General features: G+C 74.4%; 117 protein-coding genes and 1 tRNA gene (2 of these 118 cut by a window edge). 73 read left to right on the forward strand and 45 right to left on the reverse strand.

The window, feature by feature from the left end:
- On the forward strand, positions 1 to 320 hold the 3' portion of the coding sequence (locus tag AC2A1K_RS02550) for a hypothetical protein (RefSeq protein WP_483894750.1). 553 nt of this gene lie to the left of the window's left edge; 320 of the gene's 873 nt are visible here — the last part of the coding sequence; its start codon lies beyond the left edge, outside the window; it ends in the stop codon at positions 318 to 320.
- Between the two features lie 87 nt (positions 321 to 407).
- On the opposite strand, the gene AC2A1K_RS02555 is transcribed toward AC2A1K_RS02550, so the two are convergent.
- Together AC2A1K_RS02555 and AC2A1K_RS02560 are read right to left on the reverse strand one after the other, a co-directional pair.
- A complete protein-coding gene (locus tag AC2A1K_RS02555) occupies positions 408 to 1,445 on the reverse strand; it encodes a TerC family protein (RefSeq protein ID WP_483894751.1) in 1,038 nt (345 codons plus the stop codon).
- A 243-nt stretch (positions 1,446 to 1,688) separates the two neighbouring features.
- Entirely contained in the window at positions 1,689 to 2,147 is a 459-nt protein-coding gene (locus tag AC2A1K_RS02560) for a universal stress protein (RefSeq protein WP_483894752.1), read from the reverse strand.
- Positions 2,148 to 2,323: 176 nt separating this feature from the next.
- Here AC2A1K_RS02560 and atpF point away from each other — a divergent pair, with 176 nt between their 5' ends.
- The 5 genes from atpF to AC2A1K_RS02585 all read left to right on the forward strand — a co-directional run bounded on the left by atpF (position 2,324) and on the right by AC2A1K_RS02585 (position 6,760).
- Positions 2,324 to 2,830, forward strand: a complete 507-nt coding sequence (gene atpF, locus AC2A1K_RS02565; protein WP_483894753.1) for a F0F1 ATP synthase subunit B — start codon at positions 2,324 to 2,326, stop codon at positions 2,828 to 2,830.
- Positions 2,831 to 3,160: 330 nt separating this feature from the next.
- Positions 3,161 to 3,484, forward strand: a complete 324-nt coding sequence (locus AC2A1K_RS02570; RefSeq protein WP_483894754.1) for a hypothetical protein — start codon at positions 3,161 to 3,163, stop codon at positions 3,482 to 3,484.
- Between the two features lie 270 nt (positions 3,485 to 3,754).
- A complete protein-coding gene (locus tag AC2A1K_RS02575) occupies positions 3,755 to 4,573 on the forward strand; it encodes a hypothetical protein (RefSeq protein ID WP_483894755.1) in 819 nt (272 codons plus the stop codon).
- Positions 4,574 to 4,624: 51 nt separating this feature from the next.
- Positions 4,625 to 5,527: a 2-dehydropantoate 2-reductase gene (locus AC2A1K_RS02580; RefSeq protein ID WP_483894756.1), complete on the forward strand. Its 903-nt coding sequence runs from the start codon at positions 4,625 to 4,627 to the stop codon at positions 5,525 to 5,527.
- 45 nt (positions 5,528 to 5,572) lie between these two features.
- Positions 5,573 to 6,760 carry an arsenate reductase/protein-tyrosine-phosphatase family protein gene (locus tag AC2A1K_RS02585; RefSeq protein WP_483894757.1) on the forward strand — a complete coding sequence of 396 codons (1,188 nt, stop codon included), beginning with the start codon at positions 5,573 to 5,575 and terminating at the stop codon, positions 6,758 to 6,760.
- A 66-nt stretch (positions 6,761 to 6,826) separates the two neighbouring features.
- Here AC2A1K_RS02585 and AC2A1K_RS02590 read toward each other — a convergent pair whose 3' ends face one another.
- Positions 6,827 to 7,351 carry a hypothetical protein gene (locus tag AC2A1K_RS02590; RefSeq protein WP_483894758.1) on the reverse strand — a complete coding sequence of 175 codons (525 nt, stop codon included), beginning with the start codon at positions 7,349 to 7,351 and terminating at the stop codon, positions 6,827 to 6,829.
- Positions 7,352 to 7,729: 378 nt separating this feature from the next.
- On the opposite strand from AC2A1K_RS02590, the gene AC2A1K_RS02595 reads away from it, so the two are divergent.
- Together AC2A1K_RS02595 and AC2A1K_RS02600 are read left to right on the forward strand one after the other, a co-directional pair.
- Positions 7,730 to 8,596 (forward strand): RDD family protein, encoded by an 867-nt coding sequence (locus tag AC2A1K_RS02595; RefSeq protein ID WP_483894759.1) that lies wholly within the window; start codon positions 7,730 to 7,732, stop codon positions 8,594 to 8,596.
- Positions 8,597 to 8,871: 275 nt separating this feature from the next.
- On the forward strand, positions 8,872 to 9,369 hold the full coding sequence (locus AC2A1K_RS02600; RefSeq protein WP_483894760.1) for a hypothetical protein: 498 nt from the start codon (positions 8,872 to 8,874) through the stop codon (positions 9,367 to 9,369).
- Here AC2A1K_RS02600 and AC2A1K_RS02605 read toward each other — a convergent pair.
- Both AC2A1K_RS02605 and AC2A1K_RS02610 read right to left on the reverse strand, forming a co-directional pair.
- Positions 9,366 to 10,313, reverse strand: coding sequence for an endonuclease/exonuclease/phosphatase family protein (locus AC2A1K_RS02605; RefSeq protein ID WP_483894761.1), 948 nt, complete (start codon positions 10,311 to 10,313; stop codon positions 9,366 to 9,368). The two genes, AC2A1K_RS02600 and AC2A1K_RS02605, sit on opposite strands and share 4 nt — an antisense overlap.
- 368 nt (positions 10,314 to 10,681) lie before the next feature.
- The gene (locus tag AC2A1K_RS02610) at positions 10,682 to 11,959 is read right to left on the reverse strand and encodes a PQQ-dependent sugar dehydrogenase (protein WP_483894762.1); all 1,278 of its coding nucleotides are present in this window, start codon (positions 11,957 to 11,959) and stop codon (positions 10,682 to 10,684) included.
- A gap of 460 nt (positions 11,960 to 12,419) precedes the next feature.
- On the opposite strand from AC2A1K_RS02610, the gene mfd reads away from it, so the two are divergent.
- The 7 genes from mfd (at position 12,420) to AC2A1K_RS02645 (ending at position 22,630) form a co-directional block, all read left to right on the forward strand.
- Complete coding sequence (mfd, locus tag AC2A1K_RS02615; protein ID WP_483894763.1) at positions 12,420 to 16,073, forward strand: transcription-repair coupling factor; 3,654 nt, start codon at positions 12,420 to 12,422, stop codon at positions 16,071 to 16,073.
- A gap of 146 nt (positions 16,074 to 16,219) precedes the next feature.
- A complete protein-coding gene (locus tag AC2A1K_RS02620; protein ID WP_483894764.1) occupies positions 16,220 to 17,209 on the forward strand; it encodes a hypothetical protein in 990 nt (329 codons plus the stop codon).
- Between the two features lie 18 nt (positions 17,210 to 17,227).
- Complete coding sequence (locus tag AC2A1K_RS02625; RefSeq protein ID WP_483894765.1) at positions 17,228 to 18,145, forward strand: nucleoside triphosphate pyrophosphohydrolase; 918 nt, start codon at positions 17,228 to 17,230, stop codon at positions 18,143 to 18,145.
- Positions 18,146 to 18,296: 151 nt separating this feature from the next.
- On the forward strand, positions 18,297 to 19,163 hold the full coding sequence (gene efeU, locus AC2A1K_RS02630) for an iron uptake transporter permease EfeU (RefSeq protein WP_483894766.1): 867 nt from the start codon (positions 18,297 to 18,299) through the stop codon (positions 19,161 to 19,163).
- A 150-nt stretch (positions 19,164 to 19,313) separates the two neighbouring features.
- A complete protein-coding gene (gene efeO / locus AC2A1K_RS02635) occupies positions 19,314 to 20,414 on the forward strand; it encodes an iron uptake system protein EfeO (RefSeq protein WP_483895085.1) in 1,101 nt (366 codons plus the stop codon).
- Between the two features lie 13 nt (positions 20,415 to 20,427).
- Positions 20,428 to 21,678 (forward strand): iron uptake transporter deferrochelatase/peroxidase subunit, encoded by a 1,251-nt coding sequence (gene efeB, locus AC2A1K_RS02640; RefSeq protein ID WP_483894767.1) that lies wholly within the window; start codon positions 20,428 to 20,430, stop codon positions 21,676 to 21,678.
- 46 nt (positions 21,679 to 21,724) lie between these two features.
- Positions 21,725 to 22,630 carry a lytic transglycosylase domain-containing protein gene (locus tag AC2A1K_RS02645; protein ID WP_483894768.1) on the forward strand — a complete coding sequence of 302 codons (906 nt, stop codon included), beginning with the start codon at positions 21,725 to 21,727 and terminating at the stop codon, positions 22,628 to 22,630.
- A gap of 55 nt (positions 22,631 to 22,685) precedes the next feature.
- Here the strand turns inward: AC2A1K_RS02645 and AC2A1K_RS02650 are convergent, their stop codons facing one another.
- Positions 22,686 to 23,117 (reverse strand): tetratricopeptide repeat protein, encoded by a 432-nt coding sequence (locus AC2A1K_RS02650; RefSeq protein WP_483894769.1) that lies wholly within the window; start codon positions 23,115 to 23,117, stop codon positions 22,686 to 22,688.
- Between the two features lie 204 nt (positions 23,118 to 23,321).
- On the opposite strand from AC2A1K_RS02650, the gene eno reads away from it, so the two are divergent.
- From eno to AC2A1K_RS02695, 9 genes are all read left to right on the forward strand, one after another.
- Positions 23,322 to 24,608: a phosphopyruvate hydratase gene (gene eno / locus AC2A1K_RS02655; protein ID WP_483894770.1), complete on the forward strand. Its 1,287-nt coding sequence runs from the start codon at positions 23,322 to 23,324 to the stop codon at positions 24,606 to 24,608.
- A gap of 5 nt (positions 24,609 to 24,613) precedes the next feature.
- Positions 24,614 to 25,288, forward strand: coding sequence for an FtsB family cell division protein (locus tag AC2A1K_RS02660; RefSeq protein WP_483894771.1), 675 nt, complete (start codon positions 24,614 to 24,616; stop codon positions 25,286 to 25,288).
- Positions 25,285 to 25,815, forward strand: a complete 531-nt coding sequence (locus tag AC2A1K_RS02665; RefSeq protein ID WP_483894772.1) for a DUF501 domain-containing protein — start codon at positions 25,285 to 25,287, stop codon at positions 25,813 to 25,815. The genes AC2A1K_RS02660 and AC2A1K_RS02665 overlap by 4 nt, the downstream gene beginning before the upstream one ends.
- Positions 25,816 to 26,234: 419 nt before the next feature.
- Entirely contained in the window at positions 26,235 to 27,209 is a 975-nt protein-coding gene (locus AC2A1K_RS02670; RefSeq protein ID WP_483894773.1) for a Ppx/GppA phosphatase family protein, read from the forward strand.
- A gap of 16 nt (positions 27,210 to 27,225) precedes the next feature.
- Positions 27,226 to 27,864, forward strand: a complete 639-nt coding sequence (locus AC2A1K_RS02675; RefSeq protein WP_483894774.1) for a hypothetical protein — start codon at positions 27,226 to 27,228, stop codon at positions 27,862 to 27,864.
- Positions 27,848 to 28,624, forward strand: a complete 777-nt coding sequence (locus tag AC2A1K_RS02680; RefSeq protein WP_483894775.1) for a uracil-DNA glycosylase — start codon at positions 27,848 to 27,850, stop codon at positions 28,622 to 28,624. Before AC2A1K_RS02675 ends, AC2A1K_RS02680 begins: the two co-directional genes overlap by 17 nt.
- Positions 28,625 to 28,657: 33 nt before the next feature.
- Positions 28,658 to 28,731 (forward strand) — tRNA-Leu (locus AC2A1K_RS02685).
- A gap of 265 nt (positions 28,732 to 28,996) precedes the next feature.
- Complete coding sequence (locus AC2A1K_RS02690) at positions 28,997 to 29,857, forward strand: PIG-L deacetylase family protein (RefSeq protein WP_483894776.1); 861 nt, start codon at positions 28,997 to 28,999, stop codon at positions 29,855 to 29,857.
- 136 nt (positions 29,858 to 29,993) lie between these two features.
- Positions 29,994 to 32,261 carry a SpoIIE family protein phosphatase gene (locus AC2A1K_RS02695; protein ID WP_483894777.1) on the forward strand — a complete coding sequence of 756 codons (2,268 nt, stop codon included), beginning with the start codon at positions 29,994 to 29,996 and terminating at the stop codon, positions 32,259 to 32,261.
- Positions 32,262 to 32,349: 88 nt separating this feature from the next.
- Here AC2A1K_RS02695 and AC2A1K_RS02700 read toward each other — a convergent pair whose 3' ends face one another.
- Positions 32,350 to 32,580: an antitoxin gene (locus AC2A1K_RS02700; RefSeq protein WP_483894778.1), complete on the reverse strand. Its 231-nt coding sequence runs from the start codon at positions 32,578 to 32,580 to the stop codon at positions 32,350 to 32,352.
- A gap of 299 nt (positions 32,581 to 32,879) precedes the next feature.
- On the opposite strand from AC2A1K_RS02700, the gene AC2A1K_RS02705 reads away from it, so the two are divergent.
- The gene (locus AC2A1K_RS02705) at positions 32,880 to 33,710 is read left to right on the forward strand and encodes a Bax inhibitor-1/YccA family protein (protein WP_483894779.1); all 831 of its coding nucleotides are present in this window, start codon (positions 32,880 to 32,882) and stop codon (positions 33,708 to 33,710) included.
- 252 nt (positions 33,711 to 33,962) lie between these two features.
- Here the strand turns inward: AC2A1K_RS02705 and AC2A1K_RS02710 are convergent, their stop codons facing one another.
- Complete coding sequence (locus AC2A1K_RS02710) at positions 33,963 to 34,922, reverse strand: hypothetical protein (protein WP_483894780.1); 960 nt, start codon at positions 34,920 to 34,922, stop codon at positions 33,963 to 33,965.
- A gap of 256 nt (positions 34,923 to 35,178) precedes the next feature.
- A complete protein-coding gene (locus tag AC2A1K_RS02715; RefSeq protein WP_483894781.1) occupies positions 35,179 to 36,420 on the reverse strand; it encodes an acetyl-CoA C-acetyltransferase in 1,242 nt (413 codons plus the stop codon).
- A 167-nt stretch (positions 36,421 to 36,587) separates the two neighbouring features.
- Between AC2A1K_RS02715 and AC2A1K_RS02720 the strand changes: the two genes are divergently transcribed.
- Complete coding sequence (locus AC2A1K_RS02720) at positions 36,588 to 37,991, forward strand: cystathionine beta-synthase (protein ID WP_483894782.1); 1,404 nt, start codon at positions 36,588 to 36,590, stop codon at positions 37,989 to 37,991.
- Between the two features lie 7 nt (positions 37,992 to 37,998).
- On the forward strand, positions 37,999 to 39,165 hold the full coding sequence (locus AC2A1K_RS02725; protein ID WP_483894783.1) for a cystathionine gamma-synthase: 1,167 nt from the start codon (positions 37,999 to 38,001) through the stop codon (positions 39,163 to 39,165).
- Here the strand turns inward: AC2A1K_RS02725 and AC2A1K_RS02730 are convergent.
- Both AC2A1K_RS02730 and AC2A1K_RS02735 read right to left on the reverse strand, forming a co-directional pair.
- A complete protein-coding gene (locus AC2A1K_RS02730; protein WP_483894784.1) occupies positions 39,155 to 39,595 on the reverse strand; it encodes a PPOX class F420-dependent oxidoreductase in 441 nt (146 codons plus the stop codon). The two genes, AC2A1K_RS02725 and AC2A1K_RS02730, sit on opposite strands and share 11 nt — an antisense overlap.
- Before the next feature lie 15 nt (positions 39,596 to 39,610).
- Positions 39,611 to 39,856, reverse strand: a complete 246-nt coding sequence (locus AC2A1K_RS02735; RefSeq protein WP_483894785.1) for a hypothetical protein — start codon at positions 39,854 to 39,856, stop codon at positions 39,611 to 39,613.
- 256 nt (positions 39,857 to 40,112) lie between these two features.
- Between AC2A1K_RS02735 and ilvA the strand changes: the two genes are divergently transcribed.
- Positions 40,113 to 41,300 (forward strand): threonine ammonia-lyase, encoded by a 1,188-nt coding sequence (ilvA, locus tag AC2A1K_RS02740; RefSeq protein WP_483894786.1) that lies wholly within the window; start codon positions 40,113 to 40,115, stop codon positions 41,298 to 41,300.
- A 3-nt stretch (positions 41,301 to 41,303) separates the two neighbouring features.
- On the opposite strand, the gene greA is transcribed toward ilvA, so the two are convergent.
- Complete coding sequence (greA, locus tag AC2A1K_RS02745) at positions 41,304 to 41,798, reverse strand: transcription elongation factor GreA (protein WP_483894787.1); 495 nt, start codon at positions 41,796 to 41,798, stop codon at positions 41,304 to 41,306.
- A gap of 439 nt (positions 41,799 to 42,237) precedes the next feature.
- Between greA and mca the strand changes: the two genes are divergently transcribed.
- From mca to AC2A1K_RS02765, 4 genes are all read left to right on the forward strand, one after another.
- A complete protein-coding gene (gene mca / locus AC2A1K_RS02750; RefSeq protein WP_483894788.1) occupies positions 42,238 to 43,146 on the forward strand; it encodes a mycothiol conjugate amidase Mca in 909 nt (302 codons plus the stop codon).
- Positions 43,143 to 43,499, forward strand: coding sequence for a hypothetical protein (locus tag AC2A1K_RS02755; protein WP_483894789.1), 357 nt, complete (start codon positions 43,143 to 43,145; stop codon positions 43,497 to 43,499). The genes mca and AC2A1K_RS02755 overlap by 4 nt, the downstream gene beginning before the upstream one ends.
- Before the next feature lie 28 nt (positions 43,500 to 43,527).
- Entirely contained in the window at positions 43,528 to 45,570 is a 2,043-nt protein-coding gene (locus tag AC2A1K_RS02760) for a thioredoxin domain-containing protein (RefSeq protein ID WP_483894790.1), read from the forward strand.
- A 145-nt stretch (positions 45,571 to 45,715) separates the two neighbouring features.
- On the forward strand, positions 45,716 to 46,405 hold the full coding sequence (locus AC2A1K_RS02765) for a hypothetical protein (RefSeq protein ID WP_483895086.1): 690 nt from the start codon (positions 45,716 to 45,718) through the stop codon (positions 46,403 to 46,405).
- Between the two features lie 72 nt (positions 46,406 to 46,477).
- Here AC2A1K_RS02765 and trhA read toward each other — a convergent pair whose 3' ends face one another.
- Positions 46,478 to 47,107: a PAQR family membrane homeostasis protein TrhA gene (gene trhA, locus AC2A1K_RS02770; RefSeq protein ID WP_483895087.1), complete on the reverse strand. Its 630-nt coding sequence runs from the start codon at positions 47,105 to 47,107 to the stop codon at positions 46,478 to 46,480.
- 180 nt (positions 47,108 to 47,287) lie between these two features.
- Here trhA and AC2A1K_RS02775 point away from each other — a divergent pair, with 180 nt between their 5' ends.
- Positions 47,288 to 48,064, forward strand: coding sequence for an isoprenyl transferase (locus AC2A1K_RS02775; RefSeq protein WP_483894791.1), 777 nt, complete (start codon positions 47,288 to 47,290; stop codon positions 48,062 to 48,064).
- Between the two features lie 123 nt (positions 48,065 to 48,187).
- Here the strand turns inward: AC2A1K_RS02775 and AC2A1K_RS02780 are convergent, their stop codons facing one another.
- Positions 48,188 to 48,634, reverse strand: coding sequence for a hypothetical protein (locus tag AC2A1K_RS02780; RefSeq protein WP_483894792.1), 447 nt, complete (start codon positions 48,632 to 48,634; stop codon positions 48,188 to 48,190).
- A gap of 329 nt (positions 48,635 to 48,963) precedes the next feature.
- On the opposite strand from AC2A1K_RS02780, the gene AC2A1K_RS02785 reads away from it, so the two are divergent.
- Positions 48,964 to 50,310, forward strand: a complete 1,347-nt coding sequence (locus tag AC2A1K_RS02785; RefSeq protein WP_483894793.1) for a DUF885 domain-containing protein — start codon at positions 48,964 to 48,966, stop codon at positions 50,308 to 50,310.
- Positions 50,311 to 50,712: 402 nt separating this feature from the next.
- Complete coding sequence (gene phoH2, locus AC2A1K_RS02790) at positions 50,713 to 52,065, forward strand: RNA 5'-3' helicase PhoH2 (protein ID WP_483895088.1); 1,353 nt, start codon at positions 50,713 to 50,715, stop codon at positions 52,063 to 52,065.
- 76 nt (positions 52,066 to 52,141) lie between these two features.
- Here the strand turns inward: phoH2 and guaB1 are convergent, their stop codons facing one another.
- A complete protein-coding gene (gene guaB1 / locus AC2A1K_RS02795; RefSeq protein WP_483894794.1) occupies positions 52,142 to 53,599 on the reverse strand; it encodes a GMP reductase in 1,458 nt (485 codons plus the stop codon).
- 72 nt (positions 53,600 to 53,671) lie between these two features.
- On the opposite strand from guaB1, the gene AC2A1K_RS02800 reads away from it, so the two are divergent.
- A complete protein-coding gene (locus tag AC2A1K_RS02800) occupies positions 53,672 to 54,007 on the forward strand; it encodes a DUF3817 domain-containing protein (protein WP_483894795.1) in 336 nt (111 codons plus the stop codon).
- Here AC2A1K_RS02800 and AC2A1K_RS02805 read toward each other — a convergent pair.
- The 4 genes from AC2A1K_RS02805 to glpX form a co-directional block, all read right to left on the reverse strand.
- A complete protein-coding gene (locus AC2A1K_RS02805; protein WP_483894796.1) occupies positions 54,004 to 55,545 on the reverse strand; it encodes an ATP-dependent DNA ligase in 1,542 nt (513 codons plus the stop codon). The two genes, AC2A1K_RS02800 and AC2A1K_RS02805, sit on opposite strands and share 4 nt — an antisense overlap.
- A gap of 35 nt (positions 55,546 to 55,580) precedes the next feature.
- Complete coding sequence (locus tag AC2A1K_RS02810) at positions 55,581 to 56,987, reverse strand: class II fumarate hydratase (RefSeq protein ID WP_483894797.1); 1,407 nt, start codon at positions 56,985 to 56,987, stop codon at positions 55,581 to 55,583.
- A 39-nt stretch (positions 56,988 to 57,026) separates the two neighbouring features.
- Complete coding sequence (locus AC2A1K_RS02815) at positions 57,027 to 57,509, reverse strand: L,D-transpeptidase (protein ID WP_483894798.1); 483 nt, start codon at positions 57,507 to 57,509, stop codon at positions 57,027 to 57,029.
- A 142-nt stretch (positions 57,510 to 57,651) separates the two neighbouring features.
- Complete coding sequence (gene glpX, locus AC2A1K_RS02820) at positions 57,652 to 58,734, reverse strand: class II fructose-bisphosphatase (protein WP_483894799.1); 1,083 nt, start codon at positions 58,732 to 58,734, stop codon at positions 57,652 to 57,654.
- A gap of 134 nt (positions 58,735 to 58,868) precedes the next feature.
- On the opposite strand from glpX, the gene AC2A1K_RS02825 reads away from it, so the two are divergent.
- Entirely contained in the window at positions 58,869 to 59,462 is a 594-nt protein-coding gene (locus AC2A1K_RS02825; protein ID WP_483894800.1) for a DUF4245 domain-containing protein, read from the forward strand.
- A 22-nt stretch (positions 59,463 to 59,484) separates the two neighbouring features.
- Here AC2A1K_RS02825 and AC2A1K_RS02830 read toward each other — a convergent pair whose 3' ends face one another.
- From AC2A1K_RS02830 to AC2A1K_RS02845, 4 genes are all read right to left on the reverse strand, one after another.
- Entirely contained in the window at positions 59,485 to 60,591 is a 1,107-nt protein-coding gene (locus AC2A1K_RS02830) for a hypothetical protein (protein WP_483894801.1), read from the reverse strand.
- 64 nt (positions 60,592 to 60,655) lie between these two features.
- Positions 60,656 to 60,898 carry an exodeoxyribonuclease VII small subunit gene (locus AC2A1K_RS02835; protein WP_483894802.1) on the reverse strand — a complete coding sequence of 81 codons (243 nt, stop codon included), beginning with the start codon at positions 60,896 to 60,898 and terminating at the stop codon, positions 60,656 to 60,658.
- An 84-nt stretch (positions 60,899 to 60,982) separates the two neighbouring features.
- Positions 60,983 to 62,233, reverse strand: coding sequence for an exodeoxyribonuclease VII large subunit (gene xseA, locus AC2A1K_RS02840; RefSeq protein ID WP_483894803.1), 1,251 nt, complete (start codon positions 62,231 to 62,233; stop codon positions 60,983 to 60,985).
- Positions 62,234 to 62,785: a lipid droplet-associated protein gene (locus tag AC2A1K_RS02845; RefSeq protein WP_483894804.1), complete on the reverse strand. Its 552-nt coding sequence runs from the start codon at positions 62,783 to 62,785 to the stop codon at positions 62,234 to 62,236.
- Between the two features lie 98 nt (positions 62,786 to 62,883).
- Between AC2A1K_RS02845 and AC2A1K_RS02850 the strand changes: the two genes are divergently transcribed.
- From AC2A1K_RS02850 to AC2A1K_RS02865, 4 genes are all read left to right on the forward strand, one after another.
- Complete coding sequence (locus AC2A1K_RS02850; RefSeq protein ID WP_483894805.1) at positions 62,884 to 63,864, forward strand: 4-hydroxy-3-methylbut-2-enyl diphosphate reductase; 981 nt, start codon at positions 62,884 to 62,886, stop codon at positions 63,862 to 63,864.
- A gap of 42 nt (positions 63,865 to 63,906) precedes the next feature.
- On the forward strand, positions 63,907 to 64,980 hold the full coding sequence (locus AC2A1K_RS02855) for a sensor histidine kinase (protein WP_483894806.1): 1,074 nt from the start codon (positions 63,907 to 63,909) through the stop codon (positions 64,978 to 64,980).
- Positions 64,977 to 65,684 (forward strand): response regulator, encoded by a 708-nt coding sequence (locus AC2A1K_RS02860; RefSeq protein ID WP_483894807.1) that lies wholly within the window; start codon positions 64,977 to 64,979, stop codon positions 65,682 to 65,684. Before AC2A1K_RS02855 ends, AC2A1K_RS02860 begins: the two co-directional genes overlap by 4 nt.
- 97 nt (positions 65,685 to 65,781) lie before the next feature.
- Positions 65,782 to 66,174 carry a hypothetical protein gene (locus tag AC2A1K_RS02865; protein WP_483894808.1) on the forward strand — a complete coding sequence of 131 codons (393 nt, stop codon included), beginning with the start codon at positions 65,782 to 65,784 and terminating at the stop codon, positions 66,172 to 66,174.
- Positions 66,175 to 66,255: 81 nt separating this feature from the next.
- Here AC2A1K_RS02865 and AC2A1K_RS02870 read toward each other — a convergent pair whose 3' ends face one another.
- Together AC2A1K_RS02870 and AC2A1K_RS02875 are read right to left on the reverse strand one after the other, a co-directional pair.
- Positions 66,256 to 67,236, reverse strand: a complete 981-nt coding sequence (locus AC2A1K_RS02870) for a DUF6542 domain-containing protein (RefSeq protein WP_483894809.1) — start codon at positions 67,234 to 67,236, stop codon at positions 66,256 to 66,258.
- 85 nt (positions 67,237 to 67,321) lie between these two features.
- Positions 67,322 to 68,515 (reverse strand): DNA recombination protein RmuC, encoded by a 1,194-nt coding sequence (locus tag AC2A1K_RS02875; protein ID WP_483894810.1) that lies wholly within the window; start codon positions 68,513 to 68,515, stop codon positions 67,322 to 67,324.
- A gap of 78 nt (positions 68,516 to 68,593) precedes the next feature.
- On the opposite strand from AC2A1K_RS02875, the gene AC2A1K_RS02880 reads away from it, so the two are divergent.
- Positions 68,594 to 68,728 (forward strand): hypothetical protein, encoded by a 135-nt coding sequence (locus AC2A1K_RS02880; RefSeq protein ID WP_483894811.1) that lies wholly within the window; start codon positions 68,594 to 68,596, stop codon positions 68,726 to 68,728.
- A gap of 381 nt (positions 68,729 to 69,109) precedes the next feature.
- Entirely contained in the window at positions 69,110 to 70,183 is a 1,074-nt protein-coding gene (gene ychF, locus AC2A1K_RS02885; protein ID WP_483894812.1) for a redox-regulated ATPase YchF, read from the forward strand.
- Between the two features lie 31 nt (positions 70,184 to 70,214).
- On the opposite strand, the gene AC2A1K_RS02890 is transcribed toward ychF, so the two are convergent.
- Positions 70,215 to 70,625, reverse strand: coding sequence for a nuclear transport factor 2 family protein (locus AC2A1K_RS02890; protein WP_483894813.1), 411 nt, complete (start codon positions 70,623 to 70,625; stop codon positions 70,215 to 70,217).
- Between the two features lie 49 nt (positions 70,626 to 70,674).
- On the opposite strand from AC2A1K_RS02890, the gene AC2A1K_RS02895 reads away from it, so the two are divergent.
- The 5 genes from AC2A1K_RS02895 (at position 70,675) to AC2A1K_RS02915 (ending at position 73,775) form a co-directional block, all read left to right on the forward strand.
- Complete coding sequence (locus AC2A1K_RS02895) at positions 70,675 to 71,196, forward strand: TetR/AcrR family transcriptional regulator (protein ID WP_483894814.1); 522 nt, start codon at positions 70,675 to 70,677, stop codon at positions 71,194 to 71,196.
- 60 nt (positions 71,197 to 71,256) lie between these two features.
- Positions 71,257 to 71,487 carry an antitoxin gene (locus AC2A1K_RS02900; protein ID WP_483894815.1) on the forward strand — a complete coding sequence of 77 codons (231 nt, stop codon included), beginning with the start codon at positions 71,257 to 71,259 and terminating at the stop codon, positions 71,485 to 71,487.
- Positions 71,484 to 71,891: a TA system VapC family ribonuclease toxin gene (locus AC2A1K_RS02905; RefSeq protein WP_483894816.1), complete on the forward strand. Its 408-nt coding sequence runs from the start codon at positions 71,484 to 71,486 to the stop codon at positions 71,889 to 71,891. The genes AC2A1K_RS02900 and AC2A1K_RS02905 overlap by 4 nt, the downstream gene beginning before the upstream one ends.
- 183 nt (positions 71,892 to 72,074) lie before the next feature.
- Positions 72,075 to 72,830 carry an SDR family oxidoreductase gene (locus AC2A1K_RS02910; protein WP_483894817.1) on the forward strand — a complete coding sequence of 252 codons (756 nt, stop codon included), beginning with the start codon at positions 72,075 to 72,077 and terminating at the stop codon, positions 72,828 to 72,830.
- 30 nt (positions 72,831 to 72,860) lie between these two features.
- Positions 72,861 to 73,775 (forward strand): LysR family transcriptional regulator, encoded by a 915-nt coding sequence (locus AC2A1K_RS02915; RefSeq protein WP_483894818.1) that lies wholly within the window; start codon positions 72,861 to 72,863, stop codon positions 73,773 to 73,775.
- Positions 73,776 to 73,847: 72 nt separating this feature from the next.
- Here the strand turns inward: AC2A1K_RS02915 and AC2A1K_RS02920 are convergent, their stop codons facing one another.
- Positions 73,848 to 74,135, reverse strand: a complete 288-nt coding sequence (locus tag AC2A1K_RS02920) for a putative quinol monooxygenase (protein WP_483894819.1) — start codon at positions 74,133 to 74,135, stop codon at positions 73,848 to 73,850.
- Positions 74,136 to 74,247: 112 nt separating this feature from the next.
- Here AC2A1K_RS02920 and AC2A1K_RS02925 point away from each other — a divergent pair, with 112 nt between their 5' ends.
- The gene (locus tag AC2A1K_RS02925) at positions 74,248 to 74,562 is read left to right on the forward strand and encodes a muconolactone Delta-isomerase (RefSeq protein ID WP_483894820.1); all 315 of its coding nucleotides are present in this window, start codon (positions 74,248 to 74,250) and stop codon (positions 74,560 to 74,562) included.
- A gap of 3 nt (positions 74,563 to 74,565) precedes the next feature.
- Here AC2A1K_RS02925 and AC2A1K_RS02930 read toward each other — a convergent pair whose 3' ends face one another.
- From AC2A1K_RS02930 to AC2A1K_RS02940, 3 genes are all read right to left on the reverse strand, one after another.
- Positions 74,566 to 75,585, reverse strand: coding sequence for an LLM class flavin-dependent oxidoreductase (locus AC2A1K_RS02930; RefSeq protein ID WP_483894821.1), 1,020 nt, complete (start codon positions 75,583 to 75,585; stop codon positions 74,566 to 74,568).
- A gap of 86 nt (positions 75,586 to 75,671) precedes the next feature.
- Entirely contained in the window at positions 75,672 to 75,884 is a 213-nt protein-coding gene (locus AC2A1K_RS02935) for a VOC family protein (RefSeq protein WP_483894822.1), read from the reverse strand.
- 84 nt (positions 75,885 to 75,968) lie between these two features.
- Complete coding sequence (locus AC2A1K_RS02940; protein WP_483894823.1) at positions 75,969 to 76,817, reverse strand: hypothetical protein; 849 nt, start codon at positions 76,815 to 76,817, stop codon at positions 75,969 to 75,971.
- Between the two features lie 89 nt (positions 76,818 to 76,906).
- Here AC2A1K_RS02940 and AC2A1K_RS02945 point away from each other — a divergent pair, with 89 nt between their 5' ends.
- Both AC2A1K_RS02945 and AC2A1K_RS02950 read left to right on the forward strand, forming a co-directional pair.
- On the forward strand, positions 76,907 to 77,800 hold the full coding sequence (locus AC2A1K_RS02945) for an SMP-30/gluconolactonase/LRE family protein (protein WP_483894824.1): 894 nt from the start codon (positions 76,907 to 76,909) through the stop codon (positions 77,798 to 77,800).
- Between the two features lie 168 nt (positions 77,801 to 77,968).
- The gene (locus AC2A1K_RS02950; RefSeq protein ID WP_483894825.1) at positions 77,969 to 78,754 is read left to right on the forward strand and encodes a hypothetical protein; all 786 of its coding nucleotides are present in this window, start codon (positions 77,969 to 77,971) and stop codon (positions 78,752 to 78,754) included.
- Here AC2A1K_RS02950 and AC2A1K_RS02955 read toward each other — a convergent pair.
- The gene (locus AC2A1K_RS02955; protein ID WP_483894826.1) at positions 78,738 to 79,778 is read right to left on the reverse strand and encodes an RNA polymerase subunit sigma-70; all 1,041 of its coding nucleotides are present in this window, start codon (positions 79,776 to 79,778) and stop codon (positions 78,738 to 78,740) included. The two genes, AC2A1K_RS02950 and AC2A1K_RS02955, sit on opposite strands and share 17 nt — an antisense overlap.
- 29 nt (positions 79,779 to 79,807) lie before the next feature.
- Here AC2A1K_RS02955 and AC2A1K_RS02960 point away from each other — a divergent pair, with 29 nt between their 5' ends.
- The 3 genes from AC2A1K_RS02960 (at position 79,808) to AC2A1K_RS02970 (ending at position 81,493) form a co-directional block, all read left to right on the forward strand.
- Entirely contained in the window at positions 79,808 to 79,948 is a 141-nt protein-coding gene (locus tag AC2A1K_RS02960) for a hypothetical protein (RefSeq protein WP_483894827.1), read from the forward strand.
- A gap of 87 nt (positions 79,949 to 80,035) precedes the next feature.
- Positions 80,036 to 80,746, forward strand: coding sequence for a GPP34 family phosphoprotein (locus AC2A1K_RS02965; RefSeq protein WP_483894828.1), 711 nt, complete (start codon positions 80,036 to 80,038; stop codon positions 80,744 to 80,746).
- A 126-nt stretch (positions 80,747 to 80,872) separates the two neighbouring features.
- Positions 80,873 to 81,493: a hypothetical protein gene (locus AC2A1K_RS02970; RefSeq protein ID WP_483894829.1), complete on the forward strand. Its 621-nt coding sequence runs from the start codon at positions 80,873 to 80,875 to the stop codon at positions 81,491 to 81,493.
- Positions 81,494 to 81,496: 3 nt separating this feature from the next.
- On the opposite strand, the gene AC2A1K_RS02975 is transcribed toward AC2A1K_RS02970, so the two are convergent.
- From AC2A1K_RS02975 to AC2A1K_RS02985, 3 genes are all read right to left on the reverse strand, one after another.
- Positions 81,497 to 82,072, reverse strand: coding sequence for a hypothetical protein (locus AC2A1K_RS02975; protein ID WP_483894830.1), 576 nt, complete (start codon positions 82,070 to 82,072; stop codon positions 81,497 to 81,499).
- Between the two features lie 330 nt (positions 82,073 to 82,402).
- The gene (locus AC2A1K_RS02980) at positions 82,403 to 83,602 is read right to left on the reverse strand and encodes an MFS transporter (protein ID WP_483895089.1); all 1,200 of its coding nucleotides are present in this window, start codon (positions 83,600 to 83,602) and stop codon (positions 82,403 to 82,405) included.
- Positions 83,599 to 83,901, reverse strand: a complete 303-nt coding sequence (locus AC2A1K_RS02985) for a 4a-hydroxytetrahydrobiopterin dehydratase (RefSeq protein ID WP_483894831.1) — start codon at positions 83,899 to 83,901, stop codon at positions 83,599 to 83,601. The genes AC2A1K_RS02980 and AC2A1K_RS02985 overlap by 4 nt, the downstream gene beginning before the upstream one ends.
- A 43-nt stretch (positions 83,902 to 83,944) precedes the next feature.
- Between AC2A1K_RS02985 and AC2A1K_RS02990 the strand changes: the two genes are divergently transcribed.
- Positions 83,945 to 84,373, forward strand: coding sequence for a (deoxy)nucleoside triphosphate pyrophosphohydrolase (locus AC2A1K_RS02990; protein ID WP_483894832.1), 429 nt, complete (start codon positions 83,945 to 83,947; stop codon positions 84,371 to 84,373).
- Here the strand turns inward: AC2A1K_RS02990 and AC2A1K_RS02995 are convergent.
- A complete protein-coding gene (locus AC2A1K_RS02995) occupies positions 84,339 to 84,626 on the reverse strand; it encodes a hypothetical protein (RefSeq protein WP_483894833.1) in 288 nt (95 codons plus the stop codon). The two genes, AC2A1K_RS02990 and AC2A1K_RS02995, sit on opposite strands and share 35 nt — an antisense overlap.
- Before the next feature lie 268 nt (positions 84,627 to 84,894).
- Here AC2A1K_RS02995 and AC2A1K_RS03000 point away from each other — a divergent pair, with 268 nt between their 5' ends.
- From AC2A1K_RS03000 to AC2A1K_RS03025, 6 genes are all read left to right on the forward strand, one after another.
- Entirely contained in the window at positions 84,895 to 87,012 is a 2,118-nt protein-coding gene (locus tag AC2A1K_RS03000) for an ABC transporter family substrate-binding protein (RefSeq protein ID WP_483894834.1), read from the forward strand.
- A gap of 247 nt (positions 87,013 to 87,259) precedes the next feature.
- Positions 87,260 to 88,837, forward strand: a complete 1,578-nt coding sequence (locus tag AC2A1K_RS03005; RefSeq protein WP_483894835.1) for a peptide ABC transporter substrate-binding protein — start codon at positions 87,260 to 87,262, stop codon at positions 88,835 to 88,837.
- A gap of 112 nt (positions 88,838 to 88,949) precedes the next feature.
- The gene (locus tag AC2A1K_RS03010) at positions 88,950 to 89,876 is read left to right on the forward strand and encodes an ABC transporter permease (protein WP_483894836.1); all 927 of its coding nucleotides are present in this window, start codon (positions 88,950 to 88,952) and stop codon (positions 89,874 to 89,876) included.
- The gene (locus AC2A1K_RS03015) at positions 89,869 to 90,807 is read left to right on the forward strand and encodes an ABC transporter permease (RefSeq protein WP_483894837.1); all 939 of its coding nucleotides are present in this window, start codon (positions 89,869 to 89,871) and stop codon (positions 90,805 to 90,807) included. The genes AC2A1K_RS03010 and AC2A1K_RS03015 overlap by 8 nt, the downstream gene beginning before the upstream one ends.
- Positions 90,808 to 90,809: 2 nt before the next feature.
- On the forward strand, positions 90,810 to 91,847 hold the full coding sequence (locus AC2A1K_RS03020) for an ABC transporter ATP-binding protein (RefSeq protein ID WP_483894838.1): 1,038 nt from the start codon (positions 90,810 to 90,812) through the stop codon (positions 91,845 to 91,847).
- Entirely contained in the window at positions 91,844 to 92,851 is a 1,008-nt protein-coding gene (locus AC2A1K_RS03025) for an ABC transporter ATP-binding protein (protein ID WP_483894839.1), read from the forward strand. Before AC2A1K_RS03020 ends, AC2A1K_RS03025 begins: the two co-directional genes overlap by 4 nt.
- Before the next feature lie 78 nt (positions 92,852 to 92,929).
- On the opposite strand, the gene AC2A1K_RS03030 is transcribed toward AC2A1K_RS03025, so the two are convergent.
- Positions 92,930 to 93,502, reverse strand: coding sequence for a GNAT family N-acetyltransferase (locus tag AC2A1K_RS03030; RefSeq protein WP_483894840.1), 573 nt, complete (start codon positions 93,500 to 93,502; stop codon positions 92,930 to 92,932).
- 57 nt (positions 93,503 to 93,559) lie between these two features.
- On the opposite strand from AC2A1K_RS03030, the gene mshB reads away from it, so the two are divergent.
- The 5 genes from mshB (at position 93,560) to dapC (ending at position 97,410) form a co-directional block, all read left to right on the forward strand.
- Complete coding sequence (gene mshB / locus AC2A1K_RS03035) at positions 93,560 to 94,420, forward strand: N-acetyl-1-D-myo-inositol-2-amino-2-deoxy-alpha-D-glucopyranoside deacetylase (protein WP_483894841.1); 861 nt, start codon at positions 93,560 to 93,562, stop codon at positions 94,418 to 94,420.
- Between the two features lie 41 nt (positions 94,421 to 94,461).
- The gene (locus AC2A1K_RS03040) at positions 94,462 to 94,893 is read left to right on the forward strand and encodes a hypothetical protein (protein WP_483894842.1); all 432 of its coding nucleotides are present in this window, start codon (positions 94,462 to 94,464) and stop codon (positions 94,891 to 94,893) included.
- 29 nt (positions 94,894 to 94,922) lie between these two features.
- Positions 94,923 to 95,756 carry a hypothetical protein gene (locus AC2A1K_RS03045; RefSeq protein WP_483894843.1) on the forward strand — a complete coding sequence of 278 codons (834 nt, stop codon included), beginning with the start codon at positions 94,923 to 94,925 and terminating at the stop codon, positions 95,754 to 95,756.
- A 212-nt stretch (positions 95,757 to 95,968) separates the two neighbouring features.
- Positions 95,969 to 96,289 carry a ferredoxin gene (gene fdxA, locus AC2A1K_RS03050; protein WP_133827292.1) on the forward strand — a complete coding sequence of 107 codons (321 nt, stop codon included), beginning with the start codon at positions 95,969 to 95,971 and terminating at the stop codon, positions 96,287 to 96,289.
- A complete protein-coding gene (dapC, locus tag AC2A1K_RS03055) occupies positions 96,286 to 97,410 on the forward strand; it encodes a succinyldiaminopimelate transaminase (protein WP_483894844.1) in 1,125 nt (374 codons plus the stop codon). Before fdxA ends, dapC begins: the two co-directional genes overlap by 4 nt.
- Before the next feature lie 2 nt (positions 97,411 to 97,412).
- On the opposite strand, the gene AC2A1K_RS03060 is transcribed toward dapC, so the two are convergent.
- A complete protein-coding gene (locus AC2A1K_RS03060; RefSeq protein ID WP_483894845.1) occupies positions 97,413 to 98,060 on the reverse strand; it encodes a response regulator in 648 nt (215 codons plus the stop codon).
- Positions 98,057 to 100,018: a sensor histidine kinase gene (locus AC2A1K_RS03065; RefSeq protein WP_483894846.1), complete on the reverse strand. Its 1,962-nt coding sequence runs from the start codon at positions 100,016 to 100,018 to the stop codon at positions 98,057 to 98,059. The genes AC2A1K_RS03060 and AC2A1K_RS03065 overlap by 4 nt, the downstream gene beginning before the upstream one ends.
- 131 nt (positions 100,019 to 100,149) lie before the next feature.
- On the opposite strand from AC2A1K_RS03065, the gene AC2A1K_RS03070 reads away from it, so the two are divergent.
- Positions 100,150 to 100,830: a hypothetical protein gene (locus tag AC2A1K_RS03070; protein ID WP_483894847.1), complete on the forward strand. Its 681-nt coding sequence runs from the start codon at positions 100,150 to 100,152 to the stop codon at positions 100,828 to 100,830.
- A gap of 117 nt (positions 100,831 to 100,947) precedes the next feature.
- Here the strand turns inward: AC2A1K_RS03070 and AC2A1K_RS03075 are convergent, their stop codons facing one another.
- From AC2A1K_RS03075 to AC2A1K_RS03085, 3 genes are read right to left on the reverse strand one after another with little or no spacing between them, the layout of a single operon-like run.
- The gene (locus AC2A1K_RS03075) at positions 100,948 to 102,126 is read right to left on the reverse strand and encodes a cation:proton antiporter (protein WP_483894848.1); all 1,179 of its coding nucleotides are present in this window, start codon (positions 102,124 to 102,126) and stop codon (positions 100,948 to 100,950) included.
- Positions 102,127 to 102,133: 7 nt separating this feature from the next.
- A complete protein-coding gene (locus tag AC2A1K_RS03080) occupies positions 102,134 to 102,616 on the reverse strand; it encodes a cation:proton antiporter regulatory subunit (RefSeq protein WP_483894849.1) in 483 nt (160 codons plus the stop codon).
- Positions 102,617 to 102,625: 9 nt separating this feature from the next.
- The gene (locus AC2A1K_RS03085; protein WP_483894850.1) at positions 102,626 to 103,174 is read right to left on the reverse strand and encodes a TetR/AcrR family transcriptional regulator; all 549 of its coding nucleotides are present in this window, start codon (positions 103,172 to 103,174) and stop codon (positions 102,626 to 102,628) included.
- Between the two features lie 82 nt (positions 103,175 to 103,256).
- On the opposite strand from AC2A1K_RS03085, the gene AC2A1K_RS03090 reads away from it, so the two are divergent.
- Positions 103,257 to 104,261 carry an NADP-dependent oxidoreductase gene (locus AC2A1K_RS03090; RefSeq protein WP_483894851.1) on the forward strand — a complete coding sequence of 335 codons (1,005 nt, stop codon included), beginning with the start codon at positions 103,257 to 103,259 and terminating at the stop codon, positions 104,259 to 104,261.
- 407 nt (positions 104,262 to 104,668) lie between these two features.
- On the opposite strand, the gene dapD is transcribed toward AC2A1K_RS03090, so the two are convergent.
- On the reverse strand, positions 104,669 to 105,655 hold the full coding sequence (gene dapD / locus AC2A1K_RS03095; RefSeq protein ID WP_483894852.1) for a 2,3,4,5-tetrahydropyridine-2,6-dicarboxylate N-succinyltransferase: 987 nt from the start codon (positions 105,653 to 105,655) through the stop codon (positions 104,669 to 104,671).
- A 245-nt stretch (positions 105,656 to 105,900) separates the two neighbouring features.
- Here dapD and AC2A1K_RS03100 point away from each other — a divergent pair, with 245 nt between their 5' ends.
- A complete protein-coding gene (locus tag AC2A1K_RS03100; RefSeq protein ID WP_483894853.1) occupies positions 105,901 to 106,083 on the forward strand; it encodes a hypothetical protein in 183 nt (60 codons plus the stop codon).
- Between the two features lie 79 nt (positions 106,084 to 106,162).
- Positions 106,163 to 107,212, forward strand: coding sequence for a succinyl-diaminopimelate desuccinylase (gene dapE / locus AC2A1K_RS03105; RefSeq protein WP_483894854.1), 1,050 nt, complete (start codon positions 106,163 to 106,165; stop codon positions 107,210 to 107,212).
- A gap of 52 nt (positions 107,213 to 107,264) precedes the next feature.
- Here the strand turns inward: dapE and AC2A1K_RS03110 are convergent, their stop codons facing one another.
- Complete coding sequence (locus AC2A1K_RS03110) at positions 107,265 to 107,531, reverse strand: hypothetical protein (protein ID WP_483894855.1); 267 nt, start codon at positions 107,529 to 107,531, stop codon at positions 107,265 to 107,267.
- Between the two features lie 122 nt (positions 107,532 to 107,653).
- On the opposite strand from AC2A1K_RS03110, the gene AC2A1K_RS03115 reads away from it, so the two are divergent.
- Positions 107,654 to 108,433 (forward strand): LOG family protein, encoded by a 780-nt coding sequence (locus AC2A1K_RS03115; protein WP_483894856.1) that lies wholly within the window; start codon positions 107,654 to 107,656, stop codon positions 108,431 to 108,433.
- Positions 108,430 to 109,011, forward strand: a complete 582-nt coding sequence (locus AC2A1K_RS03120; RefSeq protein ID WP_483894857.1) for an LOG family protein — start codon at positions 108,430 to 108,432, stop codon at positions 109,009 to 109,011. The genes AC2A1K_RS03115 and AC2A1K_RS03120 overlap by 4 nt, the downstream gene beginning before the upstream one ends.
- Here AC2A1K_RS03120 and AC2A1K_RS03125 read toward each other — a convergent pair.
- Together AC2A1K_RS03125 and folP are read right to left on the reverse strand one after the other, a co-directional pair.
- On the reverse strand, positions 108,958 to 109,701 hold the full coding sequence (locus tag AC2A1K_RS03125; RefSeq protein WP_483894858.1) for a dihydrofolate reductase family protein: 744 nt from the start codon (positions 109,699 to 109,701) through the stop codon (positions 108,958 to 108,960). The genes AC2A1K_RS03120 and AC2A1K_RS03125 overlap by 54 nt on opposite strands.
- Positions 109,701 to 110,591: a dihydropteroate synthase gene (gene folP / locus AC2A1K_RS03130; RefSeq protein ID WP_483894859.1), complete on the reverse strand. Its 891-nt coding sequence runs from the start codon at positions 110,589 to 110,591 to the stop codon at positions 109,701 to 109,703. Before folP ends, AC2A1K_RS03125 begins: the two co-directional genes overlap by 1 nt.
- Before the next feature lie 52 nt (positions 110,592 to 110,643).
- Here folP and AC2A1K_RS03135 point away from each other — a divergent pair, with 52 nt between their 5' ends.
- A protein-coding gene (locus tag AC2A1K_RS03135; protein WP_483894860.1) for a glucosyl-3-phosphoglycerate synthase crosses the window boundary here: on the forward strand, positions 110,644 to 111,335 show its 5' portion. Its footprint extends 274 nt past the window's final position; 692 of the gene's 966 nt are visible here — the first part of the coding sequence; its start codon is at positions 110,644 to 110,646; its stop codon lies beyond the right edge, outside the window.

The following is a 111,335-nucleotide window of genomic DNA, read 5'->3' on the forward strand; positions in this document are numbered from 1 at the left end:
GATGCCGCCGCGAGCTCGGCCGCGGGCGCCTGTCGCTGACGACGTTCCTCGCCGAGTCCGAGCGTCTCACGCGCCGGCTCGCCGAGGCCCTGGCTCGCCCGCGCGACCGCGGCACCCGGCGCTGCTTCGAGCAGGCGCTGGGCGACGTGCTCGCCGACGCCCCGCTCTCCGAGCTGCTCGGGCGCCACGGCGCGGCGCCCTACTGCACGGTGCCCGGCACGTGGGCGACGCCTCCGACGCCGGCCACCCCCGCGCCTCGGCGCAGCGAGCTGTCCGAGCAGGTCGAGGGGGCCGCGACGCTGGAGGAAGCAGCACGCTGAGGGTGAGACGGGCCGCCTGCCGCGCGACGCCCGGCGGGCATCGGGCCGGCGTCGCGACGCGTGACCGGTCCCGGGTCCGCCGGGCCCCTACCGGCCGCGGTCGGGTGGCGACGCTGCCGTCTCCGGCACCTTCCGGCGCCGCGTGGCCACCAGGCTGGCGACCGCGCTGACGGCGATCGTGCCGGTGATGACGGTGAGGGACAGCCAGATCGGCACCTCGGGGACCGGTACCGGACGGCCGCTGTTGACCAGCGGCAGGTTGTTCTCGTGGAGGGCGTGCAGGACCAGTTTCACGCCGATGAACGCGAGGATGACCGACAGGCCGTGAGCCAGGTAGGTCAGCCGTTCCAGCAGCCCGCCGATGAGGAAGTACAGCTGGCGCAGGCCGAGCAGGGCGAACGCGTTGGCGGTGAACACCAGGAACGGCTCCTGGGTCAGGCCGAAGATCGCCGGGATCGAGTCGAACGCGAACAGCAGGTCGGTCAGGCCGATCGCCACGATGACCAGCGCCATCGGGGTCAGCATCGGTCGCCCGCCGACGCGGGTGGTCAGGTTCGCGCCGTCGTAGTCCGAGGAGGTGGGCAGCACGCGGCGCACCACCCGGATCAGACGGGAGTCACCAGCGGTGGCGGCGTGGGAGGCGTCGGCGGTCCCCGCCTCGTGGGGGGACAGCGCTTCGCGTAGCTGTGACCAGGCGAGCCAGAACAGGATGATCGCGAACAGGTAGAACACGGCGACGAACCGTTCGATGACCACGGCTCCGACCGCGATGAACGCGCCGCGCATGACGATCGCGATCGCGATACCGATCAGCAGCACCCTCTGCTGGTGCACCTTCGGCACCGCGAAGCTGGTCATGATCAGCAGGAACACGAAGAGGTTGTCGACCGAGAGCGCCTTCTCGGTCAGCCAGCCGGCCACGTACTCGCCGCCGTACTGCCAGCCGGAGAAGACACCGACACCGACGCCGAACAGCAGGGCGACGGCGATGTAGCCGACCGACCAGACCGCGGACTCGCGCAGCGTGGGTTCGTGCGGATCGCGGGCGTGCCCGACGAAGTCGAACACCAGCATGCCGACGACGACACCGATCGTCGCCAGCCACATCCACAAGGGCACGGACACGGAACGGTCCTCCAGCGCAGCTCGCAACGCTGAAGGTCTCCTCCGCCCACCCCGGGGTGGACCGGCGCCACCGGGCCAGCCTGTCCTGGTCCGTACTGACGACGACGCCGCGACTCGGGAGTACTCCCCTTCGGACGCCGACGCTAGGGCCCTCGGACCCCGCCGGGAAGCCGTAGGACTGCGTCGAATATCACATTTGTCCGTTCCGGGGGCGGACGTTGCGGAACGGCGCTGGAGCGGTCCCTACGTCGTGTGCACGATCAGCACGTCGGTGGGCGAGCGGCGCGAGACCTCCGCGGGCACCGAGCCGAGGAGGCGTCCGGCGAAGCTGGCGAGGCCCTTGTTGCCGACCACGACGAGGTCGGCGTGGTGCAGCTCGACCTTGGCGCAGATGGCCTGCACCGGCTCGCCCTCGACGGCGACGGTGTTGACCTCCTCGACACCGGCGCGGCGGGCGACGTCGCGGGCGTCGCGGAGCTTCTCCTCGGCCGGGTTCGCCCCGATGATCTTGTAGGCCTCGTCGCCCAGGGCCCGCTCGGCCTCGGCCCGGTCGCGGGTGTCGGTCCTGCCGCCGCGCTCGTAGGCGCAGATGATGAGGAGCTTCGCGCCCGCGTCCGCGGCGATCGCCGCGGCTCGCGTGACGGCCGCGGTGGCCGAGGAGGAGCCGTCCGTGCCCACCGCCACCAGCTTGTAGTCGCCCACGGCGGCACCCTAGGGGTCGCACGGAGGCCACCGGGGTGCGGGGGCTCACCGGTGACCCGGGGTCGCCCCGCCGGGGGAGATCGGACAGACTGTGCGCGAGCGTCCGACCGGCCGTGCGATGCCGTGCCGGGACGCCCTGATGCTCCATCGACGACCGACAGGCGGTGCAGCCGGCGATGACCCTGGCGAGTGGCGGCTACTTCGTGCTCACCCCGATCTGGCACGAGATCGTGATCGGGCTGATCGCGTTCGGCGCGCTCTACCTCGTCCTGTCGAAGGTCTTCCTGCCGCGCCTGGAGAAGGTGTACGCCGAGCGCCACGATCGCATCGAGGGCGGTTTCGAGCGTGCCGAGCAGGCCCGCGCCGAGGCGCGCCGCGTGCAGACCGAGTACCGCACCCGCATCAGTGAGGCCCGCGACGAGGCCGCCCGCATCCGCGACGCCGCCCGCGAGGAGGGCCAGCGCCGCAGCGAGGAGGTCCTCGCCGCCGCCCGCGAGGAGTCGGCGAGCCTGGTCGCCCAGGGTCGCGAGGAGCTGGTCAACCAGCGCACCTCGGTCGCTTCGGACCTCCAGCCCGACGTCGCCCGCCTCTCCCGCCGGCTCGCCGGCCGGATGTTGGGCCGCGAGATCGGTGACAGCGAGTACCGCGAGGTCGTCGACGACTACCTCGGCCAGCGCGCCTGAGCCTCGCAGCGCCGTGCGCTGCGAGAACCGGACCTCCCGGACATCAAGGACGCGTGAGGTCACGGCAAGGTCACAATCACCGCGTGTCGCGCTTGGCGCCGCCCCGCGTCGGTAACGACCCTGCCTGGTTCCCGATGAGTGCCCGAGACCACACCGGGCGAACGGGGCAGGCACATGGTCGATCGGATCGGCGAGCGGGACACGTCGTTCACTGTCCGTGGTCGTGGTCGTGGTCGTGGTCGTGGTCGTGGTCGTGGTCGTGGTCGTGGTCGTGGCCCGGCCCGCCTCGCCGGGCGGATCGTCGTGGTCGCGTGCCTCGCCGTCGGGGGCATGGTCGTCGGATCCGAGCTGCCCGCCCCCGGCCCGGCCCTCGCCGCCGACCCCGTGCCGGCCCCGGCTCCCGTGCCCTACGGCGGGGCGCTCGACGACCCCGACCCGGGCGGCTCGTTCGACGGCTCCCAGGTGCTCGAGGTCGCCATGCTCGGCCTCGGGGCGCTGAACGGTCTCGCGTTCGCCGCCGTCGTCATCGTCAGCCGGTTCCGCGGGAGCTCCGCTGCGGAGACCCGCCGCGCCCTCATGACGCGGACGGCCCGCGGCGTGCCCTCGGGCCCGCGGCCCCGCCCCGGTGGCACCCGCGACCGGGGCGCCCACTGACCTGGTCCAGGCGGCCTACGCGGCGGCGCTCATCGGCGCTGATCGCGACAGGTAAGCGGCCTACCGGGTGAAGGAGATCCCCCGAACGGGCTGTTCCGTGAGCCGTCTGCAACGCGTCACTCTGGCAGAGACGATCCACCGGGTGACCCTTCGTCGCCGCAACGACGCCTTCGGGGCACCCGGCGGCGTCCTGCCCACGCCCGTGAAGGAGCGCCGTTGTCCACCGACGCCGCGACCCCCGAGACACCCATACCCCCGGAACCCGACGGGGTGAGCGACGGGCCGGAGGGCGACGGCTCCGCACCGGCCGGGGCAGCCTCCGAGGAGACCGTCGAGTCCACGGCATCCGCCGATTCCACCACGACCGACGCCACGACCGACGCCGCGACCGACGCCGCGACCGACGCCGCGGACGACCCCGCCGATTCCACCGCGACCGACGCCGCGGGCGACCCCGCCGAGTCCGCCGAGTCCGCCGAGTCCGCCGAGTCCGCCGACCCCGCCCCTGTCGTCGCGCACGTGCCGGCCCCGGCCGAGCCCGTGCACGAGACGACGCGCGGCCCGGCGACGCCCGTGTCCGCCCCGGGCCCCGTGTCCGACGACGCCGGCGGCCGGCTCACCGCCCGTCTCCGGGAGGCCCGCGCCCGGCTCCAGCCCGCGGAGACCGTGATCCCGGCGCCCCGCACGCCCGAGGGTGTCGTGCCGCCGGTGCCGTTCCAGCGCGGCGGCGAGCCGCCGCCCGCCGACCTCCTGCGCACCGTCGACTCGCTCGCGGCGCAGCTCGCGGAGCTGGAGGACGACGACGAGGGGCGGGCGCCCGAGCGTCGGGCCCTGTTGCGCGCGCTCGACCGGTCCGCCGTGGGTGTGCCCGACGGCGGGTGGTCGAGCGAGGACCGCGTCGACACCGAGGCCCTGGCCGGCGCGGCCGAGCTCGCGGCCACCCTGCACGTCGCGGCGGCGTCGCTGCTCGAGCGTCTCGACGCCGAGGAGCGCACCGGGTCGGCGGTCGAGGTCGACGCGGTCGCCACGGCGCTGCAGGTCGCCCGCATGGTGATCGACCTGGAGGCGTTCGCCCGCCACGGCCGCTGAAGCACGGACGCTGGGGCACGGACGGGAGCGAGACCGGCGACAATCACCGCCGTGGCGAGCGTCGCGGTGGTGGGAGCGGGAGCGATCGGGGGTGTCCTGGCGGCGCTGGCCGCCGACCGGGGCCACGAGGTCACGGTGTGCGTGCGCACGCCCTTCGACGTCCTGATGGTGACGACGGACGACGTCGAGCGCGAGGTGCCGGTCACCGTCGCGACCGATCCGGGCGCCGTCGGCCCGGTCGACTGGGTGGTGCTCGCGACCAAGGCACAGGACACCGGGTCCGCGGCGGGATGGCTCGGCGCGCTCACGCGCCCGGGGAGCGTCGTCGTGGTCGCCCAGAACGGCATCGACCACGCCGCGCGCGTCGACGGGCTCGTCGACCCCGGCGCCGTCGTGCTGCCCGCCTCGGTGCGGCTCGGGGCGGAGGCGGTCGCGCCCGGACGGATCGTGCACCACAGCTGGGCGCAGCTCACGGTGCCGGCGGGTGAGGCGGCCGACGGCCTCGCGGCGCTGTACGGCGCCGACGACGGGGCCGGCCTCGCCGTCGTGGCCACCGACGACCTCACGACCGTGCTCTGGCGCAAGCTGCTGAGCAACGCCGTCGCCAATCCGATCACCGCGCTGACGCTCCGGCGCAACGATGTGCTCACCGAGCCGGCCACGCGCGACCTCGTCGTCGACCTCGCACGCGAGGTGATGGCGGTCGGTCGCTCGGTCGGGGCCGTGCTGACCGGGGACGACATCGACGAGCTCGTCGCGCTCTACGGCGGCATGCCCCCCGACCTGGGGACCTCGATGCTCTACGACCGCCTGGCCGGGCGCCCCCTCGAGCACGAGTACCTCACGGGCGCGGTGGTCGCGACGGCTCGCCGGACGGGTGTCGCCACACCGCTGAACAGCGCCGTCCTGGCCCTGCTTCGGGGGTTGCGCACGACGAACGGGCAGGTCGGCTGACCCGACGGCTCGCGAAGACGGCCAGCGACTGCGACGATCGGACGTATGAACGGTCGGGGAGACGGGGCGCCGCGGCGTTTCCGGCTCCTGTTCGTCTGCACCGGCAACATCTGCCGGTCGCCGTTCGCCCGGTTCCACGCCCGCGCGCTGCTCGAGATGCGGCTCGGTCCCCGGTGGGCGTCGTGGTTCGACGTCGCCAGCGGCGGGACCGGCGCGGTCGTCGGGGCGGAGATGCACCCGCTGTCCCGCGCGCAGCTCGGCCCGCTCGCGTCGCACCCCGACGTGGCCGCGTTCCGCGCCCGCCAGCTCCCGGCACGGGACGTCGAGCTCGCCGACCTCGTGCTGACGGTCAGCCGCTCGCACCGCTCGGCGGTGCTCGAGCTGGAGCCGCGGGCGCTGCGCAGCACGTTCACGATGCGCGAGTTCGCCCGCCTGCTCGGGGGGGTCGACCACGCTGCGCTGCCCGCCGACCCCCGGGAGCGCGCGCACGCCCTCGTGGCCGCGGCGCTCGCCGAGCGCGGCCAGGGCGCGCCGGTCGAGGCCGAGGACGACGCCATCCCCGACCCCGTGCAGGGCGAGGTCGAGGCCCACGTCGAGGCCGCCCAGCGGATGCATGCGGCGATCCGGCCCCTCGTCGACGCGATCGGGGCGGCGGTGCCCTGGCCCTCGCGGGCGCCCCGCCGACCGGCGCCGCCTCCCGCCGGCCCGCCCGCCGGTCGTCCCGCATTCCCCGGCCCGCCGCCCCGGGACTCCGTCCTCGTCGGCGGGCCGCCGCCGGGCATGCCGCCCCCTGGAGCGCCGTACGGCCCGCCCATGCCGCCACCGGGTCCGGCCCAGGGTCCGGCCCAGGGTCCGGCCCAGGGTCCGGCCCAGGGTTCGGCGATGTCGTTCGGTGGGCCGCCGGGACCGCGCGGGCACGGGTCGCCACCTGCGGGCGGACCCCTCGGACCCCTCGGACCGCCGCTGGGCGCCCGGCCCGGAGCCCCGTCGCTCCCGGCGCAGATCGGGGGTCGCCGACCGTCGGTCACGGCCGACCCGCTCCCACCGCCCACCCCGGACGAGCAGGACGGCGTCGAGCCCGACGGCACGCGGCCCGACGACGGCGAGGGCAACGGCGAGGGCAACGGCGAGGGCAACGGCGAGGGCAACGGCGAGGGCAACGGCGCGCGTCGTCGCAGCGACGCCGACGGCCTGCCGCAGCGTGCGGCGTCCGTCCCGCGCGCCGGAGGCTGACCGGAAGGTCATCGGTGGGCCCCCGTCGCGGACGCTCGACAACGCTCGACGGGCCGGCCGGGCGTGTCAGCCGTGCCGCGCGAACGTGAGCGCGCGGCGCACGCGGGCACCGGAGCGCGTGCCCGCCTGCTCGGGGGCGAGCAGGGGCCGCCACACGCTCCAGGAGTCCATCTCCCCGGACGTGACGGGCCGGTCGTTCGCGGCCCGCTCGACGAGGTCGCCGCACGGGGCGACGCCCCCGGCGGGCCGGACGACACAGATGCGCAGGCGTTCGCCGTCCGCGACGACGCGCAGCCCCGAGCGCGACGACCGCGGGACCTCGAGGTCCAGTTCGGTCGGCGTCCCCTCGAACAGCACGCCGCGCGTGGACTCGAAGCTCAGCCGCCCGTCGCGCAGACGCAGGACGCCGGGAACGTGGGTGACCTCGCGGACGATCCACGCGAGGCCGGCGACCTCGGTGCCCGGGGCGTCGACGACGGCGGTGGAGGTGCCGGTCGCCGTGGTCGTCGCGTGCCGTGGGGCGGGCACGGCGGCGACCGGCGACGTGGTCGGAGAGCCCGCGGTGGCGGCGGGCCGGGGCGGGACGGCCATCGTGACCTCCTCCCGGGTGTTGCGGTGTCGTGACCTGACCTAACACCCAACGCGCGAGGTCCCTCGGGTGTCATGCTCCAGCCGGGCGAGGGACGGTGGGCAAAGGAGTGATCCCGTCCGCGAGCTGCGCCGACAGCGCAGCGTGAGCGCCGTCGTCACTCCTTGCGGGCGAGGCGGTGCCCCGGACGGCCCGGCCTCAGTGCCCTGTGTGACCAGGCGCTGGCATGCTGCCGCGCGATGGGCGCAGTGCCGCGGGCCACGGACGGATGGTGGACGCCCGGAGATCGGGCGGACCGGACCGTTGCGCCGATCGAGCACTACGGTGTGCAGCCAACGGGGAGCGGAGCGCTCTCGTCGACGACTTCGGGAGAACAGAGCGTGAGCAACCCCGGCGGATACGAGCAGCAGTCAGGTTTCGGATCGACGTCGGGCGGCTATCAGCAGCAGTCCGGCTCCGGTGAGCCCACCGCCGGGGGCGTCGGTCCGCAGGGGCAGCAGCCTTACGGCCGACAGCCGTACGGCCAGCAACCGCCCGCCGACGGCCAGCAGCCGGGATACGGCCAGCCGTTCGCTCAGCCCGACGCGGGATACGGCCCGCAGTACGGCCAGCCGGGCTACGGGCAGCAGCCGTACGGCCACCCCTACGGCCAGCAGCCCTACGGTCAGCAGCCCTACGGTCAGCAGCCCTACGGTCAGCAGCCCTACGGTCAGCAGCCCTACGGTCAGCAGCCCTACGGCCAGCAGCCCTACGGCCAGCAGCCCTACGGCCAGTACGGCCACGGCGCTCCGATGCCGGCCGGCGACCCCACCGACGTCGTCGGGTCCCGCGTCGGCCAGTACATCCTGGACGCGCTGCTGGCGGCGGTGCCGCCGCTCGTCGTGCTGTTCATCGTGATCGGCATCGGCAGCGCCACCGCATCGGGGAGCCCCGACACCGCCTTCACGATCATCGGGATCGGCTACGTCATCACGCTGATCCTCTCGGCGGCGAGCGGCTTCGTCGTCTACGCCTACTGGCCGTCCACGCACCAGGGTCAGACGCCCGGCATGACGTGGCTGAACCTGCGGATCGTGCGCGAGGAGGACGGCGCCGTCCCGACGCTCGGGCAGTGCGTCGTGCGGTGGCTGTTGTTCATCGTGGACGGTCTGTTCGCGGGCGTCGTCGGTCTCGTCGTCATGTCGACCTCGGCCCGTCACCAGCGCGTCGGGGACATGGCGGCCAAGACTCTCGTCGTCCGGGCGTGAGGTCGTTTCGCCGGGCGGACAACCGCCTCGGTCGCCGCATGGATCGTGCGGTCGTCGTCACTCGTTCGTGACCACCGACTGGGCCGGGCGAGCGAACCTGAACTCTTCCGGTCGTTCGGCGAAACGGACGGTGACTGCCGAACGACTTCCGGGCCGTACCTGGGCGCAGGGTGGCGCCTGACGACACGGACGACACGACCGGCCCGGCCGGAACGTGGAGAAGGCGGTTTCGACGTGAGCTCGAGAGCATTCCTGCCCGACGAGGGGGACCGGCGGTGAGCGCGCCGGCACGTGGCGGCTACGCCGTGTGGGTCAGTTGGCTGGAGGCGTTCCGGCGGGGCGAGAACCCCGCCATCGACGGTCTGGGCCCGGTGCGGGGCGGGTTCGGGTCGTACGTGGAGGCACGGCTGCTCGAGCGGCTGTCCGCGGCGTTCGCGGAGCGCGTGCGGCAGTGGCAGGCCGCGCTGGGAGACCGCATCGTCGCGCAGCCGCCGGACGGACCGGCGGCGGCCGCGGCGCTCTTCCGGGACGCGGTCGCTCGCCTGGAGCCGCTGAGTCGGCTGGCCGACTCGCCGCTGATCCCCCGGCCGCTCGCCGTGTCCATGCACGACATGCTGCGCGCGGTCCGCGAGGGCGCCCGCAGCGCGCTCGACGAGGCCTGGCGCCGCGGCCTCGAGGACGTCCACGCGCCGGGCCTGCCGGCCCAGCGCGGCGTGGACCGAGCGGTCCGACGCCCGGGCGCCGGGGTGGGTCCGGGGCGCTCGCTGTTCTAGCCCAGGCCCACCCGCGCGAGGACCCCGCGGTGGTCGCTGCCCGGGACGTCGACGATCTCGACCTCCCGGGCACGCGGCCCCCCGGACACGAGCACGTGGTCGATCTGGACGCCGAGCAGGCGGGGCGCCGCCGCGGGCCACGTGCCCACCAGGCCCTCGCCGACGTCGCTCGCGGCGTCCGTGCAGCCCTCGGTCGCCGCGCGCAGCTCGGCGTGGTCGAGGGTGGCGTTGAGGTCGCCGGCCACGACGGTCGGGCGCTCCCCGGTGCACCAGCGTGACAGTGCCTCGACGTCGCGGCGCCAGGCGTTGGTGTCGCCGGGGCGGGGTGACTGGGGGTGCGTGGCGACCACCCGCACCGCCTGTCCGTCGACGTTCGGCAGGTCGACGACGAGCGACGGGAACTCGGTGTCGCGGTTCGGCGTCACGGTCGGCCGGCCCGCGCTGCGGCGGACGAAGACGGTCATCGGGCTGTCGTCGCGACGGGCGTCGGCGGCGAAGACGCGGTACCCGCTCCGGCCGGCCTCGCCGCCGGACTCGTCGACGAGCGCCTGCTGGAGCCGGTCACGCAGCGTGCCGCGGGCCTCGGGCAGGACGACGACATCCGGGGTGCGGCTGCTGATCAGCGACGCGAGTGCGTCCGGGTCGGCGCGGCTGAGGTAGGCACTGGCGGTGAGCACGGTCAGCTCCGGGCCGCCGGTCGCGCCCGTCTCCGAGGAGCCGACCGCGCGCGGCAGCACCATCCCGAACCCCAGCACGCCGACGAGCCCGAGAGCGAGCGCGCTCGGCCAGGCGCGGCGCGAGAGCAGCAGGACCAGCCCGCCGAGCACGAACAGACCGGCCGCGAGCTGGGGCCGGAACGCGATCGTCTGGACGAACGGGGTGCGGTCGTCGATCCCGAGCAGGTCGGAGAACGTGACGGTCGCGGCGGGCAGGCCGAGCACCACGGCCGCGGCGATCGCCCCCGGACCGGGTGCAGGGAAGCGGTCCCGCCACGCTCGGCCCGGTCTCGGGCGCCGGGGTGCCGGTGGCGGTGCCGGTGCCGGTGCCGGTGGCGGTGGTGGTGGTGGGGCGTCGTGACGGGGCAGCGCCTCGGTGGGACCCGCGGGTGGCCTCGACGCGCTGGTCCCGGGCGGGGGCAGGTGGCGCGTGGGCGGGCCCGGCGCGGGACGGCCCGGGGCCGGGCCGGGCCGCCACACGGGTCCCGCGGGTCCCGGCGGTGGCCCCTGTCGTGGACCGGGCCGCCCGCCCGGAGCTCCGGGCGGGCTCGGGCGGTACCCGCCGGGCGTGTACCGCTCGGGCCCGGGCCGGTCGGTCACCCGCGGGTCACGCGCAGGATCGAGTCGTCCGACCCGTTGTCGGTGGTGAGGTAGAGCGCGCCGTCGGGACCGAGGCGCGCGCCGCGCAGGCGTCCGAACTCGCCGTCGAGCTCCGCCGGCACCGTGACCTCGACGATCCGGTTCTCGTCGGCGCCCTGGCCGGGACGCATGAGGAGGAGCTTCTCGCCCCTCTGCGCGGACACCGCGAGCATCCCCGCCATGTCCCCCCAGGCCGGGCCGTCGAGGAACGTCGCGCCGCTGATGGCCTCGGTGGGGTCGCCCGAGCTCCACGCCGCGGGGACGGCGTCGGGGTAGCGCCGGAGGTCGGTCATCGGCACGTCCTCGTCGTACCCGCCGGGCGACTCGCCGCCCTGCGCGGGGTCCCACCCGTAGTTCGAGCCCGGGATGACGACGTTGACCTCGTCGTCGACGTCGGGGCCGTGCTCGGCGCTCCAGGCGCGCCCGGTGCCGGGCTGGACGGCGACGGCCTGGACGTTGCGGTGCCCGTAGCCCGAGATCAGTCGCTCGGCCGCGCTGCCGGACTCGGCGAACGGGTTGCCCGGGGCCGGGCCGCCGGTGGCCGGGTCGACCCGCAGCACCTTGCCGCCGAGCGAGTTGCGGTCCTGCGGGATGGTCGCGCGGGCGGTGTCGCCGGTGCCGACGAGCAGCATGCCGTCGGGGGCGTAGGTGGGCCGGCAGCCGGAATGGCGCCCGGACGGGTTGATCGGTAGGCCGCCGACCAGCGGGTCGCGCACCCGCTCGGCGCTCGCGCCGTCGGGGGACAGGCGCCACGACACCACGCGGACGTCGACCGGGCGGCCGCCCTCCTGGTGGGTCTGGCAGGTGACGAACGTGCCCGAGGTCTCGACGTCCGGGGCGGTGGCGATGCCCATGAGCCCGCCCTCGCCGCGGGCGTAGACGTCCTGGAGGTCGGCGGTCACCGGCGTGACGCGCGCTCCCGGACCGAGGCCCGTGACCAGCGACAACGACCCGTCGCGCTGGGTCACGAGCAGGCGGTCGCCGCCGACGAACGCGACGTCCCAGGGGTTCGCGAAGTCGCCCGCGACGGTCTCGACGCGCAGGGCGGTGCCCGACGGTGCGGTCGTGGTCGGCACGGACGGCGCGGCGGCGCCCGCTCCGCCGCCGCTGGGCGGTGCGGCGGACGTCTGCTCGGTGCCCCCACCGCACGCGGCGAGGGCCAGGGCCAGCAGCGCGGAGAGAGCCCCGACCAGGGTCGAGTGCGTGCGCGCCGGGCGTGATCGGCTCGGGGTCACGGCGACGATGATGCCGCGTGCCCTGTCCGATCTTCGTGGGGGCCCTCGTCGCGACCGCCCGTTGTGCAGGGCTTCTCGCCCGCCGGTCCGGGTCCGGGACCTGCTGTTGTCGGTGAACGGACCGCACGGTACTTTTTCCGCGGCGCCGAGAGAGCCCGTGCGGATCGACCGGGGGGCACGCACGGACGTCGCGGGGCCCGGGGGCGCCGGTGGCGGATCGCCGGCGTCCCCGAACCCGCGTGGCCCGGATGTCAACCGGCGAGAGGGCCACGCGCCCGACGCCGCGGGATCGTCGTCGGGGTGCGCACGTACCCTGGAGGCATCCCCCGCGCGATCCTCCACGAGGTCGCGCCCCGACGGTCCGTCGAAGGGTCCCTTCGCGTTGTCGCCCGCTGCGTCGCTCGCCGCTCCCGCTCCGTCCACGGCACCCTCAGCGCTCCTCGCGCCCCTGCTGCCTCCCGTGCTGGCCGACCCGGGCCTGCAGGAGGTCGTCGCCGCCGCCGGGCGCGACGCCGCGGTCGAGGGGCCCACGGGCCTGCGCCCGTTCGTCGCCTCCGCGCTCGCCGCCGAGGGGGGCGCCGGGGTTCCGGTGCTCGTGGTCACCGCCACCGAGCGCGAGGCGGAGGAGCTGGCGGGCGCGGTCGGCGAGCTGCTCGGCCCCGACTCCGTGGCGTACCTGCCGAGCTGGGAGACGTTGCCCCACGAGCGCCTGTCCCCGCGGGCGGACACCGTCGGCCGGCGCGTCACCGTCTTCCGCCGCCTGGCCCACCCCGAGGCCGACGACACCCCCGACGTCCCGCTGCGTGTGGTGGTCACCGCGACCCGCAGCCTCATCCAGCCGGTCGTCCCCGGGCTCGGCGACCTCGAGCCGGTGCGCCTCGCCGAGGGCACCGAGTACGAGCTCGAGGCGCTCACGGCCCGCCTGGTCGACCTCGCCTACGCGCGCGTGGAGATGGTGGAGAAGCGCGGCGAGTTCGCGGTCCGCGGCGGCATCGTCGACCTGTTCCCGCCGACGGCGGTCGCGCCCGTGCGTGTGGAGTTCTGGGGCGACGAGGTCTCGGAGCTGCGCTGCTTCTCGGTCGCCGACCAGCGCTCCCTGCCCGGCGACGGCGCCGACTCCCGTCCGGTCGAGGTCGTCGCGCCGCCGTGCCGCGAGCTGCTGCTCACCGAGCCGGTGCGCGCCCGCGCCGCCGCGCTCGCCGCCGAGCACACCAGGGACAAGGCGCTCGGCGAGCTGCTCACCCGGGTCGCGGAGGGCATCCCGTCCGAGGGCATGGAGTCGCTGATCCCGGCCCTGCTCGGCGCCGGGGACGAGGACAGTGGCGAGGCGCCCGAGCTCGCGCTGCTGCCCGAGCTGCTGCCGGCCGGCGGGCACGTGCTCGTGTGCCATCCCGAGCGCGTGCTCACCCGTGCTGCCGACCTCGTGCGCACCGGCCAGGAGTTCCTCGAGGCGTCGTGGCTCGCGGCGGCCGACGGCATCGATGGGCGGTCGCCGATCGACCTGGGCGCCTCGGCGTACCGCGAGCTCGGCGACGTGCGCGCCGTCGCGGCGAAGGCCGGCCGTCCCTGGTGGACGCTGTCGAGCCTCGCCACCGACCCGGACGTCGAGGACGACTCCCACACCCGCGACGGAGCCCGGGTGCTGCGGCCCGGGTTCACGGCGGTCGAGGCCTACCGCGGCGACATCCCGCGCGCCGCCGCCGACCTGCGCGCGCTGGCCGCGGCCGGGGGCACCGGCGTGCTCGTCGTGCCCGCCGCGGGCACCGCCCAGCGCGCCGCCGAGCAGCTGCGCGAGCACGAGGTGCCGGTCCGGCTCGCCGACGAGGGCCTGCTCGGCGCGCCCGAGGCCGGCGTCGTGACGATCACCCGCGGGTCGCTCGCCGACGGCGTCACCGCGGGCGGCACGTCCCTGGCGATCGTCACCGAGACCGACCTGACGGGCACCCGCGCGGGCACCGAGGGCTCGGTCAAGCGCGCCCCGGTCAAGCGCCGCAACGCCGTCGACCCGCTGACGCTGCAGCCCGGCGACCACGTCGTCCACGCCCAGCACGGCATCGGCAAGTTCGTCGAGATGACGCAGCGCACCACCGGCACGGGTCCCGCGCGCACCACGCGGGAGTACCTCGTGCTGGAGTACGCGTCCTCCAAGCGGGGCCAGGCCTCGGACCGTCTGTTCGTACCCACCGACCAGCTCGACCAGGTCAGCCGCTACGTCGGCGGCGAGCTGCCGACGCTGAACAAGCTCGGCGGCTCGGACTGGTCGAAGACGAAGTCGAAGGCACGCAGGGCGGTCCGCGACATCGCGGCGTCGCTGGTGCAGCTCTACGCCGCGCGCCAGTCCGCGCCCGGGCACGCGTTCGCGGCCGACACCCCGTGGCAGCGGGAGATGGAGGACGCGTTCCCGTTCACCGAGACGCCCGACCAGGCGTCGGCGATCGACGAGGTCAAGGCCGACATGGAGAAGGCGGTCCCGATGGACCGCGTCATCTCCGGCGACGTCGGCTACGGCAAGACCGAGATCGCGGTGCGCGCGGCGTTCAAGGCCGTACAGGACGGCAAGCAGGTCGCGGTCCTGGTGCCGACGACGCTGCTCGCCCAGCAGCACCTGCAGACGTTCACCGATCGCATGCACCACTTCCCGATCACGGTGAAGGGGCTCTCGCGGTTCACGCCGGCCAAGGAGGTCGACGGCGTCCTGCGCGGCCTCGCCGACGGCAGCGTCGACGTCGTCGTCGGCACCCACCGGTTGCTGCAGACCGGGGTGACGTGGAAGGACCTGGGGCTGGTGATCATCGACGAGGAGCAGCGCTTCGGCGTCGAGCACAAGGAGCACATCACCGGACTGCGAGCGCACGTCGACATGCTGTCGATGTCGGCGACGCCGATCCCGCGCACGCTCGAGATGAGCCTCGCCGGTATCCGCGAGATGTCGACGATCCTCACCCCGCCCGAGGAGCGGCACCCGACGCTGACCTACGTCGGCGCCTACGAGGAGAAGCAGGTCGCCGCGGCGATCCGGCGCGAGCTGCTGCGCGACGGGCAGGTCTTCTACATCCACAACCGGGTGAGCTCGATCGACGACGCGGCCGCGCGCCTGCGACGGCTCGTGCCCGAGGCGCGCATCGCCACCGCCCACGGGCAGATGGCCGAGGAGCGCCTCGAGCGCACCGTCAACGAGTTCTGGGAGCGCGAGCACGACGTGCTCGTGTGCACGACGATCGTCGAGAACGGCCTGGACATCTCCAACGCCAACACCCTGATCGTCGAGCGCGCCGACACCCTCGGGCTCTCCCAGCTCCACCAGCTGCGCGGACGTGTCGGCCGCGGCCGCGAGCGGGGCTACGCGTACTTCCTCTACCCGCCCGACCAGCCGCTCACCGAGACCGCCCACGACCGCCTCGCCACCGTCGCGCAGCACTCCGAGCTCGGCGCGGGCACGGCCGTGGCGATGAAGGACCTCGAGATCCGGGGTGCCGGCAACATCCTCGGCGCCGAGCAGTCGGGTCACATCGCGGGCGTGGGCTTCGACCTCTACGTGCGCCTGGTCGGCGAGGCCGTCGAGGCGTTCAAGGCGCACACCGACGTCGACGGTGGCGAGGAGCCGCTCGCCGAGGTCCGCGTCGACCTCCCGATCGACGCCCACGTGCCGCACGACTACGTGGACACCGAGCGCCTGCGCCTCGACGTCTACCGCAAGATCGCCGAGGCGGGGGACGCCGACGCGCTCGACGCGGTGCGCGAGGAGCTCGTCGACCGCTACGGCGAGCCGCCGACGCCGGTGACCAACCTGCTCGCGGTCGCCGCGTTCCGCCAGGCGTGCCGGCGCCACGGGATCACCGAGGTCGCGGGCCAGGGCAACCAGATCCGCTTCGCGCCGGTCGACCTGCCCGAGTCGATGCAGATGCGGCTCAAGCGCCTGCACCCGCGCGCGCAGTACAAGGCGGCCTCGCGCACCCTCTCCCTGCCCCGGCCCGTCGAGGGCTCGGACGGCCTGTCGGGAGCACGAGGCCCCGTGCGCATGGGCGCGGCGCCGCTGCGCGACCTCGCGCTGCTGGCCTGGTGCGAGCAGCTGTTCGGCCAGCTGTTCCCGGCACCGGCGGCCGCGGGGACCTGATCGCCGCCCCGAGGATCCAGGGCGTCGCCGCGAACGGGGACTTCGCGCGCATAGAAGCAGCGAACAGCGCGTTCGCTGCACCACCCGGGCGCCGATCAGCCGGGCGGCGTGCGGCCGCAGGTCGGGCGGGTGAGAAGGTGACGCCCGTGCGTCGCCTGTCAGCGCTGGTCGCCTCGGTCGTCGTGGCACTGCTCGTCCTCGCCGGGTGCGGGACCGGTCCCGACCGCGCGGGCGCGGCCGCGATCGTCGGGAACACCGTGATCCCGATCGAGGAGATCCAGAGCAATCTGCGGACCGCGGTCCCGGATCTGCGGATCGCCGTCGACCAGCAGGCCGCGCGGCAGGGCATCGCACCCGGCTCGCCGATCCCGCCGCAGCTGCTCGCGCAGGAGTCGCGGCGGCTGGTCACGGTGCGGGTGCTGCACGAGCTGATCGCCGAGCAGTCGCGCCGCGACGGGATCGTCGTCGCCCCGCAGCGCGTGGACGCCGCGCTGGCGCGCGCCGGAGGTGCCGAGGCCGCCGCGCAGGGCAGCGGGTTCGACCCGGCGACGATCCGCGGGCTCGTCGCCGACCAACTCGCCGCCGGCGACATCGGCCGCGAGGTCTTCGACCGCCTCTCGGTCACCATCGACTACGCCACCGCCCCCGACCGCGCGTCGGCCGAGGCGCTCGCCCGCCAGGTGGCCGGCGACCCGTCGCGCGCCCCGCGGCTGTTCGGCCAGCAGGGCGCCGGCGCCAACGGGCTGACGCTGCGCCCGGGCCAGGACCAGGGCGGGGGCATCCGGTCGTCGGCGTCGTCGCTGCTGTTCGGCCTGCCCGCCGGCACGGTGACGATCACGCCGGGCGGATCCTCGCAGGCCGGCGGTCAGGACCCGGCGCAGGGTCCGTGGTCGGTGATCCACGTCCTCGAGCGCACTCTCGACGCTCCCCCACCGGGCCCCGGCATCACACCGGCGCGCGACGTCGACGACGACACGATGTTCGGCTTCGGGCTGCGCCAGCTCCAGCCGCTCGCGCTCGAGCAGGGCGTGACGGTCAGCCCGCGCTACGGCGCGTGGGACCCGACGCAACTCGACGTGGTCGACAACCCGGGGGCGGTGGGCGTCGTCACCCCGGTCCGCACCCCGGCCCCGTGACAGCCCCGTGACAGGCCCGTGAGCGGGCGGGAGACCGTCGCCGTCGACCCCCGGCTCGGCGCGGTCCTGCCCGCCGGGGCGGTGCGCACGGTCGCGGCCGCGGACCAGGTCCGGCTGCACCCCGACCTCCCCGCCGGCGTCGCCGACGCGTTCGCGCGCGACCTCGGGGCGGTCCACGCCGACGCGCCCGCCGTCGACGGCACCGTCGTCGAGCTCGTCCCCGGGAACGCCGACGCGCCCCCCGGCACGGAGCTGCTCGAGGCCGTCCGGGTCATGGACCGGCTGCGCTCGCCCGGCGGCTGCCCCTGGGACGCGGCGCAGACGCCCGCCTCGCTGCTGCGCTACCTCGTCGAGGAGACCTACGAGCTCTACGACGCCGTCGCCGACGACGACCGCGTCGCGGTGCGCGAGGAGCTCGGCGACGTCCTGCTCCAGGTGCTCTTCCACGCCCGGATCGCCGAGGAGGACGCGGCCGACCCGTTCGGGATCGACGCCGTCGCGGGCGAGCTCGTCGCCAAGCTGGTCAGCCGCCACCCGCACGTCTTCGGCGACGGCGAGACGATCACCGGCCCTGTCACGACTCCTGGCGAGCAGCAGGTCCGCTGGGAGGAGCTCAAGGCGGTCGAGAAGCGCCGCCACTCCGCTCTCGACGGCGTCGCGCAGGCCCAGCCGGCCGCGGCGCTCGTCGCGAAGTACCTCTCGCGGTCCCGTCGCGCCGGTGTGCCCGAGGACCTTCTCACGGCCGTGTCGGACGATCCGCTGTTCACGGCCGCGGCGGCGCGCGCCGACCCCGAGGGAGATCTGCGGGCGACCGCCGCCGCGCTGTCGCGTCGGGTGCGCACGGCGGAGGCGGCGGCCCGCGCCGCGGGAGAGGACCCGACGGCACTGGACGCGGAGGCGTGGCGCCGGTACTGGGTCCTCTCGCCCGGAGTCTGAGGGCACCTTCCGCCGGCAAATCGGACGTTTCGACCACGGGCTGTGGTCACATCCGGGCGGGACCTTCGGTCTCTTCCGTCTACCGGGTGGATCAGGCTAGCCTCACCTCACGCCAGGTAAGCATCGCCTGAGTGGGAGCTGAGAGGACGCCATGCTGGGGAACGTCCTGATCGGGCTGCGCGAGGGGCTGGAGGCCTCCCTCGTCGTGAGCATCCTCGTGGCGTTCCTGGTCCGGACCGACCGCCGGAGCGAGCTGCCGAAGGTCTGGCTCGGCGTCGGCGTGGCGATCGTGGTGAGCGTCGGCGTCACCCTCGCGCTGACCCTGTCCCAGCAGGCGCTGACGTTCGAGGCCCAGGAGGCGCTCGGCGGCTCGCTGTCGATCATCGCGGTCGGCTTCGTCACCTGGATGATCTTCTGGATGCGCCGCGTCGGCCGGACGATCGCCGCGGAGCTCGAGGGGGGCCTGGAGAAGGCGATCGCGATGGGATCCGTCGCGGTCGTCGTCATGGCGGCCCTGGCGGTCGGGCGCGAGGGCCTCGAGACGGCGGTGTTCTTCTTCGCGGCGGCCCAGGCCGCGGGGGAGACCACGGGCCCGCTGGTCGGCTTCCTCCTCGGTATCGCGATCGCGATCGTGCTCGCGTACCTGATCTACCGCGGCGCGGTGAGGCTCAACCTCGGGAGGTTCTTCACGGTCACGGGCGTGCTGCTCGTGTTCGTCGCGGCGGGCATCCTCGCCTACGGCGTCCACGACCTGCAGGAGGCCGGCATCCTGCCGGGCCTGAACACCCTGGCGTTCGACGTCAGCGCCGCCGTCCCGGCCGACTCCTGGTACGGCGTCCTGCTCAAGGGCGTCTTCAACTTCTCCCCGCAGACCACGGTCGGAGAGGCCGTGGTGTGGGTGCTCTACGTCGCGATCGTGCTGACGCTCTTCCTGCGCAAGCCGCGGCGGCGGGCCGCCTCGAACGAGACGGGCCCGGCGCCCGGGAGCTCCACCGACACGGCCGACACGGCGGTCTGACCCGCCGTCCGCGCCCGCATCCCCCGAACCCCGAACGACCCGGCGTGCACCACGCGCGCCCGATGGAGGAGAACGATGTCCCGCAGGATCCTCGCGGCCGGAGACGGAGCGAAGCGGAGCTCGACCACGGTGCTGGGAGGGGCGCTGGCGATGCTCGCGCTCGCCGCGTGCACGAGCACCGCACCCCCGCCCCAGGGGCAGGGTGGACAGGGCGGACCCATCCAGGTCCGCGCGTCCGACACCGCCTGCGAGGTCTCCGCGACCGAGGCGCCCGCCGGCAACATCGCGTTCTCCGTGCAGAACACCGGCACCAAGATCACCGAGTTCTACGTCTACGGCACCGGCGACCGGATCGTCGGCGAGGTCGAGAACATCGGTCCTGGCCTGTCGCGCCAGCTCATCGTCGAGATCCCGCAGGGCGGGCAGTACACGACGGCCTGCAAGCCCGGCATGGTCGGCGACGGCATCCGCGCGCCGTTCAACGTCACGGGCAGCGTCCCCGGCTCGACCTCGCAGGACGCGCTGCTCGCCTCCGCGGTCGCGGGGTACCAGCGCTACACGAACTCCCAGATCGAGGCCGGGATCGCGCGCACCCAGGAGTTCGTCGACGCGATCAAGGCCGGGAACGTCGAGCAGGCCAAGGCCCTCTTCGGGGTCTCGCGCACCTACTGGGAGCGTATCGAGCCGGTGGCCGAGTCGTTCGGCGACATCGACCCACGCGTCGACGGCCGCGAGGACGACGAGCGCGACCCGGGCGTGGCGTGGACCGGGTACCACCGCCTGGAGAAGGACCTGTGGGTCACCGGCCTGCAGCCCGACTCGAACGCGATGGCCGACCAGCTGATGGTCGACCTGCGCGACCTGCAGGCCCGCGCCGCCACGGTGCAGCTGACCCCGGTCCAGCTGGCCAACGGGGCGAAGGAGCTGCTCGACGAGGTCGCCACCGGCAAGATCACCGGCGAGGAGGACCGCTACTCGCACACCGACCTGTGGGACTTCCGCGCCAACGTGGACGGCTCGCAGGCGGCGGTCGCCGCGCTGCGCCCGGCGATCGACCAGCGCGACCCGGCGCTGGGCCCGACGCTCGACCAGCGCTTCGCCGACGTCGACGCGCTCCTCGAGCAGTACCGCTCCGGCGACGGATACGTGCTGTACACCCAGCTGACCGAGCAGGACAAGCAGCGCATGACGCAGACCGTCGACGCCCTCGGCGAGCCGGTCAGCCAGGTCGCCGGCCTGGTGACCACGTGACGGAAAGGGCCACATGACCCGGTCGGGACTTCGGGGGATCTCCCGGCGCCGGCTCCTCGGATGGACCGGCGCCGGCGCCGCCCTGGCCGGAGCGGGCGCGGTCGCCGGCTTCGCGGCCGGGGAGTCCGCATCGGAGGCGGGGTCGGACGGCCTGCCGGACCCGTCGGGCGGCGTCGTCCCGTTCCGCGGCCCGCACCAGGCGGGGATCGTCACCCCGGCCCAGGACCGGCTGCACTTCGTCGCCCTGGACCTGACGACGGCCGACCGGCGGGCGGTGGTCAGCCTCCTGCAGCGCTGGACGACGGCGGCGGAGCGGATGGTCGCCGGGGCCGAGGCCGCGCCCGGCGGGGCCGTGAACCGCAACCCGGAGGCTCCGCCGAGCGACACCGGCGAGGCGCTGGGCCTGCCCGCGGCGGCGCTGACCATCACCTTCGGGATCGGCGGGAGCCTGCTCGACAAGCTCGGCATCCCGCGCCCGCCCGAGCTCGCCGACCTCCCGCCGTTCCAGCAGGACCAGCTCGACCCGGCGTTCTCCGGCGGCGACCTGTGCCTGCAGGCGTGCGCCAACGACCCGCAGGTCGCCGTGCACGCCGTCCGTAACCTGGTGCGCACGGGGTTCGGGACGACGGCGGTGCGATGGTCGCAGCTCGGTTTCGGGCGGACGTCGTCGACGTCGACCGCCCAGCAGACCCACCGCAACCTCTTCGGCTTCAAGGACGGCACCAACAACCTCAAGGCCGAGGAGGGCGCGCTGCTCGACGAGCACGTCTGGGTGCCGCCGCAGCAGGGGCCGCCGTGGATGGTGGGCGGCACGTACCTCGTCGCGCGCCGGATCTCGATGCACGTCGAGACCTGGGACCGCACGTCGCTCACCGAGCAGGAGTCGCTGACGGGGCGCACCAAGGGCGAGGGCGCGCCGATCGGCCAGGCGCAGGAGTTCGACGTCCCCAACCTGGCGCCGGACTCGCCGATCGGGGTCGACGCGCACATCCGCCTCGCGTCGGCGCAGAACAACGGCGGCGCCAGGATCCTGCGCCGCGGCTACAACTTCGTCGACGGCTCGGACGGGCTCGGGCACCTCGACGCGGGCCTGTTCTTCGTGGCGTTCATGCGCGACCCGCACCGGCAGTTCGTGCCGATGCAGAGCCAGCTGGCCCGCTTCGACAAGATGATGGAGTACATCGACCACACCGGATCGGCGGTGTTCGCGGTGCCGCCGGGGCTCGGCGACGGCGCGTACTGGGGGCAGTCGGTCCTCGGGTGACGGCCCCCGACGGACGGGTGAATCCCTCGCCGTAATCTGCTTCACGATGAGCGCGCCGACCGACCCCACCCCGGGATCCCGCGACCGACGGCCGGTGCCGCGCCGGTCGACGGTGCGCAGCGGTGTCACCGAGGGCTCCGGTGGAGACCAGGCACCCCCGCGGCGCCGGCTCGCGGTCCTCGGGCGCCTGGGGCTGGTGGTCGTGCTGCTGCTCGCGGTCGTCGCGACCGTCGTCCTCGTCAACGACCAGGGCGAGTTCGGCCGGGAGGACGCGGGCGCCGAGGAGATCCCGGCGCTCGAGGTCGCGCCCGCGCCGGTGCAGCTCGGCACGGTCGCCCAGCCCGACGCGCTCGCCCCGATCCCGTCGGCCGGGGGCGGCGGGCAGCAGACCTCGTTGGCGGGCTGGTCGGAGGGCATCGCGAGCCGCGTCGACGTCCCCGCCCGCGCCTTGCAGGCGTACGGCGTCGCCGACCAGGCCGTGAAGCGCGAGCAGCCCGACTGCAACCTGTCGTGGGTCACGATCGCCGGCCTCGCGCGCATCGAGTCCAACCATGGTCGCTACCGGGGCGCGTCGATCGCCGACAGCGGCGACGTCACCCCGCGCATCATCGGCGTCCCGCTCGACGGCACCGGTGGCAACCGCACCATCGGCGACACCGACGGCGGCGTCCTCGACGGTGACGCGGCCCTCGACCGCGCCGTCGGCCCGCTGCAGTTCATCCCGTCGACGTGGGCGAAGTGGCGCTCGGACGGCAACGGCGACGGCGTCGCGGACCCGAACAACATCGACGACGCCGCCCTCGCGGCCGGGCGCTACCTGTGCGCCAACGAGCGCGACCTCGCGACCGGCCCGGGCTGGCGCTCCGCGGTGCTCTCCTACAACAACTCCGACGAGTACGGCCGCCGCGTCTACGCCGCCGCCGACCAGTACGCCCGCGCCAGTCAGGGCTAGCGACGTGTCAGCGACGTGGCGTCGCAGACACTGAGCGTCCGAAATCTTCCGTGGATCATGCTCCGCCGGCGCGGTCCGAGCGCAGGGCGATCGAGGCGCTGACCTCGCCGAGGGCCTCCTGGTACTCCGGGCGCGGGTCCATCGCGGCCGCCATGCGCAGCTGCGTGCGCGCCTCGGCCAGCCGGCTCTGACGCTGCAGCGTGCGCCCGAGCGCGAAGCGCGCGTAGTGGTCCGACGGGTCGAGCTCGAGCACGCGCAGGAACCCCTCCTCGGCGCGCCGGAACTGGGCGGACGCGAGGAAGGCGCGCGCGGCGAGCAGGTGCACCGACGCGGCGGCCTGCTCGGTCTCCAGCAGCGGCGCGAGGGCCTTGAGGGCGTCGAGCGGGCGCCGGCGCTCGAGGAGCTCCTCGGCCCGGCGGAACTCGTCCACCGCGGAGGCGGCCCGAGGGTTGTCCGGTTCGGCGGGTTCGGGTTGCGCGGCGGACATCTCTGCCACCGTAGGCCGCGTCACGGAACGGCGCGAGGGTGGCCGGCGCCGTCGACCGGTCGAGCTCCCCTGTCGGCGTGTCCCCTGTCTGCTCCGTCTCCTGTGCGTGGCGCGCCGAACGGCTCGCCGGCGACGTCTACGATGCGGTCGACGTGCCGTGCCCCGGGGCGCGGTGAAGCGATCAAGCATTCGGAGGCATGGTCCGTGGCGGTCATCGAGCAGGTCGGCGCACGGGAGATCCTCGACTCGCGGGGCACACCCACGGTCGAGGTCGAGGTGGCGCTCGACGACGGCACGCTGACCCGCGCCGCGGTGCCCTCCGGGGCGTCCACGGGTGAGCACGAGGCGGTGGAGCTGCGCGACGGCGACGACTCCCGTTACCTCGGCAAGGGCGTCGAGCGCGCGGTCGCGGGCGTCCTCGACGAGATCGGCCCCGGCCTCGTCGGCATCGATGCCGCCGAGCAGCGCGTCGTCGACCAGAAGCTGATCGACCTCGACGGCACGCCGGACAAGTCGCGCCTGGGCGCCAACGCGCTGCTGGGCGTCTCGCTCGCCGTGGCCCGCGCCGCCGCGGAGTCCGCCGAACTCGACCTCTTCCGCTACATCGGCGGCCCGAACGCCCACGTGCTGCCGGTGCCGATGATGAACATCCTCAACGGCGGCGCCCACGCCGACTCGGGCGTCGACGTCCAGGAGTTCATGATCGCGCCCATCGGCGCGGAGTCCTTCCGGGAGGCCCTGCGCTGGGGCGCGGAGGTCTACCAGTCGCTGAAGAAGGTGCTCAAGAAGCAGGGGCTGTCGACGGGCCTGGGTGACGAGGGCGGCTTCGCGCCGTCGCTGCCCAACAACCGCGAGGCGCTCGACCTGATCGTGACCGCGATCCGCGACGCCGGGTACACGCCGGGCCGCGACGTCGTGCTGGCCCTCGACGTGGCGGCGAGCGAGTTCTTCTCCAGCGGCGTCTACACCTTCGAGGGCGAGACCCGCAGTGCCGCGCAGATGAGCTCGTACTACGGCGAGCTGCTCGACGCGTACCCGCTGGTCAGCATCGAGGACCCGCTCTCCGAGGACGACTGGGAGGGCTGGACGAAGCTCACCGGCGACATCGGTGACCGCATCCAGATCGTCGGTGACGACCTGTTCGTCACCAACATCGAGCGCCTCGAGGAGGGCATCGAGCGCCGCGCCGCCAACGCCCTGCTCGTCAAGGTCAACCAGATCGGGACGCTCTCGGAGACGCTCGACGCGGTCAGCCTCGCCCAGCAGTACGGCTACCGCTGCATGATGAGCCACCGCTCCGGCGAGACCGAGGACACGACGATCGCCGACCTCGCCGTCGCGACCAACTGCGGGCAGATCAAGACCGGCGCGACGGCCCGCTCCGAGCGTGTCGCGAAGTACAACCAGCTCCTGCGCATCGAGGAGGCGCTCGGCGACGCCGCGCGCTACGCCGGCGACCTGGCCTTCCCGCGCTTCGACCCGGACGTCTGAGCCGCGTGCCCCCCGCCGACCGCGACACGTCCGGCACGCCCGACGGCCCGGCCGACCGCTCGACGGGGCGGTCCGGCGCGGGACGGGGGCGCGGTCGGCGCGGCGGCCGGGGGAGCGAGCGGACGGGCACACGAACGACGGGGTCGTCCCCGTCCCGCACCCGCGCCCGCCAGGGACCCCGCCGCGACCCGCAGCGGGTCGTGCGCCGGCGCCCGCTGCGCGTCCCCTCCGGCACGGCGGCCGCCGCCGCGCGCGCCCGCCGCGCCGCCCAGGCCACCGGCGGCGCGCTCGGGCTCTCCACCGCCCGGCGGGCCGCGGTGCTCGCCGTGGTCGTCTGCGCGGTCGCCCTGACCGTCGCGGTGCCGCTGCGCAACTACGTCACCCAGCGCCACGAGCTCGCCGCCGTCGCCGCCGAGCAGGAGCGCCTCGCCGGCGACGTCCGCTCGCTCACCGACGAGCGCGCGGCCCTGCGCGACCCCGCGCACGTCGAGGCCCTGGCGCGCGAGCGCCTCGGCTACGCGCGGCCCGGCGAGGTCCCGTACCGCGTGCAGCTCCCGGGCGACGCCGGCAACCCGCGGGACCCCCGGGACACCGACCCGCGCGCCGGGCTGCCGCCCGAGGAGGCGGAGCTGCCCTGGTACGCCCGGGTGGCGCGCACGACGCTCGGCACGACCCCGTGAGTGACGTCGACGACCCCCCCACCGACGAGGACCGCGCCGCCGTCGCCGCCCAGATCGGCCGACGACCCCGCGGGCTGCGGCGCGTCGCGCACCGCTGCCCGTGCGGGTTGCCCGACGTCGTCGAGACCGCGCCGCGCCTGGAGGACGGCACGCCGTTCCCGACCCTCTACTACGCGACGTGCCCGCGGCTGACCTCGCGGATCGGCACGCTCGAGGCCGACGGGCTCATGCGCGAGCAGACCGAGCGGCTCGACACCGACCCCGACTTCGCGGCCCGCTACGCCACGGCGCACGCCGACTACCTCGCGGAGCGCGACGCGATCGAGCCGCTCGGTACCGAGGTCAGCGCCGGCGGGATGCCCGAGCGGGTGAAGTGCCTGCACGTGCACGTCGCCCACACGCTGGCCCGCGGCCCCGGCGTGAACCCGGCCGGCGACGAGACCCTCGACCGGCTCGACGACTGGTGGCGCGCGGGACCCTGCGTTCCGGCTCGGGACGGCGCAGAACACGCCGACTCCTCGGGCTGACACGACCAGCCCCACACGGCGGCCGCGACGAGCGACCGGAACGCACGCACCGTGGCCTGCGGGCCACGGAACGGTGGACCTTTCCCCTGGCCCGGTCACGACCCCCGTCCCGCATTGATCGGGTGCCCCGCGCGGCCCAGGATGGAGGCGCTGGTTCCCCCGACCGGCAGAGCGCGGCGGTGCGGACGGCCCGCCGCGCACCGGGTGGCGACCCGCCGTACGGCGCCCTTTCGCGGCAGCCCGACGGTTCCTCATCCGCGGACCGGTCGCCGGACGGCCCTCCCGCCGGGGGCGTCCGGCGACCGGTTCGACCACGTCGCGGGCTGGGAACCACCCCGCGCCCGGCACCACGGCGGAGACCTCGCTAGCGTCGTCTCCAGCCCGGTCCACCGGGGAGACGTCTGGTGCAGGGAGCGCCCATGCCACGGGTCGCGGCCGTCGACTGCGGAACCAACTCGATCCGCCTGCTGGTGGCCGATGTGACGGTCCGCGAGGACGGGTCGGCGTGGCTGCGCGACGTCCACCGGGAGATGCGCATCAACCGTCTCGGCCAGGGCGTCGACGCCACCGGCCGCCTGGCTCCGGAGTCGCTGGCCCGGACGCGCGAGGCCCTCGGCGCGTACGCCGAGATGCTGCGCCGGCACGGCGTCGCGGTGGGCCCGGACACCGTCCGCGTGTGCGCCACCTCGGCGACGCGCGACGCGGAGAACCGCGAGGAGTTCTTCGGCGCCGTCCGCGAGGTCATCGGCGTCGACGCCGACATCATCACCGGTGACGAGGAGGCGCGGCTGTCGTTCGCCGGCGCCGTCGCCGACCTCGACCCCGACGAGGGACCGTTCGTCGTCGCCGACGTCGGCGGCGGCTCCACCGAGATCGTCACCGGCACCTGGGACGCCGTGCGGGCGGAGGTCACCGGCGCCCGCTCCACCGACGTCGGCTGCGTGCGGCTGACGGAGAAGTTCCTGCACGACGACCCGCCGAGCGCCGAGCAGACCGCCGAGGCCGAGGAGTTCACCCGCGCCACGCTCGCCCCGGCGTTCACCGAGGTGGCCGTCGAGGACGTCCAGACCTGGGTGGCCGTCGCGGGGACGGCGACCACACTCGCGGCCGTCGCCCTGGACCTGCGTACCTACGACCCCGAGCGCATCCACCTCTCGCGTCTGGGTCTCGACGACGTGCGCGCCACCGCCCGGCGCCTCGAGGGGATGCCTCGCGACGAGCGGGCCGCGCTGGGCCCGATGCACCCGGGCCGCGTCGACGTCATCGGCGGCGGGTCCCTGGTGATGCGCGTGCTCGCCGACGAGCTCGCCGAGCGCACCGACGTCACCGAGCTGGTCGTCTCCGAGCACGACATCCTCGACGGGATCGTGCGGGCGCTCGCCGCTCGCTGGTGAGATCGGTGACGGCACCGTGACCATCCAGCCCGCGGATCCGCCCGGCGCGGGCGTGCTGCCGCTAGCGGCGCTGGTGCTCGCCCGGCGGGTGCGGGCGCTGGTGGCCGTGACGGTCGTGCACACCACGGTCCTCGCGGTCGCCGCCTGGCTCCTGGGCAACGGGCCGACGCTACCGAGCGTGGCGGCGTTCGCCGCACACCTGGCGATCTCGCTGGGTGCCGCGCTCCCGGTGCGCTGGCAGTTCGCCGGCGACCCCGCGCGCCGCGAGCACCGCGCCGTGCGGGCGATGACCGTGTCGTTCGTGATCCTCGCGGTGTACAGCGCCGTCGACGCCGTCCTCGACGCGCTGGCGCCGCCGCGCCCGGGGGAGACCTTCGTGGGCGGCCTGCTCGGTCTGGCCGCCGCCGTTGCGCTGCCGGTGCTGGTGGCGCTGGACGCGCGCGCCTCCCGGCGGGAGGGCGCCGACCGCGACCCGCGGGTCGGTCCCGCCGCCCCGCCGGTGCTGGTGGTGGCGCTGTCCGCGGTGCTCGTCGCGGCGTCCGGGGTGGACCTGCTTGCGAGCACCGTGGTCGCGCCGTCGGTGGCCGCGCCCGCGGTGTCGGCGGTGGTGGCGGTGCTCGCCGCGCGGGAGGCCTGGGGTGCCTGGTACCGCTGACACGGTCACGAGCCTGGCGTCGCTGGACGCAGCCGTCGCCGAGTGCCGCGCGTGCCCGCGCCTCGTGGCGTGGCGCGAGGAGGTCGCCGCGACCAGGCGCGCCGCCTTCCGCGACGAGACCTACTGGGGCCGGCCGGTCCCCGGCTTCGGGGCGACCGACGCGCGGCTGCTGATCGTCGGCTTGGCCCCGGCCGCCCACGGGGCCAACCGGACCGGGCGCATGTTCACCGGCGACCGCAGCGGTGACGTCCTCTACGCCGCCCTGCACGCCGTCGGGCTCGCCTCCCAGCCGACGTCCGTGGCGATCGGCGACGGCCTCGAGCTGTACGGCACCCGCATCACCGCCCCCGTGCGCTGCGCCCCGCCGGAGAACAAGCCGACACCCGCCGAGCGCGACCGCTGCCGCCCGTGGCTCGCGCGGGAGCTCGCGCTGCTCCGCGACACCGTGCGCGCCGTCGTCGTGCTCGGCGGGTTCGGGTGGCAAGCCCTGCTGCCGGTGCTCGCGACCCCGGATCCCGCGGGCGGGCACCCCGGCTGGGTCGTCCCGAAGCCGCGCCCGCCCTTCGGGCATGCGGCGCACGTGACCCTCGCTCCGGGATCCGGCGACGCGGCCCCGCTGGAGCTCTTCGGCTGCTACCACGTCAGCCAGCAGAACACCTTCACCGGACGGCTGACCCCGGCGATGCTCGAGGACGTCCTCGCCGACGCCGCGGTGGCGGCCGGCCTGGAACCGGCCTCTCCGCGGCGCCGCGGCGGCTAGGGTGTCGACCGGCTCGGCCAGGACAGGCCGCACGCCCCCGTAGCCCAATCGGCAGAGGCAGGCGACTTAAAATCGCCGCAGTGTGGGTTCGAGCCCCACCGGGGGTACGGCACCTCGGCTGCGCCCGAGCGGTCCCCGGTCGGCCTCTCGTCACCGCGCAGGACGCCGGGGGGTCACCGGCTCGACCCCCTCGGGCCGGATTCCCGTCACCCGCCCGTCGCAGCGTTCACGCGAAGAGCGGTCGGTGTGTCGCCGTGTGGGAATGTGGGTGACCGCTCGGACGCCCCGGACGGACCGCTCGACGCCGACCCTCGATAGCTGCTCCGATCGGGCGAGAAGATCGGCGAGACTCGCGGGGAGGAGGTGAGCGCCGTGGCTGACCAGGGGGACCTGTCGGGACGGATCCCCGCGCCCGGGGGCGCCCGCCCGCCGTGGCGCGAGCTCGAGGTGCTGCGCCCGCTGACGTTGCGCGCGTGCCGGCGGCTCGTCGTCGTCGCACCGCACCCGCGCGACGAGATCCGCGCCGCCGGCGGTCTGCTGCGGCGGCTCGCCGCGCGGCACGCCTCGGTCGACGTCCTCGCGCTGACCGACGGCCCGGGCCGCACCTGCACGCCGCCGGAAGGGCTGGCGGTGCCCCGCGGACCGGAGCGGCCGCTCGGCGATCTCGTGGTGCGTCCGGACGACCTCGCGGACCCCGACACGCTGGCCTCGGTGCTGGCGCGCCTGGACGACGCCGCGGACGACGACCCGGCCTCCGAGGCGTCGGTGGACTCCGACGAGGCCGAGCTCGAGGAGGCGTACGACGCGCTGGGCGTCGCGGAGGTCCGCCGGCACCGCCTCGGGCTCCCGGACGCCGCCCTCGCCGGGCGCGAGGCCGACGTCGTCGCCGCGCTGAGCGAGATCGTCGGCTTCGCCGAGGACCCGCACGGTCTGTGCGTGCTCGCACCCTGGTCCGGCGACGGCGACGACGACCACGAGGCCGCCGGGCGCGCCGCGGAGATCGTGTGCGCCGCCTACCGCGTGCGCCTCGTCCGGTGGCTCGACCAGGCCTGGAGCTGGGCCGGTCCGGAGTCGGCGGAGGTGCCGTGGCGGCGAGCGCGCCAGCTCGCGCTGTCGGAGACGGTGCAAGCTCGTAAACTGGCGGCCAGCGCAGCGTTCGGTGGCCGTCCCGGACGCGACCGTGAACTGCCCGACGGCTCGGCTCCCGGTCCCCGTGAGGTCTTTCTGGTGTGAGCGCGTCCCCCGTCGCCCGTCCGGGTGTCCCGACATCCTCCGTTTCGCCCGACCGGTCGGCGCTCCGCCTCGGCGTGCGCACTCGTGGGGGTCACACGCGGGCCGGTCACGGCGCGGGGCCGATAGGCTCCGACAGGTGACGGGCTGGACGAACGGCGACCACGGTGAGGTGGCGACCGAGATTCCCGAGTCGGCCCCCGGCCTGGGTACCGACTACGCCGCCGAGGCCCAGCGCGTCCGTGAGACCGTCGCTCCGTCGAACGGCCTCGACCAGTCGGACCTCCCGTCGGTCCTGCACACCGCTCCGGCGGCCGTCGCGCTCATCGACCTGGGCCAGGGCCTGGTCACCTACGCCAACGACTCGGCGGCCGGGCTCACCGGCGGCCGGGCCACCCTCCCGCTCGACGTCGACGCGTGGAGCGAGGCGGCGGGTCTCACCGACCTGTCCGGTCGCCCCATGCGCGACACGGCGTCCCCGCTCTCGCGGGTCGCCCAGGGCATCCCGGTCTCCGGCGAGCCCGTCGCGATCGCCGACGCCGCCCGGCGCGGCTCGGACGCCACCGAGGAGGAGCGCGAGGAGGCCGAGGGGCGCCTGCTGTGGGTCACCGGCTTCCCGCTCTCGGAGGCGGTGAACGCCGATGAGCGTCGCCTCGCGCTCGTCGTGTTCCTGCAGCTCTCGGGCGCCGGCGCGCAGCGCCACCTCGAGATGGTGCGCGACCGCGCGGTGGTGGCCACCGAGCTGTCGTTCACGATCTCCGACCCGGCGCGCGAGCAGAACCCGCTGGTCTGGGTCAACCCGGCGTTCACGCGGTTGACCGGCTATGAGCTCGACGAGGTGATGGGGCGCAACTGCCGCTTCCTGCAGGGTCCGAACACCGACCCGGCCTCGATCTCGCGCATCCGCACGGCGCTCGCCGAGGAGCGCGCCATCACCGAGGTGCTCCTCAACTACCGGCGCGACGGCACCGCGTTCTGGAACCAGGTGTCGATCACGCCGGTGCTCGACGGCGGCGGCCGGGTCGTCAACTTCGTCGGTGTGCAGGCCGACGTCACCGAGCGCGTGATGGTCGAGAACGAGCGCCGCGCCGCGCTCGCCGCCGCCGAGGAGACCCGGGAGCAGCTGCGCCTGCTGACCGAGTCGACGTCGGCGATGTCGGCGAGTCTCGACACGACCGGCGTCGCGAAGGCCCTCGCCGGTATCGTCGTGCCGGCGATGGCCGACTTCTGCTGCGTCGATCTGCTCGAGGACGCCGACGGCAACACCACGGTGCGCCGCGCGGCGGTCAACCACCGCGACGACTCGAAGAGCGAGGAGGTGCACGGCCTCGGCCGCTGGGTCAGCCCCACCGAGGACGGCAGCGACCCCATCGGCGAGGCCCTCGCCAGCGGCACGCCGGCGCTGCTCGCCGAGCTCCCGGTGCGGCCCGCGGGCATCGCCGACCAGCCCGAGCTCCTGCGGCGCTACGAGGCGCTCCGGCCGCGCTCGGCGATCGTCGTCCCGCTGCGCGCCCGCGGCCAGGTGCTCGGGTCGCTGACGCTGGGCACCGAGCTGCCCTACGGCCGGCGCTACTCGCAGCGCGACCTCTACCTCGCGGCCGACCTCGCCGCCCGCGCCGGGCTCGCCCTGGACAACGCCCGGCTCTACGCCCGCGAGCACGGCGCGGCCGAGACGCTGCAGCGCAGCCTGCTGCCCGCGGTGCCGCACATGCCCGGGATGTCGATCGCGTCGCGGTACCTCGCCGCCACCGACGGCGCCCAGGTCGGCGGCGACTGGTACGACATGCTCGCCCTGCCCGACGGCGCCGTGGGTCTCGCCGTCGGCGACGTCGTCGGCCACGACCTGCGCGCCGCGGCCGCCATGGGGGAGCTGCGCGGGGTGCTGCGCTCCTACGCGTGGGAGGGCCTCGGGCCGGCTGACGTCGTCGACCGGTGCGACGACGTCGTGCAGGGCCTGGGCATGGCCGCGATGGCCACGGCCGTCTACGCCCGGTTCGAGCGCGGCTCGCTGGACGGGCAGGACGGCGGCTGGCTGCTACGCTACTCCAACGCCGGTCACCCGCCCCCGCTGCTGCGCCGCGCCGACGGCACCGTGGAGCTGCTCACCGGCAACCTCTCGCCGCTGATCGGGGCGACCCGCGCGATCACGCGCGAGGAGACCTCGGTGCGCTGCGGCCAGGGGGACCTGCTCGTCCTGCACACCGACGGCCTCATCGAGGCGCCCGGCGCCGACCCGGACGACCGGACGCAGCTCATCGCCGACACCCTCGCCGCGCAGGCGTCCGACATGCCCGTCGAGGAGCTCTGCGATCGGCTGCTCGGCATGCTGGGCGTCGACGGGCTGCGTGACGACGCGGTGCTGCTCGCGATCCGCATCGAGGGCGAGGACGGGCCGGCGCCGGCGTAGCCCCGCACGACGGACCACGGCCCGGCCCCGCGTCGTGCGGGACCGGGCCGTGATCGTCTCCGTCGTGCTCGGGTCGTGCTCGGGCCCGTCAGGGCCGCGGGGGCTCCTCGCCCGGCGGCGGGGGCGGGGGTGCCTGGCCCTCCTGCCGGTCGCCGTGCAGGTAGTCCTTCGCCTTCTCGCCGGCCTGGCCGACCTGCTCCTCGTGACCGAGGCGCTGGCCGACGGTGTCCACGCCCTTGTCGACGTACGAGTCGGCCTTCTCGGGGTTCTTGCCCGCCCAGTCCTTGGCCTTGTCCACCATCTTGCCGAAGTCCACCATCGACATCCTCCTCGTCGCTGCTTGCGAGGTTCCGAGGTGCCTGTTTCCCGTCCTGTCGCAGGCCGACACCTCGGACCCACCCGAGTGCCTCCGATCGGGTCGATAGACTTCGCTCCGTGTCCCATCCCGGGGCGAAGCGGACACGCTGCGTTCACGGCCGATCCGGTAAAGTTCTTTTTACCGAGGCGGGAACCGATCCACCCCGTCCGTCGTTGGACCAAGTGGACGTTAGTCCGCGGTCGAACCGGCCGGAGGCATCCCGTCTCCGGGGCCGGCTTCGCGTAGGAGGAGGACGAGAGGTGCGCACCAGCAGCAACCCGGCGTTCCGCAACCTGCCCACCTCACCGGGTGGGTATGCGCGGTTCGGCCCCGCAGCCCAGGCCCCGGCCGGCATGGCTGGAGCGGGCGGCATGTTCGGCGGGGGCGGCAGCCCGATGCCGACGGCGGCGGCCGACGACCGTCCGCTCACCGTCGACGACGTGGTCCAGAAGACCGCGATCAACGTGGTCCTCGCCCTCGCGGTCGGCGTCGCCACCGCGTGGAGCGGGCTCTACGTGCTGGGCCTGCTCGGCTTCGTGGTCGGCCTGGTCCTGGCGCTCGTCATCATCTTCAAGCAGAGCACCAACAAGTTCCTGGTGCTCGGCTACTCGGCGGCCGAGGGCATGGCGCTCGGCGCGATCACCGGGGTGTTCCAGAACCTCGCCACCTCGCCCAACGGCTCCAGCTTCGCCGGCATCGGCGTCCAGGCGGTCCTCGGCACGCTCGGCATCTTCATCGGCATGCTGGTCGTCTACAAGACCGGCGCCATCCGCGTGACGCCGCGCCTGACCAAGATGGTCATCGGTGCCGCGATCGGCGTGGTCGTGCTGATGCTGGCCAACCTCGTCGCGGGCTTCTTCGTCCCCGGCGGCATGGGCCTGCGCGACGGCGGCACCCTGGCGATCATCTTCAGCCTGGTCTGCATCGCGATCGGCGCGTTCATGCTGATGCTCGACTTCGACCAGGCCGACCAGGCGGTCAAGGCCGGCGTTCCCGCGCGTTTCGCGTGGTACCTCGCGTTTGGCTTCATGACCACGCTGGTCTGGCTCTACATCGAGATCCTGCGCCTGCTGAGCTACTTCCGCGAGTGAGCACGTCCCCCAGACGACGGCCCCTTCCTGCACCGGCAGGGAGGGGCCGCCGTGCGTCCGGGGCGGGAGCGAGGGACGCCTTGGCTGCGTCGGCGCGTCCGGGGCGGGAGCGAGGGACGCCTTGGCTGCGTCGGACGCACTCGAGGACGCCCTCGTGTGGCACGTGCAGCGGCGAGGCCGAGGAGCGAGGGACGCCCTGGATGCGTCCAACGCAGGCACGGACGCCCTCCCTTCCGAGCGCGGCGCGCCGTTTCATGCCGCCGGGTGCGCGCGGACAGCCGGCCGGGGTCGGCGGGACGCCGCGGCGTAGCCGGCGAGGAGGTCGGCCCGGACCTGCGCCCGCTCGTCGCGGAGCTGACGGGGTGTGTGGGCGACGACGTGCACCTCGCGGCCGGTCATCCGGGCCTGGCGCCGCATGGTGTCGTCGAACGCGGCCGGGTCGGCGTGGTGGCGAAACGAATGGATCTCCCACGCCAGCCCGACGTCGTCGAGCCACCCGTCCGGATCGGCCAGCCAGGTCCCGTCGTCGAGGACGAGGCGCGGGTTCCACATCATCGGCGGCAGCTCCGGGATCGTGGCGGCGAGGGAGCGGGCCCACGCCTCGGGCACGGACCGCACTCCGTCCTCGATCTCCGCCACCACGAGGCGCACCCGCGCGGTGCCGCGGCTGCTCCCGTCCTCGAGTTCACGCCGCAGCGCCCGGGCTGTCGTGAACCGCCGCTGGACCGCCTCGGCGAGTACCGCCCGTATCTCGTCGAGGTCATGCATGTGGCGCGCCGCATCGATGACGGCGCGCGGTACGGGGGCGACGGCGAGTCCGTCGACCGTGCAGGGTTCCGGCAGACGGCGGGTGCGCTCGACGGTGATGGGCGCCCGGGAGACGCGGTGCCGTCCGTGCTCGACGAGCACCATCACGGCGCCTCTGTCCTCGGGGAGCCGTTCGAGGCCGTGCAGGCGTGCGGCGGCGACCCCGGTCAGGACAGCGCCGTCTCCGCCGTAGAGGAGCGCCGCGGACAGTCGTTGCAACGGAACCCTCGGTGTTCCGGTGAGCGAGATCACTCCGTAGGCGCTGCGGTCCCAGACGCCGTTGTGGACACGTCGCGCGATCGTGCTCGAGAGGACGCCGAGGGCGACGAGGTCGGCGTGACGGATCTGGTCATGGAGGGCCGCCTGCTGAACGGCGACCCAGTCGATGGTGCGACGTCGGCTCATACCTCGGTTTGACGGCGGACGCCGACATCCGGTTCCGTCCCCGTCGCACAGTGGACCTGGAGTCGCCCTCGCGGCACGGCACGCGGTCGAGGCGTCCCTCGGTGCGTGCGCCGGCGCGCTCTGTGTCGCGGGAGGCGGGAGAGCGAGGGCTTCCCTGACTGCGTCCGACGCCGTCAGGGCGTCCCTCGCTCCTCACCCCGCGCACCCAGGGACGCCCTCGCTCCTCACCCCGCGCACCCAGGAGGGAACGCCGGAGTCACAAGCGCTCGAGCACCATCGCCATGCCCTGCCCGCCGCCGACGCACATGGTCTCGAGGCCCAGGGTCGCGTCGCGGGTGCGCAGGCCGTTGATGAGCGTCGTGGCGATGCGCGCACCCGTCATGCCGAACGGGTGGCCGACGGCGATCGAACCGCCGTGGACGTTGAGCTTGGCCTCCATGTCCTCGTCGCTCATCCCGAGGCCGCGGGCGGACGGGATCACCTGGGCGGCGAAGGCCTCGTTGATCTCGACGAGGTCGACGTCGGCGACAGTGAGCCCGGCGCGGGCCAGGGCGCGCGCGGAGGCCTCGATCGGCCCGAGCCCCATGATCTCGGGCGACAGGGCGCTGACCGCGGTCGACACGATCCGCGCGAGCGGGGTGATGCCCAGGGCGTCGGCGCGCTCCGCGGACATGACCACCAGCGCGGCGGCGCCGTCGTTGAGCGGGCACGCGTTGCCGGCGGTGATGCGGCCGTCGGGGCGGAAGACGGGCTTGAGGTCGGCGAGCGCCTCGTACGTCGTGCTGGGGCGCGGGCTGTCGTCGTGCTCCATGACCGAGCCGTCGGGCAGGCGCACCGGCGTGATCTCGCGGGCCCAGAACCCCGAGGACTGCGCCCGTGCGGCGTTCTGCTGGCTGCGCAGGGCGAAGCGGTCCATCTCCTCGCGGGTGACGCCCTCGGCGAGCGCGACGTTCTCGGCGGTCTGCCCCATCGCGATGTAGGGGTCGGGGAGCTTGCCGTCCGCGCGGGGGTCGTGCCATTCGGTCGCGCCGGCCGCGGCGACGTCGGCGGTGCGCTGCTCGGCCTCGGCGAACAGCGGGTTGTGGGTGTCGGGCAGCGAGTCGGAGTTGCCCTTGTCGAACCGCGACACCGTCTCGACGCCGGCGGCGAGGAAGACGTCGCCCTCGCCGGCGCGGATGGCGTGGGCGGCCATCCGTGCGGTCTGCAGCGACGAGGAGCAGTAGCGGGTGATCGTCGCTCCCGGCAGCCGATCCAGGCCGAGCTCGACGGCGACGATCCGGGCGAGGTTGTGCCCCTGCTCGCCGCCGGGCAGGCCGCAGCCGAGCAGGAGGTCCTCGACCTCGACGGGGTCGAGCGCCGGGACCGCGTCGAGGGCGGCCTGCACCACCTGCGCGGTGAGGTCGTCCGGGCGCGTCGCGGCCAGCGAGCCCTTGCGGGCGCGGCCGATGGGCGAGCGGACGGCGGACACGATGACGGCCTCGCGGCCAGGGGCGACCATGCCGCCGACCCTACGACCGCGAGGCGAGCGCGTGGCATGACGGACACCGAAGGTCCGCCCTTCAGCCGAGCATGCCGAGGGGGCCGCGCCGCTGACACGGGCGTGATGCCCGGCACGACCGTGGGGGAGGGCGGCGCGCCGAGCGGCGAACCAGCAAGATTGACCTCATGCGCTACGTCGAGCACGTCGCCGACCTCGTCGGGAACACCCCGCTGGTCCGTCTGAACCACGTGGTGCCGACCGGGCCGGACGCGCCGCTCGTGCTCGCCAAGGTCGAGTACTTCAACCCCGGCGGCAGCGTGAAGGACCGCATCGCCGAGAAGATGATCGACGCGGCCGAGGCGTCCGGGGAGCTGAAGCCCGGCGGGACGATCGTGGAGCCGACCTCGGGCAACACCGGGATCGGGCTGGCGATCATCGCCCAGCAGCGCGGCTACCACTGCGTCTTCGTGGTGCCCGACAAGGTCAGCGTCGCCAAGCAGGACGCGTTGCGCGCCTACGGCGCCGAGGTCGTCGTGTGCCCCGCGGCGGTGGAGCCCGAGAGTCCCGAGTCCTACTACTCGGTCTCCGACCGGCTCGCCCGCGAGACCGCGGGCGGCTGGAAGCCCAACCAGTACTCCAACCCCGCCAACCCGGCCTCGCACGTCGCCACCACGGGCCCGGAGATCTGGGAGCAGACCGAGGGGCGGATCACGCACTTCGTCGCCGGCGTCGGCACCGGCGGCACGATCTCGGGCACCGGCCACTTCCTCAAGCAGACCTCGCAGGGCCGGGTCAGGATCGTCGGCGCCGACCCCGTCGGCTCGGTGTACTCCGGCGGCGACGGGCGTCCGTACCTCGTCGAGGGCGTCGGCGAGGACTTCTGGCCCACGACCTACGACCGCGACATCTGCGACGAGATCGTCGCCGTGCCCGACGGCGACTCGTTCGCCATGACGCGCCGCCTGGCCCGCGAGGAGGCACTGCTGGTCGGCGGATCGTGCGGGATGGCCGTCTGCGCGGCGGCGAAGGTGGCGGCGCAGGCCGGCCCCGACGACGTGATCGTCGTCCTGCTGCCCGACGGCGGTCGGGGCTACCTGTCCACGGTCTTCAACGACCAGTGGATGTCCTCGTACGGCTTCCTCGCGCCCGACACGACCGAGTGGACCGTCGGCGACGTCCTGCGGCGCAAGGACGGCTCGGTGCCCGACCTCGTGCACGGCCACCCGAACGAGACCGTGGCGGACGCCGTGTCGATCATGCGTGAGTTCGGCGTCTCGCAGATGCCGATCGTCAAGGCCGAGCCGCCGGTCATGGCGGCCGAGGTCCGGGGCGCGGTGACCGTCCGCGACCTGCTCGACAAGGTCTTCAACGATCAGGCGTCGCTCACCGACCCCGTCGAGCGCCACCTGTCGCGCCCGCTGCCGAGCCTCGGGAGCAACGAGCCGATCTCGAAGGCGGTCGAGGCGCTGCGCGGCGGCGACGGCGCCCTGGTGGTCGTCGACGGGCGCCCGGCGGGCATCGTCACGCGCGCCGACATCCTCGCGTTCCTGGCCACCGGCAGCCGGTACGACATGGGTGGACCGGCGTGAGGGCCCTATGCCTAGGGTGGACGAGGTGAACGGTTTCTCCACCCGCGCCCTGCACGTCGGCCAGGAGCCGGATCCGACGACGGGCTCGGTGGTCGTCCCGATCTTCGCGACGTCGACGTTCGCGCAGGACGGCGTCGGCGGCCTGCGCTCGGGCTACGAGTACGCCCGCACCGGCAACCCCTCGCGGACCTCCTTGGAGGCCACGCTCGCTTCACTCGAGGGCGCGCGCCACGCCCGCGGGTTCGCCTCGGGCATGGCCGCCGAGGACGCGCTGCTGCGCGGCGTCCTGCGTCCCGGCGACCACGTGCTCATCCCGCTCGACGCGTACGGCGGCACGTACCGGCTGATCTCCACGGTCTACTGCGACTGGGGCGTCGAGTACACCGCGGTCGACACCGCCGACATCGACGCCGTGCGGGCGGCGATCCGCCCGAACACCAAGGTGCTCTGGTGCGAGACGCCGACCAACCCGCTGCTCGGCATCGCCGACATCGCGGGGCTCGGCACGCTGGCCCGCGAGCACGACCTCATGCTGGTCGTCGACAACACGTTCGCCTCGCCGTACCTGCAGACCCCGATCGCGCTCGGCGCGCATGTCGTCGTGCACTCGACGACGAAGTACCTGGGCGGGCACTCCGACGTCGTGGGTGGCGCGCTGGTCACCGACGACGACGCGCTGCACGACGTCCTCGGGAAGATGCAGAACGGGATGGGCGCGGTGCCCTCGCCGTTCGACTGCTTCCTCACCCAGCGCGGGCTCAAGACCCTCGCGGTGCGGATGGAGCGCCACAGCGACAACGCCGAGCGGGTCGCCGACGTGCTCGCCGCGCATCCCGCGATCACCTCGGTGCTCTACCCGGGGCGCGCCGACCACCCGGGCCACGAGATCGCCGCGAAGCAGATGCGCCGCTTCGGCGGGATGGTGTCGGTGCGGGTGGCCGGCGGCGAGCAGGCCGCGCGCGACCTCTGCGCCGCCACGCAGGTGTTCACGCTGGCCGAGTCGCTGGGCGGGGTGGAGTCGCTCATCGAGCACCCGGGCGCCATGACCCACGCGTCGGCGGCGGGCTCGCTGCTCGAGGTCCCCGCCGACCTGGTGCGCCTCTCGGTCGGCCTGGAGGATGCCGACGACCTCGTCGACGACCTGCGCCAGGCCCTCGACCGCCTCAGCTCCTGATGCGTTCGCCGTAGACCCGCTCGACGGTCATGACCATGAGCACGCGGCGGTCGGCGACCATCGTCGCGCGGTACTCGTCCCAGTCCGGGTGCTCACCCGCGGCCCGGCGGTAGTAGTCGACGAGCGCCTGCACCTCGGGACCCTGCGGGTCGGTGCCCGGGCCGGTGATCGTCACCGGACCTTCGGCGGTGGCCCACGACCGCCCGTCGGCGGAGGTGACCTCGAGGGCCGCCCGGGGGTCCCGGCGCAGGTTCGCGGTCTTGGCCCGGCCCTCGGTCATCGAGACCGTCAGCGTGCCCCTGGCGGGCTCGTAGAAGGGCAGGACGGGGGAGAGCTGGGGCAGTCCGCTCGCCTTGATGGTGGCGAGCACACCGAGGCGGCTCTCGGCGAGCAGAGCGCGGGGGTCGAACGACGCGGGCGAGGAGGTCATCCCTCGATGATGCGCCTACCCGCGCCGTGACCAGGCGTCGTGCTCGCTCGGGTCGCCGACCAGCGGGTCGATCTCGCTGGGCTTGAGGCAGCCGCCCTCGAGCGAGATGCCGTCGGGGGTGCTGACGTAGCGGGCCGGGTCGTCACAGCCCGCGGAGCCGACCGTGCCCACCGCGGCGAGGGCGAGCAGCGCGGCGAGGAGCAGCGGGAGGGCCCGCGCGAGGCGCGTGACGCGCGCGCCGGGGGGCGAGATGGTGCCCACGGTTCCCCACCCCCCTCCGCGGATCCTCACGCCGATACCACAAGGCTACCGACGCTTCGCGAGTGCGGGTCCGACGCGCACGATCGGGCGTCCGGCGTCGGCGGCAGCGCGACGACCGGTCGTCGCGCGAAACCGCCCGACGGGCCTCACGCGGGTCCTCACCGCTCGTCGGCCGCTCGTCGGCGAGGAGGGCCGAGGCCGGCCGAGCCGGCCCCGAGCGCGTGTCGGGCGACGGCCTGCTGCCAGGATCGGCGCCGTGGAGCTCGTCCGTCCTGCCGACGTCCTGGCGGCGCGGGAGGCGCTGACCGGGGTGGTCCGTGAGACGCCGGTGACGCCGTCCCGGGCGCTCGACGGCTCCGTGCTCCTCAAGTGCGAGAACCTGCAGCGGACGGGCAGCTTCAAGATCCGCGGTGCCTACCGGCGCATCCAGCGCCTCGCACCCGACGAGCGCGCCGCAGGCGTGGTGGCCGCGAGCGCCGGCAACCACGCGCAGGGCGTCGCTCTCGCGGCCCGGCTGCTCGGCACCCGGGCCACGGTGTTCATGCCGGCAGGCGCGCCGCTGCCCAAGATCGAGGCCACCCGGGAGTACGGAGCGGACGTCGAGCTCGTCGACACGCTGGACGAGACGTTCACGGCCGCCGCCGACTTCGCGGAGCGGACCGGGGCGGTGCTCATCCATCCCTTCGACCACCCCGACATCGTCGCGGGGCAGGGCACGGTCGGGCTGGAGATCCTCGAGCAGGTGCCGGACGTCGCGACGATCGTCGTGTGCACGGGCGGGGGCGGGCTGCTCTCCGGCATCGCCGCGGCGTGCGCGCCGGCGGGCGTCCGGGTCGTCGGCGCCCAGGCCGCGGGCCTCGCCGCCTGGCCTCGGTCGTTGCGGGCGGGCGCCCCGACGAGCGTGGCCGGCGCGACCATCGCCGACGGCATCGCGGTGTCGCGTCCGGGCGAGGTGACGTTCGCGCACGTGCGCGCCCTCGTCGACGAGGTCGTCACCGTCGACGAGGAGGCCATCGCCCGCGGCGTGCTGCGCTGCCTCGAGCGCGAGAAGCTGCTCGTGGAACCGGCGGGGGCGGCGGCCGTGGCGGCGGTCGCGGAGAACCGGCACCGCTGGCCGGGGCCCGTGGTCGCGGTGCTCTCGGGCGGCAACGTCGACCCGATGCTGCTGGTCGACATCGTCCGTCGGGGTCTGGTCGCCGCCGGGCGCTACGCCGCGCTGCGCGTGCGCCTCACCGACCGCCCGGGCTACCTCGCGGACGTGCTGCGTCGCGTGGGGCGGGCGGGCGGGAACGTCGTGGACGTTGAGCACCGCAGGCTCACCGGGTCCGGCGCCGCACCGGGCACCGTGGACGTGGCCCTCACGCTCGAGGCGCGGGGCCACGACCACCGCGCGGCGATCCTCGCGGACCTCGCCGGGGCGGGGTACGAGGTCGCCGCCGAGTAGGGCTCAGGGGCGGTACGGCTCCGCCGAGACCAGCGTGACCTCCATCGACCCGCCGTCGGGCAGGTCGTAGCTCACGGTGTCGCCGGCCTTGGCGCCGAGCAGCGCCGAGCCGAGCGGGGAGTTCGGCGAGTAGACCTCGAGGTCGCCGTGGGCGCCCTCCTCGCGGGAGCCGAGCAGGAAGGTCTCGGTGTCGTCGTCGCCCTCGAAGCGCACGGTGAGCACCGTGCCGGGGACGGCGGTGCCGCTCTCGGTGGGCGTCTCGCCGACCTTGGCCGTGTGCAGCAGCTCCTGGAGGTGGCGGATGCGGGCCTCCATGACACCCTGTTCCTCGCGGGCGGCGTGGTAGCCCCCGTTCTCCTTGAGGTCACCCTCCTCCCGGGCGGCGTTGATCTTCTGTGCGATCACGGGACGCTGGGCAACGAGGTCGTCGAGCTCGGCCTTCAGCCGGTCGTGCGCGTCCTGGGTCAGCCAGGTCACCTGCGTCTGCGTCTCGGTCACGTCGATCAACTCCTCGGAGGTCCGGTCCCGCGCTGCGCGGGTCGGCGGCCTGTTCTCCACACGGGCCCTACTGGCACCGCGCTCGGCGTGCGCGGTGTCGGCGGCCCGGGGGCCACAGACGGAAAAACACGGCCCGCGGCATGCGGGGCCGTGTCCGTCCTACGGTAACACGCCCGAGCCGCTGCGAAACCCGTTCGAGGGTGCCGCCGAGGGGATCGGGTGCGCGTGAAGGGCCTTGACTACCTGCACTTTCCGTGATTCGTGCCCCTCGGCAGACCGTGGGTGGAGATCTCCGGGGACGCGACCGTCCACGGTCGCGCGCGGCCCGGGGCGGGGCTCTCGGCGGGGTGTCGGGGGTGCCCGGGATGATGGTGGGACGCGGGGGCGTTGTTCCCCGGTGGTCACCAGTTCGACGCACGAGGACGGCTCCGGACAGACGATGAGCGCACTCCCCTCCGACCAGCCGCTCCGGCTGATGACGGTGCATGCCCACCCCGACGACGAGTCCAGCAAGGGCGCGGCCTCCTGCGCGCGCTACATCGCGGACGGCGCCGAGGTCATGGTCGTGACATGCACCGGCGGCGAGGCCGGCAGCATCCTCAACCCCGCGATGGACACCCCCGAGGTCCGCGCGGACATGATCGGCACCCGCCGCGCCGAGATGGCGAAGGCCGCGGCCATCCTGGGCGTGCAGCACCGCTGGCTCGGCTTCGTCGACTCGGGGCTGCCCGAGGGCGACCCGAAGCCCCCGCTGCCGCAGGGCTGCTTCGCCCTCGAGCCGCTCGAGGTACCCACCGAGGCGCTGGTGCGGGTGGTGCGCGAGTTCCGCCCGCACGTCCTGGTCACCTACGACGAGAACGGCGGCTACCCGCACCCGGACCACATCCGCACCCACGAGGTGTCGATGGCGGCGTTCGACGCGGCCGGCGACCCGGACCGGTTCCCGCTGGCCGGCGAGCCGTGGCAGCCGTTGAAGCTCTACTACTCGCACGGTTTCTCCAAGGCCCGCGTGGTCGCCTTCCACGAGGCGCTGCTCGAGGCCGGCCTGGAGTCGCCCTACGCCGAGTGGATCGAGAAGTGGGACGACTCCCGGCCCGACCCGGGCGCGCGCGTCACGACGCGCGTCGCCTGCTCGGAGTACTTCTCGGTCCGCGACGACGCGCTGCGCGCCCACGCGACGCAGATCGACCCCAACGGCCGTTGGTTCCAGGTCCCGATGGAGCTCCAGCAGCGGGTGTGGCCCACCGAGGACTACGAGCTCGCGCGCTCGCTGGTCGACACCGACGAGTCCCCCGACGCCCCCGGTGACGACCTCTTCGCCGGCGTGCGGGAGCGGGTCGGCGCATGACCCGCCTGGCCGTCTGGTGGACGCTGCTCCCGGTGACGGTGCCCGCGCCGCCACCCGGGGGTGCGCCGGGCAGCGAGCGCGGCGAGGAGTTCGGCAAGACCTCGCCGATCGCGCTGGTGGTCATCCTGCTGCTCGGGGTGGCGACGGCGCTGCTGATCCGCTCGATGACCAAGCACCTGCGCAAGGTGCCGGCGTCCTTCGACCCGTCGGAGAAGCAGACGGGGTCCGACCGACCGGACCAGGGCGATGAGCCGGACGGCGGTGACCGCCCCGCACCGGCGCCGCACGGTGCCGCGAACGGGACGGAGCGGACCGAGCGGACCGAGCGACTGCCGGGTGACGGCTCGCCCTGAGCCGACCCGGCTGCGACCATCTCCCGTCATGCCCAACCGGCTCGCCGGCTCCACCAGCCCGTATCTGCGACAGCACGCCGACAACCCGATCGACTGGCAGCCCTGGTCGAGCGCGGCGTTCGCGGAGGCGCGCCGGCGTGCGGTCCCGGTGCTGTTGTCGGTCGGTTACGCAGCCTGCCATTGGTGCCACGTCATGGCGCACGAGTCGTTCTCCGACCCCGACACCGCGGCCGTGGTCAACGAGCACTTCGTGGCGATCAAGGTCGATCGCGAGGAGCGTCCCGACGTCGACGCGGTCTACATGGAGGCCACCCAGGCCATGACCGGCCGGGGTGGCTGGCCGATGACCTGCTTCCTCACCGCGGACGGTGACCCGTTCCACTGCGGGACCTACTATCCCGCCCGCCCGTACGGCGGCATGCCGTCGTTCACCCAGCTGCTCGGCGCCGTCGTGACGGCCTGGACCGAGGACGGCGAGCGGGTGCGCTCCGCCGCCCGCTCGATCACCGAGCGGCTCGCGTCGGTGTCGCGGTCGCTGCCGGAGGCCGGCGTCGACGACCGGACGCTCGAGGGAGCCGTCGCGGCGCTCGCCGAGGACTTCGACGAGCACCGCGGCGGCTTCGTCTCCTCCCTCGACCACCCCGCGCCGAAGTTCCCGCCGTCGGCGGTGCTGGAGTTCCTGCTGCGCCACCACGAGCGCACCGGCAGCTCCGACGCGCTGGCGATGACCGAGATCACCGCCGAGGCGATGGCCCGCGGCGGGCTGTTCGACCAGCTCGCGGGCGGGTTCGCGCGGTACTCCGTCGACGCGACGTGGACCGTCCCGCACTTCGAGAAGATGCTCTACGACAACGCACAGCTGCTGCGCGTCTACGCCCACCTCGCCCGCCTGACCGGCTCCGAGCTCGCGGCCCGCATCACCGACATGACCGCCTCGTTCCTCCTGCGCGACCTGCGCACGCCCGAGGGCGGATTCGCGTCCGCGCTCGATGCCGACGCCGCGGGCGAGGAGGGCTCGACGTACGTGTGGAGCCCCGCCGAGCTCGTCGAGGTCCTGGGTGCCGACGACGGCACCTGGGCGGCCGGGCTGCTCGAGGTGACCGAGGACGGGACCTTCGAGCACGGCCGCTCGACCCTGCAGATGCGCGCCGCCCCCGACGACCCGGACCGCTGGCAGGCCGTGCGCAAGGCGCTGCTCGCCGCCCGGGCCCGGCGTCCGCAGCCCGAACGGGACGACAAGGTCGTGGCCGCGTGGAACGGGCTCGCGGCCACCGCCCTGGTCGAGGCGTCCGCGGCGCGGGGGCGCACCGAATGGCTGGCGGCGGCCCGGCGGGCCGTGGCACTGCTGCTGCGCGTGCACGTCGTCGACGGGCGCCTGCGCCGCACCTCCCGCGACGGCGAGGTCGGCGACGCCCCCGCGGTGCTCGAGGACCACGCCGCGCTCGTCGACGGCCTGCTCGCCCTGCACCAGGCCACCGGCGAGGCCCGCTGGCTCACCGAGGCCCGCACGCTGCTCGACACCACGCTCGACCACTTCGCCGAGATCGGCGAGGACGGGGCGTTCACCGGCCGGTTCTGGGACACGGCCGACGACGCCGAGTCGCTGGTCACCCGGCCCCGCGAGGTCACCGACGGCGCCTCGCCCTGCGGGTCGTCGCTGCTGGCCGGCGCGCTGCTCACGGCGTCGGTGCTCGTCGAGCCCGAGGTCTCGTCGCGCTACCGCGAGCTCGCCGACGCAGCGGTCGCCGCGGTCGGCGGGCTGCTCGCGCGGCATGCCCGCTTCGCCGGCGGGTGGCTGGGCGTCGCCGAGGCCGCCGCGCACGGACCGCTGCAGGTCGCCGTCGCGGGCGCCGAGGGGCAGGCCGGGCGCGACCGCCTCGCCGACACCGCCCGCCGTCACGCCCCGGGCGGGTCCGTCGTCGTCGCCGGCGCGCCCGACGCCGACGGCGTCCCGCTGCTCGCCGACCGCCCGCTGGTCGACGGCGAGCCCGCGGCGTACGTGTGCCGGGGGTTCGTCTGCGACCGCCCCCGCACGGCGACCGACGACCTCGCGGCGGCGCTGGCTCGCTGATGGTTCGCAGCGAACGTCCTGTTCGCTGCTTCTAGGCGTCCGAAGTCCCCGTTGATCACTCGCGTCGGGCTTCGCGGGCGGCGAACACCGATCACGTCGTTGCTGTGTAATGCTGTAAGCACAGCACGGAGGGGAGAGCGTGATGATGGTGGGACGCGGTGGACACCGGGGTCGGCCCGGGCGGGGCGGTCCGGGGCGCCGGGGCGGCGGACGGGTCCCGACCGACCTGCCCGGCACCGACGACCTCACCGGCTGGCTCGCGGGCCGGCTGCCCGACGGATGGTTCACGGGCGCGCCGGTGGTGACGGTCGACCGGGAGGAGATCCTGGTGGTCGGCGAGCTGCCGGCCCCGACGCTCGAGGAGGGCGCCGACGAGGCCGCCAGGACCGCGGCCGCTCGGGGCCGGATCGAGCGCTTCCGCGAGGAGACCCGCGGCGAGCGCATGGAGGTCGCGCGCCAGGCCGAGCACCGCTACGGGCGCAAGGTCGCCTGGGGTGCGCGGATCGGCGACGTCGAGGAGCTGTTCACGACCCTGTCGGTGCCGGTCATGACGCGGCTGCGACAGAACGAGCGCCTGGTGCTCGACACGCTGGTCGACGCGGGGGTGGCCCGGTCGCGGTCCGACGCGCTGGCGTGGGCGGTGGCGCTCGTGGGGGAGCACGCGGGCAGCTGGCTCGAGGACCTGCGCGGCGCGATGAGCGCGGTCGACGAGCTGCGGACCAAGGGCCCGGTCCTCGACGACGAGCCGGACGGCCCGGGCGACGCCGGCGGCGTGGACGACCGCCCCGACCCCGGTGACGGGGGCGGCGGCGACCCGATCCCGCCCCAGGGCTAGATCCGGACGGTGCGCGAGACGCCTCGGCTGCTCCCGACGCAGCCCGGGGGTCCCTCGCTGCGTCGGGTCCGCTCAGCCGGCGTAGAGCACGAGCCAGATCGCGACGTGGTGGCAGGCGGCGGCGACGACCGTCGCGGCGTGGAAGAACTCGTGGTAGCCGAAGGTGGCGGGCCAGCCGACCGGCCGGCGCAGGGCGTAGAACACGGCGCCGAGGCTGTAGAACACCCCGCCGACGACGAGCAGCACGAGCGCCGCGACGCCACCGCGGTGGAGCAGGTCGGGGATGATGAACACCGCGACCCAGCCGAGGGCCAGGTAGAACGGCACCCCGACCCATCGCGGGGCGTGCGGCCACGCCATCTTCAGCACGACGCCGCCCAGCGCCCCCGCCCAGACCACGCCCAGCACGATCAGCCCGGTCCGTTCCGGTAGGGCGAGCACGGCGAACGGTGTGTAGGTGCCGGCGATGAACACGAAGATCATCGCGTGGTCGAGGCGTTTCATGATCCCGCGGCCGCGCAGGGTGACCCAGGTCCGCCGGTGGTAGAGCGCGCTGATGCCGAAGACGCCGCAGACCGTGAGCGAATAGACGGCGACGGCGACGGCGGCCTCGGCGGAGACGGTCGCACCGGCGAGCGACACCAACGTGATCCCGGCCGCCACGGCGACGACGAACGACCACAGGTGCAACCAGCCCCGCATCCGCGGCTTGACCGGAGCCGGTTCGGCGAGGGGGTCGATGAGGGTCACGGGGTCAGGGTAGGTGGCCGACCGGTGCGTGCCCTGTCGCCTGTGGCGAGGTTCCCGTTCCCGACCCGGGCTCTTCACCGCCCCGTCACGGGGATCCCGGGCTCCGAGAGGCACCGTCTAGCGTGGTGGCCCGTGACACTCCGGGACGATCTGCGCCAGGTCGCCTACTCGCTCTACGAGCGGCGGCTCCGTCGTCGTGCGGTGATCGAGCCGCCCCGGCACATCGGGGTGATCCTCGACGGCAACCGGCGCTGGGCGCGGGAGGCCGGGCTCGCCGATCCCAGCGAGGGCCACCGTGCCGGCGCGGCGAAGATCGTCGACCTGCTCGACTGGAGCCAGGACGCGGGCGTCGAGCTGGTGACGCTGTTCCTGCTCTCGACCGACAACCTCGATCGTCCCGCCGCGGAGCTCGACCAACTCCTCGAGATCATCGCGTCGGCGGTGGAGGGGCTCGCGGCCCCGGACCGGCGGTGGCGGCTGCGGGTGGTCGGCAACCCGGACGCCCTGCCCCGCCCGATCGCGGAGCGCATCGAGGCCGCCGCGGGGAGCACGGCGGGTCGTGACGGGATGCAGGTCAACGTCGCGATCGGCTACGGCGGGCGCCAGGAGATCGCCGACGCGGTGCGCAAGCTGCTGCTGCGTCACGCGGAGGCGGGCACGTCGATCGAGGAGCTCGCCGAGGTGCTCGACGTCGACCACATCGCCGAGCACCTCTACACCTCCGGTCAGCCCGACCCCGATCTCGTCATCCGAACGTCCGGCGAGCAGCGGCTGTCGGGATTCCTCATGTGGCAGTCGGTGTACTCGGAGTTCTATTTCACCGAGGCACTGTGGCCGCAGTTCCGGCACATCGATTTCCTGCGCGCCCTGCGCGACTATTCGCGCCGGAATCGCCGGCTCGGCCAATAGGGCACGCGCAACGGCCCCGGGAGCGATGCTCCCGGGGCCGTTGCTCACCCGTGTTGCTCGCCCGCTCCACCCGGCGGCCGTGTCATCCCCCGATAAACACGGACGTCGGATCGGGCCGGGGTCTCAGTCGTCCGAGCTGAGGACGTTGATGTCGCGGATGTCGGCGTTCGCCAGCAGGTTGTCGGCGCTGATCAGCCGGTCCCCGTTGGAGAACGCGACCTTGCGGTCGCCGCCGCCCTCGCGGTCGCCGCGGTCGTGACCGTGACGGCCGTGGCCACCGTCGCCGTCGCAGTCGCGGCCGCCGTCGCGGTCATGCGAGAGGACGTTGACGTCGGAGATCGTGGCGTTCGACGCCACGTTGTCGAGGCTGATGAGCCGGTCCCCGTTCGAGCCGGCCAACTTGCTGCAGTCGCCGCCGTGACCGCGGTGGCCGTCGTGGTCGTGGCCCGCGTGGTGACCGTGGTGGTCGCCCCCACCGGACTCGGGGGCCTCGCCGGCGCTGGCCAGCGGAGCGAGGGAGAGCATGCCCGCCGTCGCGCCCAGGACGACGATTCCCGCCTTCTTCAGCATCCGAACTCCAGTTTCGTTCGTGGTGTCGGCGGGAATTCGGGGTTCCCGCCGATCGGCTCCAGCCCCACGGACGGTGCGGCTGATGGGACAAAAGCTATCCCTCGCCGGAGCGGCATTTCCAGCCGCGAACCCCCATCGAGTGATTGACAATTCCTACCGCAACTGTAGTGGGATATTCGGGTGATCCGCGGAGCGTTCCGGCTCCGGATCGCACGACCGGCGGCGTATTCAGTGGCGGTCCGTCGCGGACCTCGACACCCGGGTGTCGTATTCAGGGGCGGTCGCCGTTGGACGAGGCCGTTCGGGGCCACTCGGCGTAGCCTCGGCCGGTGCTTGCGGACCCGGGCCTCGACGGGCTCGCGCGGGCCTACGTCGGCCTCGCGTTACGCCTGGACCGCGTGCTGCCCGGTGTGCTCGACGCCCACCTCGGTGACCCCGCCGTGGTCGCGCGCACCGCGGACGAGCCCGCACCCGACCCCGACGACCTCGCGCGTGAGGCCGACCGGCTGCGCGCCGAGCTGTCGCGGACGGGAGACGGTGCCCGCGCCGCGTTCCTCGACGCCCAGCTTCGGGCCTGCCGGGTCCTCGCGGAGCGTGCCGCCGCCCGCGAGGTGGGGTTCGTCGACGAGGTCGAGCGGTGCTTCGGCGTGCGCATCACCCGGGGCGACCCCGACCGCTACCGCGAGGCCCACCGCACGCTCGACGCCCTGCTCGGGGGAGGCGGGGACCTGGCCGAGCGCCTCGCCGCCTTCCGCGACGGTGACCGGCTCCCGCCCGAGCACCTCGCCCCGGGTCTGCGCGCGGCGGTCGCCGCGCTGCGGGAGCGCACCGCCGCGACGATCGGCCTGCCGCCCGGGGAGGACGTGTCGCTGGAGGTCGTCGGCACCGCCCCGTGGAGCGGGTTCAGCCGCTGGATCGGGCCGCGGCACTCGGCGGTGACCGTCAACGCGGGCATCGGGCACCGCGTGACCCACCTGCCGCTGCTCGTGGCCCACGAGGCCTACCCGGGCCACCACACCGAGCACTGCCGCCTCGCCGCCGACCCCGACGGGCTGCGCGCCCGCCCGGAGCGGCGGGTGTTCCTGGCGCGCACGCCGCAGAGCCTCGTCGCCGAGGGCGCCGCGGAGCTCGGGCTCGAGGCCGTCGTGGGACCCGGCTGGGGCCGGTGGAACGCCGAGGTGCTCGCCGCGGCGGGCGTCCCCGCCGACCCGGAGCGGGGCGCTCTCGGCGAGGCCGTGGAGACGGTGATGGCCCGCCTCGCCCCGGTCCGCCAGGACGCCGCGCTGATGCTGCACGACGAGCACCGCGGCCCCGAGGAGGTCGTCGCGCACCTGCGGCGGTGGCTGCTGGTCGACGAGCCCCGCGCCCGGCGGATGCTCGAGTTCCTGGCCCACCCGCGCTGGCGCACGCACACCACGACCTACGTCGAGGGGACCCGCCTGCTGCGGCCGTGGCTGCTGGGGACCGAGGACGCCGGGCGCCCGGAGAGCCGCGAGGTGGTCACGGCGCGTCTCGCCCGGGTGCTCGACGACCCGCCCACCCCCGCCGAGCTGCGTGACGGATCCGGCCCCGGCCCGCCGGTACCGCCCCGCCGTCCCCGGGCCGGCCGTGCCGGCTGGACGCCCTGGCTGCGCCGAACGGTCGTCGCGCACCGGACGCCGTCCGAGAACCGGTGAGTCACGTCACCAACTCGTCACGCTCGGCGCGCGACAACGACCGGCTACCGGCGGTAGCGTCCGCGCCGACGGACCCGCACCGGATGCGGGGCGTCCGGGGAGGCCGGTAGTGGCAGATCGGAGCGGGACGGGAACGTCCACCGCTCGCGGAGCAGGCGCCGGTCCGGCGCCGCGCACCGCGGCCGGCGCGACGCGACCGCCCTGGTCCGATCCCGGGGGAGGGCCGGCACCCGGTTCTGCCCCGCGACGGCGCAGGACGGCCCCCGGGCCGCGCCACCGCGCCGTCGAGCCGCCGGACTAGCCGACCCGTTCCTCCGAGGAACAAGGTGGTCGCGGGTGCCGTGGCCGCTCGAGGGAGTAGTCGTGAGCGCAGCACCAGCCGAGCGTCCCGCTTCCGTGAGCATCGACAGCACCCCGGCCGCCGCCGGTCCCTCCGGGGCCGCCGGCGGCGCGCGGTGTTATGTCCTCGACACCTCCGTGCTCCTGTCCGACCCGTGGGCTCCCACGCGGTTCGCCGAGCACGAGGTCGTCCTCCCGCTCGTCGTGATCTCCGAGCTCGAGGGGAAGCGACACCACTCCGAGCTGGGGTGGTTCGCGCGCGAGGCACTGCGTCTGCTCGACGACCTCCGCATCCGTCACGGTCGCCTCGACGCCCCGCTCCCGATGACCCCCGAGGGCGGGACGCTGCGCGTCGAGCTGAACCACTCCGACCCGTCGGTGCTGCCGGCGGGGTTCCGGACGGCGGAGAACGACTCCCGGATCCTCGCCTGTGCGCTGAACCTGGCGGCCGAAGGCCGTGCCGAGGGCCGTCCTGGCTGCGTCACCCTCGTCACCAAGGACATGCCGCTGCGTGTCAAGGCGGCGTCGGTCGGCCTGCCCGCCGACGAGTACCACGGCCAGGACGTCACGACCACCGGCTGGACGGGCACCGAGGAGGTCGCGGCCACCCCGGACGAGGTGTCGTCGCTGTTCGCCGACGGGCTCGCCGACGTCGAGGCCGCCCGGGAGCTGCCCTGCCACACCGGGCTGCGCCTGCTCGGCGGGGGCTCCTCGGCGCTCGGGCGCGTCACGCCCGACAAGCAGGTCCGCCTCGTGCGCGGCGACCGCGACGTCTTCGGTCTGCACGGCCGCTCGGCGGAGCAGCGCATCGCGATCGACCTGCTCTCCGACCCCGACGTCGGCATCGTGTCCCTCGGCGGGCGCGCGGGCACCGGCAAGTCGGCGCTCGCGCTCTGCGCGGGCCTCGAGGCGGTCCTCGAGCGCCAGCAGCACCGCAAGGTCGTCGTGTTCCGCCCCGTCTACGCGGTGGGCGGGCAGGACCTCGGCTACCTGCCCGGCGGCGAGAACGAGAAGATGGCGCCCTGGGCGCAGGCGGTGTTCGACACCCTCGGTGCGCTGGTCTCGTCCAACGTGGTCGAGGAGGTCATCGAGCGCGGGATGCTCGAGGTCCTGCCGCTGACCCACATCCGCGGGCGCTCGCTGCACGACGCGTTCGTCATCGTCGACGAGGCGCAGTCGCTGGAGCGCAACGTGCTGCTCACGGTGCTCTCGCGCCTCGGCACCAACTCGCGCGTCGTGCTCACCCACGACGTGGCCCAGCGCGACAACCTGCGCGTCGGGCGCCACGACGGCGTCGCCGCCGTGATCGAGAAGCTGAAGGGCCACCCGCTGTTCGCGCACGTCACGCTGACCCGCTCGGAACGCTCGCCGATCGCCGCGCTGGTCACCGAGATGCTCGAGGGCGAGCGGCTCTGAGGTGCGACTCCGTCGCATGTGAGCAGAGATCCGTGCTCCTGCACTGATTCTGCTCGCATGCGCGGAGCGCACCTGCTCACCAGCCGGCGGGCAGGGGGCGGCCCTCCGCGAAGCCGGACGCCGACTGCACGCCCAGGACGGCGCGCGCGTGGAACTCCTCGAGCGTCGAGGCGCCCGCGTAGGTGCAGGCGGAGCGCACGCCCGCGCAGATGCTGTCGAGGAGGTCCTCGACGCCCGGGCGCTGCGGGTCCAGGCGCATGCGCGAGGAGGAGATGCCCTCCTCGAACAGGCCCTTGCGCGCGCGGTCGAAGGCGCCGTCGCCGCGGGTGCGGGCGCCGACGGCGCGCTTGGACGCCATGCCGAACGACTCCTTGTAGGGCGCGCCGTGCTCGTCGCGCAGCAGGTCGCCCGGCGACTCGTAGGTGCCGGCGAACCACGACCCGACCATCACCGCCGAGGCGCCGGCGGCGAGCGCGAGGGCGACGTCGCGCGGGTGGCGCACGCCGCCGTCGGCCCAGACGTGCGCGCCGACCGCGCGGGCCGCGGCCGCGCACTCGGTGACCGCCGAGAACTGCGGGCGCCCGACGCCGGTCGCCATCCGCGTCGTGCACATCGCGCCCGGCCCGACGCCGACCTTGACGACGTCCGCGCCGGCCGCCACGAGGTCACGGGTCCCCTCCGCCGTCACCACGTTGCCGGCGACGATCACCGCGTCCGGCGCGGCGGCGCGGGCGGCGGCCAGGGCGGTGAGCATCTTCTCCTGGTGCCCGTGCGCGGTGTCGACGACGAGCACGTCGACCCCGGCGGCGCCGAGCTCCTTGACCCGCGTCGCCACGTCGCCGTTGACGCCCAGCGCGGCGGCGATCCGCATCCGGCCGTCCGCGTCGACGGCGGGTCGGTAGACCTCGGCGCGCAGCGCGCCGGTGCGGGTGAGGACACCCGCGAGCCGGCCGTCGGCGTCGACCCCGAGCGCCGGGGCGCCCGCGTGCGGGACGGCGCCCGACCCTGATCTGTCGAGCGCGTCGAACACGTCGCGCGGGGCCGTCGTGACCGGCAGCGCCACCGCGGGGGAGAGGACGTCGGTGAGGCGGGTGAAGCGGTCGACCCCGGCGCACGCCGACTCGTTGACGACCCCGACGGGCCGACCGGCCTCGTCGACGACCACCACCGCGCCGTGCGCCCGCTTGTTGACGAGGTTCAGCGCGTCGGCCACCGCGTCGCCCGGGTGCAGCACGACCGGCGTGTCCCACACGGTGTGCCGGGACTTCACGCCGGCGACGATGTCGGCGACGGCGGCGGGGTCCACGTCCTGCGGGATCACCGCGAGCCCGCCGCGCCGGGCGAGCGTCTCGGCCATCCGGCGGCCGCTGACCGCGGTCATGTTCGCGGCGACGATCGGGATCGTGGCGCCGGAGGGGTCCGCGACGCCGAGGTCGACGTCGAAGCGCGAGGCCACGTCCGAGCGCGTCGGGACGAGGAAGACGTCGTCGTAGGTCAGGTCGTGGGGCGGGTGCTCGCCGTCGAGGAACTGCACGTGTCACGAGGCTACGCGTGGCGATCGCCGCATTGCCGGGCCGACCCGTGATCGTCCCGGCAGAGTGGAGGCGTGTCGACCGCCCTGACCAGTCCCCGCGCGGCCGCCCTCGCCCGCGTGTTCCGCGTCGTCGCGATCGCCGAGGCGTGCTCCTGGATCGGGCTGCTGATCGGGATGGCGTTCAAGTACCTCGTCGTGTTCGACGACGTCGGGGTCCGCGTGTTCGGGCCGATCCACGGGGCTCTGTTCGTCGCCTACGTCGTGGTCGCCCTGGTGACGGCGCGGGTGTTCCGGTGGAGCGCGGTGACGACGATCCTCGCGCTGCTCGCCAGCATCCCGCCGGCGGCGACGGTCTGGTTCGAGCGTCGCGCGGTGCGGCGCGGCGAGCTGGACCCGGCCGCCCCCTAGAGACGGAGCGCCCGCACCGTGTCGATCGTGTCGGCCTCGGCGGCGGTCTTGTCGTCGCGGTAGCGCACGACGCGGGCGAAGCGCAGGGCCACGCCGCCCGGGTAGCGGGTGGAGGTCTGGACGCCGTCGAGCTCGATCTCCACGACGATCTCCGGGCGCAGGTACACCGTGAAGGCGTCCCGGTGCGTCTCGAACCGCGGGAACGTCTCGGTCTGCCAGGTGAGCGTCGCGTCGGTCATGCCGTTGAAGGTCTTGCCGATCATCACGAAGTCGCCGTCCGCGCCGCGCGCGCCGAGGTGGATGTTCGACAGCCACCCCCGCCGCCGCCCGGACCCCCACTCGCAGGCCAGGACGACGAGGTCGAGCGTGTGCGACGGCTTGACCTTCTGCCACGCGCGGCCCCGGCGCCCCGCGGAGTAGGTCGAGTCGAGCGCCTTGACCATCGAGCCCTCCTGCCCCGCGGCGAGGGCGTCGGCGACGGCCGTCTCCGCCTGCTCGGCGGTCGGGCGGACCACGCCGGGGATCAGGCGGTCGCCGACGACCTCGGCGAGCACGGCCCGGCGCACCGCCAGGGGCTCGTCGAGCAGGTCGACGCCGTCGCGGTGCAGGCAGTCGAAGAACCACGGTTGCATGGCGCCGCCGCCCAGCCCCTGCATCGACTCCTGGAACGGGCGGGGCCGCCCGTCCTCGGCGACCGCGAGGGTCTCGCCGTCGAGCACCACGGTCTCGACGGGCAGCGTCCGGGTCAGCGCGAGGATCTCGGGGACGGCGTCGGTGATCTCCTTCAGCGTCCGCGACCACACCCGCACCTCGTCGCCGCGGCGGTGCACCTGGATCCGCGCGCCGTCGAGCTTGTGCTCGACCACCACCCCGGGGTCGCCGTCCGGAGGGCCCAGCTCCTCCAGCGCGGCCTCGAGGGAGTCGCCGGGCGACGCGAGCATGGGGCGCACGGGCCGCATGACCTCGAGACCGATGGTGCCCAGATCGCCGCCGGTCAGGGCCACCTGCGCCGTGGTCGGCAGGCGGCCCGACAGCATGAACGCCCGGCGTACGGCGTCCGCGGGCACCTCCACCCGACTGCCCGTCGCTTCGCTCGCCAGGGCGGTGCCCGCCGCGACCGCCTCGATCATGATCCCCTCGAGCGCGCCCTGGCGCAGCTCGCCGCCGAGCAGGCGCACGAGGAAGCGGCCCTCGTCCTCGGTCGCCGCGTTGAGCAGCGCGCCGAGCTCCGCCGCCCGCCGCGCGCCGACCCCCGTGCCCGATCCCGCCATCGCGGCGAGCCGGTCGAGGGACGCGTCGACGTCGCCGACGGTCAGCGTGGACGTCGCCGCGGGCGTGGGCGTCACCGACCGCAGCGTCTGCCAGCCGATGCCGGTGCGGCCCTGGAGCATCTCGCCGGCGAGCCAGGCCGTCGCGGGCCGGATCTCGTCGGGCTCCAGGCGGGCCAGCAGCGCCGCGAGCGTCGACGTCTTGGCCTTGCGCGACCGGGTCGCCGCCACCTCGCCGGAGGCGGCGACGACCTCACGCAGATACGTCATCCGGCGGCCCCCTCGATGCTGCGCGGCCGGGAGGGTCACCCGCGGTCGACCCTCGTCATGGCCAGCACGTCCAGCGCCTCGTCGAGCTGCTCCTGGGTGAGGCGCCCGTTCTCGACGTAGCCCTCGGCCTCGATGACCTCGCGGATGGTCCTGCGCTCCTTCATCGCCTGCTTGGCGATCTTCGCGGCCTCTTCGTAGCCGATGAGTCGGTTGAGCGGCGTGACGATCGCCGAGGACGACTCGGCGTAGCGGCGGCACGCCTCCTCGTCGGGCTCGGTGTTCTCGAGGACGCGGTCGGCGAGCAGGCGCGCGGCCGCGGCCAGCAGGCGGCAGCTCTCGAGGACGTTGTAGCCCATCACCGGCATCATGACGTTGAGCTCGAGGTTGCCCTGGCTGCCGGAGAACGCGACGGTCGCGTCGTTGCCCATGACCTGGGCGGCGACCATCATCGTCGCCTCGCAGATCACCGGGTTGACCTTGCCGGGCATGATCGACGAGCCGGGCTGCAGGTCCGGAATGCGGATCTCGGCGAGGCCGGTCGACGGGCCGGAGGAGAGCCAGCGGACGTCGTTGGCGATCTTGTAGAGGCTCACGGCGACCGTGCGCAGCGCGCCCGACGCCTCGACGAGCCCGTCGCGGGCGCCCTGCGCCTCGATGTGGTCGCGGGCCTCGGAGAGCTCCGGGATGCCGGTGGCCCGGCGCAGCTGCTCGACGACCTTGCCGCCGAAGCCCTCCGGGGTGTTGATGCCGGTGCCGACCGCGGTACCGCCGATGGGCAGCTCGGCGAGGCGGGGGAGCACGGCGCGCAGCCGCTCCGTGCCGTGCGCGCACTGGCTCGCCCAGCCGCCGGCCTCCTGCCCGAGCGTGATCGGCACGGCGTCCATGAGGTGCGTGCGGCCGGCCTTGACGACGTGGCGCCACTCCTGGGCCTTGCGATTGAGCACCGCGCCGAGGTGGTCGAGCGCCGGCACGGTGTCGCGCACGACGGCCTCGGTGGCCGCGACGTGGATGGTGGTCGGGAAGACGTCGTTCGAGCTCTGCGAGGCGTTGACGTGGTCGTTCGGGTGGATCTTCTGCCCAGAGGCCCGCGAGGCCAGGGTCGCGATGACCTCGTTGGCGTTCATGTTCGAGCTCGTGCCCGAGCCGGTCTGGAACACGTCGATCGGGAACTCGGCGTCGTGCGCGCCGGAGGCGACCTCGTCGGCCGCGGCGGCGATCGCGTCGGCGTGGGCGGCGTCGAGCACGCCGAGGTCCTCGTTCACCCGCGCGCAGGCGCCCTTGACCAGACCGAGAGCCCGGATCTGGGCGGGCTCGATCGGACGGCCGGAGATCGGGAAGTTCTCGACGGCCCGCTGGGTCTGCGCGGCCCACAGCGCCGCGGCCGGCACCCGGACCTCGCCCATGGTGTCGTGCTCGGTCCGGTACTCCTGCTCGTCGGTCATGCCCCGCAGTCTTTCACCGGGCCAGGTCTTCCACCGGACTCAGGAGACCACCTGCACGGTGTCGCCCGGCGAGAGGTCGGCGAAGAAGCGCTTGGACGCGGTCTTGCCGAGGTGGATGCAGCCGTGCGAGCGCTCGGAGAGGCTGCCGGTGTGGAACGCGATCGCCGGCGCGAAGAACACCGAGAACGGCATGTCGGCGTCGTAGAGGTTGCTGACGTGGTCGGCGTCCTTGTCGTCGACCGAGAACGTGCCGGTCGGCGTCGGGTACTTCTTCGTGCCGCCGAGCGCGCCGACCGGCCCGTAGGTGACGTTGCCCTGCCCGTCGGTGAGCCAGGCCTGCTGCGACGACAGGTCGACGCAGGCGTCGGCACTCGCCGTGCAGGGTGTCCCCGCCGTGATGCCGACGGCGGGAGCGACCGGGGCCGCGGGGGCCGCGACCGGGACCGGCGCCGGGGCCGGGACCGGTGCGGCGCCGGCACTCCCGGCTCCGACGAGCAGCGCGGCGATCGCACTGACGATCACGGTGACGAGGGCCGGCGGGGTGGACCGACGCGCGTGGGTCGACGACACGAGAACCTCCGAGGAAGATCTGGTCACATCGAATTACCCCGCGTGGCGTGACCTCATCCCGGGCGTGTGGTAGCCCGACCGAGCGACACGCCGGTCAGAGCGTCGAGCGGTCCGCGCCCCACGCCGGGGCGTCGGGGTCGAGATGGTCGTCGTCCGCCCCGAGGTCGATCGCGGAGTACTCCCGCAGCTTCCGCAGCCGGTGCCAGGCGTCGATCATGCGGACGGTGCCGGACTTCGAGCGCATCACGATCGACTGGGTCGACGCGCCGCCCGCGCGGTAGTGCACGCCGCGCAGCAGGTCGCCGTTGGTGACGCCGGTGGCGCAGAAGAAGATGTTCTCGCCGCGCACCAGGTCGCCGGTGCGCAGCACGCGGTCGAGGTCGTGGCCCGCGGCGAGCGCCTTCGCGCGCTCGGCGTCGTCCTTCGGCCAGAGCTTGGCCTGCAGCTCGCCGCCCATGCAGGCCAGCGCGGCGGCGGTGATGATCCCCTCGGGGGTGCCGCCGACGCCCAGCAGGATGTCGACGCCGCTCTCCGGGCGGGCCGCGGCGATCGCGCCGGCGACGTCGCCGTCGGAGATGAAGCGGATGCGCGCGCCGGCGTCGCGGATGTCTTGGACGAGCTCGTCGTGGCGCGGGCGGTCGAGCACGACCACGGAGACGTCGGCGACGTTGATGCCCTTGGCGCGGGCGACCGCGCGCAGGTTGTCGCGGACGGGCGCGTCGATGTCGACGACGTCGGCGCACTCGGGGCCGACGGCGAGCTTCGACATGTAGAAGACGGCGGACGGGTCGAACATCGCCCCGCGCTCGGCGACGGCGAGCACGGCGAGGGCGTTGGGCATGCCCTTGCTCATCAGCGTGGTGCCGTCCACCGGGTCGACGGCGACGTCGACCTCGGGGCCGTCGCCGTTGCCGACCTCCTCGCCGTTGTAGAGCATCGGGGCCTCGTCCTTCTCGCCCTCCCCGATGACGACCGTGCCCCGCATCGACACCGAGCCGATGAGCTTGCGCATCGCGTCGACCGCGGCGCCGTCCCCGCCGTTCTTGTCGCCGCGGCCGACGAAGCGGCCGGCGGCCATCGCTGCCGCTTCGGTGACCCGGACCAGCTCGAGCGCGAGGTTGCGGTCGGGAGGCTCGGTACGGCTGGTTGGCTGCGAGCTCACCGGGTGCACCTCCATGGGGCGGGGCGGGGCGGGGTGGGTCGGGCGGGCCGCCCATCCTCGCAGAGTCCGGCGGTCCGGGCCGCCGTCCCGATCCGCCTCACACGACCTCCTCCCGGGCCGGGTGAGACGGTCGTTGCGAGGATGACACCGTGGCCACCCCCTCGCCCGGTCCCGGCGCACGCGAACCCGAGCCCCAGCGCGGCCCGGCGGCCCTGCTGCGCGCCTTCGTGGTGATCGGTGTCGGCGTGCTGCTGCTGGCGGGCCTGCTGCGGGCCTGCTCGTTCGCGCCCGGTGCGCCCGAGGTCGACCGCGAGGCCATCCCGCGCATCGACCCGGCCGCCGAGCTGCGCCGCGCCGCGCCGACGGTGTCGATCCCGCTGCGCGTGCCGTCGTTGCCGCCGGACTGGATCGCGCAGTCGTCGGACGTGGTCCTGGTCGGCGCCGGGACCGAGACCACCCGCGCGGTGCGCGTCGGCTGGGTGACGCCGGACGACGAGTTCGCGCGCCTCGTGCAGACGAACGCGGACGAGGCCCCCGTGGTCGTCTCGGAGGCGGGCGACCCCACCGCCACCGGCACCGTCGAGGCGGGAGGCCGGACCTGGGTGACGCACACCGGCCGCCGCGGCGAGGCGATCTGGGTGACTGACGTCGAGGGCGTGCGCCTGCTGGTCACCGGCAGCGCGTCGGGCGAGCGCCTCGGTCAGCTCGCCGAGGCCGCGCTGCTGGCGCCGTTCGTGCGCTGAGTCTCCCGGGCTGGCTCGTGGGTCACCAGCGGTCGCGGGGCGGCGGGCCCCAGCCGTCGCCGGTGTCGCGGGGTTCCTCCTTCGGGTCCCGGCGCACGCTCACCCGTTGCTGCTGCTCGTCGCCCCGGGTGGTCCAGCCGCCGGTGTCGGTGCTGCGGTGGGGCCCCGACGTCGGGAGCGCGTCGGGCGGGTGCGGCGCCCGCCCCTGCTGATCGTGCTGCTCGTGCTCGGTGTACGGAGCCGGGTCCGGGTGCCACCCGCGGGGCGGGTCGGCCGGGGGCGACGGGTGGGTCGCGGCGTACGGGGTGTCGTCGTAGGGGGTGTCGTCGTAGCGGGAGCCGTACGGGGTGTCGTCCTGCGGCGGTGCGGGCGGTGCGGCGGGCGGTGTGCCGGGCAGGTGCGTCGCCGCGGCGACGCCCTCCCGCGAGAGCGAGTGGACGCTCTCGCGCAGCGCGCGAGTCGCGGCCGCCCGCAGCTCGGCGGAGAAGCGCGGCGCGGGGGCGAAACGGCCGAACGTGTCGCGCAGGAAGTGCATCAGCAGCGTCGCGGTGGAGCGGGACCGCCACATCGTCCAGCCGACGTAGAGGTCGCGGCCGTAGGGCTGGATGAGCAGCATCGCCCGCTCGCTGTACTGGTGGAACAGCAGCACCGGCACGCCGGCCACCGTCGACGGCCGTACCTCCGCGGGGCTCTGCCGGGCCTCGGCGGCGGCGCGGACGTACTCGAACGCGCTGGTCGCGACGTCGCCGCGGTTCTCCAGGAGGCGGGAGTGCTCGGCGATCGGCTCCTTGGCCGGCGCGAAGAACGACGCGATCCCGGCGAGGTAGAGCACGACGACGAGCAGCCCGAGCAGCGTCGAGACGACGTCGGTGACGTCGTCGGGCGTGGACATCGCCGCGAGGTAGTCGATGACGAACTTGAGCAGGAGCAGCACGGTCGGCGTGACGAGGAAGAGCAGCGTGCGCATGAGGTGCGGCGCGAGCATGCGGTAGGTGACGACGTCGTCGACCAGCCCGTCCGGCTCGGCGTGTTGCTGGATCTCGCGGTGGTAGTCGGCGTGGGCGCCGGTCACCGCGCGGTCGACGTCCCCTCCGCCCCGTCCGCTGCCGGCTCCGTACGGGCTGCTCATGCCCGTCGAGTCTGGTGCATGACACCCCGGCGGCGGGTCTCCCTCGCCCGGGTGTCGCGGGGCGTCACCCGGGCGCCTCGCCCTCGTCGCCCTCCGCGTCCTGCAGGACGGCCTCGACCCGCTCGCGCGCCCCGGCCAGGTGACGCTCGCACAGCCGTGCGAGCGTCTCGCCGCGCTCCCACAGCGCCAGCGAGTCCTCGAGGCTCAGACCGCCGGCCTCCAGGCGTCCGACGACCTTCTCGAGCTCCTCGCGCGCCTCCTCGTAGCCCGGCCCGTCGCTGTAACCGGGCCCGTCGCTCTCCGTCATGCGCGCATCCTCCCCCTCGTGTCAGCGGCGTGGCGCTGCAGACGTTGAGTGTCCGTAGCGCCACGCCGCTGACATCCCCGGGCCTCATTCGCTGTCACGGTCCGTGACGGTGGCGTGGACGGCACCGTCGGCCAGGCGCACGCGCAGGGCGTCGCCGGGCGAGGGCGTGTCCGCCGAGCGCAGCACCGGCGCATCCACGGCGTCTCCGTGCTGCACGATCGCGTAGCCCCGGGCCAGGGTCGCGGCCGGGCCCAGGGCCGTGAGCGACGCGCGCAGGTGGCGGACGTCGGCCGCGCGCGCGACGAGCCCGGCCTCGAGCACCTGGCGGGCGCGGGTGCGCAGGCTCGCGACGGCGTTCTCCCGCGCGCTGACCGGCCCCAGCGGGTCGGCGAGCACCGGCCTACGGCGCAGCGACGCGATCCGGGCGTCCTCGCGCTCCACCCACGCGTGCAGGGCGCGGTGCGCACGGCGGCGCAGCTGGGCGAGGTGGGTGGTCTCCTCGGCGAGGTCGGGGACGATCCGCTTCGCGGCGTCGGTCGGGGTGGCCGCGCGGACGTCGGCGACGTGGTCCACGAGCGGGGTGTCGGGCTCGTGGCCGATCGCCGACACCACCGGCGTCCGGCACGCCGCCACGCCCCGGCACAGCGCCTCGTCGGAGAACGGCAGCAGGTCCTCGACGCTCCCCCCGCCGCGGGCCAGGACGATCACGTCGACGTCCGGGTCGCGGTCCAGCACACCGAGCGCATCGAGGATCTCGGGGACCGCCTGGGTGCCCTGGGTCGGCGTGTTCACCGTCCGGAACCGCACCGCGGGCCAGCGGGACGTCGCGACGGTGAGCACGTCGTGCTCGGCGGCGCTGGCCCGCGACGTGATGAGGCCGACGCAGCGCGGCAACCGGGGCGGGCGGCGCTTGCGGCCGGGGTCGAACAGGCCCTCGGCGCCCAGCAGCTGGCGCAGCCGCTCGATCCGCGCGAGCAGCTCGCCGACCCCGACCGGGCGGATCTCGTCGACGCGCAGCGACAGCGTCCCGCGCCCGAAGAAGTACGACGGCTTCCCGTGCACGACCACCCGCGCGCCCTCGGCCAGCGGCGGCACCGTGCCGCGCACCATCGAGGTCGGCGCGGTGAGCTGCAGCGAGACGTCGGCCGCGGGGTCGCGCAGCACGAGGAACGCCGTCTGCGACCCCGGGCGGGCGGTGACCTGCGTGAGCTGGCCCTCCACCCACACCGCGCCGAGCCGGTCGATCCAGGCCTGGATCTTGCGCGCGACCGTGCGGACCGGCCAGGGCTGCTCGGCGCTGGTGGTCGGTCGCCCCTCGGCCTCGTGCTGTCTCACCTACTGCGCGTTGAGCGTCGCGATCCGGTTGGACAGCATCGTCACGAACGGCGGGCGGTTGGCGTGCGCCTCCTCGAAGGCGAGCAGCTCGGCCACCTCGTCCACCGACAGCGAGCGCAGCTTGCCGCGGAGCTGGGCGATCGACATCGACTCGTACCCGGGCAGCGCGTCCGGGCTCTCGCTCTTCGCACCGACCACGCCCAGCTTCGGCGCGTGCCCGTTCACGCGGGGGGTCGAGGCGAGGTCGGTGTGCTCGAGCGAGGTGTCGTCGAGGTCGGGGCGCGGCCAGGTACCCGGCCGCACCTCGGGCAGGTCGTCGTCGAAGCGCGCCCACGACGGCGCCTCCTCGACCGGGCGCATCCCGTCGAGCGCGCTGTCGCCCTTGATCGCCAGCTCGGTGACGACCTGCTGCGCCCGCATCGAGAGCTGCAGCACGTGGCTGACGGCGGTGATGGGGAGACCGGCGACGGTGCGGGGGAGGTCCCGGGCCTCCTCCACGGCGGTGACGACCAGACCGGCGGCGACACGCACCGGGAACGGGAGCGAACTCATAGCGACAGGGTGCCAGCCGGACGCCGGTGATGTGTGGACGGCCACGGCCGGGTGCCTCACGCCCGGACCGTGACGCTCGTCGCCCGTAGGCTGGCGGTATGTCCACCGAGCACTCCGGCGAGCAGGGCCCCCGCGTCCTGCTCGCGAAGCCCCGTGGCTACTGCGCCGGCGTCGACCGCGCGGTCGTGGCCGTCGAGAAGGCGCTCGAGACGTACGGCGCGCCCGTGTACGTCCGCAAGGAGATCGTGCACAACCGGCACGTCGTGAACACGCTCGCCGAGCGCGGCGCGGTGTTCGTCGAGGAGACCGACCAGGTGCCCGAGGGCGCCACCGTCGTGTTCTCCGCCCACGGCGTCTCGCCGGCGGTGCACGCCGAGGCGGCCTCCCGCGAACTGCGCACCGTCGACGCCACCTGCCCCCTGGTCACGAAGGTGCACCAGGAGGCCAAGCGCTTCGCCCGCGACGACTACGACATCCTGCTCATCGGCCACGAGGGCCACGAGGAGGTCGAGGGCACCGCGGGCGAGGCCCCCGAGCACGTGCAGCTCGTCGACGGCCCGTCCGCGGTGGAGCACGTCACCGTCCGCGACCCCGAGAAGGTCATCTGGCTCTCCCAGACGACGCTGTCGGTCGACGAGACGATGCAGACGGTCGCCGCGCTGCGCGAACGGTTCCCGGCGATCTCCGACCCCCCGTCCGACGACATCTGCTACGCCACCCAGAACCGCCAGGTCGCGGTGAAGCAGATGGCGCCCGAGTGCGACCTCGTGCTCGTCGTCGGGTCGCGCAACTCCTCGAACTCGGTGCGCCTCGTCGAGGTCGCGCTGCAGGCCGGCGCGCGCGACTCGCACCTGGTGGACCACTGTGGGGAGATCGACGAGGGCTGGCTCGAGGGTGTCACGACCGTCGGCGTCACGAGCGGCGCCTCGGTGCCCGAGATCCTCGTCGGCGACGTCCTGCACTGGCTCGCCGACCGCGGGTGGGCCGACGTCGAGGAGATCACCACCGCCAACGAGAAGCTGACCTTCTCGCTGCCCCGCGAGCTCAAGCGGGACATGAAGCCGCAGGCCGTGCGCTAGCGGGACGTTGTCCTCGGGGCGCGGGACCCGCAGAGTGTTCTCGTGCTCCTGGCCCTGACCCTGCTCACCGGGGGTGCGCTGCTCACCCTGGTGCTCGGGGTGGTGGGCGGCGGCGACCCGGTGGTCGTGCTGCCGCTCGGCCTCGCGTTCGCGCTGCTGGCGACGGTCGGCTTCCGCTGGATCGAGCGCCGCGGACGACGATGGTGGTCGGTGGGGTACGTACTCGCCGGCCTGGTGCTCGCTGCCGTGATCTTCGCGTTCGCGCCCGGCGTCGGCGGCACGCTGTTCCTGGTCGTGCTGGTCAGCCAGTGCGTGCTGCTCCTGCCGCTGCCCGTCACGATCGTCGTCATCGCGATGGTGCCGATGGTCCACGCCGGCATGCCGCTGTTCGACGGCCTGCGGGAGGGCCTCGGGACGCTGGTCGCGGTGGTGTTCGCGGCCGTCGTCACCGAACTGCTGCGCCGCGAGGAGGCCATGCGCACCGAGCTCGCGGCCGCGCACGCCCGGCTGCGCGACCAGGCGGCCCAGGAGGAGCGCCTGCGCGTGGCCCGCGACATCCACGACGGCCTGGGGCACTCCCTCACCGTCGTCGCGATGCAGGTCCAGGCGGCGCGGGCGCTCCTGGCGAGCGGGTCCGGCGACACCGACGGGATCCTCGCCAAGGCCCAGCACCGGTCGCAGGAGGCACTGGCCGAGGTGCGACGGTCGGTGCGCACGTTGCGCGCGCCGCGCGCCGCACCGCCCCTGGCCACCGCGTTGCAGGACCTCGCCGCCGAGGGCTCCGCCGCCGGGGTGCCGACCCGCCTGACCGTCGTCGGCGACGAACGTCCGCTGTCCGAGGCCGCCCGCGAGGCGCTGTTCCGCACCGCCCAGGAGGGGCTGACGAACGTGCGCAAGCACGCGGACGCGAGCCGCGCGGAGGTCGTCCTCGACTATGCGGCGGGAGCGGTGCGGGTGGAGGTCCGGGACGACGGGCGGGGCTCGCCCGCGGAACCCGACGGTGCGGGCGTCGGTCTCATCGGCCTGCGTGAACGCGCCGAGGAGCTGGGCGGCAGCCTCTCGCTCGGCCCGGGCGACGGCGGCGGCTGCGCGCTACGTGTCGAGGTGCCGGCGTGAGGGAGTCACGGGCCGGGCTCCCCTCTCGGCGTGCTCCCCTCGATGCTGCCTCTCCCGTCCGCGTGCTGCTCGTCGACGACCAGGCCCTCTTCCGCGAGGCCCTCGCGACGCTGCTGGGGGTGCGCGACGACGTCGTCGTGGTCGGCGAGGCGGGCGACGGCGAGGAGGCGCTGCGCCGGGTCGCCGAGCTCGCGCCCGAGGTCGTGCTGATGGACTTGCGCATGCCCGTGCTCGACGGCGTCGGTGCGACCCGCCGCCTGCACGTCGAGCACCCCGAAGTGCGCGTGATCGCGCTGACCACGTTCGACGACGACGAGGACGTCTTCGCCGCCCTGCGCGCAGGCGCCGTCGGCTACCTGCTCAAGGATGTCCCGTCCGCCCGGCTCGTCGAGGCCGTGCTCACCGCGGCGGCCGGGGGATCGGTGCTCGACCCGTCGGTGGCCGCGAAGGTGGTCGCCCGCGTCGCGCGGTTGCCGGCCGAGTCCCCGGTACCGCGGCCCCAGCCGCTGGTCGTGCCGCTGTCCGAGCGCGAGGTCGACGTGCTGCGCCTGCTCGCCGACGGCCACAGCAACCGCGAGATCGCCGGGACCCTGCACCTCGCCGAGGGCACGGTGAAGAACCACGTGACGAACGTGCTCGGCAAGCTCGGCGCCCGCGACCGGACCCAGGCCGCGCTGCGGGCCCGGGCGCTCGATCTCCTGTGAGGTCATGACCCGGGGTCATGACTTCCGGCACCTCTCCGGGCGGACGTCGCTCGCGATGCTCGTCCGCGTCGCCAGCCGCTCCTCGAGAGGACCCGCCATGACCAGCCTGACCGTCCAGCCCCGCCCGCTGCGCCGCCGCATGCTGCGCTTCGTCGGCCACTACCTCGAGATGGTCGCAGCGATGGTCGTCGGCATGATGCTGTTCGCCCCGCTGTGGCCGGACGCCTGGACCGCCCGTCCGGACGTCGGCGCACTCGTCATGGCCGCGAACATGACCATCGGCATGGCCCTGTGGATGGCGATCCGCCGGCACAGCGCGCGGCAGATCACGGAGATGTCGGCGGCGATGTGCGCGCCGTTCGTCGTGCTCCTCGCGCCCTACTGGTTCGGCGTGATCTCGGGCGAGACGCTGATGCTCGCTGGCCACGTGCTGATGTTCGTGACCATGCTCGCCGCGATGCTCCTGCGCCGCGACGAGTACGCGCACTGAGGTGTGCCCTGTTCGCAGCGAACGTGGTGTTCGCGGCCTCTATGCGCGCGAAGTCCCCGTTGATCACCGCCGAGCGGGGGCTCAGCGGGGCCCGTCGGGACCGTCGACGCGGCGCGGAACGCGGCGTACGCCGGGCCCGAACTCGTCGTCCGGGTCGTCGGGACGCACGGGGCGGCGGCGGTCGTCGGCGGGGCGGCGACGGTCGTCCCGGGCGGGCCGGGCCTCGACCGGGACGCGACGGGGCCGCTCCTCGTCCCGGAGATCGCGGTCGCGGGCATCCCGGTCGCGCGGGTCACGATCCCGTGGATCCCGGTCGCGGGGATCCCGGTCGCGCGGCGGCCGGTCGCGGGGATCCCGGTCGCGCGGCGGCCGGTCGCGGGGATCCCGGTCGCGCGGCGGCCGGTCGCGGGGATCCCGGTCGCGCGGCGGCCGGTCGCGGGGGTCCCGGTCGCGGGGGTCCCGGTCCCGGGGATCGCGATCCTTGGGCGGGCGGTCCTTGGGCGGGCGGTCCTGGGGCGGGCGGTCCTTGGGGGGCCGGTCCTGGGGCGGCCGCTCGCGCGGGGGCCGGTCGCGGGGGTCCGGGCGACCGTCGGGGTCGAGGTCGTCGCCCGGCTTGCGCCAGGGCTCGACGCGCGAGCGGACGAACCCGAGCGCGAGGCAGATCGCCGTGGTGACAGCGAGCGTGGGGAACGCGTTGACCAGCGGGCCACCGACGGCGAGGAGGGTGGACGCGAGCCCGCCGTTGCCCGGCAGCGACCCGGTGACCGCGACGACCACGGGCACGCCGATCGCCAGCAGCAGCGGCGGCTGGACGAGCGGGACGAACAGCGAGTCACGCCGGGCCCAGGCGGTCGCGAGGATGCAGCCGCCCGCGAAGCAGGCCGTGAACACGACGCCCAGCTCGCCGGAGGCCAGCATGTCGATGGCCAGGCCGACGCCCGTGAGCACCGCCGCGAGCGGCAGCGACCCCCACCACCGCAGCCCGCGCAATGACCGCACGACGGAGCGCTCGCCGGGGCCGACGGCCCCGACACCGGCGGCGTCCTCCCGCGTACTGGTCACCCCTCAACGCTAGCGGTCGGCTGATCGCCGACCGTTCAGCCGCCACCGGCCTGGCGATCTCCGTGACGTGGACCACCCGATCGCCCTAGCCGTCGCCGCAGGCGCCTCCGCTCTCGGGCGCAGGTGCGCGGGGCCGGCGCTCCACCTGGTCCGGCGTCTCGAGGTCGGCGGTGGTGACCGACAGGTCGGTGAACCGTCGGGCGCTGACCAGCACGCGGGACTCCAGTGAGCTGACCGACTCGTTGAACGAGCGCACGCTGCCGTCCAGGGAGCGCCCGAGGCGGGCGAGGTGGCCCGAGAGCGTCGCGATCCGCCCGTGCAGCTCCCGCCCGAGCGCGTGGACCTCCGCGGCGTTGCGCGCCAGCGCCTCCTGTCGCCACGCGTAGGCCACGGTGCGCAGCAGCGCCATGAGCGTCGTCGGGGTGGCGATGACGACGTCGCTGCCGAACGCGTGCTCGAGCAGCGTCGGGTCGGCCTCGAGCGCGGCGGAGAGGAACACCTCGCCCGGCACGAACATCACGACGAACTCCGGCGTCGGGTCGAAGCGGCGCCAGTAGGCCTTCGCGCCGAGGGTGTCGACGTGCGCGCGGACCTGCTTGGCGTGCGCCGCCACCCGCTCGCGCCGCGTGGTGTCGTCGCGGGCCTCGGTCGACTCGAGGTAGGCCGTGAAGGGGACCTTGGCGTCGACGACGACCTGCTTGCCGCCCGCGAGGTGCACCACGAGGTCGGGCCGCTGCGCGCCGTCGTCGTCCCCGCCGCGGGCGTGGGGCTGTCGGGTGAAGTCGCAGTGCTCGACCATGCCGGCGAGGTCGACGACCCGCTCGAGCTGCAGCTCACCCCAGCGCCCGCGCACGTGCGGGGCGCGCAGGGCGCCGACGAGTGCGCGCGTCTCGCCGGCCACGCCCTGCGCGCTCGCCGCCACCGCCCCGACCTGCTCGCGCAGCGAGGCGAACGCGGCCTCACGCTCGCGCTCGGCTCCCGCCATCTGCCGCTCCATGCGCCCGAGCGCCGAGGACACGGGCTCGAGCACGCGGTCCAGGGCGTCGGTGGACGCCGCCGCCGCGGCCGGGACCAGCGTCCTCTCCCGGTCGCTCGCCCCGCGTCGTTCGGCGTGCAGCTCGGCGCGCGCGGCCGCCACCTCGGCACCGGCGCGCCGCACAGCCTCGGCGACCGCCGCCTCGCGCCGCGCGGCCGCGAGGTGCAGCGCGACCCACGCGCCGGCCCCCGCGCCCAGCACGAGCCCCAGGAGAAGCCCGGCCAGCACCCCGTCGACGGTCATGGTCGAGAGGATGGATCACACCCCCGACACCGACGGGTCGCCGCGCGGGCGTGCGTCCGCAACGCGGCGACGCTGTTCGTGCCGTGCCACCGCGTGCGGCGCCGCGGCGGCGGGCTGGGCGGCTACCGCTCGGCAGCTCGCCGTACGTCGTCGGGTGACCTGCGGGCACCTCGCGCAGCCTGTCCCAGACCGCCGTCGTGGCCGGACCGCTGATCTGCGCACCGGCACCGCGGCGGCGGGTCCGGGGTCGCCGTCGTGGAACGCGACGACGGCGGCCGTGACGGCGCCCAGGTCGCGCCGGACCGTGGGCTCGGCCGGCCGCGTGTCCGGGTGCACGAGCGCGATCAGTCCGTCGAGGTCGTCGGTCCACCCCGACGCGAGCAGCACGCCGTGGTCGTCGACGAGGGTGGTGAACGGTCCGAGCGGGGTCGGGATCGTGGCGAGAGCGGACACGGGTACCTCCGGGTGAGCACGGTCGTCACCGAGACGCCGGAGTCGAGCTCCCCTCTCGGCGTGCTCGTCCGATCGCTACGTCTCCCGTGGTTGGACGCCGCCGGAGCCCGTCCGGATCCACCGCTGGCAGACTGGGATCCCGTGAGCTTGACCCTCGGCATCGTCGGCCTGCCCAACGTGGGCAAGTCGACGATGTTCAACGCCCTGACCCGCAACGACGTCCTGGCTGCGAACTACCCGTTCGCCACCATCGAGCCGAACATCGGTGTCGTGCCGCTGCGCGACCCCCGGCTCGACCGGCTCGCCGAGATGTTCTCCTCCGAGAAGATCGTCCCGGCGACCGTGTCGTTCGTGGACATCGCGGGCATCGTCGCGGGCGCCAGTGAGGGCGCGGGGCTGGGCAACAAGTTCCTGGCCAACATCCGCGAGGCCGACGCGATCTGCCAGGTCGTGCGGGTGTTCGCCGACGACGACGTCGTGCACGTCGACGGCCGTGTCGACCCGGCCGCCGACATCGAGACGATCGCGACCGAGCTCGTCCTCGCCGATCTCCAGACGATCGAGAAGGCCCTGCCGCGCCTGGAGAAGGAGGCGCGGGTCCGCAAGGAGACCAAGGCCGCGGTCGACGAGATCGCGCACGCGCGGTCGGTGCTCGACGAGGGCCGCACACTGTTCTCGGCGGGGCTCGACTCGCCGCGGCTGCGCGAGCTGAACCTCATGACGGTCAAGCCGTTCCTCTACGTGTTCAACGCCGACGAGCCGGTGCTCACCGACGACGCGCGGCGCAAGGAGCTCGCGGAGCTGGTCGCGCCGGCCGAGGCCGTGTTCCTCGACGCGAAGGTCGAGCAGGAACTCCTCGAGCTCGACGCCGAGTCGGCCCTGGAGCTGCTCGAGTCGATCGGTCAGCCCGAGCCGGGTCTCGACGCCCTGGCGCGCGCCGGGTTCCGCACCCTCGGCCTGCAGACCTACCTGACCGCGGGTCCCAAGGAGTCCCGGGCCTGGACGATCCGGATCGGCGCCACGGCCCCCGAGGCCGCCGGCGTGATCCACACGGACTTCCAGAAGGGCTTCATCAAGGCCGAGATCGTCTCCTACGACGAGCTCGTCGCCGCGGGCTCGATGGCGGCCGCGAAGACCGCCGGCAAGGTCCGCATGGAGGGCAAGGACTACGTCATGCAGGACGGCGACGTGGTCGAGTTCAGGTTCAACGTCTGACGGTCGTGCAGCCACGCCCGTCAGGTCGCTGTCAGGCCAGCGCGCGGGCGATGGCCGCGGTGTCCTGGTACTCGCGCCATCGCGTGACGAGGCCGTCGCGCACCTGGAGCACGGTCACGAAGGACGCGGTCGCGGTCCGGCCACTGGACCGTGCGGTGCCGGTCAGCTCGTACTCGACGACGGCCACTTCCGGGTCGATCGTCTCGTGCACCGCGAGGATCCGCACCGCGTCGAGCCGGAAGGGCAGCTCTGCTCTGCCCGCGGCCGCGTACGACAGGAACCTCTCGCGACCCTCGATCCGGCGAGGACTGTCCTCGGGAGCCATCGGTGTCTCCACCACCACGTCCTCGGCGAGCTGATCGGGCTGCAGGCCGGCCGTCAGTCGATGTCGTCGAGTACCTCGCGCGCCGTGGTCATGACCGCCTCCTAAGATGAGCGCCAACTCAGGTTGAGGACCATCATGAGTGCCGACTCAGGTTGCAAGGAGTGCCGTGCGCGTCGATGCCCAGCGCAACCGAGCCCGCATCCTTGAGGCGGCTGCCGAGGTGTTCTCCGACCTCGGGCCGGCCGGGTCGACCGAAGAGGTCGCCCGTCGTGCCGGCGTCGCTGTGGGCACCGTGTTTCGTCATTTCCCGACCAAGCAGGATCTGCTCGCTGCGATCATGAAGGCGCGGCTGGCCGAGATCACCGGACGGGCGGAGGAGCTCTCCGGCGACCCGGCCGACGGCCTCTTCGTCTTCTTCGCCGAGCTGGTCGGCGTCGCCACGGCCACGCGCACGGTCGCGGACCTTCTCGGGCTCGACGTGAGCGAGCCGGTCGCGGCGCTGCGCACGGCGGTCGGACCTCTGCTGGAGAACGCGCGGCGGGTAGGGGCGGTCCGCGCGGAGGTGTGCTTGGACGAGGTGGTCGCGCTGCTGTCGGCGACCTGTCAGGGGGCCGCCGTGGGCGATTGGAACGCCGACCTGCGTGAGCGGACGCTGAGCGTCGTCTTCGCGGGTCTCCGGCCAGGGTGAGAGCGCGTTAGCGACGCTACGACAGTCATGCATCACCGCTGATGCAGGTAGGGTGCACTCATGCGCACCACGGTCGATCTACCGCCTGCCGTCCACCGGCGGGCCCAGGAGATCGCGAAGCGGCGAGGTCTCTCACTGTCTGCGGTCGTTGCGGAGCTCGCCGCACGAGGACTGATCCAGCTCGACGAGCCGGCCACGATCGGCGTCGACCGACGCTCGGGCTTCCCCGTGCTCAGCATCGGTCGGCCGGTCAGTTCGGACGAGGTCGCGTCCGCGCTCGACGAGGAATGACGACGTACCTGCTTGACGCGAACGTGCTGATCGCGCTGACCGTGGCCGAGCACGAGCACCACCGGCGGGCGTCGTCGTGGGCCGCCGGGATCGAGCGCTCAGCGGTCTGCCCGGTGGTCGAAGGAGCGTTGATCCGATTCCTCGTTCGGGTCGGTGAGACGCCATCGGTGGCGGCCGAGGTGCTGCGCGCCGTTCACGCGCTGCCCGACTGCGAGTTCTGGCCGGACTCGGTCTCCTACCTGGATGCGACCCTCGATCACGCCCGAGGGCACCGGCAGGTCACGGACGCCTACCTCGTGGCTCTGGTGGAGAGCCACCCGGGTTCACGTCTGGCCACCCTGGACGCAGGACTGGTCCACGCGCGACCGGACCTCACGACGCTCGTGCCGGTGCCTCGACCCTGAGCCCGACGGCCGCCGCCCGACGAGGGTGATCGGCGACGTGATTCGGTCGAGGTCCGCTTCGATGTGTGAGTGGGCAAGGGTACAAGCGGTGCTTGTCGCCGTCGTGCCGGATCGTTGTTTCCGTCGCGCACGGAGCTCCTGCCAGCGTGTCTCCCCGCACTGAACGCAGGTGGAGGAGGAGCTGTGCCGGAGTCGAGTCTGTCGGGGAAGGTCGTGGTCGTCGGAGGGGCGTCCCGGAACCTGGGGCGGCTGATCTGTGAGACGGTCGCCGCCGACGGGGCCGCGGTGGTGGTGCACTACAACAGCGAGTCGTCGGCGGCGAAGGCCCGGGACGTGGTCACGTCGGTGCAATCGGCCGGCGGGGGCGCCCTCGCGCACCAGGCCGATCTCTCCCTTCCGGGCGAGGTCGCCGGGCTGTTCGACGCCGCCGAGGCGGAGTTCGGTCAGGTGCACGCCATGGTCAACACCGCGGGCATGGTCATCAAGAAGCCCCTGGTCGAGGCCACCGAGGCCGAGTACGACGAGATGTTCGGGGTCAACGCCAAAGCGGCGTTCTTCATGATGCAGGAGGCCGCGAAGCGGGTCGGCGACGGCGGGAAGATCGTCACCATCCTGACGTCGCTGCTGGCCGCCTACGCGGGTGACTACTCGCTCTACGCGGGGAGCAAGGCTCCGGTGGAGCACTTCACCCGCGCCTTGTCCAAGGAGCTGTTCGGCCGCAACATCTCGGTGAACAACGTCGCCCCGGGGCCGATGGACACCCCGTTCTTCTACCCCGCCGAGTCGGACGAGGCGGTCTCGTTCCACAAGTCGCAGTCGATGGACGGGGACCTGACCAAGATCGAGGATATCGTCCCGATCGTGCGGTTCCTGCTCACCGAGGGCTGGTGGATCAACGGGCAGACGCTGTTCGCGAACGGCGGGTACACGACCCGCTGAGCGCGCCGTGGCCGTCGAGGAGGTGCGGGGTTGGAGCTGAACCTGCGGCTGGTCGAGACCCTGATCGTGGTCGCCGAGGAGGGCAGCATGAGCCGGGCCGCGAGCCGACTGCATCTCACCCAGCAGGCCGTCAGCTCGCAGATCGGCCAGCTGGAGCGCTCCGTCGGCGACCAGCTCCTGGCCCGTACCTCCCGCGGCGTGGCCCTCACCCCGGCAGGCGCCGTGGTCGTCGACCGAGGCAGGTCGCTGCTGCGCACCGCTGATCAGATGAGCACCGAGGTCCGGGCCGTCGCCGACGGGCGAGCCGGCCGACTGCGCGTGGCTTTCAAGGCCCAGAGCACCGCGCACTTCATGCCGCGGGTCGTCGCCGCGCTCGACGAGCAGGCGCCCGACATCAGGCTCGACATGACGTCGGTCTCGACTCTCGGGGAGGAGATCGAGATGCTCACGGCCGGGGAGGTCGACGCGGCCTTCCTGTGGTTGCCCGCGGGGAACGACCGCCTGGAGACCGAGGTCGTGCTCCGCGAGCCCCGCGTCGTCGCCCTGCACCCGGACCATCCGCTCGCCGCGCGCCATGAGCTCCGTCTCGACGAGCTGGCCGACGAGCCCGTCGTCGGTCCGCACGCCACGGTGCCGGCCGAGGTCTCGCGCTTCTGGGTCGACGATCCGCGACCGCACGGCGCGACCGCGCAGTACGGGTCCGACGCCCGGACCCCGGAGGAGTGTCTGCAGCTCGTGGCCACCGGCCGTGGGGCGTGGATGGCACCGTCGTCGGTCGCCGGCTACTTCGCCGCACCACGACTGGCCTGGGTCCCCGTCGTGGACGGGACACCTTTCGACCTGGCGGTCGCCTGGTGCTCGGGCCGGCGGACCGCACTCCTGGACGTGCTCGTCAGCCAGTGTCGGCGTCTCGCCGCTCCCGAGGAGACATCCCCCGGGTCGTGACGGCCTCGCAGGGCGTGCCGTACCGGATACCGGCGTCCATCGCCTACCGGCCGACCCCGCAAGGAGGGACGCTCAGAACGGCGACCGCTCGTTCCACGCGTCGAACAGGCTCACCTCGGTCGCGAGGAACACGTCGCCCACATCGGGCGCGTGCGCGACCGAGCGCCAGTGGTCGAGGTCGTCCTGCGACGCCCAGCGCTCGAAGTTGTTGATCCGTGCAGGGTCGACCGAGTCGGCGGTGATGGCCACGTCCAGGCATCCGGGTGCGTCCCGCGCCCGCCGCACGAGGTCGGCGAACCGCGCGACCAGTGCGTCGCGGCGCTCCGGATCGACCTGGACGTGTCCGGCGATGATGAGCATGGAGAGATCCTATGACAGGACCATATAGTCCCGCGAAGATTGTCGTGCCGCCGCGTGATCGACGGTTGTAGGTTTCCGGCGATCACCGTCGACATCCCTGCGGAGGCCACCGATGCTCTTCCACCTCGACTTCCACGTGGAGTACGGCGCCACGATGGGTCAGCAGGACCTCTTCGCCACCTGGTCCCGCGAGGCCGAGGCCGCGCTCGGCGCCAAGAAGGCGGGGGTGGTCGTCGACCTGTGGAAGGTCGCCGGCGAACGGCGCGTCATCGCGATCGTCGACGTCGACAGCCACGACACCCTCGACGAGATCTCGCTGACTCTCCCGATCATGGTCGAGATGGGCCAGTACGTGACCATCGAGGTCAGCGCGCTGCGCCGCTACGAGGACTTCGCCGGCACGGTGAACAAGCTGCTCGAGAGCTGACGATCAGCGCCAGCCCAGCTCCGGGGCGAGGTGGGTGAGGACGCTCTCGACGACGTGGGCGTTGTAGTCGACGCCGAGCAGGTTGGGCACCGTGAGCAGCAGCGTGTCGGCGGCGGCGATCGCCTCGTCCTCGGCGAGTTCGGCGACGAGCTTGTCGGGCTCGCCGGCGTAGGTCTTCCCGAAGCGGGCGTCGCCGCCGTCGAGGTGGCCGACCTGGTCGGTCGAGTGCCGCTCGCGCCAGAACAGCTGGCGGTCGAGGTCACTGACGATCGGGAAGATGCTGCGGCTGACCGACACGCGCGGCTCGCGCTCGTGCCCGGCGGCCGCCCAGGCGTCCCGGAACCGCTGGATCTGCTCGGCCTGCAGCCGGTGGAACGGGACACCGGTGTCCTCGGTGAGCAGCGTCGAGCTCATGAGGTTGAGACCCTGCGCGCCCGCCCACTCGGCGGTCGCGCGGCTGCCCGCGCCCCACCAGATGCGGTCACGAAGCCCCTCCGAGTACGGCTCGAGGCGTAGCAGGCCGGGCGGGTTGGTGAACATCGGCCGCGGGTTGGGCTGCGCGAACCCCTCGCCCCTGAGGACGTCCAGGAAGAGCTGGGTGTGGTTGCGCGCCATCTCGGCGTCGGTCGAGCCGTCCTGCGGGACGTGGCCGAAGTAGCGGTAACCGTCGATCACCTGCTCCGGCGATCCCCGGCTGATGCCCAGCTGCAGACGCCCGCCCGAGATGAGGTCGGCGGCGCCCGCGTCCTCGGCCATCGAGAGCGGGTTCTCGTAGCGCATGTCGATCACGCCGGTGCCGAGCTCGATGCGGCTCGTTCTCGCCGCGGCCGCCGACAGCAATGGGAACGGCGAGGCGAGCTGACGCGCGAAGTGGTGGACGCGGAAGTACGCGCCGTCGGCGCCCGCCTCCTCGGCGGCCACCGCCAGGTCGATCGACTGCAGCAGCGCGTCCGACGCCGACTGCACCATCGAGTGCCCCGACGGCGACCAGTGCCCGAAGGACAGGAACCCAATCTTCTTCACGTTTCAACCAACATTGCGACCGGGACCGGCATTCCGTGACACCGGCCGTCGGCCGGACCACGTGCTCCGCGGGCCTCGGTGAGCGATCATGCCCTCGATGCGGCGTCCGGCGCCCGCTCCGGCTCGACGAGCACGGTCGCGTAGCCCTTGGCGTCGGGCCCGTGGTGGGGGAAGCGGGGCGGGAGGCGGTCCATGCCGAAGACCCGCTGGTACCAGGCCACGCTGGCCTCGACGCCGCTGGTGGTGACGGCGACGTGGTGGAAGCCGCCGAAGGCAGGGCGGCTGTCGGTCGTGGTCATGGCGCACCTCGCAGAGATCGGGAGATGCACAGTGTCGGGCCCGGGACGGCCGCCGGGGATCCGCGGATCCCGGGGGTTGACACGTCACCGGTGCGGCACGGCACGACGCGCCAGCCGGGTCAGCAGCGTCGGCGGCGGGAACCACGGCAGCCGGTCGTCGGCGGGCCACGCGTAGCAGGGCACGGCGTCGGCGAGCAGGTCGCGCAGCGCGGGCTCGCCGAGCTCGGAGGCCGACCAGTCGTAGATCGCGCGCAGCCGGGGCTGGATCACGCCGATGTCGAGCAGGCGACCCCACGGGTGCTCGATCGCGACGTAGCGCTCGACGTCGTCGCCGAGCGGGTAGGTGTCGGGCAGGACCCGCGAGATCGCGAGGAAGAGCCCGGTCATCCGTACCCGCGGATCGCCCAGCAGGGGACCGATCGGCGCGAGGCGGCCGAGGGCGAGCCGCGGGGCGGACACCAGCGCGTGCGCATACAGCACCCGCAGCAGCACGAGGTTGATGAAGAACCGCTCGGTGCGGCTCTCCTGCTCGGCGAGATCGCGGTGCTCCAGGAACGCCGTCGCGATGCTGACGTTGTGTGCGCGGTACCACGCGCGCGCGCTCGGTCGTCGGACGAACTCCAGGGACGGCAGCGCGCTCGCCGTGGCGCCGGCCGGGTCGTGGCCGTCGCCGAGAGCGCGCGCCTCCCACCCGTCGCGCAGCAGCCGCTCGTTGACCGCCCGCCACCAGGGACTGCCGCCCTCGGGTCCGCCCGGTGGCCGCAGGAGCCCGCGGCGGACCTGCCAGCGCGTGAAGGCGACCGCGCCGCGGCGGTAGGGCAGGAAGGTGCCGTCGTCCCCGTGGTAGAGCCGATGCATCAGCGCGAGCCGGGCCTCCGGGTCGTCGCGGACCTGCTCCACCCTCGCCCGGGCGAGCTCTGCCGCTGTCGCCACCGGGCCATCCTCTCGCCCGTGCGCCCTTGACGACACGTCCCGCCCGCTCGATCGTGCACCGAATCATCGTGGGCTCGAGGAGGAGTGCCGTGGGAGCGCAGGACTTCGACGTGGTGTCCGACGGCTGGTCGTACCTGGAGTGCCCGCGATGGCACGACGGGCGGCTCTGGGTCTCGGACTTCTACACCGAGCGCGTGGTCGCGATCGAGCCCGACGGCGGACACGAGGTGATCGCCGAGGTCCCTCACCAGCCGTCCGGCCTCGGCTTCCTGCCCGACGGGCGCCTGCTGATCGTCTCCATGCGCGACCACCGCATCCTGCGCCGCGAGAACGACGGGGCGCTGGTGGAGCACGCCGACCTGTCGGGGCTGGTCGACAACCACCTCAACGACATGCTCGTCGACACCCGCGGCGGCGCCTACGTCGGCAACTTCGGCTTCGACCTGATGGGCGGCGCGCCGATCGCGCGCACGACGCTGACCTACGTCGACCCCGACGGCAGCCCGCGCACCATCGCCGACGACCTGCTCTTCCCGAACGGGATGGTGCTGTTCGGCCGCGTCCTCGTCGTCGCCGAGACCTTCGGGGCGCGGCTGACCGCGTTCGACGTCGCCGAGGACGGCGGCCTGGCCCGGCGCCGCGACTGGGCCCGCTTCTCGCCGCCGCCCACGAGCACCGACGTGGGGGAGGCGCTCGGTGGACTCACCGTCGCGCCGGACGGGATGGGTGGCGACGCCGAGGGCGCGATCTGGGTGGCCGATGCCCTGCACTCGCGGGTCCTGCGCGTGGCGGAGGGCGGCACGATCCTCGAGGAGCGCCCGACCGGCGGCCTCGGCGTCTACGCCTGCATGCTCGGCGGCGACGACGGGCGCACCCTCTACGCCTGCGCGGCGCCGTCGTTCGCCGAGCACGAGCGCCGCCCGGTGCGCGAGGCCGTGCTGCTCTCGACCCGCGTCGACGTCCCCCACGCCGGGACGCCCTGAGCGCTCACGTCCGCCGGCGCAGGCCCGCGACGGGTCGGGGTCGTCGGCCAGACCGGCGAGGTCGACGAGCACGGGGGTCCGCGGCGCGAGCACGACGCCCGCGAGCTCGACCTCCTCGGCGGTGTACCGCCAGAGCGTGAACGGCGCGGGCGGGTCGCGGCGCAGGACGTGGTCGACGAGCGCGGCGACGTCGGTGGGCGGTCCGTCGGTGAGGACGCGGGCGAGCAGGAAGCCCAGCGCGATATCGGTGGTCAGCTGCCCGGCGAAGATCAGGGCGAAGAGCAGGTCGTGCACCTGGTCGTCGGTCACCGACGCGGGCAGGCGCCGGCGCAGCTCACGGGCCAGGCCGTCGTGCTCCATGGCCGCGGCGCCCAGGCGGGCGAAGGCGCTCATCGCGGCCGCGCCGTCGGCGGCGTCGCCGAACATCGCCCGGCTGGCGTCGACGGCGTCGTCGATCATCACGCGCGGCACGCCGAGCAGGTCGCCGACGACCGTGAGCGGGTAACGGGTGGTGAAGTCGGCCGTGAGGTCCGCAGTGTCGCTCAGCCCGCCGAGCAGCTCACGGGCGGCGTCGCGCATCGCGCCGGCCCGGGCGCGCATCGCGCGCGGCGAGAGCATCGGGGCGTGCGCGCGGCGTCGGGCGGCGTGCGGCGCGCCCTCGGCGGTGGTCAGCGACAGGGCGTCGGCGGCGGTCGGCTCGAGGCCGGCGGCCCGATGGTCGAGCGCCTGCACGCGGGCGGGCACGTGCACCGCGTGTCCGACCCGGCCGACCGCCGCCGGGTGCTCGTCGAACCGGACCCGGCGTCGATCGCGCGGATCGGGGCGGTCTACGAGCCGCTCAACGACCGGCTCGCCGCGCTGCTGCGGGACGCGGACCCCGCGGAGCTGGCGCGCATGGGCGCGTTCCTCGCCGCGGCCGAGGAACGCACCGACGCGCTCATCCGGGAGCGGTGAGCGGGGCGTCCGCCGGCAGGGTCGCGGGCAGGCCGGCGCGGGTCACCTGCTCCGGGCCGATGAACGCGGTGACCTCGGCGATGCGCCCGTCGGGAGCGAGGGTCAGGACGTCGAGCACCACGCCCTTCCACACCTGCGCCTCGTCGTCCCACGTGTAGCAACCGACGGCGAGCTGGCCGTTGGCGCGGGTGGGCAGGTGGCGCCAGGGGGTGACCAGCGGGCCCGCGTGCAGGAACGCGGTGACCGCCGCGGCGCCCCGGTACCACTCGGCGTGCGGCGGCATCGCCCACGTGACGTCGGCGGTGAGCAGCCCGACCAGCGCGTCGGCGTCGCCCGCCTCCAGCGCGGCGGCGTAGCGCGCGACGGTGGCGGCGAGCTGCGCGTCGGGCAGGGCGCGCAGCGTGCGCTGCTGGCTCGGCCCGGTGACCTTGCTGGCCAGCGTGGCGCGGGCACGCTGCACGGCGCTGTTCACCGACGCCGTGGTGGTCGCCATCATGTCCGCGACCTCGGCCGCCGAGAAGCTCAGCACTTCCATGAGCAGCAGGGCGGCCCGCTGGTTGCCCGGCAGGTGCTGCAGGGCGGCGACGAAGGCGAGCTCGACGGTCTCGCGCTCCTCGACCGTCGCGTCCGGGACGTCGGGGTAGGGCCCGAGCCAGGCCACCTCGGCGCGCGGCGGGTCGTCCCCGGGGTGCTCGGCGGACGGGCCGAGATCCATCGGCAGGGCGCGTCGCCCCCGCCGCGCCGCGGTGTCGAGGCTGGTGTTGGTGGCCACCGTGTACAGCCACGATCGGAGCGCGTCGGGGCGCCCGGGACGGTCCTCGAACCGGCCGATCGCCCGCCAGGCACGCAGCAGGGCGTCCTGCAGGGCGTCGTCGGCGTCGTGGACCGAGCCGAGCATGCGGTAGCAGTGGGCGTGGAGCCCGCGACGCAGCGGCGCGACCAGCCGGGCGAAGGCCGCGTGGTCACCGGCCCGCGCGCGCCGGAGATCGGGATCCGGCGCGGGCTCGACGGGGATCGTGCTCATGAGGTGGAGTCTGCCGTGCGGGACCGACAGTGCCGATCCGCCTGCCGATCCGCCTGCCGATCCGCCTGCCGATCCGCCTGCCGATCCGCCTGCCGATCCGCCTGCCGATCCGACCAGCCATGACGTCACCCGCCGCAACCGGCGTCCGGCCGCTCGGACGCCGGTCCTGACCCGCCCGGGCGCACCGCTCGACGCCGCGTGCTGTCATCCGGGGACTGCTGACTCGGGTGGGGGACGCTCGTGCCTAGTCTGTCTCCGTGCGCTCGGAGCGGTGGTCGTCCCGGACCGCGGACCTGACGCTCCCCGAGCGGGTGGCGTGGGTCCTCGGTGACGACGAGGGTCGCCCGCTGTCGACGCTCACCGAGCCCGCGGGGCTGCTCGTGGCGGCCGCGATGGTGGAGCTGCTGCTCGACGCCTCCCTGCTCGACGCGGGGACGGCGTACCGGCGCGGGCCGGTCGAGGTCACCGATCCGCTGCTGCGCTGGGTCGGGGACGGCCTCGTCGCCCACGGCGGCGCCAAGGCCGACCTGCAGCACGCCGTCACGGGTCACCGCGGGGCGCAGATGATCCGCCGGACCATGGACCGTCTCGTCGGGCGCGGGCTCGCGGCGCGCGAGCCGCGGCGGGTGTTCGGCTACCTGGCGATGCCGGTGTTCGGGTCCGCGCTGCGCGTCCACGAGGTCGACGCGCTGCACCACGACCGCGCCGCCGTCCGCGCCGTCCTCGAGGGCGACGAGGAGCCCGACGAGGCCGTCGCGATGCTCGTCGTGCTGCTGCACCACGGGCGGCGCGTCCGCGAGCTGAGCCCGGACGACCCCACGACGGCGGCCCGCCGCGCGCGGGCGATCGCGGACGGCCGGCACGTGCCGCTCGGCGTCGCCCAGGACATCCGCAGGCTCGTCTCGCCGACCGTCGGGGCCGTTCTCGCCGCCCTCACCGCGACCACCGTGATCGGTTCGGACCACTGATCGCATCCGGGTGGCTGCACTCGGACGAATCCCTCGTCCGGACCCCCTGTGGTGGGGCGCGAAACGGATTACGGTAGGGCATCCGAACCGGGCGCGAGGGCCCGGGGCCGGGGAGGGGAGCTTCCCATGACGTCCACCCGCCCTCCTGAGGGCCTGCCCGTCCTCGAGGCCGGCGCGCACCGCGACGCGGAAGCCGGCAGCTGTCTCATGGAGTACGTCTCCGTGCTCGCCGGTGAACGCTTCACCGACCGACCACGCTGCACCCATCCCGCGCTCGCGGCGGTGGCGTGGCAGGTCAACGACGCCGTGTCGTCCACGGCCCGCCAGCAGCTGGGCACGCGCGCGGTCACGCTGATCGGTCTCGGCCGGGAGGCCGGTGTCGAGGTCCGCCCGATCGTCCTCGCGACGATCGCGCGCGCCGGCCTCGCGATCGATCCCGCCAACCGCTTCTTCCCCCGCCTGCAGCGCCGTCTCGAGCGTCGCGCCGAGACCCGGACTCCGCGCCGGGGCCGTGGCGAGGAGGGCGACGGCGGGCGCCTGGCGACGCTGCTGCACGTCGGCCCGGTCAACCACGCCTGCGCCCACCTGCTCGTGGCCGCCCGCGTGGCCGACCTCGACGCCGACGCCCGCGACACGATGCTCCTCGCGCTGCTCGACGACACCATCGCCGCGGTGCAGGCGGCGGAGCGCTCGGAGCGCTCGGAGCGCGCGGTGCGCGACGTGCGCGCGGCCGTCACCGCGACCTGAGGGTCAGCGCAGTCCGACCTCCACGCAGGTGCCGAGCACCCGCTTCAGGCAGACCTGCACGCCGACCCCGCCGCCCTGGGAGCCCGATCCGGACCCGCCGCCGCTGGAGGGGCGGTCGGAGCTGTTGCTCGAACCCCCGCCCGAACCCCCGCCCGAACCCCCGCCGGAACCGCCCTCGGAACGCCCGGAGCCGTTCCCCGACGGGCCCGAGCCGGACGACGAGCCCGACGAGCCGCCGTTGCGTGCTCCCGAGCCACCCGATCCGGCGTTCGAGGAGGAGCGCCCGGTGTGCGGCGCGTCGGCGGTGCGCGCGGTCGCGGGGCGCTCGCTCGCGGCGGGCTCGACGGGTCCGGGGACCGGGGTTCCGGGGGCCGGTCCGACGGGTGCGCCGGGCGTGCCGGGCGCCGCGGCGCCGGGCGCGGGGACCGCCGCGGTCGCCGAGCCGCCGAGCGCGGGCGGGGACGCCGCGTCCGGCGTCACCGACTCGGTGAGCGTCCCGGGCGCGAGGTAGCCCGCCTGCGCGGAGCCGAGCATCACGACGGCACCGAACAGCGCCGCGAACAGCACCTTCTTCATCACGCCGGCCTCCATCCCTGGGCAGCCGGACATCGCGGGCGACATCGGGCTCGTGACCTGCGACGACGGCGTCTCGCCCGAACGCCGCGCGAGATCACCCGCGAGGACGCGTCACCTCGACGCAGGGCTGGTCGGCGCAGCCCGGACGGCCGAGTCGGATCTGGTGGACGGAGCAGCGGCAGCGACCGGCACGGTCGTCGGGCGGTGAGGACCGGCGCGCGCGTCCCCACCGACGGGCGCGGCACCACGAGCGCGGGTTCTCGACGCCGAACGGCGCGTTGGCGGCACCCCCCGGCCGGCGTGGGGTTCCGGCGAAGGGCTCCCCTCGCCCGTCTATTCGACCGAAGGGGCCCTTCGGTCGGACGTACGTGGACCACGGGTCGCCAGCACCAGCGGCGCCGCGAGGAGTGCGGCGAGCGCGGCGACGAGGAACGCCGCCGAGCCCCCGGCCGCGCCGAGGACCGCGGACAGGGCCGCCGCGCCGAGACCCGTGCCGGCGTCGTAGGCCGTGTTCCACCAGGTGCTCGCCGCGCCCGAGCGGGTGGGGCCGGCGCGGGCGAAGAGCCCGAGCAGCGTGTCGCTCTGCACCGCGCCGAAGCCCAGGCCGACGAGCGCCGCGCCGGCGAGCACGGCGACCGCCAGCGACGACCCGCCCAGGGCCACCACCACGGCGCCGAGCACCACGACGGCGAGCCCGGCGAGCGTGAGGGCGGGCGTGCGCACGCGGGCACGGTCGGCGAGCTCCCCGCCGATCCCGCGCCCCGCGAGCTGTCCCGCGGTGAGGGCGGCGAGGGCGACGGCCGCCGCCGACGTCCCGCCCGCGAGGCCCGGCCCCGACACGCCGGCCCACAAGGGGAGCACCGTGATCACCCCGCCCGCGGCGGCCGCCGAGACGACCATCGCCGTCCACGGCGGCAGCGCGACCCTGGCGGGGAGCGAGCCGGAGCGCTCGCGGGACGCCGAGCGCGTGGTCGGGAGGCGCGCGCAGCACAGCGCCGACACCAGGGGCAGCAGGGCCCCGGCCAGCAGCACCACCGCGGCGTCGAGCACGTCGTACGCCCAGACGCCGCCGCTGAGCAGGACGAGCTGCGGCAGCCCGACAGCGACCCCGTAGAGACCGACGGCGCGCCCGCGCTTCGAGACCGGGGCGAGGTCGGCGACGAGCGCGGCCCCGGTCACCGTGACCAGCCCGAACCCGACCCCGCGGACCACGGCCACCGCGAACAGCACCGGCAGCGCCGACGTCGCGACGAGCAGCGCCGCCGGCGCCCCGAGCGCCAGGGCGCCGACGACGAGCGCGGCGCGCGGGCCGATGCGCCGGAGCACCGCGGGCACCGTGAGCTGCGCGGCGACGGTCGCCGCCATGAACACGCCCGTCGTGGCGCCCGCCGCGGCCGGACTCGCCCCGCCGGCGACGGCGTGCACCGGCACGACGGGCATCAGCAGCGCGTAACCGCCGAAGGCGAGGACCGTCGCGACGAGGACCGCGACGAACGGGGCGGACCACAGGTCCGCCGGGCGGGGCTCGCTCAGGAGGCGCCGCGGGCCTCGAGCTCCGAGGAGATCTTCGCGGCCAGGTCGGTGTCCTTGGCCGTGAGACCGCCCTCGGAGTGCGTCGAGAGCTTGAACTTCAGACTGTTGTAGCGGATGTCCATGTCGGGGTGGTGGTTATCGGCCTCGGCGAGCTCGGCCACCGCGTCGATGGCGGCGATCGCCTCCGGGAAGCTCGGCAGCTTCGCGAACCGCACGATGGTGGCGTCGTCCTCGCGCTCCCAGCCGGGCAGGCCCTTCAGAGCGTCGGCGATCGCGTCCTCGGTCAGGAGTTCAGCCATGCCCGGATCCTGACACGTCGGGGCGGACCTCACACTGATCAGCGTGAGCAGGGTCGTGGTCGGCGCCGCCCTCGTCCGCGACGGGCGGGTGCTCGCCGCGCGGCGCACCCGGCCCGCGTCCGCCGCGGGGCGGTGGGAGCTGCCCGGCGGCGCGGTCGAGCCGGGCGAGGACGAGGCCACCGCGCTCGCCCGCGAGCTGCGTGAGGAGCTGGCGCTGCACGACGTCGGCGTCGGCGAGCGCGTCGGCCCGGAGGTGCCGCTGCCCGGCGAGCGCGTCCTGCGCATCCGGGTGTGCCGGGCGTCGGGGGACCCGACGGCGCTCGAGCACGACGCGCTGGCGTGGCTGGGTCCCGGCGAGCTGGACGGGATCGACTGGCTGGACGCCGACCGCGCGGTGCTGCCGGCCCTGGCCCTGCTGCTCTCGCAGGAGGTCCTGCTCAGGCCGCCCGGGCCTTCTTCAGCGCCTTCTTGAGGTCCTTGCCGGTGACCCCGGCCTCGTTGAGCCGGGAGGCGCGCATGAGCAGGACCGGACAGCTCTTGCAGCGCGGCCGCGACCGGCAGCACTTCTTCTTGATCTTCTTGGCGCCGGTGAGCGGCATGGCGTCGGCGTACTGGACGAGGTGCAGCGGCACCTTCGGGTTCTTGGCCTTCTTGGCCTTCTTGGGCTCCTTGGCCTTCTCGGGCTTCTCGGGCTCCTTGCTCTTCTTCTTGCTGCCCTTGCCCATGAGGTGAGGCTAACCTCCGGTCGACGCCGAGGGCCAGACCCGTCGGTCCCCACCCGCGGTGACCGTGTCACGATGACGATCCCCGGTGCGGCCGGTGCTGCCGACCGCCGATCGGGTCGACGGAGCGGTCTCCCGAGGAGAAGGGCCGGACGACGGCGTGAGCGGTCCCCGACGTGCTGTCGGTGTCGTTCGTGTCCTTCCCGCCCTCGCGCTCGTCCTCGCGGTCCTGGCGGCCTGTTCCGGAGCGCCTCCTCCGGTCGTCGGCCAGGTGCCCGTCCCCGCGCCGGCCCCGACCCCCCAGCTCGAGCCCGACCCGACCGAGCTGCGCATCGGTGTCGACGACCTCGGGGTCGGGTTCAACCCGCACCGGGTCGCCGACGACACCCCGTTGTCGCGCGCGATGGCCTCGCTGGTGCTCCCCTCGGCGTTCCGTCCCGGCCCCGACGGCGAGCCGCGGCTCGACACGTCGGTGGTGACCTCGGCGCGTGTCACCTCGACCGAGCCGTTCACCGTCTCCTACGAGATCGCCCCGGCGGCGAGCTGGTCGGACAACGCCCCGGTGGCCGCCGAGGACTTCGTCTACCTCTGGCAGCAGATGCGCAGCCAGCCCGGCGTGGTCGGCGCGGCCGGCTACCGGGCGATCACCGACGTCCGGTCGCGCGCGGGCGGCAAGGCCGTCGACGTGGTCTTCGACCGCCCCTACCCGGCGTGGCAGACACTGTTCGACCACATGCTGCCCGCGCACCTGCTCAAGGACGCCCCGGGCTCGTGGGGCGGCGGGCTCACCGACAGCATCCCGGTGTCCGCCGGCCCGTTCACGGTCCGCGTCGTGGACCGGATCCGCGGCCAGGTCACCCTTGCCCGCAACGACCGCTTCTGGGGCACGCCGGCGGTCCCCGACGAGGTCGTCTTCCAGGCGGCGGAGGCGCCGTCGCTGATCGACCGGGTGCGTTCCGGCGACGTGCAGGCCACGCAGTTCCGCGCCGACGCCGACGACCTCGCCGCCCTGCGCGCGGTCGGTTCCTCGCTGAACGTCCGCACCCTGCCCGAGCCCGCGCTGGTGCAGCTCGCCCTCCGCAGCGACGACGGCCCGCTCGCCGACCTGCGGGTCCGGCGGGCCGTGGCGGCGGCGACCGACCGCTCCGCGCTGCGCTCGGTCGGCACCGACGGGGGCCCGTCGGCGCAGCTGCCGGCGGACGCGTTCGGTCGCGCGCCGTCCGAGGAGAACTACCGCTCGACCCTGCCGGCGGACTCGCCCGCCGCCCGCCAGGATCTGGACGAGACGTTCCGCCTGCTCACCGACGCCGGGTACACGCGCGGCGCGGACGGCCGGTGGGAGCGCGGCGGGCAGCCGCTGATCCTGCGCCTCGCGGCCCCGCCGCAGGTTGCGCCGTACGGACGGCTCATCGCCACCCTCGGCACCCAGCTGCGCGCGGCGGGCATCACCTCGGTGGTCGTGGCCGACGGCGGCACCTCCGGGTTCCCGCCCGGGCGCGGACCGTCGTCGACGACCACCACCGGCCCGCCGACCCCGACACCCGCGCCGCCCACCCGCACGAGCACCCCGTCCGGCGGCGCCCTGCTCGCGACGACACCCACCCCGGCCCCGGGTGGGGGTACGACCAGCTCGAGCACCAGCACCCCGTCGAGCACCACCACGACCACCGTCCCGCCCACGCCGAACTCGGCGTCGGACCTCGCCGTGGCCGACATCGCCGTGGAGTCGCTGCCGATCGGCGGTGACCCGATCGCGGACCTGGCGTCGGTGGTCGGCTGCCCCGGTGGCCGGGCCCCCGCGACCTCGGGGCGCACGGGCACCGACCCGGGCCTCGCGCTGGCCGCCGACGACGCCACCGATGTCACCGACGGGGCGCCGACCTCGCCCAACGCCCCGGGCGCGCCTGCGCCGAGCTCGCCCGCCGCCCCGACGAGCACCTCCCCGCCGACGAGCACCTCCCCGCCGACGAGCGCCGCCCCGCCGGAGACGACCACCGGCGCGGCGCCGACCTCCACCGACGCCGCCGGCCCCTCGACGGCCGCGACGACGCCGAACGCCGACGAGATCGACGAGCTCACCGAGGAGCTGGCGGACCCCCAGGCGTCGGAGGCGCTCACGCCCACCGGGTTCTGCGACCCGGCCCTGCAGTCCCTGCTCGACGGCGCCTCCGCCGGCACCGTCTCGACCGACACGGCACTCGCGCTCGCCGAGCCCTCGTTGTGGAACTCGCTGCCCACGATCCCGCTCTTCCAGGCCGCCTCGGTGCTCGTCAGCCCGGCCGACCGGACCGACGTCGTCGTCGGCCCGCTCACCGAGACCCCCTTCGCGGGCGCCGACCGCTGGACGCCGCCGCCGGCGACACAGCGGGGCGACGACGGCCTCAACTAGACGGCCTCAACGAGACGGCATCAACGAGACGGCATCAACTCGTCGGGTCACCACGGCCTGACGGGAGCGTGACGCCCGTGGGGCGTGTTCGTTACCCGTGAGTCAACACCTTGCCGAACCGCAAACGCTTTCCCTAGGTTTCACGCGGCGAAGTCACGCCCGGTGACCAGTCGGTTGCCCCGCGCGAGCAAGTCGGGGTACCACCACATGAGGAGGAACGTTGCCGTTGCGTCGCTTGGTCACGATCGTGGCCGCAACGCTCGCCGTGGCGCTGGTCGCCACCGCGTGCGGCGGGGGAGGGGGCGGGGGCGACCAGGCCGCCCAGACCGTGAGCCTCGACTGGGGTGAGCCGGAGAACGCGCTGATCCCCGGCAACAACACCGAGCAGAACGGCGGGGACGTCCTCGACGCCCTGTTCGCCGGCCTTGTCACGTACGACGTGAACACCGCGGCGCCCTCGAACGAGGCGGCGGAGTCGATCACGTCGGCGGACAACAGGGTCTGGACGATCAGGCTCAAGCCGGGCTGGACGTTCCACGACGGCACGCCGGTCACCGCGCAGAACTACGTCGACGCGTGGAACTGGGTCGCCTACGGCCCGAACGCCGCGCAGGCGTCGTCGTTCATGGAGAAGATCGACGGGTACGACGAGGTCTCCAGCGAGCAGCCCACCGCGCCGACGATGCGCGGGCTGCGTGTGGTCGACCCGCAGACCTTCGAGGTCACCCTCAAGGCGCCGTTCGTCATCTTCCCGACGACACTGGGGTACTCGGCGTACTACCCGCTGCCGCAGAAGTTCTTCACCGACCGCGCGGGCTACGAGGCCGCCCCGGTGGGCAACGGCGAGTACCGCTTCGAGTCCCGCACCCCGAACCAGAACCTCACGCTGGTCCGCAACGACCAGTACGCCGGCACGGACAAGCCGCAGGTCCCGCGCCTGGAGTTCCGCGTCTACTCCGACCTGCAGACCGCCTACGACGACGTCGTCTCCGGCAACCTGGACCACATCAAGGCGATCCCGCCGTCGGCGCTGACCGGCGGCCGGTGGCGCCAGGACCTCGGCGCCGGCGCGCACGCCAAGGACGGCCTGCAGACCACGGCGCTGGGCTTCCCGCTCTACGACCCGCGCTTCCAGAATCCGCTGGTGCGCCGGGCGATGTCGATGGCGATCGACCGCCAGGCGATCGTCGACCAGATCTTCGGTGGTACCTACCGCCCGGCCGACGGCCTCGCGACCCCGGCGGCGCAGGGCTACCTGCCCGGCCAGTGCGGCGAGAACTGCCAGTTCAACCCGCAGCGGGCACGCGAGCTGCTGGCCCAGGCCGGCGGCTTCCAGGGCCCGCTGACCCTCACCGCGAACGCCGACGGCGGGCACGGCGAGTGGATGCAGGCGGTGACCAACCAGCTGCGCCAGAACCTTGGCGTCGACGCGCAGTACACCCCGCTGCCGTCGTTCTCCGAGGTCCGCCAGCAGGCCAACGCGTTCCAGTTCACGGGCCTGTTCCGCGCCGCGTGGATCGGGGACTACCCCAACATCGAGACGTTCCTGACGCAGCTCTACCGCACCGACGCGTCCTCGAACGACTACAAGTACTCCAACCCGGCGGTCGACGCCGCGCTCGACCGGGCCGACCAGGCCCCGAACGAGCAGGCGGCCGAGGCGGGGTACCAGGAGGCCGAGCGGCTGATCCTGACCGACATGCCGTCGATCCCGCTGTTCACGAGGCAGATCATCTACGGCGACTCGTCGCGCCTCGCCTCCGGTGAGCGCAACCCACTGGACCGGCTCGTGACGACGACGTTCGCGCTCAACCCGCAGAACTGACCTTCGTCCCCGACCACCACCACCGCCCGTGCGGTACCCGGTACTCCGGTGTTCCCATGAGGAGCACGCCGGGTCCCGCACGGCGGGTCGGAACGACCGAGGGAGTCCCCCCGTGGGCCGCTACACCCTGCGGCGCGTGCTGCAGCTGATCCCCGTCTTCCTGGGGACCACCTTCATCGTCTACGCCCTCGTGTGGGGTCTGCGCGACGACCCGTTCGCGGGCAAGTGCGGCCAGCGCGAGTGCTCCCCGGCCTTCAAGGCCGCCATCACCGAGCGCTACAACCTCGACGACCCGCTGATCGTCCAGTACCTCAAGTACGTCGGGAACGTGCTGACCGGTGACTTCGGGCAGACGTTCTCCGGCACCGAGGTCTCGACGCTCATCGCCGACGCCTACCCGATCACCGTGAAGCTCGCGATCATCGCGCTGGTCATCGAGGCGATCATCGGCATCATCGCGGGTGTCGTCTCCGGGCTGCGCGGGCGAGGGTTCGTCGACTCGCTCGTGCTGGTCTCGACCCTGTTCCTCATCGCGCTGCCCGTGTTCGTCACCGGTCTCGTGCTGCGCCAGATCCTCGGGGTCGAGCTCGGGATCATCCGCACGTCGGTGCCGGGCGACCCGTCGATCGGCGACCTGATCGTGCCCGGGTTCGTGCTGGCCAGCCTGTCGATGGCCTACGTCGCACGCCTGACCCGCACGAGCCTGCTGGAGAACACCCGCGCCGACTTCGTGCGCACCGCCGTCGCCAAGGGGCTCCCGCGGCGCCGCGTCGTCGGGGTGCACATGCTGCGCAACTCGCTGATCCCCGTGGTGACGTTCCTCGGCACCGACATCGGCACGCTGATGGGCGGCGCGATCGTCACCGAGGGCGTGTTCAACATCCGCGGCATCGGCGGGCTCGTCTACCGCGGGCTCCAGCAACAGGACACCGCCACCGTCGTCGGGATCGTCGCGCTGCTGGTGATCGTCTACCTGATCGCGAACCTCGTCGTGGACCTGCTCTACGCCGTGCTCGACCCGAGGATCCGCTATGACTGAGCCGCTGACCACCGCCCCGCCGCCGAGGGCGGCCGAGGACACGCCGGCGCTCGGCGCCGAGGCGACCCGCGGCCTGTGGGCCGACGCCTGGGACGACCTGCGCCGGCGGCCGAGGTTCTGGATCGCCGCCGCGCTCATCGTCCTGCTGCTGCTCATGGCGTTCGTGCCGTCCCTGTTCACGTCGGTCGACCCGACCGTCGGCCTGCTCGACCGCTCGCGCCTGCCCCCGGGACCCGGTGAGATCTTCGGGACCGATCTCCAGGGCCGCGACGTCTACGCCCGCACGATCTACGGGGCCGCGCCGTCGCTCGCGGTCGGTTTCCTCGCGACGTTCGGCACCGTCGTGATCGGCTCGCTCGCCGGACTGCTCGCGGGCTACTCGGGCGGCTGGGCGGACTCGCTGCTCTCGCGGCTCGGCGAGATCTTCGCGGGACTGCCGTTCGTGCTCGGCGGCATCGTCATCCTGACCTCGTTCAACGAGCCCGGCGAGATCGTCGGCGAGGGCCAGCTGGTGTTCCAGGTGGTGCTGACGATCGTCGTGCTCACCTGGCCGGTCGCAATGCGCATCATGCGCGCGGCGGCGATCGAGACCTCGCAGCAGGACTACGTCAAGGCGGCGAAGGCGCTCGGCGCCGGCCCGTTCCGCGTGGTGCTGCGGCACATCCTGCCCAACACGCTGGCTCCGGTGCTCGTGTACGGCGCCATCCAGTTCGGGGTGTTCATCGGCGCGGAGGCGACGCTGTCGTTCCTGGGCATCGGGTTGCGCGACCCCGTCGTCTCCTGGGGCGTGATGATCTCCGAGGCGCGCGAGCGCGTGCAGGACATCCCGTGGGCGCTGTTCTTCCCGGCCGGCTTCCTCGTGATCACGGTGCTGGCCTTCGTCATGATGGGCGACGCCGTGCGCGACGCCCTCGACCCGAGAGGACGGTGACCATGACCGCGCCTCTGCTCGAGATCGACGACCTCCGCGTGGAGTTCGGCCGCGGCCCCGAGACGGCGTCGGTGCTCAACGGCGTGAGCTACCACGTCGGCGAGGGCGAGACGCTCGCCGTGCTGGGCGAGTCCGGCTCGGGCAAGAGCGTCACCGCGCAGACCGTGATGGGCATCCTCGACGCTCCACCCGGCCGGATCACCGGCGGCTCCGTGCGCTTCCGCGGGGAGGAGCTGCTCGGCGCCGACCCGGAGCGTCGGCGGCTGCTGCGGGGCGAGTCGATGGCGATGATCTTCCAGGACGCACTGTCGGCGCTGAACCCCGTCTACTCGGTGGGCTTCCAGATCGCCGAGCAGTTCCGGTTCCGGCGCGGGATGTCGCGGAAGGACGCGATGGCTCGGGCCGCCGAGATGCTCGACCTCGTGAAGATCCCGAACGCGAAGCAGCGCGTACGCGAGTACCCGCACCAGTTCTCCGGCGGCATGCGTCAGCGCGCCATGATCGCGATGGCGCTGGCGCTCGACCCGGAGCTGCTCATCGCCGACGAGCCGACCACCGCGCTCGACGTCACGGTGCAGGCGCAGATCATGGAGCTGCTCGACGAGCTGCGCCGGGAGCGGGGGATGGGCCTGATCCTCATCACCCACGACCTGGGCGTGGTCGCCGAGGTCGCCGACCGGATCGCGGTCATGTACGCAGGGCGAATCGTCGAGCACACCGACGCCGCGTCGCTCTACGCGCACCCGGCGCACCCGTACACGCGCGGGCTCATGGACTCGGTGCCGCGCGTCGACGACCCGGGTCGAGGTGGGGCGGGTGCCCCGCTGCGGCCGATCCCCGGGCTGCCGCCGAGCCTGTCGGCGATCCCGAACGGCTGCCCGTTCCACCCGCGCTGCGCCCACGCGCAGGACGTGTGCACCGACGACGTGCCGGCGCTGCGCGAGCTGGGCTCCGCCCACCAGGCGGCGTGCCACTTCGCGGAGCGGTTCGTCGCGCAGGGCCCCGACCGTCCGACGACGCACGAGGTGGTCTCGCGGTGACCCAGCCCATCCTCGCGGTCCGCGACCTGGTCAAGCACTACCCGGTGACCCGGGGCGTGGTGTTCCGCAAGACCGTCGGGCAGGTGCGCGCCGTCGACGGCGTCTCGTTCGACCTGCACCCGGGCGAGACGCTCGGGGTCGTCGGGGAGTCGGGCTGCGGGAAGTCGACGCTCGCGCAGGTGCTCATGCGCCTGACGCCGCCGACGAGCGGGACCGCGACGTTCGAGGGCGAGGACCTGTTCGCCAAGCGCGGGTCGGCGCTCACCGCGTGGCGCCGCGACATGCAGATCGTCCTGCAGGACCCGTACACGTCGCTGAACCCGCGCAAGACCGTCGGTGACATCGTCGGCGAGCCCTTCGACATCCACCCCGAGGTGGCGCCCAAGAGCGATCGCCGGCGCCGGGTGCAGGAGCTGCTCGAGGTGGTCGGGCTCAACCCCGAGCACGTCCGCCGCTACCCGCACCAGTTCTCGGGCGGGCAGCGCCAGCGCATCGGCATCGCCCGCGCGCTGGCCCTGCGACCCAAGGTGATCGTCTGCGACGAGCCGGTGTCCGCGCTCGACGTGTCGATCCAGGCGCAGGTGCTCAACCTGCTCTCGGACCTGCAGCGCGAGTTCGACCTGGCGTACCTGTTCATCGCCCACGACCTCGGGGTCGTCCGCCACCTGTGCGACCGCGTCGCCGTGATGTATCTCGGGTCGATCGTGGAGACGGGGACCGCGGAGGAGATCTACGGGCGCGCGTGCCACCCGTACACGCAGGCGCTGCTGTCCTCGGTCCCGGTGCCCGACCCGTCGCTGCGCGGGCGCCGCGAGGCGATCCGGCTCGACGGCGACGTCCCGTCCCCCGCCGACCCGCCCTCGGGCTGCCGGTTCCGCACGCGCTGCCCCAGGGCGGCGGAGATCTGCGCGCAGGACCCCCCGGCGCTCGAGGTCCGCGCGTCGACCGACCATCCCGCGGCGTGCCACTTCGCCGAACCCCCGCGCCTCGTCCGTTCGGAGTAGCCGCCCGTGTCAGCGACGTGGCGTCGCTGACACTGAACGTCCGTATCGCCACGCGCTCGAATCCGTGGGTTGGTCCGGTCAGACGAGCTGCCCGTCGCGGGCGAGTTCCCGCGCGGGCGGCCACGCCGACAGCGGGCGGCCCGCCGCGTGCACCATCGCCGGGTCGGCGTCGACGCGCGTGCGGTGGTGCGTGTCGATCAGGCGCACGGTGACGCCGGTCAGCTGCGTCCATCCGGCGGCGCGGTAGAAGCCCTCGACGGCCGGCCCGCACGACACGAAGCCGAACGGCACGTCCAGGTCGGCGAGCACGTCCACCACGCGCGCCAGCAGCGCGCCCCCGAGGCCCCGTCCCTGGTGCTCGGGGTCGACGGCGACGAGACCGACGTCGCCGACGAGGACGTCGCCGCCGTCGGGCAGCGCCCGCAGGAACCGCCGCACGATCCCGGCGTGGGCGACCGCGGCCCCGCCGACGCGCGCGACCACTCGCAGCTCCGGGCGCGCGCCTGCCCAGCTCTGGGCGTCGGCGAACCGGCCGTCGGCGAACCGGCCGGACGGCCGGGCGTAGGCCCGTGACAGCAGGGCCGCCAGGCCGACGTGCACCGCGCCGTCGAGATCGGTCTCCCACGACACCGTCCAGCTCGGATCCGTCATGGAGACACGGTCCACCCCGGCCGGTCGCGTGCGGCCGGACGGCCTACCGTGCCCCGGGTGAGTTCCGGTCCGCTGCTGCTCGTCCACGCCCACCCGGACGACGAGACGATCACGTGCGGCGGCGTGATGGCGCTCGCCACCGGAGCCGGTATCCCGGTGACGCTCGTGACGTGCAACCGTGGCGAGCAGGGTGAGGTGATCCCGCCCGGGCTCCGGCACCTCACCGGCGACGCGCTCGGCGAGTACCGCGAGGGCGAGCTCGCGCGGGCCTGCGCGGCCGTCGGCGTGACCGACCACCGTTGGCTCGCCCGGGTCGGCGCCTGGCAGGACTCGGGCATGGTGCGCGCCGGCGCGGGCATCCACGCCGCCGCCCCCGCCACGATCGGCCCGGGGGCGTTCGCCGATCCCGACGGGTTCGACAAGCAGGTCGAGGCGCTGGTCGCGGTGCTGCGCGAGGTTCGGCCGCTGGTCGTCGTCACCTACGACGAGCGCGGCGGCTACGGCCACCCCGACCACGTGCGGGCGCACGACGTCACCCTTGCCGCGGTCGAGGACGTCGACCCGGACGCCACGACGATCACCGTGCTCGCCACCGCGGCCGCGCACGACGAGGTCGAGGCGGGCCTGACCGCGCTGCGCCGGCGCTCGTGGCTGCCGGTCCCGGTGCCGCCGGTCGAGGACCTGCCGACCGTGCCCGACGCGACGATCACCACCCGGGTCCCGCTCGGGGCCGCCCGGGTCGCCAAGCTCGCGGCCCTGCGGGCCCACGCCACTCAGATCACCGTCTACGACGACGGCAGCGAGCCCCCGGCGTACGCGCTGTCCAACGACCTCGCCCAGCCGGTCCTGCCCGCCGAGTGCTTCGTGCACCTGCGCGGCCCGGCGAGCGCCCCCGACGACCTCTTCCCGCCGTCGTGAGCGAGGGCACGGCCGCCGCGAGCGAGGGATGCCCCGGGGGCGTGGAGAGCGACGAGGGTGACCCTCGCTCCCCGGAGGCGGGACCCCGTCGCCGCAAGGTGCTCCCCGTGGTCGTCGTCGTGCTCCTCGCTCTCGACGCCGTGATGCTCGCGTGGACCGAGATGGCGTGGCTGACCCTGCGCACGGCCGCCGAGGGCGTCCCGCTGCCCCTCTCGACGGCCGTCGCGCTGATCACGACCCCCGTGCTCGTGCTCGCCGCCGACGCCGCGTGGCCCGAGAGCCGCGCCCCGCTGGTCCCGCTCGCGGCGTGGACACTGACCGTGGTCGGCGCGGGCCTGTGGAGCCCGGCCGGCGGCGGGGTCCTCCCGCCGGACTGGCGGGCGATCCTCCTGCTCGCCGCCGGGGTGCTGCCCGGCGCGCTCGCCCTGTCGTGGACGTCCGCGCGCAGACGCGTGCGCGCGCCGGACGGTTGAGCCGCGACCTGGTCGGGAAACGTGCCGCCATGCCGGCCATCCCCGACGAGCACGTCGTCCGCGTCCTGCGCCCCTTCGTGGCCGCCACCGGCCCGGTGCTGCGCGGCCTGCGCGACGCCGACCCCTTCCGCCTCGGACGCCTGGCGCAGCGCCGCGCGATCGAGCTGCACGAGAGCGGCGGGCGCGCGGAGCCCCCGCCCACCACCCGGCGCGGCAAGGTCGGCCGGGCGCTGCGCACCCTGCGTGCCCGGGTGCTCGACCGTCTCGCCACCTCGAAGCTCCCCGGGACCCCGCGCTGGCAGGCGATGAACCCCGAGGAGCGCGACCAGTGGTGGGTGTCGCGGGTGGGTCGCTTCACCTCGGTGGTGGCGTCCATCCCCGGCATCGGCGGCGCCCTGGCGCGCCGGCTGCCGGTCTCGGACATCCTCGGGCTCGCCGCCCAGGGCCTCGTCGTATGCGCCATCGCCAGCGAGCACGGGATGGACGGCCGCGACCAGCAGGTCCGCCTGCTCGCCTCCGTGCTCTTCGGCCGTGACGTCGACCCGCGAAAGCACGGTGACGCACATCACGACGACGTCGAGCGCGAGGCCGGCGAGCTCGCCGGCACCGTCGGCACCGAGCGCGAGGAGCAGGGCCGGCTGAGCGCGCTGGCCGGCGCGGTGTGGCGGATGGGCAAGACGCTCTGGGGCCTGCAGGGCGAGCTCGACCGCCGTCCGCAGGGCAACCGCTTCTGGCGCCTGCTGGCCAACCTGCCCGTCGTGGGGGCGCTCGCGAGCTACCGCAGCGAGCGGTCCGGGCTCAAGCGCGCCGCCCGGTCCGCGGCGCGCTGGGTGGCGCGCGAGCAGGATGGCTCCGCCAGGTGAGCAGAAGGACGTGCGGGAACACTGATTCTGCTCACATGCCGGAGGCACATGTGACGGCCGACATTGCCTCACGGAGCAATCTGGACGCCCCCGCACGGGCGTGACGCGACGACGACCGGAATACTCGCCGCAGGCGTTCCCTGTGGCCGTGTGACACCACCACGCGAGGGTCCGGGGACGCCGGACGACGCGAGTGAGGAGCAGGAGCAGACGTGACGTACGTGATCGCCGAACCGTGTGTCGACGTGCTCGACAAGGCGTGCATCGAAGAGTGCCCTGTCGACTGCATCTACGAAGGGGGCCGGATGATGTACATCCACCCCGACGAGTGCGTCGACTGCGGGGCGTGCGAGCCGGTCTGCCCGGTCGAGGCCATCTACTACGAGGACGACGTGCCGGACCAGTGGTCCGTCTACACCCAGGCGAACGTCGACTTCTTCGACGAGCTGGGCTCGCCGGGCGGCGCGTCCAAGGTCGGGAAGGTCGAGCGCGACGCGGGCCCGGTGCCCGACCTGCCGCCGCAGGGGGAGTGACCACCGGCACGGGGGTGCGGTTCCCCGCGCTCCCGGACTTCCCGTGGGACAGCCTCGCCGGGGCCGCCGCGGTCGCCCGCGGCCACCCGGACGGGGTCGTCGACCTCTCCGTGGGCACGCCGGTCGACCCGGTGCCCGCGGCGATCGGCGAGGCGCTGCGTGCCGCGTGGGACGCCCCGGGCTACCCGCAGACGTGGGGCACCCCCGCGCTGCGAGAAGCCGCGGTGGAGGCGCTCGCGCGCCGTCACGGCGCCGGTCTCTCGGGCACGGAGGGTCTCGACCCGGACGCCGTCCTGCCCACCATCGGCTCCAAGGAGCTGGTGGCGTGGCTGCCGACACTGCTCGGGCTGGGTCCCGACCACGTCGTCGCCTTCCCGAGCCTGGCCTACCCGACCTACGAGGTCGGCGCGCAGCTCGCGGGCGCGCAGCCGGCCCGGGTGGGTGACGACGAGCCGCTGCCCGCGGGCACGCGGCTGGTCTGGCTGAACTCGCCGTCCAACCCCACCGGGCGGGTCCTCGACGCCGCCGCACTCACCGCCCGCGTCGCCGAGGCCCGCGAGCTGGGTGCGGTCGTCGTCTCCGACGAGTGCTACCTCGCCCTGCCCGGGCCGGGGGTGCTGACGACCTCGGTGCTCGACCCCCTCGTGCACGGCGGCCGCGTCGACGGCCTGCTCGCGGTGCACTCGCTGTCGAAGACCTCGAACCTCGCGGGCTACCGCGCGGGCCTCGTCGTCGGCGACCCCGCGCTCGTCGCGGGCCTGCTCCAGGTCCGCAAGCACGCCGGGATGATCGTCCCGCGCCCCGTGCAGGAGGCCATGACCGTGGCCCTGCGCGACGACGCGCACGCCGCCGAGACCCGCGCGCGCTACGACGGGCGCCGCCGCGTCCTGCGCCCCGCGCTCGAGGCGGCCGGCCTGCGCGTCGAGCACTCCGAGGCCGGCCTGTACCTCTGGGCCACCGCCGACGAGCCGTGCCGCGCGACGGTCGACCGCCTCGCCGCGCGCGGCATCCTCGTCGCCCCCGGCGAGTTCTACGGCCCGGCGGGCGGCGCACACGTGCGCGTCGCCCTCACCGCCTCCGACGAGCGCATCGCCGCCGCCGCGCAGCGCCTCGCGGGCTGAGCTCAGCAGGATCCACCGAGCCCCGCCCGGCGGGCTCGCGCCACCGCCTCGGCGCGCCCGCTGACCCCGAGCTTCGCGAAGACGGACGACGCGTGGTTGGTGACCGTCTTCGGGGCGAGGCCGAGCCGCGTCCCGACGGCGGTGGTGGTGAGGCCCGCGGCGAGCAGCTCGAGGACCTGGCGCTCGCGGGCGGTGAGCGCCGGGAAGGGGTCGCCGGAACGGTCGGGCCCGGCGACGAGCCCGAGCACGCGCCGGGCGACGCCGGGGCCGAAGATCGCCTCCCCGGCGGCGACCGCCTGGATGCCGCGCACGATCTCCTCCTGAGTGGCGCCCTTGAGTAGGTAGCCGTGGGCGCCGGCGCGCATGGCCGCGAAGACGGTGTCGTCGTCGTCGAACATCGTGAGCATGAGGACGGCCACCGACGGCGCCGCCCGCATCACCTCCGTGGCGGCGGCGACCCCGTCGAGGTCCGGCATCTGCACGTCGAGCACCAGCACGTCGGGCGCCTCGGTCACCGCGGCCCGGACGGCCTCCCGGCCCGTCGCGGCCGTCCCGACGACCTCGACGCCCGCGACCGAGGACAGCAGCGCGGAGAGCCCGTCGCGGATGACGGGGTGGTCGTCGGCGATCACGACACGGAGCGCGCTCACAGCGGCAGCCTCGCGATGACCCGCCCGCCCTCGCCCGCCGGGCCCGCGACGAGCGTGCCCCCGAGCTCGGCGACCCGCTCCCGCATCGAGGTCAGGCCCACCCCCGCGGTCCAGGACTCCGCCGGGGCGCCGTCGTCGCTGATCGCCAGCTCGAGGGCGCCGTGGTTCGCCACCCGCACGTCGACCTGCGTCGCGGCGGCGTGCCGCACGGCGTTGGTGACCGCCTCGACCGCGATCCGGTAGGCCGCCACCTCGACCGCGGCGGGCAGGGGCGGGAGCTCGCCGTCGTCGTGCACGGTCACGGTGACCGCGCCCCCGCCCAGCCCCTCCACGTGACGGCGCAGTGCGCCCAGGAGCCCGAGCTCGTCGAGGGCCGGCGGGCGCAGGGCGTAGACGAGGCGCCGGACGTCGTCGATCGCGTCGGTGGCCGCGGCGCGCAGCGAGCGCAGCAGCTCGGCGGCGTGCGCCGGGTCGGACGCGAGCACGTTGCCGGCGGCGTCGGCGGAGAACGCGATCCCGGTCAGGGCCGGGCCGAGGCCGTCGTGGAGGTCGCGGCGCAGGCGGCGGCGCTCCTCCTCCCGCGCGCCGACGAGCTCCGCCCGTGAGCGCTGGACGACCGCCGAGAGCTCCGTCGCGTGCACGGCCACCGCGAGCGGCACCGCCAGCAGCTCGAGCGCGCTGCGGTCGGCGTCGTGCAGGGCGTGCTGGCCCCGCCGCACGCCGACCACGAGCTCGCCCACGTCCTCGGAGCGGTACCGGAGGGGGACGGTCTCGGTGGTTGCCGGTGCCGTCCCGTGCGAGGCGGTGACCTCGTCGTTGCGGCGCACCGCCACGTAGGGCAGCCGCAGGGCCTCGGCGACCGCGACCAGGACGTCGTCGGGCTCGGTGCCGGCGCGGAGCCGCTCGCCCATCCGCGACAGCGCGCGCACGGGGTCGGCGCGGTCGCCGTAGAGCGCCCGGTCGACGACCCGCTGGAGCCGCACGCGCACCGGGTTGAACCCGACGGCGATCAGCAGGGTGATCACCAGGCTCGCGCCCTCCCGGCGCAGGGCGGTGTCCGCGACGGCGACCAGCGCGAGGTAGACGCCGACGACACCGGCGGTCAGCAGGACGGAGAGGACCGTGCGCGAGAGGACGAGGCGGATGTCCAGCAGCTGGTGGCGCAGCACGGCGATCGTCATCGCGGCCGGGATCAGGGCGATCGCGAGCAGCTGCAGGATCGGTCCGGCGTCGAACAGTCCCCACGGCACGAGGATCACGATCGTGCCGATCAGCGCGAGCACGAGCCAGAGCAGCTGGCGGCGGCGCTGCTCGTCGCCCCGGCGGTAGCGCACCACGAGCCCTGCGACGGCCGCGACGAGCACGAGCAGCTGGAGGACCTCCGAGACCGTCCACAGGGGTCCGAGGGCCGCGTAGTCGTCGAGGACGAGCCACTGGTGCAGGGTCCGCGCGCCCACGACCTGGCCCGGCTCGGACCCCACGTTCAGCGCGAAGAGGACCGAGGCCGCCACGGTGATGCCCGCGAGCGTCCGCCACGCGCGTCCGGGCAGCAGCCCGTCGGGGAACACGAACAGCGCGAGCGGCAGGAACAGCGCGATCGACCACGGCCAGGCGAAGGCGAAGACCGTGTCCAGGGTGCGCAGCACCGGCTCGGGCCAGGCCCGCTGCGCCCCGAGGTCGAGCAGGGGAGCGGCGGCCGCCGTCGCGGTCTGGCTGACGCCCGCCGCGAGGAGCAGCCAGCCCAGTGCGCGGCGGGGACGCTGCCAGGCGATCAGGACGCCCGCCGTGGCGCACGAGAGACCGATCGCGATGTTGGTGACGACGAACCCGTCGACGGCCTCGGTGAGGGAGACACCGGCGAGCGCGGCCCCGACCACGGCGACCGCCACCTCGGCCACGACGAGCCCGAACAGCGCCCAGGACAGGACGGCCGAGCGCGTCCCCCCGGTGCTGGTCACGGCGGAAGTGTGACCGACCGCGCACCCCGTTGTCCCCGGTCGATCTCCCGGTCGGGGCCGGGCGACGTCCCGGTCGATCCCGGGACCGCGGCCCTGCCCGCCGGGTACGGGCACACCGGACCGTCACCGCCATGACCTCGATGCTCACGAGCCCCGCCTGGCGCCGCACCGCCCTGATCGTCACCCCGATCGGCCCGCTCGCGATCGCTGCGCTGCGCTGGCTGCTGCCCTACGACACCACCGACGACCCGACCACCCTCGTCGCGAAGGTGGCCTCGCACCCCGGCGCCCAGACCGCCGTGCTCTGGCTCAGCCTGCTCGCGCTGCTCACCCTGCCGCTCGGCGTGCTCGTCGTCGGGGCGGTCGCCGTCCGGACCCGCCGGGTGCTCGGCACGCTCGCCGCCGTCGTCGCCTGGTGCGCGTTCGCGACCCTGCCGTTCCTGGTGACCTCCGACCAGATCGCCCTGGCCGGCGCGGACGCCGGGCTCCCGACCGCCATCACCGCCGCGGTCCTGGACGCCTCGGCCGCGCATCCCGTCAGCGCGGCGGCCACGGTGCTGTGGGTCGCCGGGCACATCCTCGGGCTCGTCCTGCTCGGCCTCGCGCTGTGGCGGGCGATCCCGTGGTGGGCAGCGGTCGCGCTGATCGTCTCCCAGCCGCTGCACTTCGTGTTCGCCGTGGTCGCGCCGAACCACCTGCTCGACGGGCTCGCCTGGCTGCTCACCGCGGTCGCGTTCGGGGTCACCGCCGCGGTCGGGCCGGGCCTGCGGACCGCCTCGGCCACCGAGAGGGCGCGGGTCGACGTCGCGTAGGCCGATCGGCCGGACCACCCGCGCCGAGGCGGTGGCCGCCCATGCGCTGGCACGTCGTCCACGCCATGCCCGCGACGGCGTCGGGGAGGATCCGGAAGAACGTGCTGCGCGAGCGGCTCACGACGGGAACGGACGCAGGCGGCGCAGGACCGCGCCGTGCACGGGCTCGACGACCCGTGCCGCGACCGGGCCCAGGATGGCCATGAGCAGCACGTAGGTCGTCGCGAGCGGGGCGAGGTCGGGGTCGACCGATCCGGTGGTCAGGGCGAGCCCCGCGATGACGATCGAGAACTCGCCGCGGGCGACGAGCACCGCCCCCGCCCGCCATCGTCCGAGGCGCCCGACGCCGATCTGGCGCGCCGCGAACCAACCGGCGGCGATCTTCGTCGCCGTCGACACCACCGCGAGCGCGATCGCGGCCGGCAGCACCGCCGGGATCTGTCGCGGGTCGGTGTTGAGTCCGAACACCACGAAGAACACCGCGGCGAACAGGTCGCGCAGTGGCGCGAGCACTCTCGTGGCGCTCTCGGCGGTGTCCTCGGAGATCGCGATCCCGAGCAGGAACGCGCCGACGCCCGCCGAGACCTGCAGCTCCGAGGCGATTCCGGCGACCAGCAGCGCGACGCCGAGCACGCGCAGCAGGAACACCTCCGAGCTCGGCGACTCGACGATCGCCGACACCACCCGCCCGAACCGCAGCGCGACGACGAGGACCACGGCGAGCAGGGCCAGCGCGATCGCGACGGTCCGCAGCCCCGCCACCAGGCCGAGCGCGGCGAGCGCCGCCGTCGTGATCGGCAGGTAGAGGGCCATCGCGAGGTCCTCCATGACGAGGACCGAGAGCACGGCGGGCGTCTCGCGGTTGCCGAGCCGGCCCAGCTCCTCGAGGAGCTTCGCGGCGATCCCCGACGACGACACCCACGTCACGCCGGCCATCGCGAGCGCGCCGAGCGGGCCCCACCCGAGGATCAGCGCCGTGACCGCACCCGGCGCGGCGTTGAGCACCATGTCGACGAGCCCGGCGAGCCATGACCGGCGCAGGCCCCCGACCAGGTCGGACGCCGAGTACTCGAGTCCGAGCAGCAGGAGCAGCAGCACCACCCCGACCTCGCTCGCGATGCCCGTGAACGGCTCGGTGCCCTCGAGGGGTACGAGGCCGCCGGTGCCGAACGCGAGCCCGCCGAGCAGGTAGAGCGGGACCGGCGAGATGCCCAGGCGTCCCGCGAGCCGCCCGAGCACGCCGAGAGCGAAGAACAGCGCGCCCAGCTCGATCAGCGAGAGCGCGGAGGCGTGCACGTGTCGGTCAGCCGTCCTCGAGGATCGCCGCCGCCTGCCTGAGGCCCTCGCCCGTGCCGACCACGACGACGAGGTCGCCCGCCCGGAACACGAAGTCCGGTCCCGGCGACGGCGAGACGACGTGGTCGCGGACGACGGCGACGATCGAGGTGTGCGTGCGCGAGCGCATCGCCGTGGCGCCCAGCGTGCGCCCGGCGTACGGCGAGCCGGCGCCGACCGGGAACTGCGCGGTGCTGATGCCCTCGACCTCGCGCTGCTGGTCCTGCAGCTGCGCGACGAGGTTGGGGGCGCCGAGCAGCGTGCCCAGCGCCTGGCCCTCCGCGTCGGAGAGCGCGACCGACGCGCTGCAGGAGTCGGGGTCCTCGCGCGCGGAGACGAGCAGCTCGCGATGGCCGTCGCGGTGGGTCAGCACCCCGATCCGCCGCCCCGACGCGGTGTCGAACTCCTGCTTGGTGCCGATGCCGGGCAGCCGGGTCACCTCGACGTCCACACGCCCACCTTACGAGTCGATCCAGACCGCGCTCGCGATCACCTCGTGGAGGTGGTCGGCGCGGGAAGCGATGGCGCGCTGGCCGCCGAGCCAGGCGATGGCACTGATCAGCGCGAACAGGTCGGTGCCGTCGAGGTCGCCCCGCGCCGTGCCGTCGGCCTGGGCGCGGGTGAGCAGCTCGGTGCCCGCGGCGCGCATCGCCACGCAGGACGCGTGCAGGGCGGAGTCGGGGTCCTCCATGGCGGCCACCATCAGCTCCACCACGCCCCGGATCTCGACGGTGCAGGCGACGCACTCGCGCAGCCACGTCGCGAGCGCGTCGCGGGGCTCGGCCGCACCCCCGAGCTCGGCGGCCCGGGCGGCCAGCTCGTCGAACCGCGTGCGCAGCAGGGCGTCGAGCAGCGCGTCGCGCGTCGGGAAGTGCCGGTAGAGCGTGCCGAGCCCGACGCCCGCCCGGCGGGCGACGTCGCGCAGCGAGGCGTCCGCCCCGTGCTCCCCGACGACCGCGCGGGCGGCCACGAGCAGCTGGTCGTAGTTCTTCCTCGCGTCGGCGCGCACACCACGTCCTCTTAACAATCGGAGCAGTGCCCCGGTTATATTCGGGGCACTGCTCCGGTAACGGTAGACCCTGGAGGAAGCGATGAGCGACACGATGCGCGCGGTCCGGCTGCACGCGTTCGGCGGCCCGGAGGTGCTGGTCTCCGAGGAGGTGCCGGTCCCGGTGCCCGGGCCGGGGGAGGTGCTGGTCCGCGTCCACGCGATCGGGGTGAACCCGCCCGACTGGTACGTCCGCGAGGGGTTCCCCGGTGTGCCGGAGGAGGTCATGCCCCGCCCGGAGCTGCCGCTGATCCCCGGCACGGACGTGGCGGGGGTGGTGGAGGACGTTGCCGGCGACGTCGAGCGCTTCGCGGTCGGCGACGAGGTCTTCGGCATGCTGCGCTTCCCCGGCCTGGACGGCGCGGCCTACGCGGAGTACGCGACGGCGCCGGTGTCCGATCTCGCGCCCACACCGGCGTCCCTCGACCACGTGCACGCCGCCGCGGCGCCGATGGCCGGGCTCACCGCGTGGCAGTTCCTCGTCGACCTCGGGCACGACGAGTCGAACCCGTTCCAGGCGACCCCGCACCACCCGGTGCCGCTTTCCGGGGCGTCCGTCCTGGTGAACGGCGCGGCCGGCGGGGTGGGCCACCTTGCGATGCAGCTGGCGCGCTGGAAGGGCGCGCACGTCACCGCGGTGGCCTCGGGGGCGCACGAGCCGTTCCTGCGCGACCTCGGCGCCGACGAGTACGTCGACTACACCCGGCAGCGTCCCGCGGAGGTCGCGCACGACCTCGACCTGGTCCTCGACACCGTCGGGGGGTCCGCGAGCGGCCGCCTGCTGCGCACGCTGCGCCGCGGCGGCGCGCTGTTCCCGGTCTACTTCGCGGAGTACGACCCCGCCGAGGTCGCGTCGCTCGGCGTCACGACCTCGTCGACGCAGGTGCGCTCCAACGGCGCCCAGCTCGCCGAGCTCGCCGCGCTGCTCGACGAGGGCACCGTCCGGGTCGCCGTCGACAGCACCTACGCGCTCGCCGACGCCGCCAAGGCCCACGAGCGCGCGGCCCAGGGGCACATCCGGGGCAAGATCGTGCTGACGGTCGGGTAGATCCGAGCAGGGGATCGGCCGGCTGGCCGGCCTCGACGAGCACGGCACCCTCGGTCGCCCACCCGATACCGACTCCGGACCGGAGCAGTGGCTGCGCCGCCGCCCCGGCACCGAGGGTCGACCGCTGGACCCGGGTCCGCGACCGGCACTGCGTGCTGCCGTGCTGCCGTGCTGCCGTGGTGTCGCGCACTCGCGCACTCGCGCACTCGCGCACCGCGCCGGGACCGACCACACCCGCGACCACGCCCACGGTGGGCCCACGCTGACCGGCAAGCTGGGTGCCTCGTGCCGCCATGATCACCGGGTCAAGCACCTCGCCGGCTGGCACGTGCGCCAACCCCAGCCCGGGCGCTTCGTCATCCGCACCCGCGCCGGGATCACCCACACCACCGGCCCCCGCGGTGGGATCAGTCGTTCGCGTGCAGGGCCGCGTTCAGCTCCACCTTGGCCCCCTCCGTGCGCGGCAGGGCGTGGACGGCACCGGTGACGGAGTCGCGGCGCAGCAGGATGCCGGAGCGCCCGGAGAGCTCGACGGCCTTGACCACCGATCCGTCGTCCAAGGTGACCCGGGTGCCGGCGGTGACGTAGAGGCCGGCCTCGACGACGCAGTCGTCGCCCAGCGAGATCCCGATGCCGGCGTTGGCGCCGAGCAGGCAGCGCTCGCCGATCGAGATGACCTCCTTGCCGCCGCCCGAGAGCGTCCCCATGATCGACGCGCCACCGCCGACGTCGGAGCCGTCGCCGACGACGACCCCGCCGGAGATGCGGCCCTCGACCATCGAGGTGCCCAGCGTGCCGGCGTTGAAGTTGACGAAGCCCTCGTGCATCACCGTGGTGCCGCCGGCCAGGTGGGCGCCGAGGCGCACGCGGTCGGCGTCGCCGATCCGCACCCCCGACGGGATCACGTAGTCGACCATGCGCGGGAACTTGTCCACCGAGTAGACGGTGACCGGCCCGCGGGCGCGCAGCCGGGCGCGGACCCGCTCGAACTCCGGCACGGGGCACGGGCCGTGGTTGGTCCACACGACGTTGGCCAGCAGGCCGAACATGCCCGAGAGGTCGACGCCGTGCGGGGTCACGAGGCGGTGGGAGAGCAGGTGCAGGCGCAGGTAGACGTCGTAGGCCGACGCGGGCGGCCCGGTGAGGTCGGCGACGGTGCGCACCGCGACCACCTCGACGCCGCGGGCCTCGTCGGGGCCCAGCGCCTCGACCAGGGCGGGCTCGAGCTCGCCGGCCGGCACGACGACCGTGCCCGGCTGCTCGGCCATGCCGTCCGCGGCGTCCGAGAGCTCGGGCAGCGGATACCAGGTGTCGAGGACGGTGCCGTCGAGGGCCACGGTGGCGAGACCGACGCCGACGGCGCGGGAGGAACGCGGGGCAGCGGGAGTGCTCATCGTGCGCCAGGCTATCCGGCCGACACCCGGGGAGGCGCACGTGACCGAGCTCCTCGCCGGGCGCACAGCCTCTCGGGTCGCGGCGGCCTCGACGCTGCTCGCGGCGGCCTCCGGGGTGGTCGACCTGTGGGCCGTGACGAGCCTGGGCGGGCCGTTCGCCGGGGTCGTCACCGGCAACGTCGTCACCGTCGGCGGCGGGGGAGTCGACGACCTACCTGACGGGCACGCTCACCGGCGCGGTCGCGGTGCTGGTCACCGGCGGCCCGCGCGGCCGGGTGGCGGCGCTGAAGCAGCTGGCGGCGGTCGTCGCCGGGTCGGCTGCGGCGGCGGTGGTGCTTGGTCTGCTCCGGTCGGCGGTACCGGTACTGGCGATCGTGCTGGTTGTCGTTGCGCTCGTCGTTCTCGGACGTCGGTCCGTCGCTCGATGAGACGACTCCTCACTCCTGCAGACCGACCACCCGGTTAGCCTCGGGCCGTGTGAGTGCTCCTCCTGTCACCCTCGACCTGTTGGCCGATCCCGTGTCGCTGACCGCCGCTCTCGTCGACGTGCCGAGCGTGTCCGGGGACGAGGAGGCGCTCGCCGACGCCGTGCAGGCCGCGCTGGCCAGCCAGGCGCCGCACCTGGAGCTGCTGCGCTCGGGGCAGGCGGTGCTCGCCCGCACGCGGTTGGGGCGCCCGCGCCGGGTCCTGCTCGCCGGGCACCTCGACACCGTGCCCATCGCCGACAACGTCCCCTCGCGGCGCGACGGCGCGACGCTCTACGGCTGCGGCACGTCCGACATGAAATCCGGGGTCGCGGTGATGACGCACCTCGCGGCGGCGCTCACCGAACCGGCGCACGACCTGACGCTGGTGCTCTACGACTGCGAGGAGATCGAGTCCGCGCGCAACGGCCTCGGGCGCCTCGAGCGCGAGCACCGCGACTGGCTCGACGCCGACCTCGCCCTGCTCGGCGAGCCCACGTCCGGGCAGGTCGAGGCGGGCTGCCAGGGCACGCTGCGCGTGGTGGTGCGCACGGGCGGGCTGCGGGCGCACTCGGCGCGGTCGTGGCTGGGGGAGAACGCGATCCACGCCGCGGCGCCGGTGCTGGACCGGCTGGCCGGCTACACGGCGCGCGAGGTCGACATCGACGGCTGCCGCTACCGCGAGGGCCTGCAGGCGGTGAGGATCGCCGGCGGCGTGGCGGGCAACGTCGTGCCCGATGTGTGCGAGACGACCGTCAACTTCCGCTTCGCGCCCGACCGCACCCTCGACGACGCCCGCGCGCACGTCGCCGAGGTCTTCGCGGGCTTCGCGCTCACCGAGACCGACGCGGCGCCGGGCGCGCTGCCCGGGCTCTCGGCGCCGGCGGCTCGAGACTTCGTCCGCGCGACCGGCACCACGCCCGTGGCCAAGTACGGCTGGACCGACGTCGCCCGATTCGCCGGCCTCGGCATCCCCGCGCTGAACTTCGGCCCCGGCGACCCGAACCTCGCCCACACTCGCGAGGAGTCGGTCCCCGTCGGCGCGATCGCGGAGGCTTGCGACACCCTGCGCACCTACTTGACCCGCCTGTAGGGGCAGCGAGGGTCGCCCTCACCGTCCCCGACGCAGTCAGGGAGTCCCTCGTTCAGATCGCCGCGACCTCGCTGCGGCCGGCGACGAGCTGGTGCGTCAGGGTCGCGATGCGCTGGCCCGCGTACCGGGTGGCCTGACGCGTCTCCTCGGAGATCGGGATCGAGCCCTGGCCGTCGACGTGCGAGGGGCCGTAGGGGTTGCCGACCTGGAACTGGATCGGGTCCGTGTAGCCCGGGGTCACGATCACGCCGCCGAAGTGGTGGGTCGTGCCGGTCGAGCTGTAGTAGATGATCGCGACCTGGGGCGTGACCGTCGCCACGGTGGACGCCTCCTCGAGGAGAAGTTCGACTTTCAACCACAGGCGTGCCGCGGCATGCGCCGGTGCAAACCGTCGGCCCCGTGGCGCGGCCCCGTTCGGGTGGTGCTCCTACGCTCGTCGGCATGCTCCACGACGACCCGGCGGGCCAGGACGCGACGGCGCCCCGCCCGACGACCATCGACCGCCGTCGCCCGGAGCACCGCGACCCGGCCCGGCTGAGCTCGACCACCGACCAGCGCCTGCTCGACTCGCGCGGTCCCGTCGACTGGGTTCACTCCGACGCCTGGCGCCTGCAGCGCATCCAGGCCGAGTTCGTCGAAGGCTTCAGCGTCCTCGCCGAGATCCCCCGCGCGGTCACGGTGTTCGGGTCGGCCCGCACGCCCCGCGACCACCCGGACTACGCCCTCGGGATGGAGCTGGGCGGGGCGCTGGTCCGCGCCGGCTACGCCGTCATCACCGGCGGCGGTCCGGGTGTGATGGAGGCCGCCAACCGCGGCGCGTCCGAGGCCGGGGGGCTGTCGGTGGGCCTGGGCATCGAGCTGCCCTTCGAGCAGGGCCTCAACCCGTGGGTCGACCTCGGCGTCGGGTTCCGCTACTTCTTCGCCCGCAAGACGATGTTCGTCAAGTACGCGCAGGCGTTCGTCTGCCTGCCCGGCGGGTTCGGCACGCTCGACGAGCTGTTCGAGGCGCTCGTGCTCGTGCAGACCGGCAAGGTCACGCGGTTCCCCGTGGTCCTGCTCGGGAGCAGCTACTGGGGCGGCCTCCTGGAGTGGCTGAAGGGGCCGGCCGTCGACGCCGGGACGATCAGTCAGCGGGACGTCGACCTCGTGCACCTCACCGACGACATCGACGAGGTCGTGAAGATCGTCGAGGAGGGCTTCCGCGAGGTCGTCGGTTCATGAGGCCGCTCGCGGTCTGCGTGTTCTGCGCGTCGGGCCCGGTCCCGGAGCGCCACCTCGCCCTGGCGGGCGAGGTCGGCGCGGCGATCGCGGCGCGCGGATGGAGCCTGGTCTCCGGCGGCGGACGCGTGTCGATGATGGGCGCGGTCGCCCGGGCCGCTCGTGAGGGCGGGGCGCGCACGGTCGGCGTCATCCCCGAGGCGCTGGTGGCCCACGAGGTCGCCGACGACCGGTCCGACGAGCTCGTCGTCGTCACCGACATGCGCACCCGCAAGGGGGAGATGGACGCGCGCAGCGACGCGGTGCTCGCCCTGCCCGGCGGGCTCGGCACGCTCGAGGAGCTGTTCGAGGCGTGGACGTCGGGCTACCTGCGGATGCACGACAAGCCGGTGGTCGTCCTCGACCCCGACGGCTTCTACGACCCGCTGTTCACCTGGCTCGAGAGCCTCGTCGGCACCGGGTTCGTCTCGGAACGGGGCATGGCGGGCGTCGTGCGCACCGCGACCGTGGATACGGCCCTCGACGCCCTAGCGACGCCGCAGGTAGCGGACCAGCAGCGTGCCGTCGTCGACCAGCAGTGACCCGACGTCGAAGCGCGCGGGCGGGCGCAGCGCCTCGGCGCCGCGGGCCATCCGCGCGGCCCGCCCGGCGACCGCGAACGGCGCGTAGCTCACGCGGATCTCGTCGACGAGGTCGCGTTCGAGCAGCGTGCCGACGATCCCCGGCCCGCCCTCGCAGTCGATCCGGCGCAGGCCGCGGGCGGCGAGCTGCGCGACCGCGTCGGCGAGGTCGACGTCCGCCTCGCCCGCGACGATGACCTGCGCGCCCGCGTCCTCCCACGCCTCGCGCCCCCCGGCGCCCCTCGCGCTCGTGACCACGATGGACGGGACCGCGACGTCGACGATGCTCGTGGCGTCGGGCGGCAGCGACGACCCCGAGGTGACCAGCGCCAGCGGCGCGACCGGCGACAGACCGTGCCGCGCGCGGCGCGCGCTGGCGGTGGCGTCGGGGCGCAGGCCCGGGTAGTCCTCGGCGAGGGCGGTGCCCGCGCCGAGCAGCACCACGTCGGCCAGGTCGTGCGCCAGCGCGAAGACGCGCCGGTCGGCCGGGGTCGAGAGCCCCGCCGAGCGCCCCTCGACCTCGATGCCGCCGTCGAGCGAGCTGACGACGTTCACCGCGAGCCAGGAGTCCCGGTCGGAGGGATAGGCGTAGAGCTCCTCGAGCCCGGCGTCGTCGAGCTCCGTCGCCGGCAGGGGCCAGACCTGCTGCATCACATCCAGCGCTCCGCGCGCGACGGTGGCCGGTCGCCGAGCACGCTCGCGACCATCTCCAGGGTCTGGCGGGTCTCCTCGACCTGGTGGGCGCGCACCATGGTCACCCCGGCCTGCGCCGCGAGCGCCGTCGCGGCGAGCGTGCCCGTCAGGCGCCCGTGCAGCGGCACGTCGAGCGTCTCGCCGACGACGCCCTTGTTCGACATCGCGAGCAGCACCGGCGTCCCCGTCGCGACCAACCGCGGCAGTCCGCGGAGCACCTCGAGGCTCTGGAGGGTGTTCTTGCCGAAGTCGATCGTCGGGTCGAGCAGGAGGCCTTCGCGCGGGACGCCCGCCGCGACCGCCTGCTCGGCCAGCGCCGTGGTGACGTCGATGACGTCGCCGACGACGTCGTCGTACGTCGGGCGGACCGGGTCGGTGCGCGGGGTGAGCCCGCCCGTGTGGGCGCAGACGTAACCGGCCCCGTAGGCGGCGGCGACCGGCAGGATGTCGGGATCCCAGCCCGCCCAGCTGTCGTTGACGAGGTCGGCCCCCGCCTCGAGGCAGGCCTTCGCGACCTCGGCCCGGTAGGTGTCGATGCTGATCGCGAGCTCGGGGTGCTGCTCGCGGGCCCAGGTCAGGGTGGGCAGTAGCCGGTCGAGCTCCTCGGTGACCGACACCTCGGGGCCCGGGCTCGCGGGGACGCCGCCGAGGTCGACGACGTCGGCGCCCGCGGCGACGGCGTCGTCGATCGCCTTGCGGGCGTCCTCGGGCGCCCACGTGCTGCCCTGGTCGTAGAACGAGTCGGGCGTGCGGTTGACGATCGCCATGATGAGGGCGCGGTCACGGCGGAGGTGCCGACCGCGGAGCACGATGTGCGTCAGGGTGGGATCGGCCGCGGCGCTCGCCATGCCGTCTTGATACACGATCTCCAGGATCCCCAGAGACGAGGAGCGACGCAGCGTGAGGGCCGCCAGCGAGGAGTGGTTCGCCCGCCGGACGTGGGCGCGCCCGCCCTGGACCGCCGACGGACTGCTCGCCGCGAAGGCGGGCCGGACGGTGTCGGTGGTGCTGCCGGCGCTCGACGAGGAGGCCACCGTCGGCGGCGTGGTCGCCGCCGTGCGCCCGCTGCTCGGGACGCTGGTCGACGAGATCGTCGTGGTCGACTCCGGCTCCACCGACGCGACGGTGGAGCGGGCTCGGGCCGCCGGGGCGCGCGTGGTCTCTCGTGACGCGGTGCCGCCCGGCGTGCCGGTGCTGGCCCAGATCCCGATCCGGCCGGGGAAGGGCGAGGTGCTGTGGCGCTCGCTCGCCGCGACGTCGGGCGACCTGGTCGTGTTCCTCGACTCCGACCTCGTCGACCTCGGCCCCGACTTCGTCGTCAACCTGCTCGGGCCGCTGCTCACCGTCGACGGGGTCGCGCTGGTCAAGGGCTTCTACGCCAGACCGCTGCGACTTCCGTCCTCCGGGATGGCCGATCATGACGCCGCCCTGACCGGCGGCGGGCGGGTCACCGAGCTCACGGCGCGCCCCGCGCTCGCGTCGCTGCGCCCCGAGCTCGCCGGGGTGGTGCAGCCGCTGGGTGGCGAGTATGCCGCGACCCGCGAGCTGCTCGAGTCGCTGCCGTTCGCCGCGGGCTACGGCGTCGAGATCGG

The sequence above is a fragment of the Actinomycetospora sp. 2LY8.5 genome (assembly GCF_057180585.1).

Excerpts from the sequence above, each read along its gene's own strand:
- efeU (WP_483894766.1), top strand. The coding sequence starts at position 18,297 with ATGCTGGGGAACGTCCTGATCGGGCTGCGCGAGGGGCTGGAGGCCTCC.
- AC2A1K_RS02935 (WP_483894822.1), bottom strand. The coding sequence starts at position 75,884 with ATGACCACGACCGACAGCCGCCCTGCCTTCGGCGGCTTCCACCACGTC.
- AC2A1K_RS02715 (WP_483894781.1), bottom strand. The coding sequence starts at position 36,420 with ATGGTCGCCCCTGGCCGCGAGGCCGTCATCGTGTCCGCCGTCCGCTCG.
- AC2A1K_RS03120 (WP_483894857.1), top strand. The coding sequence starts at position 108,430 with ATGAGGCCGCTCGCGGTCTGCGTGTTCTGCGCGTCGGGCCCGGTCCCG.
- AC2A1K_RS02590 (WP_483894758.1), bottom strand. The coding sequence starts at position 7,351 with ATGGCCGTCCCGCCCCGGCCCGCCGCCACCGCGGGCTCTCCGACCACG.
- AC2A1K_RS03020 (WP_483894838.1), top strand. The coding sequence starts at position 90,810 with ATGACCGCGCCTCTGCTCGAGATCGACGACCTCCGCGTGGAGTTCGGC.
- AC2A1K_RS03070 (WP_483894847.1), top strand. The coding sequence starts at position 100,150 with ATGACCTCGATGCTCACGAGCCCCGCCTGGCGCCGCACCGCCCTGATC.
- AC2A1K_RS03090 (WP_483894851.1), top strand. The coding sequence starts at position 103,257 with ATGAGCGACACGATGCGCGCGGTCCGGCTGCACGCGTTCGGCGGCCCG.
- AC2A1K_RS03015 (WP_483894837.1), top strand. The coding sequence starts at position 89,869 with ATGACTGAGCCGCTGACCACCGCCCCGCCGCCGAGGGCGGCCGAGGAC.
- AC2A1K_RS03115 (WP_483894856.1), top strand. The coding sequence starts at position 107,654 with ATGCTCCACGACGACCCGGCGGGCCAGGACGCGACGGCGCCCCGCCCG.
- AC2A1K_RS02985 (WP_483894831.1), bottom strand. The coding sequence starts at position 83,901 with ATGGCTGAACTCCTGACCGAGGACGCGATCGCCGACGCTCTGAAGGGC.
- AC2A1K_RS02650 (WP_483894769.1), bottom strand. The coding sequence starts at position 23,117 with ATGTCCGCCGCGCAACCCGAACCCGCCGAACCGGACAACCCTCGGGCC.
- dapD (WP_483894852.1), bottom strand. The coding sequence starts at position 105,655 with ATGAGCACTCCCGCTGCCCCGCGTTCCTCCCGCGCCGTCGGCGTCGGT.
- AC2A1K_RS02760 (WP_483894790.1), top strand. The coding sequence starts at position 43,528 with ATGCCCAACCGGCTCGCCGGCTCCACCAGCCCGTATCTGCGACAGCAC.
- efeB (WP_483894767.1), top strand. The coding sequence starts at position 20,428 with ATGACCCGGTCGGGACTTCGGGGGATCTCCCGGCGCCGGCTCCTCGGA.
- AC2A1K_RS02725 (WP_483894783.1), top strand. The coding sequence starts at position 37,999 with ATGCCTAGGGTGGACGAGGTGAACGGTTTCTCCACCCGCGCCCTGCAC.
- AC2A1K_RS02835 (WP_483894802.1), bottom strand. The coding sequence starts at position 60,898 with ATGACGGAGAGCGACGGGCCCGGTTACAGCGACGGGCCGGGCTACGAG.
- AC2A1K_RS02720 (WP_483894782.1), top strand. The coding sequence starts at position 36,588 with ATGCGCTACGTCGAGCACGTCGCCGACCTCGTCGGGAACACCCCGCTG.
- AC2A1K_RS02905 (WP_483894816.1), top strand. The coding sequence starts at position 71,484 with ATGACGACGTACCTGCTTGACGCGAACGTGCTGATCGCGCTGACCGTG.
- AC2A1K_RS02780 (WP_483894792.1), bottom strand. The coding sequence starts at position 48,634 with ATGCTGAAGAAGGCGGGAATCGTCGTCCTGGGCGCGACGGCGGGCATG.
- AC2A1K_RS02730 (WP_483894784.1), bottom strand. The coding sequence starts at position 39,595 with ATGACCTCCTCGCCCGCGTCGTTCGACCCCCGCGCTCTGCTCGCCGAG.
- AC2A1K_RS02700 (WP_483894778.1), bottom strand. The coding sequence starts at position 32,580 with ATGGTGGACTTCGGCAAGATGGTGGACAAGGCCAAGGACTGGGCGGGC.
- AC2A1K_RS02810 (WP_483894797.1), bottom strand. The coding sequence starts at position 56,987 with ATGACCGACGAGCAGGAGTACCGGACCGAGCACGACACCATGGGCGAG.
- AC2A1K_RS03045 (WP_483894843.1), top strand. The coding sequence starts at position 94,923 with ATGCCGGCCATCCCCGACGAGCACGTCGTCCGCGTCCTGCGCCCCTTC.
- trhA (WP_483895087.1), bottom strand. The coding sequence starts at position 47,107 with ATGCGGGGCTGGTTGCACCTGTGGTCGTTCGTCGTCGCCGTGGCGGCC.
- AC2A1K_RS02570 (WP_483894754.1), top strand. The coding sequence starts at position 3,161 with ATGGTCGTCGGATCCGAGCTGCCCGCCCCCGGCCCGGCCCTCGCCGCC.
- AC2A1K_RS02805 (WP_483894796.1), bottom strand. The coding sequence starts at position 55,545 with ATGACGTATCTGCGTGAGGTCGTCGCCGCCTCCGGCGAGGTGGCGGCG.
- AC2A1K_RS02970 (WP_483894829.1), top strand. The coding sequence starts at position 80,873 with ATGACGTCCACCCGCCCTCCTGAGGGCCTGCCCGTCCTCGAGGCCGGC.
- AC2A1K_RS02710 (WP_483894780.1), bottom strand. The coding sequence starts at position 34,922 with ATGAGCCGACGTCGCACCATCGACTGGGTCGCCGTTCAGCAGGCGGCC.
- AC2A1K_RS02765 (WP_483895086.1), top strand. The coding sequence starts at position 45,716 with ATGGTGGGACGCGGTGGACACCGGGGTCGGCCCGGGCGGGGCGGTCCG.
- AC2A1K_RS02755 (WP_483894789.1), top strand. The coding sequence starts at position 43,143 with ATGACCCGCCTGGCCGTCTGGTGGACGCTGCTCCCGGTGACGGTGCCC.
- AC2A1K_RS02955 (WP_483894826.1), bottom strand. The coding sequence starts at position 79,778 with ATGAGCACGATCCCCGTCGAGCCCGCGCCGGATCCCGATCTCCGGCGC.
- AC2A1K_RS02645 (WP_483894768.1), top strand. The coding sequence starts at position 21,725 with ATGAGCGCGCCGACCGACCCCACCCCGGGATCCCGCGACCGACGGCCG.
- AC2A1K_RS02995 (WP_483894833.1), bottom strand. The coding sequence starts at position 84,626 with ATGGGCAAGGGCAGCAAGAAGAAGAGCAAGGAGCCCGAGAAGCCCGAG.
- glpX (WP_483894799.1), bottom strand. The coding sequence starts at position 58,734 with ATGGAGGTGCACCCGGTGAGCTCGCAGCCAACCAGCCGTACCGAGCCT.
- AC2A1K_RS02900 (WP_483894815.1), top strand. The coding sequence starts at position 71,257 with ATGCGCACCACGGTCGATCTACCGCCTGCCGTCCACCGGCGGGCCCAG.
- AC2A1K_RS02865 (WP_483894808.1), top strand. The coding sequence starts at position 65,782 with ATGACCAGCCTGACCGTCCAGCCCCGCCCGCTGCGCCGCCGCATGCTG.
- AC2A1K_RS03030 (WP_483894840.1), bottom strand. The coding sequence starts at position 93,502 with ATGACGGATCCGAGCTGGACGGTGTCGTGGGAGACCGATCTCGACGGC.
- AC2A1K_RS02850 (WP_483894805.1), top strand. The coding sequence starts at position 62,884 with ATGTCCACCGAGCACTCCGGCGAGCAGGGCCCCCGCGTCCTGCTCGCG.
- mca (WP_483894788.1), top strand. The coding sequence starts at position 42,238 with ATGAGCGCACTCCCCTCCGACCAGCCGCTCCGGCTGATGACGGTGCAT.
- AC2A1K_RS02830 (WP_483894801.1), bottom strand. The coding sequence starts at position 60,591 with ATGAGCAGCCCGTACGGAGCCGGCAGCGGACGGGGCGGAGGGGACGTC.
- atpF (WP_483894753.1), top strand. The coding sequence starts at position 2,324 with ATGACCCTGGCGAGTGGCGGCTACTTCGTGCTCACCCCGATCTGGCAC.
- efeO (WP_483895085.1), top strand. The coding sequence starts at position 19,314 with ATGCTCGCGCTCGCCGCGTGCACGAGCACCGCACCCCCGCCCCAGGGG.
- folP (WP_483894859.1), bottom strand. The coding sequence starts at position 110,591 with ATGGCGAGCGCCGCGGCCGATCCCACCCTGACGCACATCGTGCTCCGC.
- AC2A1K_RS02845 (WP_483894804.1), bottom strand. The coding sequence starts at position 62,785 with ATGAGTTCGCTCCCGTTCCCGGTGCGTGTCGCCGCCGGTCTGGTCGTC.
- AC2A1K_RS02920 (WP_483894819.1), bottom strand. The coding sequence starts at position 74,135 with ATGCTCATCATCGCCGGACACGTCCAGGTCGATCCGGAGCGCCGCGAC.
- AC2A1K_RS02875 (WP_483894810.1), bottom strand. The coding sequence starts at position 68,515 with ATGACCGTCGACGGGGTGCTGGCCGGGCTTCTCCTGGGGCTCGTGCTG.
- AC2A1K_RS02925 (WP_483894820.1), top strand. The coding sequence starts at position 74,248 with ATGCTCTTCCACCTCGACTTCCACGTGGAGTACGGCGCCACGATGGGT.
- AC2A1K_RS02585 (WP_483894757.1), top strand. The coding sequence starts at position 5,573 with ATGAACGGTCGGGGAGACGGGGCGCCGCGGCGTTTCCGGCTCCTGTTC.
- AC2A1K_RS03125 (WP_483894858.1), bottom strand. The coding sequence starts at position 109,701 with ATGCAGCAGGTCTGGCCCCTGCCGGCGACGGAGCTCGACGACGCCGGG.
- AC2A1K_RS02670 (WP_483894773.1), top strand. The coding sequence starts at position 26,235 with ATGCCACGGGTCGCGGCCGTCGACTGCGGAACCAACTCGATCCGCCTG.